Origin of the sequence: uncultured Xanthomonas sp., assembly GCF_964278005.1 — a bacterium.
Classification (GTDB): Bacteria; Pseudomonadota; Gammaproteobacteria; order Xanthomonadales; family Xanthomonadaceae; genus Xanthomonas_A; species Xanthomonas_A sontii.
Genome location: NZ_CAXYKF010000028.1, coordinates 54,145 through 160,687, shown reverse-complemented (window position 1 = coordinate 160,687; position 106,543 = coordinate 54,145). Strand labels below are relative to the sequence as shown.

Annotated in this window: 105 protein-coding genes, 8 tRNA genes and 1 pseudogene (1 of these 114 cut by a window edge); 79 read left to right on the top strand and 35 right to left on the bottom strand. The window is 68.2% G+C overall.

Going from position 1 to position 106,543, the window contains the following annotated elements:
• From ACHWVH_RS20730 to ACHWVH_RS20590, 29 genes and pseudogenes are all read left to right on the top strand, one after another.
• A pseudogene (locus tag ACHWVH_RS20730) lies at positions 1-112 on the top strand (elongation factor Tu); the annotation flags it as partial.
• 475 nt (positions 113-587) lie between these two features.
• Positions 588-899, top strand: a complete 312-nt coding sequence (gene rpsJ, locus ACHWVH_RS20725) for a 30S ribosomal protein S10 (RefSeq protein WP_010341589.1) — start codon at positions 588-590, stop codon at positions 897-899.
• An 11-nt stretch (positions 900-910) separates the two neighbouring features.
• Entirely contained in the window at positions 911-1,561 is a 651-nt protein-coding gene (rplC, locus tag ACHWVH_RS20720; RefSeq protein WP_010341590.1) for a 50S ribosomal protein L3, read from the top strand.
• Between the two features lie 12 nt (positions 1,562-1,573).
• Positions 1,574-2,179 carry a 50S ribosomal protein L4 gene (gene rplD / locus ACHWVH_RS20715; RefSeq protein ID WP_010341591.1) on the top strand — a complete coding sequence of 202 codons (606 nt, stop codon included), beginning with the start codon at positions 1,574-1,576 and terminating at the stop codon, positions 2,177-2,179.
• The gene (gene rplW, locus ACHWVH_RS20710) at positions 2,176-2,475 is read left to right on the top strand and encodes a 50S ribosomal protein L23 (protein ID WP_010341592.1); all 300 of its coding nucleotides are present in this window, start codon (positions 2,176-2,178) and stop codon (positions 2,473-2,475) included. The genes rplD and rplW overlap by 4 nt, the downstream gene beginning before the upstream one ends.
• 10 nt (positions 2,476-2,485) lie before the next feature.
• The gene (gene rplB / locus ACHWVH_RS20705; protein WP_010341593.1) at positions 2,486-3,313 is read left to right on the top strand and encodes a 50S ribosomal protein L2; all 828 of its coding nucleotides are present in this window, start codon (positions 2,486-2,488) and stop codon (positions 3,311-3,313) included.
• 6 nt (positions 3,314-3,319) lie between these two features.
• Positions 3,320-3,589, top strand: a complete 270-nt coding sequence (rpsS, locus tag ACHWVH_RS20700; protein WP_010341594.1) for a 30S ribosomal protein S19 — start codon at positions 3,320-3,322, stop codon at positions 3,587-3,589.
• 12 nt (positions 3,590-3,601) lie between these two features.
• Complete coding sequence (rplV, locus tag ACHWVH_RS20695) at positions 3,602-3,937, top strand: 50S ribosomal protein L22 (protein WP_003470663.1); 336 nt, start codon at positions 3,602-3,604, stop codon at positions 3,935-3,937.
• A gap of 17 nt (positions 3,938-3,954) precedes the next feature.
• On the top strand, positions 3,955-4,680 hold the full coding sequence (gene rpsC, locus ACHWVH_RS20690; protein ID WP_263391397.1) for a 30S ribosomal protein S3: 726 nt from the start codon (positions 3,955-3,957) through the stop codon (positions 4,678-4,680).
• 5 nt (positions 4,681-4,685) lie between these two features.
• Positions 4,686-5,099 carry a 50S ribosomal protein L16 gene (gene rplP / locus ACHWVH_RS20685; protein WP_003470657.1) on the top strand — a complete coding sequence of 138 codons (414 nt, stop codon included), beginning with the start codon at positions 4,686-4,688 and terminating at the stop codon, positions 5,097-5,099.
• On the top strand, positions 5,099-5,284 hold the full coding sequence (gene rpmC, locus ACHWVH_RS20680) for a 50S ribosomal protein L29 (RefSeq protein ID WP_010341597.1): 186 nt from the start codon (positions 5,099-5,101) through the stop codon (positions 5,282-5,284). Before rplP ends, rpmC begins: the two co-directional genes overlap by 1 nt.
• 11 nt (positions 5,285-5,295) lie before the next feature.
• Positions 5,296-5,565, top strand: a complete 270-nt coding sequence (gene rpsQ / locus ACHWVH_RS20675; protein ID WP_010341599.1) for a 30S ribosomal protein S17 — start codon at positions 5,296-5,298, stop codon at positions 5,563-5,565.
• Positions 5,566-5,579: 14 nt separating this feature from the next.
• A complete protein-coding gene (rplN, locus tag ACHWVH_RS20670; protein ID WP_003486699.1) occupies positions 5,580-5,948 on the top strand; it encodes a 50S ribosomal protein L14 in 369 nt (122 codons plus the stop codon).
• 15 nt (positions 5,949-5,963) lie between these two features.
• On the top strand, positions 5,964-6,281 hold the full coding sequence (rplX, locus tag ACHWVH_RS20665; protein ID WP_394687871.1) for a 50S ribosomal protein L24: 318 nt from the start codon (positions 5,964-5,966) through the stop codon (positions 6,279-6,281).
• An 11-nt stretch (positions 6,282-6,292) separates the two neighbouring features.
• A complete protein-coding gene (rplE, locus tag ACHWVH_RS20660) occupies positions 6,293-6,835 on the top strand; it encodes a 50S ribosomal protein L5 (protein ID WP_010341606.1) in 543 nt (180 codons plus the stop codon).
• 112 nt (positions 6,836-6,947) lie between these two features.
• Positions 6,948-7,253, top strand: coding sequence for a 30S ribosomal protein S14 (gene rpsN / locus ACHWVH_RS20655; RefSeq protein WP_010341607.1), 306 nt, complete (start codon positions 6,948-6,950; stop codon positions 7,251-7,253).
• A gap of 254 nt (positions 7,254-7,507) precedes the next feature.
• Complete coding sequence (gene rpsH, locus ACHWVH_RS20650; RefSeq protein ID WP_010340446.1) at positions 7,508-7,906, top strand: 30S ribosomal protein S8; 399 nt, start codon at positions 7,508-7,510, stop codon at positions 7,904-7,906.
• 16 nt (positions 7,907-7,922) lie between these two features.
• Positions 7,923-8,450, top strand: coding sequence for a 50S ribosomal protein L6 (gene rplF / locus ACHWVH_RS20645; RefSeq protein ID WP_017908703.1), 528 nt, complete (start codon positions 7,923-7,925; stop codon positions 8,448-8,450).
• 91 nt (positions 8,451-8,541) lie between these two features.
• Positions 8,542-8,901 carry a 50S ribosomal protein L18 gene (gene rplR, locus ACHWVH_RS20640; protein WP_010340448.1) on the top strand — a complete coding sequence of 120 codons (360 nt, stop codon included), beginning with the start codon at positions 8,542-8,544 and terminating at the stop codon, positions 8,899-8,901.
• Between the two features lie 155 nt (positions 8,902-9,056).
• Complete coding sequence (gene rpsE, locus ACHWVH_RS20635; RefSeq protein ID WP_010340449.1) at positions 9,057-9,602, top strand: 30S ribosomal protein S5; 546 nt, start codon at positions 9,057-9,059, stop codon at positions 9,600-9,602.
• Positions 9,595-9,786 (top strand): 50S ribosomal protein L30, encoded by a 192-nt coding sequence (gene rpmD, locus ACHWVH_RS20630; protein ID WP_010340450.1) that lies wholly within the window; start codon positions 9,595-9,597, stop codon positions 9,784-9,786. Before rpsE ends, rpmD begins: the two co-directional genes overlap by 8 nt.
• A 6-nt stretch (positions 9,787-9,792) precedes the next feature.
• Positions 9,793-10,236 (top strand): 50S ribosomal protein L15, encoded by a 444-nt coding sequence (gene rplO, locus ACHWVH_RS20625; protein WP_010340451.1) that lies wholly within the window; start codon positions 9,793-9,795, stop codon positions 10,234-10,236.
• Between the two features lie 7 nt (positions 10,237-10,243).
• Positions 10,244-11,614 carry a preprotein translocase subunit SecY gene (gene secY / locus ACHWVH_RS20620; protein ID WP_026143874.1) on the top strand — a complete coding sequence of 457 codons (1,371 nt, stop codon included), beginning with the start codon at positions 10,244-10,246 and terminating at the stop codon, positions 11,612-11,614.
• 340 nt (positions 11,615-11,954) lie between these two features.
• Positions 11,955-12,311: a 30S ribosomal protein S13 gene (gene rpsM / locus ACHWVH_RS20615; protein ID WP_010340453.1), complete on the top strand. Its 357-nt coding sequence runs from the start codon at positions 11,955-11,957 to the stop codon at positions 12,309-12,311.
• Positions 12,312-12,320: 9 nt separating this feature from the next.
• Positions 12,321-12,713 carry a 30S ribosomal protein S11 gene (gene rpsK / locus ACHWVH_RS20610; protein ID WP_003470632.1) on the top strand — a complete coding sequence of 131 codons (393 nt, stop codon included), beginning with the start codon at positions 12,321-12,323 and terminating at the stop codon, positions 12,711-12,713.
• A 14-nt stretch (positions 12,714-12,727) separates the two neighbouring features.
• The gene (rpsD, locus tag ACHWVH_RS20605; RefSeq protein WP_010340454.1) at positions 12,728-13,357 is read left to right on the top strand and encodes a 30S ribosomal protein S4; all 630 of its coding nucleotides are present in this window, start codon (positions 12,728-12,730) and stop codon (positions 13,355-13,357) included.
• Between the two features lie 51 nt (positions 13,358-13,408).
• A complete protein-coding gene (locus ACHWVH_RS20600; protein ID WP_010340455.1) occupies positions 13,409-14,407 on the top strand; it encodes a DNA-directed RNA polymerase subunit alpha in 999 nt (332 codons plus the stop codon).
• A 200-nt stretch (positions 14,408-14,607) separates the two neighbouring features.
• Positions 14,608-14,991, top strand: coding sequence for a 50S ribosomal protein L17 (gene rplQ / locus ACHWVH_RS20595; protein ID WP_010340456.1), 384 nt, complete (start codon positions 14,608-14,610; stop codon positions 14,989-14,991).
• A gap of 195 nt (positions 14,992-15,186) precedes the next feature.
• Positions 15,187-15,699 carry a disulfide bond formation protein B gene (locus ACHWVH_RS20590; protein WP_394687870.1) on the top strand — a complete coding sequence of 171 codons (513 nt, stop codon included), beginning with the start codon at positions 15,187-15,189 and terminating at the stop codon, positions 15,697-15,699.
• A 170-nt stretch (positions 15,700-15,869) separates the two neighbouring features.
• Here the strand turns inward: ACHWVH_RS20590 and ACHWVH_RS20585 are convergent, their stop codons facing one another.
• Together ACHWVH_RS20585 and ACHWVH_RS20580 are read right to left on the bottom strand one after the other, a co-directional pair.
• Positions 15,870-16,754, bottom strand: a complete 885-nt coding sequence (locus ACHWVH_RS20585) for an alpha/beta hydrolase family protein (RefSeq protein WP_394687869.1) — start codon at positions 16,752-16,754, stop codon at positions 15,870-15,872.
• A 232-nt stretch (positions 16,755-16,986) separates the two neighbouring features.
• On the bottom strand, positions 16,987-19,128 hold the full coding sequence (locus ACHWVH_RS20580) for a TonB-dependent receptor (RefSeq protein ID WP_394687868.1): 2,142 nt from the start codon (positions 19,126-19,128) through the stop codon (positions 16,987-16,989).
• 200 nt (positions 19,129-19,328) lie between these two features.
• Between ACHWVH_RS20580 and ACHWVH_RS20575 the strand changes: the two genes are divergently transcribed.
• Both ACHWVH_RS20575 and ACHWVH_RS20570 read left to right on the top strand, forming a co-directional pair.
• Positions 19,329-20,723, top strand: a complete 1,395-nt coding sequence (locus ACHWVH_RS20575; protein WP_026143872.1) for a class II 3-deoxy-7-phosphoheptulonate synthase — start codon at positions 19,329-19,331, stop codon at positions 20,721-20,723.
• 267 nt (positions 20,724-20,990) lie between these two features.
• A complete protein-coding gene (locus ACHWVH_RS20570) occupies positions 20,991-22,148 on the top strand; it encodes a mechanosensitive ion channel family protein (protein WP_394687867.1) in 1,158 nt (385 codons plus the stop codon).
• 93 nt (positions 22,149-22,241) lie between these two features.
• Here the strand turns inward: ACHWVH_RS20570 and ACHWVH_RS20565 are convergent, their stop codons facing one another.
• From ACHWVH_RS20565 to typA, 3 genes are all read right to left on the bottom strand, one after another.
• Complete coding sequence (locus ACHWVH_RS20565) at positions 22,242-24,437, bottom strand: ricin-type beta-trefoil lectin domain protein (protein ID WP_394687866.1); 2,196 nt, start codon at positions 24,435-24,437, stop codon at positions 22,242-22,244.
• 312 nt (positions 24,438-24,749) lie between these two features.
• On the bottom strand, positions 24,750-25,232 hold the full coding sequence (locus tag ACHWVH_RS20560; RefSeq protein ID WP_017908695.1) for a DUF2127 domain-containing protein: 483 nt from the start codon (positions 25,230-25,232) through the stop codon (positions 24,750-24,752).
• Positions 25,233-25,248: 16 nt separating this feature from the next.
• Entirely contained in the window at positions 25,249-27,078 is a 1,830-nt protein-coding gene (gene typA, locus ACHWVH_RS20555; protein ID WP_010340464.1) for a translational GTPase TypA, read from the bottom strand.
• Between the two features lie 199 nt (positions 27,079-27,277).
• Here typA and ACHWVH_RS20550 point away from each other — a divergent pair, with 199 nt between their 5' ends.
• The 9 genes from ACHWVH_RS20550 (at position 27,278) to prpE (ending at position 36,457) form a co-directional block, all read left to right on the top strand.
• Positions 27,278-27,772: a peptidylprolyl isomerase gene (locus ACHWVH_RS20550; protein ID WP_152182219.1), complete on the top strand. Its 495-nt coding sequence runs from the start codon at positions 27,278-27,280 to the stop codon at positions 27,770-27,772.
• 97 nt (positions 27,773-27,869) lie between these two features.
• Positions 27,870-28,241, top strand: a complete 372-nt coding sequence (locus ACHWVH_RS20545) for a glutaredoxin family protein (RefSeq protein ID WP_394687865.1) — start codon at positions 27,870-27,872, stop codon at positions 28,239-28,241.
• A 37-nt stretch (positions 28,242-28,278) separates the two neighbouring features.
• Positions 28,279-29,265, top strand: a complete 987-nt coding sequence (locus tag ACHWVH_RS20540) for a malate dehydrogenase (protein ID WP_152182218.1) — start codon at positions 28,279-28,281, stop codon at positions 29,263-29,265.
• 69 nt (positions 29,266-29,334) lie between these two features.
• Complete coding sequence (locus ACHWVH_RS20535; RefSeq protein WP_394687864.1) at positions 29,335-30,213, top strand: LysR family transcriptional regulator; 879 nt, start codon at positions 29,335-29,337, stop codon at positions 30,211-30,213.
• A gap of 78 nt (positions 30,214-30,291) precedes the next feature.
• Positions 30,292-30,912, top strand: a complete 621-nt coding sequence (gene gstA, locus ACHWVH_RS20530) for a glutathione transferase GstA (RefSeq protein ID WP_394687863.1) — start codon at positions 30,292-30,294, stop codon at positions 30,910-30,912.
• Between the two features lie 99 nt (positions 30,913-31,011).
• Positions 31,012-33,522, top strand: coding sequence for a S9 family peptidase (locus ACHWVH_RS20525; RefSeq protein WP_394687862.1), 2,511 nt, complete (start codon positions 31,012-31,014; stop codon positions 33,520-33,522).
• A 25-nt stretch (positions 33,523-33,547) separates the two neighbouring features.
• Positions 33,548-33,751, top strand: a complete 204-nt coding sequence (locus ACHWVH_RS20520; protein ID WP_295842419.1) for a hypothetical protein — start codon at positions 33,548-33,550, stop codon at positions 33,749-33,751.
• 181 nt (positions 33,752-33,932) lie between these two features.
• Complete coding sequence (locus tag ACHWVH_RS20515; RefSeq protein WP_267123871.1) at positions 33,933-34,436, top strand: YfbM family protein; 504 nt, start codon at positions 33,933-33,935, stop codon at positions 34,434-34,436.
• A 149-nt stretch (positions 34,437-34,585) separates the two neighbouring features.
• Positions 34,586-36,457 carry a propionate--CoA ligase gene (prpE, locus tag ACHWVH_RS20510; RefSeq protein WP_394687861.1) on the top strand — a complete coding sequence of 624 codons (1,872 nt, stop codon included), beginning with the start codon at positions 34,586-34,588 and terminating at the stop codon, positions 36,455-36,457.
• Between the two features lie 49 nt (positions 36,458-36,506).
• Here prpE and ACHWVH_RS20505 read toward each other — a convergent pair whose 3' ends face one another.
• The 6 genes from ACHWVH_RS20505 to ACHWVH_RS20480 form a co-directional block, all read right to left on the bottom strand.
• Positions 36,507-37,115 carry a glutathione binding-like protein gene (locus ACHWVH_RS20505; RefSeq protein ID WP_267086193.1) on the bottom strand — a complete coding sequence of 203 codons (609 nt, stop codon included), beginning with the start codon at positions 37,113-37,115 and terminating at the stop codon, positions 36,507-36,509.
• 122 nt (positions 37,116-37,237) lie between these two features.
• A complete protein-coding gene (locus ACHWVH_RS20500; RefSeq protein ID WP_019797714.1) occupies positions 37,238-37,699 on the bottom strand; it encodes a cell wall hydrolase in 462 nt (153 codons plus the stop codon).
• A 299-nt stretch (positions 37,700-37,998) separates the two neighbouring features.
• Positions 37,999-39,489 carry a hypothetical protein gene (locus ACHWVH_RS20495; RefSeq protein WP_394687860.1) on the bottom strand — a complete coding sequence of 497 codons (1,491 nt, stop codon included), beginning with the start codon at positions 39,487-39,489 and terminating at the stop codon, positions 37,999-38,001.
• An 89-nt stretch (positions 39,490-39,578) separates the two neighbouring features.
• The gene (locus ACHWVH_RS20490) at positions 39,579-40,736 is read right to left on the bottom strand and encodes a glycerophosphodiester phosphodiesterase family protein (protein ID WP_152237994.1); all 1,158 of its coding nucleotides are present in this window, start codon (positions 40,734-40,736) and stop codon (positions 39,579-39,581) included.
• Positions 40,737-40,945: 209 nt separating this feature from the next.
• Complete coding sequence (locus tag ACHWVH_RS20485; RefSeq protein ID WP_394687859.1) at positions 40,946-41,842, bottom strand: glycerophosphodiester phosphodiesterase family protein; 897 nt, start codon at positions 41,840-41,842, stop codon at positions 40,946-40,948.
• Between the two features lie 23 nt (positions 41,843-41,865).
• Positions 41,866-44,364, bottom strand: a complete 2,499-nt coding sequence (locus ACHWVH_RS20480; RefSeq protein ID WP_394687858.1) for a TonB-dependent receptor — start codon at positions 44,362-44,364, stop codon at positions 41,866-41,868.
• A 113-nt stretch (positions 44,365-44,477) separates the two neighbouring features.
• Here ACHWVH_RS20480 and ACHWVH_RS20475 point away from each other — a divergent pair, with 113 nt between their 5' ends.
• Positions 44,478-45,599, top strand: coding sequence for an ROK family protein (locus ACHWVH_RS20475; protein ID WP_017917043.1), 1,122 nt, complete (start codon positions 44,478-44,480; stop codon positions 45,597-45,599).
• Between the two features lie 101 nt (positions 45,600-45,700).
• On the opposite strand, the gene ACHWVH_RS20470 is transcribed toward ACHWVH_RS20475, so the two are convergent.
• Positions 45,701-47,032 carry an MFS transporter gene (locus ACHWVH_RS20470; protein ID WP_394687857.1) on the bottom strand — a complete coding sequence of 444 codons (1,332 nt, stop codon included), beginning with the start codon at positions 47,030-47,032 and terminating at the stop codon, positions 45,701-45,703.
• A gap of 98 nt (positions 47,033-47,130) precedes the next feature.
• Between ACHWVH_RS20470 and ACHWVH_RS20465 the strand changes: the two genes are divergently transcribed.
• Positions 47,131-47,541: a Rap1a/Tai family immunity protein gene (locus tag ACHWVH_RS20465; RefSeq protein ID WP_267093589.1), complete on the top strand. Its 411-nt coding sequence runs from the start codon at positions 47,131-47,133 to the stop codon at positions 47,539-47,541.
• 170 nt (positions 47,542-47,711) lie between these two features.
• Here the strand turns inward: ACHWVH_RS20465 and ACHWVH_RS20460 are convergent, their stop codons facing one another.
• From ACHWVH_RS20460 to ACHWVH_RS20440, 5 genes are all read right to left on the bottom strand, one after another.
• Positions 47,712-49,760: an FAD-dependent oxidoreductase gene (locus ACHWVH_RS20460; protein ID WP_394687856.1), complete on the bottom strand. Its 2,049-nt coding sequence runs from the start codon at positions 49,758-49,760 to the stop codon at positions 47,712-47,714.
• Between the two features lie 495 nt (positions 49,761-50,255).
• Positions 50,256-51,281 (bottom strand): zinc-binding alcohol dehydrogenase family protein, encoded by a 1,026-nt coding sequence (locus tag ACHWVH_RS20455; protein ID WP_295925459.1) that lies wholly within the window; start codon positions 51,279-51,281, stop codon positions 50,256-50,258.
• A gap of 42 nt (positions 51,282-51,323) precedes the next feature.
• Entirely contained in the window at positions 51,324-52,358 is a 1,035-nt protein-coding gene (locus ACHWVH_RS20450) for an aldo/keto reductase (protein WP_295943118.1), read from the bottom strand.
• A gap of 38 nt (positions 52,359-52,396) precedes the next feature.
• Entirely contained in the window at positions 52,397-53,683 is a 1,287-nt protein-coding gene (locus tag ACHWVH_RS20445; protein ID WP_394687855.1) for an SGNH/GDSL hydrolase family protein, read from the bottom strand.
• Complete coding sequence (locus ACHWVH_RS20440; protein WP_295925446.1) at positions 53,680-54,930, bottom strand: MFS transporter; 1,251 nt, start codon at positions 54,928-54,930, stop codon at positions 53,680-53,682. The genes ACHWVH_RS20445 and ACHWVH_RS20440 overlap by 4 nt, the downstream gene beginning before the upstream one ends.
• A 99-nt stretch (positions 54,931-55,029) precedes the next feature.
• Between ACHWVH_RS20440 and ACHWVH_RS20435 the strand changes: the two genes are divergently transcribed.
• From ACHWVH_RS20435 to ACHWVH_RS20420, 4 genes are all read left to right on the top strand, one after another.
• On the top strand, positions 55,030-55,941 hold the full coding sequence (locus ACHWVH_RS20435; RefSeq protein ID WP_394687854.1) for a LysR family transcriptional regulator: 912 nt from the start codon (positions 55,030-55,032) through the stop codon (positions 55,939-55,941).
• A 277-nt stretch (positions 55,942-56,218) separates the two neighbouring features.
• Entirely contained in the window at positions 56,219-57,316 is a 1,098-nt protein-coding gene (locus tag ACHWVH_RS20430) for an OmpA family protein (RefSeq protein WP_160966123.1), read from the top strand.
• Between the two features lie 282 nt (positions 57,317-57,598).
• Positions 57,599-58,093: a hypothetical protein gene (locus ACHWVH_RS20425; protein WP_152236546.1), complete on the top strand. Its 495-nt coding sequence runs from the start codon at positions 57,599-57,601 to the stop codon at positions 58,091-58,093.
• A gap of 40 nt (positions 58,094-58,133) precedes the next feature.
• Entirely contained in the window at positions 58,134-58,976 is an 843-nt protein-coding gene (locus ACHWVH_RS20420; RefSeq protein WP_394687853.1) for a pseudouridine synthase, read from the top strand.
• Here ACHWVH_RS20420 and ACHWVH_RS20415 read toward each other — a convergent pair.
• Positions 58,927-59,319 (bottom strand): HNH endonuclease, encoded by a 393-nt coding sequence (locus ACHWVH_RS20415; protein WP_148829682.1) that lies wholly within the window; start codon positions 59,317-59,319, stop codon positions 58,927-58,929. The genes ACHWVH_RS20420 and ACHWVH_RS20415 overlap by 50 nt on opposite strands.
• Before the next feature lies 1 nt (position 59,320).
• Entirely contained in the window at positions 59,321-60,523 is a 1,203-nt protein-coding gene (gene kbl / locus ACHWVH_RS20410) for a glycine C-acetyltransferase (RefSeq protein WP_267108597.1), read from the bottom strand.
• Positions 60,524-60,716: 193 nt separating this feature from the next.
• Between kbl and ACHWVH_RS20405 the strand changes: the two genes are divergently transcribed.
• The 5 genes from ACHWVH_RS20405 (at position 60,717) to ACHWVH_RS20385 (ending at position 65,847) form a co-directional block, all read left to right on the top strand.
• Positions 60,717-61,739 carry a sulfate ABC transporter substrate-binding protein gene (locus tag ACHWVH_RS20405; protein WP_267084692.1) on the top strand — a complete coding sequence of 341 codons (1,023 nt, stop codon included), beginning with the start codon at positions 60,717-60,719 and terminating at the stop codon, positions 61,737-61,739.
• 4 nt (positions 61,740-61,743) lie between these two features.
• On the top strand, positions 61,744-62,844 hold the full coding sequence (locus ACHWVH_RS20400; protein WP_343229592.1) for an ABC transporter permease subunit: 1,101 nt from the start codon (positions 61,744-61,746) through the stop codon (positions 62,842-62,844).
• Positions 62,844-63,800: a sulfate ABC transporter permease subunit CysW gene (cysW, locus tag ACHWVH_RS20395; RefSeq protein ID WP_295925499.1), complete on the top strand. Its 957-nt coding sequence runs from the start codon at positions 62,844-62,846 to the stop codon at positions 63,798-63,800. The genes ACHWVH_RS20400 and cysW overlap by 1 nt, the downstream gene beginning before the upstream one ends.
• A gap of 7 nt (positions 63,801-63,807) precedes the next feature.
• A complete protein-coding gene (locus tag ACHWVH_RS20390) occupies positions 63,808-64,848 on the top strand; it encodes a sulfate/molybdate ABC transporter ATP-binding protein (RefSeq protein WP_279362748.1) in 1,041 nt (346 codons plus the stop codon).
• A 300-nt stretch (positions 64,849-65,148) separates the two neighbouring features.
• A complete protein-coding gene (locus tag ACHWVH_RS20385; RefSeq protein ID WP_152244630.1) occupies positions 65,149-65,847 on the top strand; it encodes a TorF family putative porin in 699 nt (232 codons plus the stop codon).
• Between the two features lie 89 nt (positions 65,848-65,936).
• Here the strand turns inward: ACHWVH_RS20385 and tdh are convergent, their stop codons facing one another.
• Positions 65,937-66,968, bottom strand: a complete 1,032-nt coding sequence (gene tdh / locus ACHWVH_RS20380; protein WP_026144006.1) for an L-threonine 3-dehydrogenase — start codon at positions 66,966-66,968, stop codon at positions 65,937-65,939.
• Positions 66,969-67,119: 151 nt separating this feature from the next.
• On the opposite strand from tdh, the gene ACHWVH_RS20375 reads away from it, so the two are divergent.
• The 11 genes from ACHWVH_RS20375 to ACHWVH_RS20325 all read left to right on the top strand — a co-directional run bounded on the left by ACHWVH_RS20375 (position 67,120) and on the right by ACHWVH_RS20325 (position 78,816).
• Positions 67,120-69,279: a S46 family peptidase gene (locus tag ACHWVH_RS20375; protein WP_394687852.1), complete on the top strand. Its 2,160-nt coding sequence runs from the start codon at positions 67,120-67,122 to the stop codon at positions 69,277-69,279.
• A gap of 165 nt (positions 69,280-69,444) precedes the next feature.
• Entirely contained in the window at positions 69,445-70,089 is a 645-nt protein-coding gene (locus ACHWVH_RS20370) for a histidine phosphatase family protein (RefSeq protein WP_152244626.1), read from the top strand.
• A 32-nt stretch (positions 70,090-70,121) separates the two neighbouring features.
• Positions 70,122-70,544: a hypothetical protein gene (locus ACHWVH_RS20365; RefSeq protein WP_394687851.1), complete on the top strand. Its 423-nt coding sequence runs from the start codon at positions 70,122-70,124 to the stop codon at positions 70,542-70,544.
• Complete coding sequence (gene folC / locus ACHWVH_RS20360; RefSeq protein WP_394687850.1) at positions 70,541-71,800, top strand: bifunctional tetrahydrofolate synthase/dihydrofolate synthase; 1,260 nt, start codon at positions 70,541-70,543, stop codon at positions 71,798-71,800. Before ACHWVH_RS20365 ends, folC begins: the two co-directional genes overlap by 4 nt.
• Positions 71,801-71,869: 69 nt before the next feature.
• Positions 71,870-72,967 carry an SPOR domain-containing protein gene (locus ACHWVH_RS20355; RefSeq protein ID WP_267100318.1) on the top strand — a complete coding sequence of 366 codons (1,098 nt, stop codon included), beginning with the start codon at positions 71,870-71,872 and terminating at the stop codon, positions 72,965-72,967.
• Between the two features lie 95 nt (positions 72,968-73,062).
• Entirely contained in the window at positions 73,063-73,824 is a 762-nt protein-coding gene (locus ACHWVH_RS20350) for a CvpA family protein (RefSeq protein WP_017908612.1), read from the top strand.
• 28 nt (positions 73,825-73,852) lie between these two features.
• Positions 73,853-75,319 carry an amidophosphoribosyltransferase gene (purF, locus tag ACHWVH_RS20345; RefSeq protein WP_017913998.1) on the top strand — a complete coding sequence of 489 codons (1,467 nt, stop codon included), beginning with the start codon at positions 73,853-73,855 and terminating at the stop codon, positions 75,317-75,319.
• Complete coding sequence (locus tag ACHWVH_RS20340; RefSeq protein WP_394687849.1) at positions 75,312-75,899, top strand: hypothetical protein; 588 nt, start codon at positions 75,312-75,314, stop codon at positions 75,897-75,899. Before purF ends, ACHWVH_RS20340 begins: the two co-directional genes overlap by 8 nt.
• A complete protein-coding gene (locus ACHWVH_RS20335; protein WP_267083582.1) occupies positions 75,851-76,702 on the top strand; it encodes a ferritin-like domain-containing protein in 852 nt (283 codons plus the stop codon). The genes ACHWVH_RS20340 and ACHWVH_RS20335 overlap by 49 nt, the downstream gene beginning before the upstream one ends.
• 230 nt (positions 76,703-76,932) lie before the next feature.
• Positions 76,933-78,177 (top strand): zinc-dependent metalloprotease, encoded by a 1,245-nt coding sequence (locus tag ACHWVH_RS20330; RefSeq protein ID WP_295925429.1) that lies wholly within the window; start codon positions 76,933-76,935, stop codon positions 78,175-78,177.
• A 141-nt stretch (positions 78,178-78,318) separates the two neighbouring features.
• Positions 78,319-78,816, top strand: a complete 498-nt coding sequence (locus ACHWVH_RS20325; protein WP_394687848.1) for a hypothetical protein — start codon at positions 78,319-78,321, stop codon at positions 78,814-78,816.
• Positions 78,817-79,133: 317 nt separating this feature from the next.
• Here ACHWVH_RS20325 and lpxH read toward each other — a convergent pair whose 3' ends face one another.
• The 8 genes from lpxH to ACHWVH_RS20285 all read right to left on the bottom strand — a co-directional run bounded on the left by lpxH (position 79,134) and on the right by ACHWVH_RS20285 (position 89,327).
• Positions 79,134-79,871, bottom strand: a complete 738-nt coding sequence (gene lpxH, locus ACHWVH_RS20320; protein WP_267081907.1) for a UDP-2,3-diacylglucosamine diphosphatase — start codon at positions 79,869-79,871, stop codon at positions 79,134-79,136.
• A gap of 100 nt (positions 79,872-79,971) precedes the next feature.
• Positions 79,972-80,496 carry a phosphatase PAP2 family protein gene (locus ACHWVH_RS20315; RefSeq protein ID WP_017907843.1) on the bottom strand — a complete coding sequence of 175 codons (525 nt, stop codon included), beginning with the start codon at positions 80,494-80,496 and terminating at the stop codon, positions 79,972-79,974.
• Positions 80,480-81,613, bottom strand: coding sequence for a glycosyltransferase family 1 protein (locus tag ACHWVH_RS20310; protein ID WP_295925422.1), 1,134 nt, complete (start codon positions 81,611-81,613; stop codon positions 80,480-80,482). The genes ACHWVH_RS20315 and ACHWVH_RS20310 overlap by 17 nt, the downstream gene beginning before the upstream one ends.
• Before the next feature lie 214 nt (positions 81,614-81,827).
• Positions 81,828-83,354, bottom strand: a complete 1,527-nt coding sequence (gene ppx, locus ACHWVH_RS20305) for an exopolyphosphatase (RefSeq protein ID WP_017907841.1) — start codon at positions 83,352-83,354, stop codon at positions 81,828-81,830.
• A gap of 55 nt (positions 83,355-83,409) precedes the next feature.
• The gene (gene ppk1, locus ACHWVH_RS20300) at positions 83,410-85,509 is read right to left on the bottom strand and encodes a polyphosphate kinase 1 (protein ID WP_148828563.1); all 2,100 of its coding nucleotides are present in this window, start codon (positions 85,507-85,509) and stop codon (positions 83,410-83,412) included.
• An 11-nt stretch (positions 85,510-85,520) separates the two neighbouring features.
• Entirely contained in the window at positions 85,521-86,846 is a 1,326-nt protein-coding gene (gene phoR, locus ACHWVH_RS20295) for a phosphate regulon sensor histidine kinase PhoR (protein ID WP_017907839.1), read from the bottom strand.
• A gap of 64 nt (positions 86,847-86,910) precedes the next feature.
• Positions 86,911-87,600, bottom strand: coding sequence for a phosphate regulon transcriptional regulator PhoB (phoB, locus tag ACHWVH_RS20290; RefSeq protein WP_017907838.1), 690 nt, complete (start codon positions 87,598-87,600; stop codon positions 86,911-86,913).
• 83 nt (positions 87,601-87,683) lie between these two features.
• Entirely contained in the window at positions 87,684-89,327 is a 1,644-nt protein-coding gene (locus tag ACHWVH_RS20285) for a M48 family metalloprotease (RefSeq protein ID WP_017907837.1), read from the bottom strand.
• 148 nt (positions 89,328-89,475) lie between these two features.
• Here ACHWVH_RS20285 and grxC point away from each other — a divergent pair, with 148 nt between their 5' ends.
• The 3 genes from grxC (at position 89,476) to ACHWVH_RS20270 (ending at position 91,365) form a co-directional block, all read left to right on the top strand.
• Positions 89,476-89,787 carry a glutaredoxin 3 gene (gene grxC, locus ACHWVH_RS20280; RefSeq protein WP_017907836.1) on the top strand — a complete coding sequence of 104 codons (312 nt, stop codon included), beginning with the start codon at positions 89,476-89,478 and terminating at the stop codon, positions 89,785-89,787.
• Positions 89,784-90,194 (top strand): carboxymuconolactone decarboxylase family protein, encoded by a 411-nt coding sequence (locus ACHWVH_RS20275; RefSeq protein ID WP_017917387.1) that lies wholly within the window; start codon positions 89,784-89,786, stop codon positions 90,192-90,194. Before grxC ends, ACHWVH_RS20275 begins: the two co-directional genes overlap by 4 nt.
• A 163-nt stretch (positions 90,195-90,357) precedes the next feature.
• A complete protein-coding gene (locus tag ACHWVH_RS20270; protein WP_017914031.1) occupies positions 90,358-91,365 on the top strand; it encodes an isocitrate dehydrogenase in 1,008 nt (335 codons plus the stop codon).
• 138 nt (positions 91,366-91,503) lie between these two features.
• Here the strand turns inward: ACHWVH_RS20270 and ACHWVH_RS20265 are convergent, their stop codons facing one another.
• The gene (locus ACHWVH_RS20265; protein ID WP_017917385.1) at positions 91,504-92,304 is read right to left on the bottom strand and encodes a Bax inhibitor-1/YccA family protein; all 801 of its coding nucleotides are present in this window, start codon (positions 92,302-92,304) and stop codon (positions 91,504-91,506) included.
• Positions 92,305-92,457: 153 nt separating this feature from the next.
• Between ACHWVH_RS20265 and ACHWVH_RS20260 the strand changes: the two genes are divergently transcribed.
• The 4 genes from ACHWVH_RS20260 to ACHWVH_RS20245 all read left to right on the top strand — a co-directional run bounded on the left by ACHWVH_RS20260 (position 92,458) and on the right by ACHWVH_RS20245 (position 92,918).
• Positions 92,458-92,534 (top strand) — tRNA-Pro (locus ACHWVH_RS20260).
• 44 nt (positions 92,535-92,578) lie between these two features.
• Positions 92,579-92,655: transfer RNA gene (locus ACHWVH_RS20255), tRNA-Arg, on the top strand.
• Between the two features lie 35 nt (positions 92,656-92,690).
• A tRNA-His gene (locus ACHWVH_RS20250) sits at positions 92,691-92,767 on the top strand.
• Between the two features lie 75 nt (positions 92,768-92,842).
• A tRNA-Lys gene (locus ACHWVH_RS20245) sits at positions 92,843-92,918 on the top strand.
• Positions 92,919-93,002: 84 nt separating this feature from the next.
• Here ACHWVH_RS20245 and ACHWVH_RS20240 read toward each other — a convergent pair.
• The 4 genes from ACHWVH_RS20240 to ACHWVH_RS20225 all read right to left on the bottom strand — a co-directional run bounded on the left by ACHWVH_RS20240 (position 93,003) and on the right by ACHWVH_RS20225 (position 94,920).
• Positions 93,003-93,245 carry a hypothetical protein gene (locus ACHWVH_RS20240; RefSeq protein WP_394687847.1) on the bottom strand — a complete coding sequence of 81 codons (243 nt, stop codon included), beginning with the start codon at positions 93,243-93,245 and terminating at the stop codon, positions 93,003-93,005.
• Positions 93,246-93,417: 172 nt separating this feature from the next.
• Positions 93,418-93,999, bottom strand: coding sequence for a hypothetical protein (locus ACHWVH_RS20235; RefSeq protein WP_394687846.1), 582 nt, complete (start codon positions 93,997-93,999; stop codon positions 93,418-93,420).
• Positions 93,974-94,516, bottom strand: a complete 543-nt coding sequence (locus ACHWVH_RS20230; protein ID WP_394687845.1) for a helix-turn-helix domain-containing protein — start codon at positions 94,514-94,516, stop codon at positions 93,974-93,976. The genes ACHWVH_RS20235 and ACHWVH_RS20230 overlap by 26 nt, the downstream gene beginning before the upstream one ends.
• Positions 94,513-94,920, bottom strand: a complete 408-nt coding sequence (locus ACHWVH_RS20225) for a type II toxin-antitoxin system RelE/ParE family toxin (protein WP_394687844.1) — start codon at positions 94,918-94,920, stop codon at positions 94,513-94,515. The genes ACHWVH_RS20230 and ACHWVH_RS20225 overlap by 4 nt, the downstream gene beginning before the upstream one ends.
• Before the next feature lie 402 nt (positions 94,921-95,322).
• On the opposite strand from ACHWVH_RS20225, the gene ACHWVH_RS20220 reads away from it, so the two are divergent.
• From ACHWVH_RS20220 to ACHWVH_RS20175, 10 genes are all read left to right on the top strand, one after another.
• Positions 95,323-95,407, top strand: a tRNA-Leu gene (locus ACHWVH_RS20220).
• Between the two features lie 190 nt (positions 95,408-95,597).
• Positions 95,598-96,893: a trigger factor gene (tig, locus tag ACHWVH_RS20215; protein ID WP_394687843.1), complete on the top strand. Its 1,296-nt coding sequence runs from the start codon at positions 95,598-95,600 to the stop codon at positions 96,891-96,893.
• A gap of 141 nt (positions 96,894-97,034) precedes the next feature.
• Positions 97,035-97,661 (top strand): ATP-dependent Clp endopeptidase proteolytic subunit ClpP, encoded by a 627-nt coding sequence (gene clpP, locus ACHWVH_RS20210; RefSeq protein ID WP_017907831.1) that lies wholly within the window; start codon positions 97,035-97,037, stop codon positions 97,659-97,661.
• A 128-nt stretch (positions 97,662-97,789) separates the two neighbouring features.
• Positions 97,790-99,076, top strand: coding sequence for an ATP-dependent Clp protease ATP-binding subunit ClpX (clpX, locus tag ACHWVH_RS20205; RefSeq protein ID WP_017907830.1), 1,287 nt, complete (start codon positions 97,790-97,792; stop codon positions 99,074-99,076).
• A gap of 177 nt (positions 99,077-99,253) precedes the next feature.
• Positions 99,254-101,722, top strand: a complete 2,469-nt coding sequence (lon, locus tag ACHWVH_RS20200) for an endopeptidase La (protein WP_043092956.1) — start codon at positions 99,254-99,256, stop codon at positions 101,720-101,722.
• Between the two features lie 88 nt (positions 101,723-101,810).
• Positions 101,811-102,224 (top strand): HU family DNA-binding protein, encoded by a 414-nt coding sequence (locus tag ACHWVH_RS20195; RefSeq protein ID WP_157835168.1) that lies wholly within the window; start codon positions 101,811-101,813, stop codon positions 102,222-102,224.
• 11 nt (positions 102,225-102,235) lie between these two features.
• A tRNA-Val gene (locus ACHWVH_RS20190) sits at positions 102,236-102,310 on the top strand.
• Positions 102,311-102,337: 27 nt separating this feature from the next.
• A tRNA-Asp gene (locus ACHWVH_RS20185) sits at positions 102,338-102,414 on the top strand.
• Positions 102,415-102,531: 117 nt separating this feature from the next.
• Positions 102,532-102,608, top strand: a tRNA-Asp gene (locus ACHWVH_RS20180).
• Between the two features lie 186 nt (positions 102,609-102,794).
• Positions 102,795-104,783, top strand: coding sequence for a peptidylprolyl isomerase (locus ACHWVH_RS20175; protein ID WP_267123382.1), 1,989 nt, complete (start codon positions 102,795-102,797; stop codon positions 104,781-104,783).
• 441 nt (positions 104,784-105,224) lie between these two features.
• Here the strand turns inward: ACHWVH_RS20175 and ACHWVH_RS20170 are convergent, their stop codons facing one another.
• Together ACHWVH_RS20170 and gloB are read right to left on the bottom strand one after the other, a co-directional pair.
• Positions 105,225-106,436 (bottom strand): transglycosylase SLT domain-containing protein, encoded by a 1,212-nt coding sequence (locus ACHWVH_RS20170; protein ID WP_394687842.1) that lies wholly within the window; start codon positions 106,434-106,436, stop codon positions 105,225-105,227.
• Positions 106,433-106,543: the final stretch of a hydroxyacylglutathione hydrolase gene (gene gloB, locus ACHWVH_RS20165; RefSeq protein ID WP_394687841.1), read on the bottom strand. 657 nt of this gene lie beyond the right edge of the window; only the last 111 of its 768 coding nucleotides appear in the window; its start codon lies beyond the right edge, outside the window; its stop codon occupies positions 106,433-106,435. The genes ACHWVH_RS20170 and gloB overlap by 4 nt, the downstream gene beginning before the upstream one ends.

Sequence of the window (106,543 nt, the reverse complement as noted above, 5' to 3'; positions counted from 1 at the left end):
GATGGTGGTGACGCTGATCAACCCGGTGGCGATGGACGAAGGCCTGCGCTTCGCGATCCGCGAAGGCGGCCGTACCGTCGGCGCCGGCGTGGTGGCCAAGATCATCAAGTAATGCCCTCCGGCGGCGAAGGCCGCCGGCTGGAATCGCCAGCGACCTCGGTCGCCGGCATCGCGAGGGGTCGGCGCAAGCCGGCCCTTCGTCGTTTCCGGGCAGGCGAATGTTCTGGCGATTTGTTGTTGCGAGGTGTTGCGGAGGCGTGAAGTCGTCGCTATAATGCGCGGCTCGGCGTTCCTGGGTAGGGCGCCGGTAAGACAGCGAAAAGAGAGGCAGGACGCCGCTCGTGTTCGCAGGACCGGGAAGGTCGCGTCGCATGGAGCACTCAACAACCCCGGGTTGTTGACGCTGCTCTAGCTGCGCATTATACTTTTCCGTCTGGGCAGGCCGGGTCGACTGGTCTGCCCCAGTTTTTGGGGCGGAGGAATGCCCCCGCCGAGCCGGATGCTCTGCGGTACGACATCAGGAAACAACCGGGGCAGGTATCCCAGAGGCCTTGCCCGTCGCTCTTTTAACGAAGGAACCCACCGTCATGGCGGACCAAAAGATCCGGATTCGGCTGAAGGCGTTCGATCATCGTTTGATCGACCGTTCGGCCAGCGAGATCGTCGAGACGGCCAAGCGGACCGGCGCGCAAGTGCGTGGCCCGATCCCGCTGCCGACCAAGATCGAACGCTACACCATCCTCGTTTCCCCGCACGTCGACAAGGACGCGCGTGACCAGTACGAGACCCGCACGCACAAGCGCGTGCTCGACATCGTCGACCCCAACGACAAGACCGTGGACGCGCTGATGAAGCTCGAACTCGCGGCTGGCGTCGATGTCCAGATCAAGTTGACCTGAGGACTACGACCATGACGAAGAAGTATTCGTTGGGCTTCGTGGGCCGCAAGGCCGGCATGAGCCGCGTCTTCACCGAAGACGGCCGCTCCATCCCGGTCACCCTGATCGAAGCGACCCCGAACCGCATCACCCAGCTCAAGACCGTCGAAGCCGACGGCTACAGCGCCGTGCAGATCACCGTGGGCGCCCGTCGCGCCGCGCTGGTCAACAAGCCGGCGTCCGGCCATTTCGCCAAGGCGAAGGTCGAAGCGGGTCGCGGCCTGTGGGAGTTCCGCGTCGAGGACGCGCAGCTGGGCGAGTTCGCCGTCGGCGGCGAAATCAAGGCGGACATCTTCGCCGTCGGCCAGAAGGTCGACGTCCAGGGCGTCACCAAGGGCAAGGGCTTCCAGGGCACCATCAAGCGGCACAACTTCCGCATGGGCGATGCCACCCACGGTAACTCGCTGTCGCATCGCGCGCCGGGTTCGCTGGGTCAGCGCCAGACCCCGGGTCGCGTTTTCCCGGGCAAGAAGATGTCCGGCCACATGGGCGCGGTGCAGCAGAGCACGCAGAATCTGGAAGTGGTCAAGGTCGACGTCGAGCGTGGCCTGATCGCCATTCGCGGCGCTGTGCCTGGCGCTGCCGGTGGCGACGTGATCGTGCGTCCGGCTAGCAAGGCATAAGGAGAGATGACGATGGAACTCGTTATCACGGGTAGCAACAACAAGGTCTCGGTCTCCGACGCCGTGTTCGGCCGCGATTTCAGCGAAGATCTGGTTCACCAGGTCGTCGTCGCCTATCGCAACGCCGGCCGCGCCGGCACCAAGGCGCAGAAGACGCGTTCGGAAGTCAACGGCACCACCAAGAAGTCGAAGAAGCAGAAGGGCGGTGGCGCTCGCCACGGCGCGCTGACCGCTCCGATCTTCGTCGGCGGTGGCGTGACCTTCGCGGCCAAGCCGCGCAGCTTCGAGCAGAAGGTCAACCGCAAGATGTACCGCGCGGCCATCTGCGCGATCCTCTCGGAACTGAACCGCCAGGGCCGCCTGATGGTCGTCGACGCGTTCGACGTCGAGGCCAGCAAGACCAAGGGCCTGGTCGAGAAGCTGAAGGGTCTGGAAGTGGGCAAGCGCCCGCTGATCGTGACCGAAGAAGCGTCCGAGCATCTGTACCTGTCCGCCCGCAACCTTCCCTACGTGGAAGTGCGCGACGTGCAGGGCCTGGATCCGGTGTCGCTGGTCGGGGCCGATACGGTCGTGATCACCGCCGATGCGGTCAAGAAGGTCGAGGAGTGGCTGGCATGAGCAGCAACGAAAAAATCTTCAGCGTGCTGCGCGCTCCGCGTGTCTCCGAAAAGACCGCGCGCCTGCAGGAACTCTCCAATCAGTACGTCTTCGAGATTTCGAACGAAGCCACCAAGGCCGATGTCAAGGCCGCGGTCGAGCAGCTGTTCGACGTCAAGGTCGAGTCGGTCAACGTGTTGAACGTCAAGGGCAAGAACAAGTCCTTCCGTTCGCGCAGCGGTCGTCGCGGCGATTGGCGCAAGGCGTACGTGCGTCTGGCCGAAGGCCAGTCCATCGACGTAACGGCCAAGGCCTGAGGTACATCCCATGCCATTGATGAAATTCAAGCCCACCTCCGCAGGCCGTCGTTCGGCCGTGCGCGTGGTCACGCCCGATCTGCACAAGGGCGCCCCGCACGCTGCACTGGTGGAAAAGCAGAGCAAGTCCGGTGGTCGTAACCACCACGGCCGCATCACCACCCGCCACGTCGGCGGTGGCCACAAGCAGCACTACCGCGTCATCGACTTCAAGCGCAACAAGGAAGGTATCCCGGCGCGCGTGGAGCGGATCGAATACGATCCCAACCGCACCGCCCATATCGCCCTGCTGTGCTACGCCGACGGCGAGCGCCGCTACATCATCGCGCCGAAGGGCCTGAAGGCCGGCGACCAGGTGATCGCGGGTTCGGATGCGCCGATCAAGACCGGCAACACCCTGCCGCTGCGCAACATCCCGGTCGGTACCACCGTCCACGGGATCGAGCTGAAGCCGGGCAAGGGCGCGCAGATCGCCCGTGCCGCCGGCGCCGCGGTGCAGCTGGTCGCGCGTGAAGGCATCTACGCCACCCTGCGTCTGCGCTCCGGCGAAATGCGCAAGGTGCCGTCCGAGTGCCGCGCCACCATCGGCGAAGTCGGCAACGACGAGCACAACCTCGAGAAGCTGGGCAAGGCGGGCGCCAAGCGCTGGCGCGGCGTGCGTCCGACCGTTCGCGGTGCGGCCATGAACCCGGTCGACCACCCGCACGGTGGTGGTGAGGCGAAGGCCGGTCAGGGTAATCCGCATCCGGTCACCCCGTGGGGTGTCCCGACCAAGGGTTACAAGACGCGCCATAACAAGCGCACCGAACAATTCATCGTCCGCGATCGTAGGGGCTAATCGACCATGGCACGTTCACTCAAGAAGGGCCCGTTCGTCGATCACCACCTCGTCAAGAAGGTGGAGGCCGCGGCCGGCAGCAAGCGTCCGATCAAGACCTGGTCGCGTCGCTCGATGATCCTGCCGGAGATGGTGGGTTTCACCATCGCCGTGCATAACGGCAAGAACCACGTTCCGGTGCTGGTCAACGAGAACATGGTCGGCCACAAGCTCGGCGAATTTGCCGTCACCCGGACCTTCAAGGGTCACGGTGGCGACAAGAAGTCGGGCCGGTAAGGAGAGATGACGATGGAAGCGAAAGCAATCCTGCGCACCGCGCGCATCTCCCCGCAGAAGGCCCGCCTGGTCGCCGACCAGGTCCGTGGTCTTTCCGCCGAGCGGGCGGTCAACCTGCTGAAGTTCTCGGACAAGAAGGCTGCCCACCTGATCAAGAAGGTGGTGGAGTCGGCGATCGCCAATGCCGAGAACAATCAAGGCGCGGATGTCGACGAGCTGAAGGTCAAGACCATCATGGTTGATGAAGGTCCGACCCTGAAGCGTTTCATGGCGCGGGCGAAAGGCCGCGGTACCCGCATCCTCAAGCGCACCAGCCACATCACTGTGGTTGTGGGCGCCGCCAAGTAAGCGGAAAGGAAAAGACGATGGGTCATAAAGTTCATCCGATCGGAATCCGCCTGGGTATCGCCAAGGACTGGAATTCCAAGTGGTACGCCAACAAGGCCGAGTTTGCCGGTTACCTGGCAGCCGACCTCAAGGTCCGCGAAATGCTGCGCAAGAAGCTGGCGCAGGCGGGCATCAGCAAGATCCTGATCGAGCGTCCGGCCAAGACCGCGCGCGTGACGATCCACACCGCCCGTCCGGGCGTGGTGATCGGCAAGCGCGGTGAGGACATCGAGAAGCTGCGCAAGGAAGTGAGCGAGATGATGGGCGTCCCCGCCCACATCAACGTCACCGAAGTGCGCAAGCCGGAGCTGGATGCGCAGCTGGTCGCCGAGTCGATCGCGCAGCAGCTGGAGCGTCGCATCATGTTCCGCCGCGCGATGAAGCGCTCGGTCGGCAACGCGATGCGCCTGGGTGCCCTGGGCATCAAGGTCAACGTCGCCGGCCGTCTGAACGGTGCGGAAATCGCCCGTTCCGAGTGGTACCGCGAGGGCCGCGTGCCGCTGCACACGCTGCGTGCCGACATCGACTACGGCTTCGCTGAAGCCAAGACGACCTACGGCATCATCGGCATCAAGGTCTGGATCTACAAGGGCGAGATCTTCGATTTCTCCCAGGTTGGCCAGGAAAAGCAGGACGATTCCCCGCGCAACGATCGTAACGATCGCGGCGACCGTCCGTCGCGTCCGGCCCGTGAAGCGAGGTAACGGCAATGTTGCAACCCAAGCGAACCAAATACCGCAAGATGCACAAGGGTCGTAACGACGGCCTGGCGTGGAGCGGAAACGCCGTCAGCTTCGGCGAGTACGGGCTGAAGGCCACGGCGCACGGTCAGCTGACCGCGCGCCAGATCGAAGCGGCGCGCCGCTCGATCAGCCGCTACGTCAAGCGCGGCGGCAAGATGTGGATCCGCGTGTTCCCGGACAAGCCGATCACCAAGAAGCCGATCGAAGTGCGAATGGGCTCCGGTAAGGGTAACGTCGAGTACTGGGTCGCGCAGATCCAGCCCGGTCGCATGATCTATGAAATCGAAGGCGTCGGCGAAGATGTCGCGCGCGAGGCGTTCCGCCTGGCCGCTGCCAAGCTTTCGGTGACCACCACCTTCGTGACCCGGACGGTACGCTGATGGACATCAAACAACTCCGCGAGAAGTCGGCCGACGATCTGAAGGCCCACCTGACCGATCTGCGCAAGGAGCAGTTCGCCCTGCGCATGCAGCAGGTCACCGGGCAGCTGCCGAAGACTCACGAAACCCGCCGGGTGCGCCGCGAGATCGCTCGCGTCAAGCACCTGCTCGGCAGCACGAAGTAAGGATGGCCGCGATGAGCGACAATAACGAAAGCAAGACGCTGCGCACGGTCGAAGGCCGTGTGGTCAGCAACAAGATGGACAAGACCGTCACCGTGCTGGTGGAGCGTCAGGTCAAGCATGCGCTGTACGGCAAGTACATCAAGCGCTCGACCAAGCTCCACGCCCACGATGCCGACAACGCCTGCAACGAAGGCGATGTCGTGCGCGTGACCGAGATTGCGCCGATGTCCAAGACCAAGAACTGGCGGGTGGTGGAAATCGTCACCCGCGCGGCCGAATAAGGGAGATCTGAATCATGATCCAGATGCAGAGCTACCTCGACGTCGCCGACAATTCCGGTGCCAAGGAAGTGATGTGCATCAAGGTGCTCGGCGGCTCCAAGCGCCGCTACGCGCACATTGGCGACATCATCAAGGTCACCGTCAAGGACGCGATCCCGCGCGGCAAGGTCAAGAAGGGCGAAGTCTACGACGCCGTCGTCGTGCGTACCCGCAAGGGCGTGCGTCGTCCGGACGGTTCGTTGATCCGCTTCGACGGCAACGCCGCGGTGTTGCTCAACAACAAGCAGGAGCCGATCGGCACGCGCATCTTCGGGCCTGTGACCCGCGAGCTGCGGTCCGAGAAGTTCATGAAGATCGTCTCGCTCGCTCCCGAAGTGCTGTGAGCGGAGGACATACACATGGCTAACCGTATCAAGAAGGGCGACCAGGTCGTCGTCACCACCGGCAAGGACAGGGGCAAGCAGGGCGAAGTCGTCCGCGTCGACGGCGACCGCGTGGTCGTCTCCAACGCGAACATCGTCAAGCGCCACACCAAGCCGAACCCGCAGGCGGGCGTCGCCGGCGGCGTGGTCGAGCGCGAAGCGTCGATCCATATTTCCAACGTTGCGATCCTCAACCCGGCCACGGGCAAGGGCGACCGCGTTGGCTTCAAGGTGCTGGAGGATGGACGCAAACTGCGTGTGTTCCGCTCCAGCGGTGAGGCGCTCGACGCCTGAGGAATGACACAATGACTTCCCGTCTCGAAAAGATCTACAAGGAAGAAGTGGTACCGGCTCTGATGAAGAAGTTCGGTTACACCAATCCGATGGAAGTGCCGAAGCTGGTCAAGGTCACGCTGAACATGGGCGTGGGCGAAGCCGCGACGAACAAGAAGATCCTGGAAAACGCTGTCGCCGACATGGCCAAGGTCTCCGGCCAGAAGCCGGTGGTGACCAAGTCGCGCATCTCGGTGGCGTCGTTCAAGATCCGCGATGGTTGGCCGATCGGCTGCAAGACCACGCTGCGTCGCGCCAAGATGTACGAGTTCCTGGACCGCCTGATCAACATCTCGCTGCCGCGCGTGCGCGACTTCCGTGGTGTCTCGGGGCGTTCGTTCGACGGCCGCGGCAACTTCAACATGGGCGTGAAGGAGCAGATCATCTTCCCGGAAATCGACTTCGACGCCGTCGACGCGATCCGCGGTATGGATATCGCCATCACCACCACCGCCAAGACCGACGCCGAAGCCAAGGCGCTGCTCGAAGCGTTCAAGTTCCCGTTCCGTAACTGATTGACAGACGGGATTCGGGATTCGGGATTCGGGATGGAAAGGGCGCTGCGCCCGTCACATCCCGGATTCTGGAAATCTCCAATCCCCACTCTCGAATCCCGAGGATTTACAGATGGCAAAGACCTCCATGGTCAACCGCGACATCAAGCGCAAGAAGCTGGCGAAGAAGTTCGCCGACAAGCGTGATGCGCTGAAGAAGATCATCGCCTCCGGCACCGCCTCGTACGACGAGAAGGCCGAGGCCGTGACCAAGCTGCAGAAGCTGCCGCGCGATTCGTCGCCGAGCCGCCAGCGCACCCGTTGCGAACTGTCCGGCCGCCCGCGTGGCGTGTACGGCAAGTTCGGCCTGGGCCGCAACATGCTGCGCAAGGCGACCATGAACGGCGACGTTCCGGGCCTGCGCAAGGCCAGCTGGTAATGCCAGCGGCGCCGGTCCCGTTCGCGGGGCCGGGCAGGGCGGTCTAGCCGCCCGCGTGTCGTTCAGACAACGAGTCCGACGCAAGTCGGACTTTTTGTCGTATACTCCCGCTCCTTGCCTCGCGGCAGGGACGGGTATGGCAGCCGCCGCGGGTTCCTCCGGCGGTTGCGCGCTTCACCCCCTGCGTCATTCCACCGCTCCACCACACAAGATTTTCGCGAAAGCGGATATCGGTGCACTCAAAGGTAGACACCATGAGCATGACTGATCCCATCGCCGACCTGCTGGTCCGCATCAAGAATGCGGCCGCGGTTGGCAAGCCGACGGTGAAGATGCCGTCCTCCAAGATCAAGGTTGCGATCGCGGAAGTGCTGAAGGCCGAAGGCTACATCAGCGATCTGCGCGTCAACGCGATCGAGAACAACAAGTCCGAACTGGAAATCGTGCTGAAGTATTTCGAGGGCCGTCCGGTCATCGATACGCTCAAGCGCGTTTCGCGTTCGGGTCTGCGCCAGTATCGCGGCAAGACCGAGCTGCCGAAGGTTCTCGGCGGTCTGGGCGTTGCCATCATTTCCACGTCCAAGGGCATCATGACCGATGCGCAGGCCCGTCAGGCCGGCGTCGGTGGCGAAGTCCTGTGCTTCGTGGCCTAAGGGAAGGAGCACTCACATGTCCCGCGTAGCCAAGAAGCCGATCTCCCTCCCGAAGGGCGTCGAACTCACCGTCCAGGCCGATCAGGTCAGCGTCAAGGGCCCGAAGGGCACCCTGTCGCTGCCGAAGCCGGCCGGCGTCGAAATCAAGCAGGAAAACGGGGTCGCCACGCTGTCGGCGAACGATCCGTCGCACATCGCCATCACCGGCACCGTTCGCGCCATCCTGGCGAACATGGTGCAGGGCGTGTCCGCGGGCTTCGAGCGCAAGCTCGAGCTGGTGGGCGTCGGCTACCGTGCCACGATGCAGGGCAAGGACCTGAGCCTGGCGCTCGGTTTCTCGCACCCGATCGTGTTCAGCGCGCCGGAAGGCATCACCCTGGCCGCTCCGACCCAGACCGAGATCCTGGTGCAGGGCGCCGACAAGCAGCGCGTCGGCGAAGTCGCCGCCAAGATCCGCGGTTTCCGTCCGCCGGAGCCCTACAAGGGCAAGGGTGTGAAGTACGCCGGTGAAGCCATCATTCGCAAGGAAGCCAAGAAGGCCTAAGGCAGGTCCTTCTGCGAGGAGCCCGGCCATCCATGGCCGGACTCTCCACTGCAAAAGCCTGTTCCCCTTCAGCTTTCCTAGGACACATACCATGAGCATCAACAAGAACATCGCCCGCCTGCGTCGCGCCAAGTCGACCCGCGCCCACATCCGCGAGCTCGGCGTCGCCCGTCTGTCGGTGCTGCGCACCGGCCAGCACCTGTACGCGCAGGTCTTCACCGCCGACGGCTCCAAGGTCCTCGCCGCGGCGAACACCCTGCAGGCCGACGTCAAGGACGGCCTGAAGAACGGCAAGAACAGCGACGCCGCCGCCAAGGTCGGAAAGCTGATCGCCGAGCGCGCCAAGGCCGCGGGCGTCGAGAAGGTCGCCTTCGACCGCTCGGGCTACCGCTACCACGGCCGCATCAAGGCGCTGGCCGACGCCGCGCGCGAAGGCGGCCTGCAGTTCTGATCCTTGCGGGCGCGGCGATGCCGCGTCCGTCCCGCCGATGCGGGCTGCATCGGACCTTGGCGCGCCTTCTGCGCGCGTCCGGGGAACACGGCTCCAGACCACAACCACAAGCGGCAACGAAGCCGTAAATCTTTTCCTCTATCAAGGACATCACAATGGCTGAAGAACAGCGTGCACCGCGGGGTCGTGATCGCGACCGCAACCGCGAAGAGAAAGTCGACGACGGCATGATCGAGAAGCTGGTCGCGGTCAACCGCGTCAGCAAGACGGTCAAGGGCGGTCGCCAGTTCACCTTCACCGCGCTGACCGTGGTCGGCGACGGCAACGGCAAGATCGGCTTCGGTTACGGCAAGGCGCGCGAAGTGCCGGTCGCGATCCAGAAGTCGATGGAGTATGCGCGCAAGGGCATGCTCAACATCGATCTGAACAACGGCACCCTGTGGCACCCGGTGAAGTCCGGCCACGGCGCTGCGCGCGTGTTCATGATGCCGGCCTCGGAAGGTACCGGCGTGATCGCCGGCGGCGCCATGCGCGCCGTGCTGGAAGCGGTGGGCGTGAAGAACGTGCTGGCCAAGGCCGTCGGTTCGCGCAACCCGATCAACCTGGTGCGCGCCACCCTGCGCGGCCTGGAAGACATGCAGTCGCCGGCCCGCATCGCGGCCAAGCGCGGCAAGAAGGTGGAGGATCTGACCCATGGCTAATGAATCCACCAAGACCGTCAAGGTGCGCCTGGTGCGCGGCCTGCGTGGTACCCAGTCGCGTCACCGCCTGTCGGTGCGTGCCCTGGGCCTGAACAAGCTCAACGATGTGCGCGAACTGAAGGACAGCCCGCAAGTGCGCGGCCTGATCAACAAGGTTCAGTACCTCGTCCAGGTTGAGGAGTAATCGACCATGACTTTGCATCTGAATGATCTGAAGCCCGCGCCGGGCGCGCGTACCGAGCGCACCCGCGTCGGTCGCGGCATCGGTTCCGGCCTCGGCAAGACCGCCGGCCGCGGCCACAAGGGTTCGTTCGCGCGCAAGGGCGGCGGCAAGATCAAGGCCGGCTTCGAAGGCGGCCAGACCCCCATGCAGCGCCGTCTGCCGAAGATCGGCTTCCGTTCGAAGATGGCCAAGGACACCGCCGAAGTGCTGTCCTACCAGCTCGACAACCTGCCGGCCGGCGAGATCGATTTCGCTGCGCTGCGCGCCGCGAAGCTGGTCCCGAGCACCGCGAAGAAGGCCAAGGTGGTCCTGAAGGGCGAACTGACCAAGAAGTTCGTGCTGAAGGGCGTTGCGGCGACCGCCGGTGCCAAGGCGGCAATCGAAGCTGCCGGCGGCAGCGTGCAGGAGTAACACGCAGATGGCGCAGGCTGGCATGGGTAACCTCGGCGGCGGGCTCGGCAAGTTCACGGAACTTCGCCAGCGCCTGTTGTTCGTTCTCGGCGCATTGATCGTCTATCGCATCGGCTGCTACGTGCCGGTGCCGGGCGTCAATCCCGAAGCCATGCTTGCGCTGATGCAGGCGCAGGGCGGCGGCATCGTGGACATGTTCAACATGTTCTCGGGCGGCGCCCTGCACCGTTTCAGCATCTTCGCGTTGAACGTGATGCCGTACATTTCGGCATCGATCGTGATCCAGCTGGCCACGCACATCTTTCCGTCGCTGAAGGCGATGCAGAAGGAAGGCGAGTCGGGCCGGCGCAAGATCACCCAGTATTCGCGTATCGGCGCGGTGCTGCTGGCGGTGGTGCAGGGCGGCAGTATCGCCCTGGCGCTGCAGAACCAGACCGCACCCGGCGGCGCGCCGGTGGTGTACGCCCCCGGCATGGGCTTCGTGCTCACCGCGGTGATCGCGTTGACCGCCGGCACCATCTTCCTGATGTGGGTCGGCGAGCAGGTGACCGAGCGCGGCATCGGCAACGGCGTCTCGCTGATCATCTTCGCCGGCATCGTCGCCGGCCTGCCGGCGGCGGCGATCCAGACCGTGGAAGCCTACCGCGACGGCAACATGAGCTTCATCTCGCTGTTGCTGATCGTCCTGACCATCCTCGCCTTCACCCTGTTCGTGGTGTTCGTCGAGCGCGGGCAGCGTCGGATCACGGTGAACTACGCGCGCCGCCAGGGCGGTCGCAACGCGTACATGAACCAGACCTCGTTCCTGCCGCTGAAGCTCAACATGGCCGGCGTGATTCCGCCGATCTTCGCCTCGAGCATCCTCGCCTTCCCGGCGACGCTGTCGATGTGGTCGGGCCAGGCCGCTTCCAACAGCACGTTCGGTATGTGGCTGCAGCGCATCGCCAACGCGCTGGGGCCGGGCGAGCCGGTGCACATGATCGTGTTCGCCGCGCTGATCATCGGCTTCGCGTTCTTCTATACCGCGCTGGTGTTCAACTCGCAGGAAACCGCGGACAACCTGAAGAAGTCCGGCGCGCTGATTCCAGGCATCCGTCCGGGCAAGGCCACCGCCGACTATGTCGACGGCGTGCTGACCCGCCTGACCGCGGCCGGCTCGGTGTACCTGGTGATCGTGTGCCTGCTGCCGGAAGTGATGCGTGCCCAGCTTGGCACCTCGTTCCACTTCGGCGGCACCTCGCTGCTGATCGCGGTCGTGGTGGTGATGGACTTCATCGCGCAGATCCAGGCGCACCTGATGTCGCACCAGTACGAGAGCCTGTTGAAGAAGGCCAACCTCAAGGGCGGCTCGCGCGGCGGCGGTTTTGCCCGCGGTTGATTGCTATACTGTTTGAATCCTTCCGCGAAGACGCCCCCGGGTCCCGGGCGCAGTCTTCCGACTTGAAGGGCGGCCCGTGCAGCGGTCTCGTGCGCGGGTGAGACGTGGTGGTCCTGCGCTGGAGTAGCGCGGGCGGCAGGGTGGATACAACGCCTCGCCAACGACGTCCGGCGCCGGAGCATGGGCACACTCCCCATGCCGGGCTTGCGGAACCTTGCGGTTCCGCGGGCTTCCATGTAACCCGAGACCTTGCTAGACTTACAAGTTCACTTTTTGATCCATCCTGCCGGATGGCGCCGTGGTGCGCCGTCGGGCCATCACTCAGTTGGAGAACCGCGTCATGGCGCGTATTGCAGGCGTCAACCTGCCAGCCCAGAAGCACGTCTGGGTCGGGTTGCAAAGCATCTACGGCATCGGCCGTACCCGTTCGAAGAAGGTCTGCGAAGCCGCAGGCGTGACCTCGACCACCAAGATCCGCGACCTGTCCGAGCCGGAAATCGAGCGCCTGCGTCTCGAAGTCGGCAAGTACATCGTCGAAGGCGACCTGCGTCGCGAAATCGGCATCGCCATCAAGCGACTGATGGACCTGGGCTGCTACCGCGGCCTGCGTCACCGTCGTGGCCTGCCCCTGCGCGGTCAGCGCACCCGTACCAACGCCCGCACCCGCAAGGGTCCGCGCAAGGCGATCAAGAAGTAAGGGACCGACATGGCTAAGCCCGCAGCAGCAAAGACCAAGAAGAAGATCAAGCGCGTCGTCACCGACGGTGTCGCCCACGTCCACGCTTCGTTCAACAACACCATCGTGACCATCACCGACCGTCAGGGCAATGCGTTGTCCTGGGCGACCTCCGGTGGCGCCGGTTTCCGCGGTTCGCGCAAGTCCACGCCGTTCGCGGCTCAGGTGGCCGCCGAGAAGGCCGGGCGCGCTGCGCTCGACTACGGCGTGAAGTCGCTGGAAGTGCGCATCAAGGGCCCGGGTCCGGGTCGCGAGTCCGCCGTCCGTTCGTTGAACAACGTCGGATACAAGATCACCAACATCATCGACGTGACGCCGATCCCGCACAACGGGTGCCGTCCGCCGAAGAAGCGTCGCGTCTAAAGGAGCGATAAGAAATGGCTCGTTATATCGGTCCTACCTGTAAGCTCGCGCGCCGCGAAGGCGCCGATCTTTCCCTCAAGAGCCCGGCGCGTGCGCTGGACTCCAAGTGCAAGCTGGAGCAGAAGCCCGGCCAGCACGGCGCGACCGCCCGCAAGGGCAAGCTGTCCGACTACGCCACCCAGCTGCGCGAGAAGCAGAAGGTCAAGCGTATCTACGGTCTGCTGGAGCGTCAGTTCCGCAACTACTACAAGAAGGCCTCGACCAAGAAGGGCAACACCGGCGAGAACCTGCTGCAGCTGCTGGAAACCCGCCTGGACAACGTCGTCTACCGCATGGGCTTCGCCGTCACCCGTCCGGCCGCGCGCCAGCTGGTGTCGCACCGTGGCGTGCTGGTGAACGGCAAGTCGGTGAACCTGGCCTCGTACCAGGTCAAGGCCGGCGACGCGATCGCCCTGTCGGAAAAGGCGCAGAAGCAGCTTCGCGTGCAGGAAGCGCTGACCGTTGCCGAAACGCACGACCTGAACCCGTCGTGGGTCGAGGTCGATTCGAAGAAGTTCAGCGGCATCTTCAAGGCCGTGCCGGACCGTGCGGACCTGCCTGCCGACATCAACGAAGCGCTGATCGTCGAGTTGTATTCGAAGTAATCACATCGGAGAGCCTCCGGTCCACGGAGGCTCGTCAGGAGAACCCGCAACATGACGGTTACCGCCAACCAGGTTCTGCGCCCGCGTGGGCCGCAGATCGAACGCCTTACCGACAACCGCGCCAAGGTCGTGATCGAGCCCTTGGAGCGCGGGTATGGGCATACGCTGGGCAACGCCCTGCGTCGCGTGCTGCTGTCCTCGATTCCCGGCTTCGCGATCACCGAAGTCGAGATCGACGGCGTGCTGCACGAGTACACCACGGTCGAAGGGCTGCAGGAGGACGTGCTGGAAGTCCTGCTGAACCTCAAGGACGTGGCCATCCGCATGCATACCGGTGACAGCGCCACGCTGTCGCTGTCCAAGCAGGGTCCGGGCACGGTCACTGCCGCCGACATCAAGACCGACCATAACGTCGAGATCCTCAACAACGACCACGTGATCTGCCACCTGACCAAGGACACGGCGATCAACATGCGTCTGAAGATCGAGCGTGGCTTCGGCTACCAGCCGGCCGCCGCACGCCGCCGTCCGGACGAAGAGACCCGCACCATCGGTCGCCTGGTCCTGGACGCCTCGTTCTCGCCGGTGCGCCGCGTCGCTTACGCGGTCGAATCGGCCCGCGTCGAGCAGCGTACCGACCTGGACAAGCTGGTCCTGGACATCGAAACCAACGGCACGATCGATGCCGAGGAAGCCGTGCGCACCGCCGCCGACATCCTCAGCGACCAGCTGTCGGTGTTCGGCGACTTCACCCATCGCGATCGTGGCGCGGCCAAGCCGGCCAGCAACGGCGTGGATCCGGTGCTGCTGCGTCCGATCGACGATCTGGAACTGACCGTGCGTTCGGCCAACTGTCTGAAGGCCGAGAGCATCTACTACATCGGCGATCTGATCCAGAAGACCGAAGTCGAGCTGCTCAAGACCCCGAACCTGGGCAAGAAGTCGCTCACCGAGATCAAGGAAGTGCTGGCCCAGCGTGGCCTGTCGCTCGGCATGAAGCTGGAGAACTGGCCGCCGGCCGGCGTCGCCCAGCACGGCATGCTCGGCTGAGTTTTGCGCATCCGGCCGGTGCCGCAAGGCATCGGCCGCGTGTCGTTCGCTTCATCCGCATCACCACGTCGACGGGTCGCCAAGCCCGCGGCGTCGCCCGGTCAGGGACGGCCGGCACGGACCATCCGCAGTCCACTTTCAACGCCAGGACGGCGACAGCGATCTCCAACAGTCACACTCTTCCATAGGAATCCCAACCCATGCGTCACCAGAAATCCGGCCGCAAGTTCAGCCGCACCAGCGCCCACCGCGAAGCGATGTTCAAGAACATGGCGGCGTCGCTGATCAAGCACGAGCTGATCAAGACCACCCTGCCGAAGGCCAAGGAACTGCGCCGCGTCGCCGAGCCGCTGATCACCCTGGCCAAGGTCGACAACGTCGCCAACCGCCGCCTGGCGTTCGCCCGCCTGCGCGACAAGGAAGCGGTCGGCACCCTGTTCACCACGCTGGGCCCGCGCTACCAGGCGCGCCCGGGCGGCTACCTGCGCATCCTCAAGTGCGGCTTCCGCGCCGGCGACAACGCGCCGATGGCGTACGTCGAGCTGGTCGATCGTCCGGCCGTGGCCGAGGAAGTGGCCGAGTAATCGGTTCGCATCTGCAGCAGCAAGAAGCCCGGCATGTCCGGGCTTTTTTGTTTTTGGGGGATCGCGGAGTCGGGATTGGGGATGGGGAGCGCGCGGTCGCGGCGCGGGCTGGGGCGGCCGACAGCGCCATGACACATGGTGATGGAGCGCACGATCGCGGATAATGCGTGGATCGTCGATGCGAGTTCGAGTCCGATGAATCCGTTACGTTGGGGTTTCCGCGCGCAGTTCCTGCTCGGCTTTCTGATCTGTGCCGGCCTGCTGGGCTATGCGATCTTCGTGCAGCTGCAGCTGGGCATCGAGCCGTGCCCGCTGTGCATCTTCCAGCGCATTGCGTTCGCCGCCCTGGGCGTGCTGTTCCTGCTCGGTGCCCTGCATGGGCCGCGCAGTGCCGGCGGGCGCAAGCTCTACGGCGTCCTGGCGTTCCTGGCCGCGCTCGTGGGCGCCGGCATCTCCACTAAGCACGTCTCGGTACAGCTGTTCCCGGATCCGATGGCGTCCTGCGGCCCGCCGCTGAGCTTCCTGCGCGAGACCATGGGACCGTTCGAGGTGCTGCGCCGGGTGATGACCGGCACCGGCGACTGCGGCAACATCGACTGGCGCTTCCTCGGCCTGTCGATGCCGATGTGGTGCCTGATCTGCTTCGTGTTGCTGGCGGTGTTCGCGCTGTATGCCGGATTCAAGAGCCGCAAGCGCACGCTGATCTGACCGTCTTGCGGCTGCGCGTCGGTCGCTTGGTCTGATGGCGACCGTCGGCAACCCGCCGGGCGCTGCTGCGGCCGTCGCGGGCAGCGCTGACGTATGCCGCTGACGCGCACCGACGTTGCCCATCCTGTCCGTCCGGCGCCCCCGGTGTTTGTGCAGTGCCGGTCTGTCGGTCAGCGCGACGCGCTGGCCGGCGCCCGCGCTCCGTCGGCCTGCGGAACCACCTGAGCGAGGAATGCCGCCACCGGCCTGGCCCACACCGACGGGTCGGCCTGGGCGAAGGTCTTGTGGCCATCGTCGCGGAACGGTGGCAGATCGACGAAGGTCACCGGCGGGGTCGAGCCCGCGCGGTAGGCCTCGTACATGCGATGCGCCAGGTCGCGCCGGAAGAAGTGATCGTTCTCGGCGTACAGCCACAGCTGGGGCAGCATATTCGCCGCGCCCAGCGTCTTCTCCGCCTCGACCAGGCGGTCCTCGCCGGCGCAGATGACCTCCTTGCCGTTGCTGCCGCGCCCGCCGGCGAAGCTGATCACGCCACGCACGCCGGGTGGCGGCGCATCGGCCAGCGCCACCGCGCCGAGGCCACCGGCGGACTGGCCGACCACGACGATGCGTTGCGGGTCCACGTCGGGAAGACGTGCGGCGGCGTCGACGATCGCCGCCTCGGCCGCCGCGATCTTGCGCCCGGCGACGACGAAATCGACGTCGTGGCAGTTGCCCGCGCCTTCCAGGTAGGTGCCGCTGGAGCTGCCGTAGCCAGGCCGCAAGGCCAGCACCACCATGTAGCCGCGGGCGGCGAACCAGCGCGCGGCGCGTGCGAAGCCGAGGCGGGTGTCGGCGAGCTTGCGCTTGTCCGCGGGCGTGCCATGGTGGATGACGATCAGCGGGAACGGACCGTGGCCCGTGGGGCGATACACGCGTGCGGCGAGATCGTAGTCGACGCCTTGCACGACCACCGGCATTCGGAAGTCGGTGACGCGTTCGGCGTGCGCCGGCGGCGGTGCGGCGAGGGTGAGGATGGCGGCCGCCAGGGCGGCGGCGAACAGATGTCGACGCATGGGTGGCACCTGCCTGGACGGATGCGTGGCAACGCGTCGTGGCGGTCCGGGCGCGGGGATGCCGCTGCGGGGCGCCTCCCTCGGGCGGGGCGACGCCATGGCCACGACGCGGCACATGGTGCCACTGTAGTGCCGGACGGGCCACGGCGCGTGGCCGGACCCGTCACCTGCGGCTGAACGCGCGGCCTGCGGCGTGCCGGGTGGCACGTCGCAGGCCGTCGCCGTGGCTTGCTCAGAAGTCCTGCTGCAGGCTCAGGTAGACGCCGCGGCGCGGCGCCCACTGCGGCGCGAACACACCGATGCCGCCGCCGTCGCGCAACTGGTAGTGGCGGTCGAGCACGTTGAGCACGGCCAGCTGTGCGTGCAGCGGGTGGCTGCTGGCCAGGGCGAAGTCGTGGCCGGCGCTGAGGTTGAGCTGGAAGTACGCCGGCAGCTCGCCGCCATTGGGCACGCCGTCGGCGTCGGTGCGCAGGCCGCTGCCGAACAGGTAGTCGGCGCCGATGCGGCTGTCGTCGGCCAGGGCGTAGTTGATGCCGCCGGAGGAGGTCAGCTTCTGGTCGTGGTCCAGGTGGATCCAGTGGTCGTAGGCGTAGGCCAGCGCGTCCGGGTCGAAGTTGTACAGGCTGGTCATCACCCGCTTGCCCATGGCCTTGCTGTAGGCCGCGTTGAAGTAGGCGTTGATCGGGCCGTTGCTGTAGTCGGCGCTGAACTCGGCGCCGCGGATGCGACCGTAGCGGTAGTTGAAGGTGGAGTAGACGTAGGCGGCGCCGAACTGGCCTTCGTCCTGCAGGCGATCGGCCTTGCGGTAGTAGGTGTCCAGGCCCAGGGTCAGGTGGTCGCCGACCATCTGCGAGATGCCCAGGTCGTAGTAGTCGCTGCGCTCGCTCAGCGGCTTGGTCGGGCCACCCGCCGCCGACTGCTGGTTGGTGGTGCCGTCGTACAGGGCGATGTCGCTGGTGGAGATCAGCTCGGTGGCCGGCGGGGTGAAGTAGCGCGCATAGCCGGCGTGCAGGGTGGTGCTGTCGCTGGCGTGCCAGACCACGCCCAGGCGTGGGCTGAGCTGGCCCTCGGTGGTGCCGAACGCCTTGTAGCGGTCGCCACGCACGCCATAGTTGATGGTCCAGGCGTCGCTCGGCTGCCATTCGTCCTGCAGGTAGACCGCGTAGGTGCTGGCGTGGAAGCGGCTGCTGTCGGGAATGAACAGCGGCACGTCGCTGCTCTGGCTGCCGTCGTCGTTGGCCGGGAACACATAGGCGTTGTTGCTGGCGTTGGCGTGCTCGAAGTTGCCGTACACGCCATAGCGCAAGGTGTGGGTGCTGCCCCACGGCGTGGAGAAGTCGGCCTGCAGGGTGCTGGCGCGGTTGGCGCGCTGCACCTGCGAGGCGATGCCGTTGAAGATCAGGTCGCCGGCGATGTCCGGGGAGAACGCGACGCTGCTGTAGCGCTGGCCGGCCGACAGCTGGTAGCTGGTGTCGCCGAGCGCGCCCTGTAGCACCAGGGTGCCGAAACGGGTGTTCTCGCGCTGGTTCTCGTCGAGCTGCGCCGAATCGAAGGTGCTGGTGCCCTGGTAGGTGAAGGCCGGCGTCTGTCCCGGGTTGTTGGGGATCTGGAAGCGGTTGTTGGCGTAGCCGACCAGCAGGCTGAGCCGGGTGTTCTCGTTCAGCAGATAGCTGAGGTCGGCGAAGCCCTTGCCCTGGTGGGTCTTGTCGTGGATCGGGTTGTCGCTGTCGGTCGGGTTCTCCATGCCGATGCGGTTCTGCAGGTAGTTGCCGCTGGCGAACCAGCTGAAGCGACCGTCGCTGCCCCACCACGAGGCGTTGGGGTTGAGCGTGCCGTAGGAGCCGCCGGTGATGCCGACGCTGCCGCCGTTGCCCAGTTCCACGCCGTTCTTGGTGGTGATGTCGACCACCGCCGCGGTGCGGTCGCCGAACTGCGCCGGCAGCGCGCCGTCGAGCAGGCGGATGTTCTTGATCGTGCGCGGATCCAGGGTCTGGCCGAAGCCGGAGATGGATTCGGGGATCATCACGCCGTTGATGCGGTACTGCAGGTTGGCGTGGTCGCCGCGCACATGGATGCCGCCATAGGAATCCTGGACCACGCCCGGCGCCTGCAGCAGCACCTGGTTGAGCGGGGTGGAAGCGCCTAGCGGCAGGCGCGCGATGTCCTCGGCGCTGATCGCGTACTGGCTGCTGCCGATGTCCGGCGACAGCGCGTTGCGCGCGGCTTCCAGCTTGGCGGTGACGGTGACCGGATCGAGATCGACGGTCGGCTCGGCGGCAGCGGTGCTGTCGGCGGCGGTATCCGCAGCGAGGGCGAGGCCGGGGGCGACCAGGAGGATCAGGGCGATGGCGGAGGAGAGGGGGCGACGTGTCATGGCGAGGTGGACCGAATGGAAAGGAATTGTTACTTAATAACAGTGTGCTTTCGCAAAAACGCCGGCGTAGGCCGGAAGTCATGGTGGCGTCGCGATGTTGCTTGCCGTTCATGTCCTGGCGCTGCCAGCGTGACCGGTATGCGGCGCTATGCGGCGCGCCCCGGCTCTGCGAACATCGCACACTGCCAAGGAGTCCTTTCATGAATCTGTCCGCCGCCGCCGTGTCCGCATCCGCCTCGTCGTCCTGGTCACCTGCCAGTTGGCGTGACAGGCCGGCGCTGCAGATGCCGGTGTATCCGGACCCGCAGGCGCTGGAGACCGCGCTGACGGAACTGCGGCAGTTGCCGCCGCTGGTGACCTCCTGGGAGATCTTCGCGCTGAAGAAGCAGCTGGCCGAGGCGCAGGAAGGCAAGCGCTTCCTGCTGCAGGGCGGCGATTGCGCGGAGAACTTCAGCGATTGCGAATCCGGCACCATCTCCAACCGGCTCAAGGTGCTGCTGCAGATGAGCCTGGTGCTGGTGCACGGCCTGCGCCTGCCGGTGGTGCGGGTCGGTCGCTACGCCGGGCAGTACGCCAAGCCGCGCTCGGCCGATACCGAGACCCGCGACGGCGTGACCCTGCCCAGCTACCGCGGCGACGTGGTCAACGGCCCGGAGTTCACCGCGCAGGCGCGGGTGCCGGACCCGCGGCGCATGATCACCGCGCACTCGCGTTCGGCGATGACCATGAACTTCGTGCGCGCGCTGATCGACGGCGGCTTCGCCGACCTGCACCATCCCGAGTACTGGAACCTGAGCTGGGTCGGCTGCTCGCCGCTGGCCGAGGACTACCAGAAGATGGTGGCCTCGATCGGCGATGCGGTGCGCTTCATGGAGACCCTGTCCGGCGCGCAGCTGTACAACCTCAACCGCGTCGATTTCTACACCTCGCACGAGGCCTTGCTGCTGCCCTACGAGGAAGCGCTGACCCGCGAGGTCCCGCGGCAGTGGGGCTGGTTCAACCTCAGTACGCACTATCCGTGGATCGGCATGCGCACCGCGGCGCTGGACGGCGCGCATGTGGAGTACTTCCGCGGCATCCGCAATCCGATCGCGATCAAGGTCGGGCCGTCGGCGCAGCCGGACCAGTTGCTGCGCCTGATCGACGTGCTCAATCCGGAAGACGAGCCGGGCCGGCTGACCTTCATCCACCGCATGGGCGCGGCGCAGATCGCCGAGAAGCTGCCGCCGCTGCTGGACGCGGTGAAGCGCGACGGCCGCCGCGTGCTGTGGGTGTGCGATGCGATGCACGGCAACACCGAAAGCACCAGCAACGGCTACAAGACCCGGCGCTACCAGAACGTCCTGGGCGAGGTGGAGCAGTCGTTCGACATCCACGCCGCGGCCGGCACCCGCCTGGGCGGCGTGCATCTGGAACTGACCGGCGAGGACGTCACCGAGTGCACCGGCGGCGCGCGCGAACTGACTGAGCGCGACCTGGAGCGGGCCTACCGTTCCAGCGTCGACCCGCGCCTGAACTACGAGCAGTCGCTGGAGATCGCGATGGCGATCGTGCGCAAGCAGAACGGACGCAACGTCGCCACGCCGCTGGCGTAGTCGGTTGGTGTAATCCGCCGCGCGTGCCGCTGCCGCATGTGCGGCGCCTTGTCGTGCCGTGGCCCGAGGACTGCGGCATCGCTGCGTGCGATACCGCGCGCCGGCTTCGCGTCGCCGGCGGCATGCGCCGCTTTTCGCACGCGCTTGCACGCGCGCCTGTATGCCATCCGGCTGCCGTCGCCCGGCGCTGCCGCGCGTGCTCGACATCGCGCTAATCCCTCCACTGCCAGACTGTCGCGACTCCTCCCCCCGACAAAGGAGCGCATCTTGACCCTCGATCTTCACTGGGTGCCCTGGCGTGCCTACACGCTGCCGATCGGCGCCGCGCTGATTCTCGGTTTTCTGGCCTGGTGGCTGCTGTTGCGCATCGCCCAGCGCATGCGCGGCCGCGACTACCGGCGTGCGCGCATCGTGCGCGTAATCAGCGTGCCGGTCGCCTTCCTGCTGCCGATGCTGATGCTCAGCTTCGCGCTCGAATCCACGCCGCTGGACGAGAAGGCGCTGACCGACCTGCAGCACCTGCTGCACATCGGCATGATCGGCTGCGTGACCTGGCTGCTGGTGCGCGGCGTGGCGGCGCTGGAAACGGCGATCTTGCGCAGCCATCCGATCGAGGTGGCGGACAATCTCACCGCACGCCGCGTGCAGACCCAGACCCGGGTGCTGGCGCGGGTGGCGATGGGCTCGATCATCCTGGTGGGCACCTCGATCGTGCTGCTGACTTTCCCGGCGGTGCGGCAGATCGGCACCACCTTGCTGGCCTCGGCCGGCATCATCGGCCTGGTCGCCGGTATCGCCGCCAAGCCGGTGTTCGGCAATCTGATCGCCGGTCTGCAGATCGCGCTGACCCAGCCGATCCGGCTCGACGACGTGGTCATCGTCGAAGGCGAGTGGGGCCGTATCGAGGAGATCGGCAGTTCCTACGTGGTGGTGCGGATCTGGGACGAGCGGCGCATGGTGGTGCCGCTGACCTGGTTCATCGAGAACCCGTTCCAGAACTGGACGCGCAACAGCGCCGACCTGCTCGGCACCGCGTTCCTGTGGCTGGACTACCGCACGCCGATCGCACAGGTGCGCGCCGAGCTGGAGCGCATCTGCAAGAGCGAGCCGCTGTGGGACGGGCGGGTCTGCGTGACCCAGGTGACCGACACCAGCGAGCGCACGATCCAGGTGCGCCTGCTGGTCAGTGCGCGCAACTCCGGCGACGCCTTCGACCTGCGCTGCATCGTGCGCGAACGCATGCTGGATTTCCTGGTGCGCGAGCATGCCTACGCGTTGCCGCTGCTACGCGCGGAAGTGGCGCCGGAGCCCGTGCGGCTGTCGCACCCGCCGGTGCGCGCCAGCGACTCGGAGGCGATGCGTTCGCCCGGTGCCGAGGATGGGGCGGGGATCGGTGCTCCCTCTGCTCAACGCGGCGCTGGCTGAGCAGCGCCGCGACGACCGTCCCCGGCGGGTGGTGTTGCCCTGTGCGCGTTGCGGTGCCGGCTCCGGTTCCGGTTCCGTAAGCCGGCGATCGCGTTAGTTCGGCTGCACTTCCCAAAGCTGATTGACGTTGCCCAGGCACTCCCACATCTGCACGATGGCGCCGTTGCGGATGCCGCCGGCCGAGTCATCCAGGCATTTGCCGTTCAACTCGCTGCGGATTTGGCCGCGGATGCGCCACGCCTGCGTGGAGGAACCGGTGCACGCCATCATGCGCAGGGCGCCGCCATTTTGTGCAGTCGTCCTTGCCTCCAGGCAATTGCCGCCGTAGCCCACGATCGAGCCGTTCTTGCCGAGCTGCCAGGCCTGGTTCTTGGTGCCGTTGCAGTCCCAGAGCTGCACCGGCGTTCCAGGGGCGGTGCCGAAACCGGCGACGTCCAGGCAGCGTCCGGTCGAGACCCGGATTTCGCCGTTCGCGGGATTGTACGACCAGCGTTGGTTGGTGCCGCCGAGGTTGTCCCAGAGCTGCAATCGCGCACCGTTGTTTGACCCAAGCGCCACCACGTCCAGGACCTTGCCACCGGTGGCGATGAGCGAGGCATTGGTGAAATACCAACCCTGGTTTGAGGTGCTCAACGATTGATAGAGCTGGAGCGGTGCCCCATTGGCGCTGCTCACGCCGGTGATGTCGAGCACTTTGTCGGTGCCCTCGCCGCGCAGGCTATGGCTGCCGCGCTTGAACGACCATTTCTGCTGGCGGAATCCGTTGCAGTCCCAGACCTGCATCGAGGCGCCGTCGTTGGTATTTCCATTCCTGACGTCGAGACATTTCCCGGACGGGCCCATGATCTGTCCAGGCGAACTGGAATCATCCAGCGGCACCACGGTCTGCCGATACTGGACGACGTTGGGGACCGTGGTGAGGAAGGCGCGGGCGTTGTCGGCCTGGTCCGGCACGCCGCAGGGTTGTCCGTTGCAGGTGCTGATCGCCGGCGAGGAGTACACCAGGATCTCGCTCTGCCCATTAACCGCGTAAGCCATCGTGGTGTGGAAGCTACCGGTGTCGCTGCGGTGGCCGAAATTGAAACCGGGTTCCTGGCCGGTTTCGTGCTGGTGGCCGGAGCCGAGCAAATGGCCGAACTCGTGGGCGAGGGTGCCGCGGGTGCAGTAGTAGCCGCCGTCCACGCCGTCGGAGATCACCGCGTATCCCCAACGCGAATCGGTGCCGCCGGATTGCCAGGCGACGCCGCAACTCTGTTGCGAATTGTTGAAGCGCCGCACCAGGCCGACCATGTCGGCGCCGAGGCGGTCGCGCGCATCATGCAGCGGCACCAGCGCCGCAGCGGTGGCCTGGCTGACGCCAGTGAGTTCGTCGAGGGTGCCGTCGTTGAGCGTATTGTCGGGGTAGTCGACCTGCACCGTCCCGACCAGGCGATAGCGCACATTGATGTTGGCGTTGGCGAAGGACTGGTTCGCCGTTTCCACCATGTTGGTGAGCACGGTATCGATCGCCGTGATGCCGCCGCGGTAGTCCCGGTAGCCGGGCGTATAGCCGAGCAGCACGTCGATCGTATTGGTCGAGGTGCTGCCCGCCTGCGCGTTGACCTGCGCCAGGCTGCTGTACCCGGCGATATAGCCCTGGGCGGTGTCGCCGGCGCGAAGCTGGATGACAGAATCGGCCAGGCGCCGCCCATCCGCGTGGCTTCCGGCGGAATGCAGGTCGGCGCTGGCGGCCGCCATGATGTAGGGCATCCCGCCGATGGTGGTGAGCTGGTAGGTCATGCCATCGATGGTGCCCAGCGATCCGAACACTGCGTCCTTGCCGAAACTGATGACCGTCTCGTTGCCGACCGGTTGGCCATCCACCCGGCCGACCCAGGTCCAGATGCCGCGCTTGGCGTCGCGTCGGCTCTGATAGGTGATCTGCAGGTTTTTGCCGTCCGGCGTCGGTATTGTCATCGTGCCGTCGACGCTGGCCTTGAGTGCATGCGCCTCGCTGACGGTGATGGGATACAGGGCGAACGCGCCGTCGTGTCCGGTCGGGGTGCGGCTGGTGTACTGGATCAGTGCGCCGCTGTCCTGCGCGTCGAACAGGGACGCGCGCTGAGCGGCGGCCATTGGCGGCGCGGTGGTGGCCGCCGCGGACGCGTGCTTGCCGGCCGAAGTGGCGCTGTACTTGTGATCGATGGCGCCGCTGCAGGCGCTCAGGCCGGTGCAAAGTAACGCGGCCACACTCCAACCCATCGCTTTCGCGATTCGCATTGTCGATTCCTCTGAGTTGATCTCCGCCATCGGTCTGTTGGGGATGGCGCGCGTTCCGGGGTGTCCGGAACTAGTCAATGGTCAGAATCGACTGTGTTGGACAATTCTGTAGACAATTTCGAGGAAATATCGCGTTACGGGGATTGTGCCCAGAAGTGCCGTGGATGGCATCACAAATCCATCCGGCGGACATCTGTCGGCTGACGTGTTCTGTCGATCAAGATGGGAGGGTTTTGAAACGGCATGTCCGCCGACCTCGCGGTGTGGCGAGGCCGGGGTCATCGGGACGATGTACCTTGGACGGGGGCGGCGATAGCCGCCGTGACAGCGATGGGGCGCGGATCAGGCCGGAGGATGCCGCCGGCGCCGCACCAGGTCGCGGGCGAGGATGCCGACCACGGCGAGATTGATCGCCAGCACCGCCCACGACGCCCAGCCGGGGTGGCGCACGATCGCGTAGACGTCGAAGGGCAGGTAGATCGCCGCGGAGATGCAGCCCAGCAGCGAGGCCCAGGCCTTGGCGCGCCACAGGCCCCAGGCCTCGATGATGTGCAGCACGCCGTAGGCGAGCATGCCGGCGGCGGCCAGGTGCACCGCGCCGGGGTTGATCATGGTCAGCAGCGAGGGCAGGGCGCCGTGGTCCGGGTCCAGGCTGAAACGCACGATCAGCTTGTCCACCCCCGCGCGCAGCGGGGCCGGACCCATCAGTTCCAGCCCCGTGGCCGCCAGCACCGCGAGCAGGCCCTTACCGGCCTCCAGCAGTGCGATCAGGTGCAGACCCGGATGCGCGTGCGGATCCGGGTTGTACGCCTTGTCGGCGGCCATGGGCGTGCGCTATCCCTTAGCCCGCGCGACCGGCGCGCTTGCGCTCGTTTTCGGTCAGGTGCTTCTTGCGCAAGCGGATCTCCTTCGGGGTGACTTCGACCAGTTCGTCGTCCTCGATGAAGTCCAGCGCCTGCTCCAGCGTGTACTTGATCGCCGGAGTCAGCTTGATCGCATCGTCCTTGCCCGAGGCACGCATGTTGGTCAGCGGCTTGGTCTTGATCGCGTTGACGGTCAGGTCGTTGTCCTTGGAGTGGATGCCGACCAGCTGCCCTTCATACACGTTGTCGCCTTCGGCGGCAAACAGGCGGCCGCGCTCTTCCAGCGGGCCCAGCGCGTAGGCGGGGGTGGCGCCCGGCGCATTGGCGATCATCACGCCGTTCTGGCGCTTGGCGATGGCGCCCTGCTCCTTCGGGCCGTAGTGGTCGAACACGTGGAACAGCAGGCCCGAGCCCTGGGTCAGGGTGCGGAACTCGTTCTGGAAGCCGATCAGGCCACGCGCCGGGATCATGTAGTCCAGGCGCACGCGGCCCTTGCCGTCCGGCTCCATGTTCTTCAGCTGGCCCTTGCGGATGCCCAGCTTCTCCATCACGCCGCCCTGGTGCTGCTCCTCGATGTCCACCACCAGCTGCTCGACCGGCTCCATCAACTGCCCGTCGATCTCCTTGATGATCACTTCCGGGCGCGACACGGCCAGTTCGAAGCCCTCGCGGCGCATGTTCTCGATCAGCACCGACAGGTGCAGTTCGCCGCGGCCGGAGACCAGGAACTTGTCGGCGTCTTCCAGCTGCTGCACCTTCAGCGCCACGTTGTGCACGGTCTCGCGCTCCAGCCGGTCCTTGAGCTGGCGGCTGGTCAGGAACTTGCCGCCGGACAGGTCCTTGTTGCCGGCGAACGGCGAGTTGTTGACCTGGAAGGTCATCGAGATGGTCGGCTCGTCCACGGTCAGCGGCGGCAGCGCCTCGGGGGCTTCCAGCGCGCACACGGTGTCGGAGATGGTCAGCTCCTGGATGCCGGAGATGGCGACGATGTCGCCGGCCTGCGCGCTGTCCTGCTCGATCCGCTCCAGGCCGAGGAAGCCCAGTACCTGCAGCACCTTGCCCTGACGCTTCTTGCCTTCGCGGTCGATCACCGCCACCGGCATGTTCTTCTTCAGCACGCCGCGCTGGATGCGGCCGATGCCGATCACGCCGACGAAGTTGTTGTAGTCCAGCTGGCTGATGCGCATCTGGAACGGGCCGTCCGGATCCACGTCCGGCTTCGGCGCGTGCTGCATGATCGCTTCGTACAGCGGGGTCATGTCGCCGTCGCGCACGCTGTCGTCCAGCGAGGCGTAGCCGTTCAGCGCCGAGGTGTAGACGATCGGGAAGTCGAGCTGCTCATTGGTGGCGCCGAGCTTGTCGAACAGGTCGAACACCTGGTCGATCACCCAGTCCGGGCGCGCGCCGGGGCGGTCGATCTTGTTGACCACCACGATCGGCTTGAAGCCCATCGCGAACGCCTTCTGGGTCACGAAGCGGGTCTGCGGCATCGGGCCGTCCATCGCGTCGACCAGGATCAACACGGTGTCCACCATCGACAGCACGCGCTCCACCTCGCCGCCGAAGTCGGCGTGTCCTGGGGTGTCGACGATGTTGATGCGGTTGCCCTGCCAGGTGATGGCGGTGTTCTTGGCCAGGATGGTGATGCCGCGTTCCTTTTCCTGGTCGTTGCTGTCCATCACGCGCTCGGCCAGCACCGTGCGCTCGGACAGGGTGCCGGACTGCTTCAGCAGGCAGTCGACGAGGGTGGTCTTGCCGTGGTCGACGTGGGCGACGATGGCGATATTGCGAAGATTTTCGATGGACATGCGAAAGGGGGCCAGCCGGCGCCAGAAGGAAGGAAAGGAAGCCACCTAGTATACCCGGATCCCGTGACGCCTGCCGGCGGTCGGCGGCGGTGGGCCGGGCGGGGGCATTCAGGCGCCGGCGCCGGGCGCGGGCAAAGCCTGAACGAGGCGACGTGTATCCTATGCGCCCCTCATGACGCCCCCGTTTCCAAGGAATCCCATGTCCCTGATCGCCCATTTCGACACCGCCCGCGGCCCGATCAAGATCGAGCTGTATCCCGACAAGGCCCCGCTGACCGTGGCCAACTTCGTGAACCTGGCCAAGCGCGGCTTCTACGACGGGCTGAACTTCCACCGCGTGATCGCCGACTTCATGATCCAGGGCGGTTGCCCGGAAGGCTCCGGCCGCGGCGGCCCGGGCTACCGCTTCGAGGACGAGACCAACAACGGCGTGCGCCACGACCGCGGCGTGCTGTCCATGGCCAACGCCGGCCCCAGCACCAACGGCAGCCAGTTCTTCATCACCCACACCGCCACTCCGTGGCTGGACGGCAAGCACACCGTGTTCGGCAAGGTGCTCGACGGCCTGGACGTGGTCGACAGCGTCGCCCAGGGCGACGTGATCAACAAGATCACCATCGAAGGCGACGCCGACGCGGTGCTGGCGGCCAAGGCCGACCGCGTCGCCGAGTGGAACCGCACCCTCGACGCCTGATCCGGCGCTGTCCGCGCGACCGGCCCTGCGGCCGGGCGCGCGGAACCTGCGTGCTACCATTTTCCCGATTGATTGCCGCACCCGACCGCCGATGACGATGCGCCCCCTTGTGTTGTGCCTGCTGCTGCTCGTGATCGGCGGCGGCGTGCACGCGTGGTGGCGCAGTGCGGCCTCGACACCGTCGGCCGCACTGGCCGCCGGCGACCCGCGGCTTCTGACCGGCGAGGCCGGCATCGTCATGCTCGCCGCCGACTGGTGCGGCTACTGCCGCCGGCAACAGGCCGATTTCGCCCGCGCCCAGGTCCGCTACACGGTCCTGGACGTGGAGCAGGAGGCCGGCCGCCAGGCCACCGCCGCGCTGGGCCTGGAAGGCGTGCCGATCACCGTGATCGGCCAGCACGTGGTCGAAGGCTACGACACCACCGCCCTGGACCTGCACCTGCAGCCGCTGGGCTATCGCGTCTACTGATCCACCCCACCCACTTTCTTAGCAGAGGAATCCCCCCATGAAAGCACCCGTTCGTGTTGCCGTGACCGGCGCCGCCGGCCAGATCGGTTATGCCCTGCTGTTCCGCATCGCCTCCGGCGAAATGCTGGGCAAGGACCAGCCGGTGATCCTGCAGTTGCTGGAACTGCCGATGGAGAAGGCCCAGGCCGCGCTGAAGGGCGTGATGATGGAGCTGGAAGACTGCGCGTTCCCGCTGCTGGCCGGCATGGTCGGCACCGACGACGCCGAAGTGGCGTTCAAGGACGCCGACATCGCCCTGCTGGTCGGCGCGCGTCCGCGCGGCCCGGGCATGGAGCGCAAGGACCTGCTGCTGGAGAACGCCAAGATCTTCACTGCTCAGGGCGCGGCGCTGAACAAGGTGGCCAAGCGCGACGTCAAGGTGCTGGTGGTCGGCAACCCGGCCAACACCAACGCCTACATCGCCATGAAGTCGGCGCCGGACCTGAACCCGAAGAACTTCACCGCGATGCTGCGCCTGGACCACAACCGCGCGCTGAGCCAGCTCTCGCTCAAGCTCGGCAAGCCGGTCGGCGGCATCGAGAAGCTGGTGGTGTGGGGCAACCACAGCCCGACCATGTACCCGGACTACCGCTTCGCCACCGCCGACGGCGCCTCCATCGCCGATGCGATCAACGACCAGGAATGGAATGCCGGCACCTTCATCCCGACCGTGGGCAAGCGCGGCGCGGCGATCATCGAAGCGCGCGGCCTGTCCTCGGCCGCCTCGGCCGCCAACGCCGCCATCGACCACGTGCGCGACTGGGTGCTGGGCAGCAACGGCAAGTGGGTGACGATGGGCGTGCCGTCCGACGGCTCCTACGGCATCCCGGAAGGCGTGATCTTCGGGTTCCCGGTCACCACCGAGAACGGCGCCTACACCATCGTCAAGGATCTGCCGATCGACGACTTCAGCAAGAAGTACGTCGACAAGACCCTGGCCGAGCTGGAAGAAGAGCGCAGCGGCGTGGCCCACCTGCTGGGCTGATCGCCAACGCGATCGCGTCGTCACGGAACGCCGGGCCCCGCCCGGCGTTTCGCGTTGTGGGAGTCCGACATGATGAATCTGATCCACTGGCGGCTGTACGTCGCCGTCGTCGAGTGCGGCAGCATCAGCGCCGGTGCCGCGCGCTGCGGCATCACCCAGTCCGGCGCCAGCCAGGCCATCGCGCAGATGGAGCACGTGCTGGGCACGGCGCTGCTGCTGCGCGAGCGCGGGCGGATCCGGCCGACTCCATTCGGGACGCGTGCGCTGGAACATGCTAGGGCGATGCTGGCCGAGCTGGGGCAGATCCAGGCCCTGGCCAAGGCGGAGCGTGCACCGGGTGCGGCCTCGCTGCGGGTCGCCGGCTTCGCCTCGTCGCGGCCATGGCTGGCGCCACGCCTGCGCGCGTTCGAGCGGGCGCATCCGGACACGGGTGTGGTCTGGCTGGAAGGCAGCGACGAGGAGGTCGAGGCCTGGCTGGCGGCCGGGACGGTCGACCGGGGCGTGGTGCTGGATCCGGCGCCGGAGCGCGACGCCATGGTGTTCGGCATGGACGAGTGGCTGGCGGTGCTGCCGCCGGCACTGGCGCGTCCGCAGGCGCGCGACATCGCCCTGGCGGAACTGCTGACGCTGCCGTTCGTACTGGCCACCGGCGGCTGCTGGCTGCATGCGCAGCGCCTGGCCGAACGCGCCGGGCTGGCGATCGCCGACCTGCGCCTGCAGGTGCGCGACTGGTCCAGCGCCTGGACCCTGGTGCGCGACGGCGCGGGCGCCAGCCTGCTGCCGGCATCGGTGCTGCCGGCCGAGCGCGACGGCGTGCAGGTGCTGCCCTTGCAGCCGCGGCTGCAGCGCCGCTTCGCCCTGGTCGCTGCTGCACACGCGGCGCCGGCCGCGCGGCAACTTCGCCGGTTCCTGGACGAGGCCATTAGCGGCGCTACTGACCCGTCCTGACATTCTTGTTTCTCCGCAGGCCGCCGTGCCGCACACACTGCGCGCGCCGACTGTCCGGCGCCCCTGCGAGACGTTCCGATGCTCCTCTATGCCGCTCCTGGCGCCTGTTCCCTGGCGCCGCACATCGTGTTGCGCGAACTGCAGTTGCCGTTCCGTCTGGTGCGCGTGGACAACCACAGCAAGCGCACCGACGAGGGCGGGGATTACCTCGCGATCAACCCCAAAGGCTACGTGGCCGCGCTGCAGCTGGACGACGGCCAGGTGCTGACCGAGGGGCCGGCGATCCTGCTGTACCTGGCCGATCGCTGCCCGCAGGCGGCGCTGGCGCCGCACGCGGACGCAGACGCCTTGCCACGCTACCGCCTTTACGAGTGGCTGGCCTTCATCAACAGCGAACTGCATGCCGGCAGCGTGCCGCTGTTCGATCCCGGGCTGGCACCGGCGCGGCGCACCGCGGTCGCCGCTCGCCTGCTGCAGCGCTATGCCCATGCCGAGGCCGCGCTGCGCACGCAGCCGTACCTGCTCGGCGAGCGCTTCGGCGTGGCCGATGCCTATCTGTTCACCGTGCTCGGCTGGCTGCCGCGGTTCGGCCTGTCGCTGGACGCGCGTCCGGCGTTGGCCGCGTACGCGGCGCGCATGGCGCAGCGTCCCAGCGTGGCGGCGGCACTGGCGGCCGAGCAGGCGCTGCAACCGGCCTGAGCGCGGCACGCGGGCGGTGCCAGGCATGACCTTCGGCGCTCGGCCGCAGCGCGGCGGCCGTGCTAGGTTGCCCGGGTCATTCGAAAGGGGATTTCGACCATGCTCATGCCGTTCCGTTGGATCGGCGCGCTGGCGCTCGCCAGTGCGTTGCCCGTCGCCGCCCACGCCGCCACCGCCGACAGCGGTTACCGGCAACCGCCCGAGCCGCTGCTGGGCGTGATGCGCGCCCCGCTCAATCCGACGCCGCGGCTGGACCCGACCGGGCGCACCCTGCTGTTGGTGGAGCGCCAGGCCTACCCGCCGATCGCGCGCGTCGCCGAGCCGTACCTGAAGCTGGCCGGGGTGCGCGTGGAACCGCGCACCCACGCCCGCCACGACATGTCCAACGGCTACGGCATCCGCGCCTGCCTGGACGGCTTCAGCCTGGTCGACGTGGCCAGCGGCAAGCAGACCGCGGTGCCCCTGCCGGCCGGCGCCTGCCCGGCGCAGCCGGTGTGGTCGCCGGACGGGCGTCGCTTCGCCTTCAACAACACCGCGGCCGACCGCGTCGAACTGTGGCTGGGCGACGTCGCCACCGGCGCGGTGCATCGCATCGACGGCGTGCAGCTCAACCCGGTACTGGGCGGCGAGATCCAGTGGCTGGGCGGCAGCGACACCCTGCTGGTGCGCGCGGTGCCGCAGGACCTCGGCCCGGCGCCGGTGAAGGCGGCGGTGCCGCCGGGGCCGGAGGTCAAGGAAGCGATCCGCGGCAAGGGCGAGAGCAGCACCTACGAGGCCCGCGACACCCTGTCCAGTCCCGAGGACGAGGCCCAGTTCACCTACTACGCCACGGCGCAGCTGGTCACTGTGGATGCCGCCAGCGGCAAGCTGCGCACGGTCGGCAAGCCGGCGGTGTACTCGGTGGTCGACGGTGCGCCGGACGGCCGCCACGTGCGCGTGGAGCGCCTGCAGCGTCCGTACTCCTACGTCACCACCTACGGCCGCTTCGCCCACGACGTGGCGGTGCTGGATCTGGCCGACGGCAGCGAGCGGGTGCTGGCGAACCTGCCGGTGGCCGATCGCGTGCCGGTACACGGCGTGCCCACCGGGCCGCGCGCCTACGGCTGGCGCGCCAACCAGCCGGCCACACTGGTCTGGGCCGAGGCCCTGGACGGCGGCGACTGGAAGACCAATGTGCCGGCGCGCGACAAGCTGCTGACCCTGTCGGCACCGTTCACCGGCAAGCCGCGCGAACTGGCCAAGGTGACCCAGCGCTACGCCGGCCTGAGCTGGTTCGCGCAGGGCGGGCAGGCGCTGCTGGACGAGTACGACGAGAACCGCCACTGGCGCCGCACCACGCTGCTGGACGCGGACCGCCCCGGCAGCGCCGGGCGGGTGCTGTTCGACCTGTCCACCGACGACCTCTACGCCGATCCCGGCACGCCCGAGCTGCGTCGCCTGGCCAACGGCGAATACGTGCTGCGCGAGGACAACGGCGCACTGTTCCTGAGCGGGCAGGGCGCCACTCCGGCCGGCGATCGGCCGTTCCTGGATCGCTATGATCTGGCGAGCGGCAAGACCCAGCGTCTGTTCCGCAGCGGCGCCGACGTCGATGAGGCCTTCGCCGGGTTCGCCGGCGAGGACACCACCCGCCTGCTGACCTGGCGGCAGTCGCCGAGCGACCCGCCGAACGTCTACCTGCGCACGCTGGGCCAGCCGCAGCCGGCTGCGGCAGCCGGCGAGGCGGTGGTCGCCTCCACCCTGGCGCCGGTGACCCGCTTCCCCGATCCGACCCCGGTGGTGCGGCAGATCAAGAAGCGGCTGGTGACCTACAAGCGCAAGGACGGCGTGGAACTGTCCTTCACCCTGTACACGCCACCCGGCTACAAGGAAGGCACGCGGGTGCCGGCGATCCTCTACGCCTATCCGCTGGACTACGCCGATGCCTCCAAGGCCGGCCAGGTCAGCGGCGCCAACGACCGCGACTTCACCCGCCTGCATTCCTACCAGCTGTTGCTGCTGGCCGGCTACGCGATCATCGACGACGCCGCGTTCCCGATCGTCGGCGATCCCAAGACCGCCTACGACACTTACCTGCAGCAGCTGGTGGAGAACGCGCAGGCGGCGGTGGACAAGGCGGTAGCGCTGGGTGTGGTCGACCGCGACCGCATCGGCGTCACCGGCCACAGCCACGGCGCGCTGATGGCGGCCAACCTGCTGGCGCACACCGACCTGTTCCGCGCCGGGGTGGCCACCAGCGGCAGCTACAACAAGACCCTGACCCCGTTCGGCTTCCAGAACGAGCGGCGCTCGTTCTGGGCCGCACCGGAGGTGTACGCGCAGGCCTCGGCGTTCTTCCACGCCGACAAGATCAACGAACCACTGCTGCTGGTGCACGGCATGGACGATGCCAACCCCGGCACCGAGACCACCCAGGCCCCGCGCATGTTCCAGGCCATCCGCGGCCTCGGCGGCACCGCGCGGCTGGTGCTGCTGCCGTTCGAACCGCACTGGTACACCGCGCGCGAATCCAACGAGGACGTGGTGGCGGAAATGCTGGAGTGGTTCGACCGCTACGTGAAGCAGGCGCCGCCGCGTGCGGCGTCGGCGGACAAGGCGAAGACGCAGTAGCCGGCCGAGGGCCTGAAAGCGAACAGTGAAATGGCGTTTGCTTTGCGCGCCAGTGCTGCTGGCGCTCACGGCGTGCGCTGCCGTCGATACGGTGAAGCCTGCGTGCGCGCATTCGCACGAGGTCGCTGCCGACCTTGGGAAATCGGTCGGCAGCAAGCCGATGGTCGGCTTCAACTGGGCTGATAGTGCGCTGGTCCAGGTCGCGGTCAATTTCCAGGCCGTGCCGTGAAAGCCGCTTGCGCAGATCGTGCAACTCAGCAAGGATTCCGTGGCGACGCGCTTTGAGCAGGCGCCGGCGAATGTGGTGGTGATGTTTACGGTGCCGGGGAAGTAGTGGTGGCATCCGCCTATTCGTGCACGCGGCTTTGCCGCGCCGCTTGATGTGAACATCGGACTTCGTAGGAGAATCCATGTCTTGCCTTGGCGTACATTTCGCCCTCTCCGCTGACGACGTCGCGTCCTTGTTGTCCAGACAGATGGATGACGAGCGCCTCGCGCTGATCCAGGAAGACATCGAGCGGCGATATTTCGAGGAGTTCCAAGCCTATGTCGCTGAGAGCGACAAGGCTTGGGACGCGATGCATCGTGCGCTTTCCGATGGGCTGCTCAGCGATGACGGCGGTCGGTATCCACTCAATCATGTCGTCCTCGGCGGGCAGTCGCTTTACGGCCGAGACGACTACATCGTCCGTCTGAAGACGCCGGAGCAAGTCAGGGATGTGGCGTTGGCCGTCATGAAGATCACGCCGGATCAGTTCAGGTCGTTGTACGACGCGATCGATCCGGAAGATTACGGACTGGAGCTGACCGACGAGGATTTTCAGTACACGTGGGACTGGTTCCAAGGCGTTCGTGTGCTTTACCAAACCGCCGCTTCCGAGGGCCGGCACGTCCTTTTCACGGTCGACCAGTAAGCGGTCTGGAGCGCCTCCGGACGCTTGAGTCCTGGCGCCATTTGATGGCCGCGTTCGCCTAGCCGGATCCTTCGACCAAGGTCGGAACGACGCCCTCCCCGCCGAAGGACTATGCTCGGAGCCGGTGCACCGGCCTTGGGAGGGGCGGCATGGACTACGCGACGCTGTACCGGCGTTCGATCGAGCGGCCGGAAGAGTTCTGGGCCGAGCAGGCCGGGGCGATCCACTGGGAGCGGCCGCCGCAGGCGATCCTGGAGTACGACACGCCGCCGTTCCGGCGCTGGTTCGTCGGCGGGCTGACCAATCTGTGCCACAACGCGGTGGACCGGCATCTGCCCGAACGCGCCACGCAACTGGCGCTGGTCGCGGTGTCCAGCGAAACCGGGCAGACCCAGGAGATCACGTATGCGCAGCTGTACCGAGAGGTCAACGCATTCGCCGCTGTGCTGCAGCGGCTGGACGTGCAGCGCGGCGACCGCGTGGTCATCTACATGCCGAACATGGCCGAGGCGGTGTACGCGATGCTGGCCTGCGCGCGCATCGGCGCGGTGCATTCGGTGGTGTTCGGCGGCTTCGCCGCGCACAACCTGGCGCTGCGTATCGACGATGCGCGGCCCAAGCTGCTGATCGCCGCCGATGCCGGCAGCCGCGGCGGCAAGCGCATCCCCTACAAGCCGCTGGTCGATGCCGCCTGCGCCGAAGCCAGCGCGCCGCCGCCGACGGTGCTGATCGTCTCGCGCGGGCTGGACCCGGCGCTGCCGCGCGTGCCAGGGCGCGACGTCGACTATGCCGAGCTGCGTGCCGACGTCGGCGATGCGCAGGTGCCGGTGGTGTGGCTGGAATCCAACGAGCCCAGCTACCTGCTGTACACCTCCGGCACCACCGGCAAGCCCAAGGGCGTGCAGCGCGATGTCGGCGGGCATGCGGTGGCGCTGGCGTTGTCGATGCGCACGGTGTTCGACTGCGGCCCGGGGCAGACCATGTTCTCCACCTCCGACGTGGGCTGGGCGGTGGGGCATTCGTACAACGTGTATGGCCCGCTGATCGTCGGTGCGACCTCGCTGCTGTACGAAGGCCTGCCGGTGCAGCCGGATCCGGGCGTGTGGTGGGCGCTGTGCGAGAAGTACCGCGTGCGCACCATGTTCTCTTCGCCGACCGCGATCCGCGTGCTGAAGAAACATCCGGCGCGCTACCTGCGCGAGCGGGACCTGAGCGCGCTGCGCTATCTGTTCCTGGCCGGCGAGCCGCTGGACGAGCCGACCGCGCTGTGGATCGGCGAGGCGCTGGGCAAGCCGGTGATCGACAATTACTGGCAGACCGAAACCGGCTGGCCGGTGCTGACCCTGTTGCCGGGCGTCGAGCTGCGGCCGGTGAAACCGGGATCGCCCGGCTTTCCCAATCTTGGGTACCGCACGCGCATCGTCGACGAGCACGGCGTCGAGGTGCCGGCCGGGCGCAAGGGCGTGCTGGTGATCGAGCCGCCGTTGCCGCCGGGCTGCATGACCACGGTGTGGAACGACGACGCGCGCTTCCTGCGCAGCTACTTCAGCCATTTCGATACGCTGCTGTACAGCTCGCTGGACTGGGCGATCCGCGACGAGGACGGCTACACCTTCATTCTCGGCCGCACCGACGACGTGATCAACGTGGCCGGACATCGCCTGGGCACGCGCGAGATCGAGGAAGCCATCGCCGGCCATGCCGACGTGGCCGAGGTCGCGGTGATCGGCATGCACGACGAATTGAAGGGGCAGGTGCCGGTGGTGTTCGCGACGCTGAAGCAGGTCGCGCCGGATGCCGCGGCAGTAGTCGAGGAACTGCGCCAGTGCGTGGTGGAGCGTCTTGGCGCGGTGGCGCGGCCGGCGCAGGTGTATCTGGTGCAGGCCTTGCCGAAGACGCGGTCGGGCAAATTGTTGCGGCGCTCGCTGCAGGCGCTGGCCGAGCAGCGCGATCCGGGCGATCTGTCGACGCTGGACGATCCCGGCGCGCTGGAGGAAATCCGCCGCGCCTTGCGCGGCTGACGTGCGACCGGCGACGCCGGCGCAGCCGCGCCGGCGTTCGCATCATCGCTTAGCTCAGGCCTTCGGCCTGCAGCGCCGCCTGCACCTGCGGATCGGCGGACATGCGTTCGAAATGCAGTTGCAGATTGGGGCCGAGCGCGATCTGCTGCGCGCGTGCCCAGCGCAGGGTGACGAACAGGTAGGCATCGGCGATGGAACGGCGCGCGCCGCCCAGCCAGGTCTGCTGTTCCAGCGCGGCCTCCACGCGCGCGTACAGCGTGCGCACGCGTTCGCGTGCATGTTCCTGGGTGCGGGCGATCACCGCGGCATCGTCGAGATAGCGGGTGCTGCCGAACAGCGGATGAAACGCCGGGTGCAGATCGGCGTTGAGGAAGGCCAGCCAGCGCTGCACTTCGGCACGGCTGCGCGGGCTACCGTCGCCGGCCAGGTGCGCGTCGGGCGCGAGATCGGCGATGTAGTTGAGGATCGCCGAGTTCTGGGTGAGCACCCAGTCGTCCATCTGCAGCGCAGGCACCGCGCCGGCCGGATTGATCGCCAGGTACGTCGGCGCCTTCATCGCAGCGGCATCCAGCAGCTTCAGTTCGAACGGCAATCCGGCCCAGCGCAGCGCGATGTGATCGGCCAGCGAACAGGCGCCGGGCTTGGAATAGAGTTTCATGGCAGGCGGCTCCGCATCGGTCAGGACGGCAGAGCGTACCTGCTGCGCGGGGCGCTTGGCGATGAAGACGCGCCATGCGTGGCGCGCGCGCCTGCGTCAGGGCATGCCTGTGTGGCGAACGATCAGGACGCGTTGCGCGGGCGCAGCTTCTGCACGCGATAGAACGTGTGGTCGCCGATGGTCGCGACCTGATAGGCATTGCGCCAACTCGGGCTGGCGATGGCATGCGCGGCGAAGTGGCTGGCGCCCGGCACGATCTCCTTGCGCTGGCCCTGCGGCAGCGCCCAGTTGCGCTCGGCGGCGAAGGCGACCTTGACCGCATCGGCCCAGGCGTCGTCGTTCTTCAGTTCGGTGCCGGGCTTCACCAGGCCTGGCGCGAACTGTTTGCGTGCGGTGACCACCTGGCACATCGAATCGCCCCACAGGCCGCTGTCCAGGCGACGCAGCGCCACTTCGGCGACGGCTTGTTGTCCGCGCAGCGTCTGGTCGCGCGCTTCCAGGTACACGGTGGTGCTGAGGCAAAGCGAATCGGCAGCGGGTTGCGGCAACAATTGCGAGAGCCAGAGAATCCAGGCCAGTTTCATCGTACTCCTTGCTCCGTATGGGCCGTCGTCGTGGCGCTGCGCCGGGATGGCGCGGCAAGCGATGCGGCTTGGCGTCATGGGGAGGCGGCCTGTCACGGGCCGCCCGGGTGCCGGCAATCTGAAGTCCGGCGGATCCGCCAAGATGGGCGGATCGAGAAGAGGCGCGAACGATAGGGGCCGGTTCCCGAATCGCAACTGAATCCCGAGTGTTGACAGGGTTCACATCTCGCTGTGTCGAGATGCCGTCGCGCCTGGCCGCACGACGGCATTGTGCAGCGCCGCACTGCGGCGCATGAGGCTCAGGGAAACTGCTTGCGCTGCATCAGCATGGCGTACACCTTGACCACCGGATCGGCGTGTCCGCTCAGTTGCGCCAGGCGTTGATCGCGATCCGGCCAACGCTGCGCCTGATCGGCGAGCACGCGCAGATCGCCGAACCAGGTGTCGTGATCGCGTGCGTAATACGGGCCGCTCAGCAGCGTGGCGAGCAGGTGCATGCCGCGGTCGCGCGCCGCGCCCGCCGGCGCGTACTCGAGATAGCGCAGCAGTTCGCGCAGGCGCGCGCGCTGCACGCGGCCGCTATCGTCGCTGGCGGCGGTCTGCTGCAGCACGCCGTGGTCGAGTTGGTCGAGGAACTCGATCGATGCTTTTTCCGTCGCCGCATCGCCTGCACTGGAAGCCGGATCCAGCAACTGCGTGCGGATGTTGTAGCCCGCCTGGCGGATCAGCGAGATCGCATCGGCGTCGATCGACTGCGCGGGGAGCTGCGGTGCCGGCACGATGCGCTCTGCCGGCAGCTCGGCGACGAAGCGCTGTTCCAGCAGCCAGTGGTTGCCGAGCACGCTGGAAGGGCAGCGCGTCTGCGCAAGATGCGCGGCGACGTAGCCGCGGTAGGCGGCGTGCAGGCGCTCGCGCAGGGCGCTGTCGGACATTTGTTGCAGCACCAGCGGCATGTCGCCGGCCACGCTGAGTTCGGTGGCGGTGAAACCGGCGTCGTCGCCGCGGATGCGTTCGAACATGCGCACCAGGCCGTCGCCGAGCTGTGCCTGTCCCGCGCTGTCCAGCGGCGCCGCGGCGAGCGCCATCTTCAGCGCCGGGGCGGTGTCGGTTTCGTGTTGCGCCGCGTCCAGGCGTGCGGCGATTGCGCTGGCGCGCGCTGCCGGTGGTGCCGGCTGCAGTGCGCTGGCCAACGCATAGGTCGGGCTGGGATCGTCTAGATAGTCCGCATCGCAACTGCCGGCGTGCGGCGTCGGCAGCGCTGCGAACAACGCCTGAACCTGCGCTGGCGTGGCGTGTTGTGCGGCGCGTGTCTGCAGCGTCAGCCGATCCAGACCAGCGGTGCGCGGTGAGCGCAGTTCGTCGTCGTGCTCTTCGTCGATGCTGCCGACGCGGGCCAGGCCAGGCATGCGCCGTTGCGCGCGCTCGGCCAGTGTCACGGCCTGTTGGGTCAGCCGTTGCGCGGCAGCGGCCCGGTTGCCGTCGGCTGGAAGATCGGCGGATGCAGCCAAGCGCAGCAGCACATCGGCCTGGAAGTCGGCAGGTAGCGCCTGCGCCGCGGCCAGCACCGCACTCGCAGGTGGCCCGGGCACGGCGCTACCGTTCATCGAATCGGCGCCAGCGGACGGCGGCGTCTGCGCACTGGCCGGGCCGGCAGGCGGGTGTGTTGCGAGGGAAGCCGGCGCTGCGGTTTGCGTGCCGTGGGCGGTGGCCGCGCGTTGCAGCAGCGGCACGCAGGCGCCGGCGACCAGCAGCGCGAGAAGCAGATGGCGGGGACGTGGGGCGGAACGCATGGGAACTCCTGAAGGCGGGCGACGGACTGCACGGCGCATGGGCGCCGTGCAGGACCGGGGAGCGCACTCCCCGGGCGACCATCCAGTGGTCAGTTGTAGCGCGCGGTGTTGCGCGGCACGTTGGCGCGAATCACCCCGAGCGGATCGTCGGTGATGATGCTGGTGAAGCCGGCAGTGACCTGCGCGCGGAAGTCCGGACGGTCGTCGGCGGTCTCGTTGCCGAAGTACTTGGTACGGGTCAGGTAATCGTCGAGCGAGGCACAGCAGGTGCCGTTGCTGCGCACGTAGTGCTGGCCGTCATGGCTGCTGAGGCGGTACTCGGGCACCGGCGAGAACGCGCCGATCGCGCGTTTCTGCGCCTGGTTCTCGGCCAGCAGTTCGGCGGTCGGATCGCCGCGGCGGGGCTGCTTGTTGCCGATTTCCAGCCAGGCGAAGCCGCTTTGGCGACGCGCCTCGTTGATCCAGGCGTTGACCCGGCACGCCGGCGTGTCGCCGCGCCCCGAGCCGCACTCGCCGACGTAGCCGCCATCGGCCAGCCTGTCCATGTCGCCGGCGTAGATGGTCGGCGCGAATGGCACGCCCTTGGTGAAGCGGGTGATCTCGCTGGGCGTCTTCGGCAGCAGCGAGGCGCTGAATTTCAGCACCACCTGGTTCTCCATGCGGAACGCATGGACCTGGTCGGCCGCGCGCGAGACTGCATCCAGGTTCTTCAGATCAAGCACCACCACCATGTGGTTGGCGTAGGTCACCACGGTGTTCAGCGCCTTGGCCAGCGAGGTCGGATTGTCGTTGGTCTTGGCGAAGTTCTTGTCGCGCAGGAACGAGTTGACCAGATCATGACTGGTCAGGGTGCTGATGTCCGGATTCCAGCCCTTCGGATTGGTCGCCGGCTGGAAGATATAGAAGCCGGGTTCGTGATACACCACGCGACCGGCGTTCTGGTCGTGGAACAGCCAAAGGATGCCGTCGGAGGCCTGCTTGACATCGAGTTCGATCGCTTCGATGTTGTTGTTGTAAGTGCTGAGGATCGAGCAGGTGGAGTTTTCCGCGCAGCCGTCGCCGACCAGGCCGCGGTGCGAGATCACCACGACATCGGCGTGGCTGCCCTGGTAGGGGGCTTTCATCACGTTGAGGATATGTTGCGGGTTCCAGTTGCTGGCGGCCGACGCCATGCCGGACAGCGTGGCCAGCGACGCGCAGGCCAGCGCCAGGGCGAGAACCTTGGCGGGTTTCTTGGGCAGTTTCATGTGCTCTCTTCCGTTCGGGGTTGATGGAATGAAGTGAAGCAGCGCAGCGCGCGGCAACCGCCGCGCCCATGGGCGCGGTTGTCTGCAGCGCAATGCTCGAAGCGACGGGCATCGTCCTGGCGTTGCATGCCACCCGTCTGAAACTGGACTCCTGGCGACACCCCGCGTGGGCCACCGCGTGGTGTCGCCGGGATTTGGACCGAGGCCTGCTACCGTGGCGTGTCCGCGCCGTGCAGGTAGCGTTGCAATGCCAACGGCTCGTCGGTTTGGATCATGCTGACGCCATGCTTGCGCAGCCCGCCCCAGACCGCGGCCGGATCGCGCAGCGCGCGCTGGTCGGTGTAGTGCGCCGACAGCCGCATCGGTCTGCCGCTGGCGATGTCGTTGGTCATGGTGTTGACGAACAGGCGCGCGTGCGGCGCCAGTTCGCGTTGCGCGATGTCCAGCACCACCGGGTCGTCGAACATCAGCTGCACCACCGCCGGCTGCAAGCTGGCGGCGCGGCGCAGGGCCTGCTCGGGCGGCAGCGTCGATTCGCGCTGCAGGTACAGCGCCTGCACCGCGATGTCGGCCTTGCGCGCGCGCTGCAGCACCGCGTCGGGCACGTCCAGCGGCACGTTGAGCAGCACGTCGCGCTGCGCGCCGGCGGCCTCCACCACGTCGATCACCTGGTCCAGCGCCGCGGCCTTGACGTCCAGGTTCACCAGGACCTTGCCGCGCGCCACGGCCAGCGCCTGCGCCAGCGTCGGCGGATGCCGCGCGGTGAGCGTGCTGTCGCGGCCGCCACCCCGGCTGCGCACGCGCAAGGCGGCGATCTGCGCCGCGTCCAGATCGGCCACCGCGCCGTGCCCGTCGGTGGTGCGGTCCACCGTCTCGTCGTGCATCAGCACCAGCGCGCCGTCGCGGGTGGTGCGCACGTCGATCTCGACCATGTCCACGCCGCGCGCGATGCACGCGGCGATGCCGTCCAGGGTGTTCTCCGAGGCGAACGTCCAGCAGGCGCGGTGCGACACCACCAGCGCCGGCCCATGCGGGTCGCGCAGCCGGTCGGGCAGGCTCGGCGTTGCCGCCATGGCCAGGACCGGCATCGACAGCACGGCGCTCATCAGCAGTCTCCGGCAGCGCATGCTCACCATCTCCAGGTCAGCGACGCGTTGTAGTTGCGGCCGAAGATCGGCCGCGCGTAGATCGCGTCGGCGGTGCCCTGGCCGGACAGCGTGTCCACGCGCGCATTGCCCTCGGTCAGGCCGAGCGCGTTGCCGACGTTGGCGGCGTGCAGCTGCAGCTCCAAGTGCGCGCTCAACCGCGCGAACAGGCCAAGGTCGTAGGTGGTATAGGCGGGCAGGGCGGTGGCGTTGGTGTAGTCGACGTAGCGCTGGCCCATGCGATAGGCGGTCGCCGACAGTTCCAGCGGCCGGCCGTCGATGTCGAAGTACAGGGTCGGGCTGATCGACGCCATGAACTTCGGGATGCGCGAGATCTGCTTGCCGTCCAGGTCGCCGTAGCTGAGGCCGGTGGTCGCGTTGCTCAGGCCACGCGTCTGCGGATCCTGCAGCGTGGCCGAACCGGTGATGCCGAACAGCGGCAGCGGCCGCCAGGTGAACTCCGATTCAAGGCCCAGGGTGCGGGTCTTGCCGACCAGCGCCAGGCTTTGCACCGCACCGCTGCCGTCGAGCACGATGGCGCTGATCGACAGATCGTTGAAGCGGCTCCAGAAGCCGACCGTGGAGAACGAGAAGGTGTCGCCGAAGCTGCCGCGCAGGCCAGCCTCGGCCTGGTCGATGTCGGTGACGTCCGCGTTCTGGGTCTGGTAGACGTTCTGCAGCCGCGGCAGGCGCTGCGACTGGGTGTAGCGGGCGAAGGTCTGCAACTGCGGGGTCAGCGCGAACTCGGCACCGAGCGTCCACTGGGTGGCATGGCGATGATCGGTGCGCGGGCTGAACGCGCCGCTGAGCCCGCCGACGTTGTCGTCGGCGAGCGTGGTCGGATCGCCGAGATTGCGCGTGGTGTTGGCGTAGACGCCGCCGTTGGCGTTGTAGCGGGTGTAGCGCACGCCGGCATCCAGGCCAAGGCGGCCGAAGCGCACCGAGTCCCACAGGTACGGCGACAGGTAGGTGCCGTTGGCGAAGCCGCGGGTGACGCCATTGCCGTAGCGCACGAAGCCGTTCTGGGTGACCGAACCGACCACGTTGCCGGCGGCGTCGTAGGCCAGTACGTCCAGGCGCTGCGCGTTGTTCTGCAGCGTGGTCAGCACGGTGTTCTGCAACCGGTCCTGGCGGTACTCAAAGTGCTGCACGTTGAGGCCGGCGGTGAGCGTGTGCTGGCCCAGCCCGGTGTCGTCGAACGCCTTGCTCAGGCGCAGGTCGTCGGACAGCGTGCGCAGATGCGTGCGCGCATTCCACAGGCCGCTCTCCAGCACCAGGCCGTTGGCCGCGGCTGGATCGTAGGCGGCGCCGTTGCGGCTGGCGACGTAGCCGACCCGCGCCACCCGCGTGCCGAAGCCGCTGCGCGCACGGCCGAGTTGCGTGTTGAGGTAGGTGCCGGCGTCGTAGGGTGCGGCGCCGGAGAACAGCGCGGTGTAGTCCACCTCCGCATCGACGAAGCGCATGCGGTTGTTGAGGGTCAGGCCGTCGCCCAGATCCCACTCCAGGTGCGTGCCGAGTTGCTTGACCTTGCTGTGGATGCCGTCGGCCAGGTCGAGGTTGCGCGCCAGCGGGCCGTTGCCGTCGAAGCTCAGCGCGGTGGTGTGGCGCAGGTCGTTGGACAGCAGGGTGCCGTCCAGCGGATCGATCAGCGCCGACAGCGATTGCGACGGGTTGCGTGGGTCGGCCAGGGGGATCGGGTTGTAGAAGGCGGTCCGGTCGTTGAGGTACTTGGCGTCGACGTCGAGGATCGCATCGCCCATCAGGAAGGTCAGGTTGCCGCGCAGCTGGCCACCCTGGTCGGCGGTGTAGCCGGTGCGACGCAGACCGTCGTCGCTGCGGTGGTAACCGCCGATGCTGTACAGCACGTGCTCGCTGAGCGGGCCGGCGCTGTAGGCATCCTCGCGGCGCAGGCCGTCGCTGCCGACGCTCATGCGTACCGCGCCCTCGGGCGTGGCGGTGCCGTGGCGGGTGATGGCATTGACCGTGCCCCCTGGCGCGTTGGTCGCGAACAGCGGCGAGGTGCCGCCGCGCACCACCTCCAGGCGCTCGGTCATCATGTCCAGCGCGAACAGGGTGTCGACGTTGAAGAAGCTTTCCTGCGGCTCGTCGAACAGGGTCAGGCCGTCTTCCTGGTACTGCACGTAGTACCAGCCGCCCGCCGGCAGGCCGCGCACGTAGAGGTTCTGGCCGCCGCCCTGGCCGCCGGAGGGTTCAGCGGAGAAGCCGGGGACCGCCCGCAGCATGTCCACGCTGCTGCTCGGGGTGCTGCGCTCCAGGCGTTCCTTGGACACCACGCTGATCGCGAAGGGGGCGTCCTTCTGCGACTGGCCCTGCGGCGTGCCGGTGACCACGATCTGGTCCAGCGTGGTGGTGGCGTCGGCCGGGGGCGCTGGCGCGTCCTCGGCATGGACGGTCGCGGCGCTGCCGAGGATGGACGCGAGCGCCAGTGCCAGCAGGCTCGGGTGCGGATGAACGGTACGCATGAAGACCCCCAGTAAAAGAATGTGGGTTTAATACTATTTACCATGTATGAAACTTAGATGTCCACGTGCTAGGTTGTTGCGGTTCGTGCATCCATCACGCTTTGCGTCCGCCTATGCCGCATTCCGATTTCCCGCCGCGCGTCAGTGCCGGCGGCCGCCAATTGCTCGACCGTGTGTTCAAGACCGGGGTGCAGACCCAGGCGGCGCTGAGCCGCGACCTGGATCTGTCGCAGCCCACCGTGGCGCGCCTGCTGCAGGGCTTCGTGCAGGACCGAATGGTCCAGCTCAGCGCCCGTGCCGCCGAGGGTCGCGGCAACCCCAGCGTCGATGTGCGGCTGGCGCCGGATTACGCCTACGCCTTCGGCATCGGCCTCATGGGCGACGTGGTGGCGCTGGCGCTGGTGGATTTCGCCGGCACCGTGCGCGGCCAGCGCCGCGTGGGCCTGGCCGACATGCGCCGCGCGCCGGTGCTGGCGCAATTGCAGCGATTCCGTGCGGAGCTGCTGGCCGAGACCGGAGTGGACCCGGCGCGGGTGGTCGGCATGGGTATGGCGATTTCGGCGTTCTTCACCGGGCAGGGCCGGCAGATGGCCGGGCCGCCGGCGCTGGAGGACTGGACCCAGGTGGACCTGGTGCCGATTCTGGAAGAAGCCCTGGGCTGCGCGGTCACCATCGAGAACGATGGCGCGGCGGCGGCGGTCGCCGAGAGTCTGTACGGGGTCGGCCGCGACTGCCGCGACTTCGTCTACCTGCACCTGACCAACGGCTTCGGCGGCGGCATCATCGCCGATGGCCGGCTGTTCCGCGGCCACCGCGGCAATGCCGGCGAGTTCGGCGGCATCTGGACCGTCGGCGGCATGGCCTATCCGAACCTGGACGCGCTGCTGTCGCTGGTGCGGGCCGCCGGCCAGGACTACGCCGGAGTCGAGCAGATGCTCGGCGCGATCGACGCGCACACCCCGGGCGTGGACGCCTGGCTGGACATGGCCGAGGCACCGTTCTCGCAGTTGTGCGCGTATCTGGCCTATGCGCTGGATCCGCAGGCGATCGTGATCGGCGGGCGCCTGCCGGCCGCGATCGGCGCACGCCTGATCGAGCGCATCCGCATCCCGCGCGCACCCAACCGGCACGGCCTGGCGCCGCCGCTGCCGCAACTGTGCATCGCCCGCACCGTTGGCGACGCGGTGACCCTGGGCGCGGCGTTGATGCCGCTGCAGCGGGCGTTTTTCGCCTGAGACATGCAGCGGCGGGCGCAGTGCGTCGCGCCGCGGTGCAGGTGTTGCTTGCCAGACGGCTAGCCCGCGTTGCATCGCGGTGGCGTCGACCGTGCGCCGCCTCAGCCGCTGCTCGCGTTCGCCGCCAGGCCGGCACCGATCGGATGCGATCGCCGGCGTCCCGTCAACAGCGCCAGCAGCAGGCATAGCGCCCCGCACAGCAGCGGGCCGGCCGCCATCGCCCAGCACAGCAGCAGGCAGTGCCCGTCGCGGTAGTCCAGCGCATCCAGCAGCACGCCGATCAGCACCACCCCGGCGGCCAGCGCGACCTGTGCGGCGGCGGTCAGTGCGGCGAAGCACAGCGCATGCTCGGCGACCGCCCGGGTCGCGGTGCACTGCGCGTGCCAGGCCCATACCAGTTGCCCGCCGCTGCCGCCGATGGCGCCGATGCAGGCGGCCGCGGCCAGGCTCAGCAGTGGCTGCGCCGGCAACGCCAGGGCGAACAGCGGCGCGCACAGCAACAGGGCGCTGCCGAGCCAGGCCAGCCGTTGTGTCGGCGTGCGCTGTCGGCCCCAGCGCGCGGCCAGCGGCTGCACCAGCACCGTGCCGAGCGCATAGGCGATCAGGACCGCGCTGCCCCAGCCGGGCGAGAGCAGACCGTAGGCAGCCACGTACGGGGCGAGCTTGGTGAACGCTGGCAGGGTCAGCGAGACCGCTGCGATCAGTGCCAGCGGCTGCCAGGGAATCGCGCGCCACGAGGGCGCTCGGTCGATCGCGATCACGGCCGTGGCGTCGGCCGGGGCCGGGTGCGCAGTAGCGTGATGGCGCAGCACCCGCTGCAACTGCCAGGCGCACAGCATCGCCACCGCCGCCAGCACCGCGCTGGCCTGCAGCGCCAGGCTGCCGCCATCGGTCCCGCGCGCCAGCACCGCACCGACCACACTGCTGATCAGCAGCGCCGCCGCGCCGCTGCCGGCCAGGCGCAGCGCGCTGGCGCCGTCGTGGCCGCGCCAGGGCCACTGCGCCAGGCTCAGCAAGGTGTTCTGGGCCACGTCGCAGGCGGCGTAGGCCAGCCGGAACAGCAGGCTCACCGCCAGCACATAGCCCAGCCGCCACGGCGGCGGCAGCAAGGGTGCGGCGAACACCAGCAGCAGCGCCAGCGCCGCGGCGGCCAGGCCGTGCCATTGCAGGCGCCCGGCGCTGCGCACGTCGCGCAGGCGCCGGCGCAGGCCCCAGCCGGTGCCGAGGCCGATCGCGGCGCTGAGCAGCAGGCCCAGCGCCAGCACCAGCCCGGCCGTGATCGCGCGCAGGCCGGCATGTTCGGTCATCGAGTAGATCAGCAGCAGTTCGCCGGCGTACCACAGCAGGCTCTTGCCGAAATGCGCGCCGGCATACGCCGCCAGCGCCGTTTGCGGCAGGCGGGGCAGGGCGGGCAGGGGCGAGGCGGGCGGCATGCCCAGGCTTATAGCCGCGCGATGCGACAGCACCAAGTCCGCCGCGCCGGCTTGCTAGGATCGAAGGCGCTGGTCCCCGTCGTTCGAGGAGTTCGCCGATGTCGCTGTCATGGTCATGGCCCCGGTTGCTGTGCCTGTGTCTTGCCGCCTTCGCTGCGCCTGCCGTCGCGTCCGTGGCCGCGCGCCCGCAGGCGGTGTATCAGCTGTCCGCCGCCGACCTGTTGCGTCTGCTGCGCGGCGATGCGCAGGCCGCGGCGACGCCGCTCGCCGGCAGCGCCGAGCAACGCCGCGCGCAGGCCGGCGCGCTGGCGCGGCTGTACATCGCCGGCGTCGCCGACGCCAGCGAAGGCAGACAGTGGTGCGCCGGCGCGCAGGGCGTGCTGACGCACGAACTGGTCGATCGCGTGTTCACCGCGCTCGCCGCGCTGCCGCCGGCGCAGTTGCGGCAGCGCGCCGCGGTTCCGGTGGAGCAGGCGCTGCACGACGCGTTCCCCTGCGCGGCGCGTTGAGCGTCATAGGCCCGTCGGTGACGGGCGCCGGGCGTGACTGCTGCGGGCGACCTGGGCTTGCGCGTGCCGGGATCCAGAGCGATCGCCGACTGTGCCCGACAGAGCGCCGCGTGCCTCGACGCGACGCTGCCCGCGATGGTCGCCGATGGCCGACCAGGTCAGCGCACGCCCTACAACTGCGCCGCCAGCCGGCTGCCCTGGGCGATGGCGCGCTTGGCGTCCAGTTCGGCGGCGACATCGGCACCGCCGATCAGGTGCGCGCTGCGGCCGGCGGCCTGCAGCGCCGCCTGCAGGTCGCGCCGCGGTTCCTGGCCGGCGCAGACCACCACCGTGCCCACCGGCAACAGTTGCTCGGCGCCGTCCACGCGGATGCGCAGGCCGCTGTCGTCCACGCCCAGGTATTCGACGCCGCCGAGCATGGTCACGCCCTTGGCCTTGAGCGTGGCGCGATGGATCCAGCCGGTGGTCTTGCCCAGCCGCGCGCCGGGCCGGCCCGGGCTGCGCTGCAGCAGCCACACGCTGCGCGCCGGCGGCTCCGGGCGTGGCTTGCACAGCGCGCCACGGCCTTCGAATTGCGGGTCCACGCCCCACTCGGCCATCCAGCGCGCCGGGTCCAGCGCGGTCGACTCGCCGGCGTGCACCAGGAACTCGCCGACATCGAAGCCGATGCCGCCGGCGCCGATGATCGCGACCTTGTCCGCGGCCTGCACCCGGCCCTGCAGCACGTCCAGATAGCTGACCACACTGGGATGGTCGGCGCCGGGGAAATCCACCGTGCGCGGCACGATGCCGGTGGCTAGCACCACCTCGTCGAAGTCGGCCAGCAGGGCCGCATCGGCGGTGGTCTGCAGGCGCAGTTCCACGCCGGTAGCGTCGAGTTGGTGGCGGAAGTAGCGCAGCGTCTCGTGGAATTCCTCCTTGCCGGGAATCCGCTTGGCCACGTTGAACTGGCCGCCGATCTCGCTGGCGCTGTCGAACAGGGTGACGCGGTGGCCGCGCTGCGCGGCCACGGTGGCGCCGGCCAGGCCGGCCGGGCCTGCGCCGACCACGGCGATGCGCTTGGGCGCGCGGGTCGGCAGGTAGTTCAGTTCGGTCTCGGCGGCCGCGCGGGGATTGACCAGGCAACTGGCGGTCTTGTTCTCGAACACGTGGTCCAGGCAGGCCTGGTTGCAGGCGATGCAGGTGTTGATCGCCTGCGCCTGGCCGCGCTGCGCCTTGTTCGCCCATTCCGGGTCGGCCAGCAGCGGCCGCGCCAGCGACACCATGTCGGCGCCGCCGCCGGCCAGGATGCGCTCGGCCACGTCGGGCATGTTGATGCGGTTGGTGGCGATCAGCGGCAGCCGCACGTGCGGCTTGAGCTTGGCGGTCACCGCGGCGAAGGCCGCGCGCGGCACCGAGGTGGCGATGGTCGGCACGCGTGCTTCGTGCCAGCCGATGCCGGAGTTGATGAGGGTCGCGCCGGCGGCCTCGATCGCCTGCGCCTGCAGCACGATCTCCTGCCAGTCGCTGCCGTCCTCGACCAGGTCCACCAGCGACAGCCGGTAGACGATGATGAAGTCCGGCCCGCAGGCGGCGCGGATGCGGCGCACGATCTCCACGGCGAAGCGCATGCGCTTGGCCGCGTCGCCTCCCCAGGCGTCATTGCGGCGGTTGCTGCGCGGGGCGATGAACTCGTTGATCAAATAGCCTTCCGAGCCCATCACCTCGACGCCGTCGTAGCCGGCCTCGCGCGCCAGCCTGGCGGCGTGCGCGTAGGCGTCGATCTGGCGCTCGACGCCGCGCGCCGACAGTGCGCGCGGGGTGAACGGGTTGATCGGCGCCTTGAGCTTCGACGGTGCCACCGACAGGGGGTGGTAGGCGTAGCGCCCGGCGTGCAGCAGTTGCAGGCAGATCTTGGCGCCATGCGCGTGCACCGCGGCGGTCACCTGCCGGTGCGGGCGCACTTCCCATGGCCAGGACAGCTTGCCGCCAAACGGTTTCAGCCAGCCGACCACGTTCGGTGCGAAGCCGCCGGTGACGATCAGGCCGACGCCGCCGGCGGCGCGCTCGGCGAAGTACGCGGCCAGCTTGGGGAAGTCGCGGGCGCGGTCCTCCAGGCCGGTGTGCATGGAGCCCATCAGGATGCGGTTGCGCAGCTGGGTGAAGCCCAGGTCCAGCGGGGCGAACAGGTGCGGGTAGGCGGTGGGGGTGGGGTCGGGCTGGCCGGGGGCGGGCGACATGGCGTGGATACGCAGGCGTACGGAAGGGCGCAGGGTGCCGTGAAACCTGGCTGGCGGCAAGAGGGGTGTTGGCTTTACGTGCCGTTCCTTGCCTTACGGTGAGGTTGAGGTTGCACTCGTTCTGGCGCTGCGATTTGAAGCATGAAGCTTTGAATCAAGAGCAAAAGCTTCCGCTGGCGCGGGTCACTTTTCTTTGCTTGTGCAAAGAAAAGTAACCAAAAGAAAGCACACCCCGCAGCGCGCCTTCCGCGCTAACGCGCTCCAGGTTCGCAGCCACGTCGGGCATTTTCCGATGGCACATCCATGTGCCGGCGGAAAACGACGCGCATCCTGCGCGTCGCCCTTCGGGTATTCGCCCGCCGTGTCTGCCGCGCCGAGGGGACCCGGTAGATCAAGAGCACAACAAAGACAGAAGCACAGCAAGAGCAACAGCAAATCGGGAGCGATTACGGCCGGCGGGGCGGCCACGCTAATGCTTGGTCACCGCGCCGCCGTTCAGCCGCCCCAGCCGACCAGCGCCAGTTTGCCGATGGTGCTGCCCGACTCCAGGCGGCGGTGCGCCTCGCGCAGGGTGGTGGCGTTGATCGGGCTCAGGGTCTCGGTCAGGGTGGTACGCAGTTCGCCGGCGTCCACCAGGCTGGCAGTGCGCGCCAGGATGCGGTGCTGTTCGATCATGTCCTCGGTGCGGAACCGGGCGCGCGCGAACATCATTTCCCAATGGATGCCGATGCACTTGGCCTTGTACGGGTCGCCGATGTGCAGCGGACCGCTCGGCTCGACGATCAGGCCGACGTGGCCCTGCGGCGCCAGCAGCTCGCCCAGCGCCTGCCAGTAGCGGTCGGTGTCGGCCAGGTTCAACGCGGCGTCCACCTGGTCGATGCCCAGTGCCTGCAGCTGCGGCGCCAGCGCCTGGCGATGGTCGATGACGTGGTGCGCGCCGAGTTGCAGGCACCAGTCGCGGGTCTGCGGCCGCGAGGCGGTGGCGATCACCTCGAAGCCGGCATGCCGCGCCAACTGGATCGCGATCGAGCCGACCCCGCCGGCGCCGCCGATCACCAGCAGGCGGCGGCCGCGGTTGTGTTCGTCGTCGAAGTCGAACGGCATGCGCTGGAACAGCAGCTCCCAGGCGGTCAGGGTGGTCAGCGGCAGCGCCGCGGCCTGGGCGAAGTCCAGCGTGGCCGGCTTGCGCGCGACGATGCGCGCATCCACCAGTTGGTATTGCGCGTTGCTGCCGGCGCGGGTGATGTCGCCGGCGTAGTAGACCTCGTCGCCCGGCTCGAAACCGTCGACCTCGGGCCCGACCGCCTCGACCACGCCGGCGGCGTCGTAGCCCAGCACCTTGGGCTGGCCGTCGCTCGCGCCCTTGGCGCGGACCTTGGTGTCCACCGGATTGACCGACACCGCCTCCACCCGCACCAGCAGGTCGTGGCCGGCGGGCGCGGGGGGCGTCGGCAGGTCGAGGTCGTGCAGCGACTGCGGATCGTCGATCGGCAGGGGATGGAGGGTGGCGACCGCTTTCATGGAGGCTCCTGGACGTGAAGGAAAGGAGGGCACGGCCGCGGCTCAGACCGGCCGCGGGTTGCGCTCGGCGAAGCCGCGCTGGTGCCAGTACGGATACGCCGGTACCGCCGCGCTGGCCGCATCCAGCTGTTGCACGTGGGCGGGATCGAGGGTCCAGCCGACCGCCCCCAGATTCTGCCGCAACTGGTCTTCGGTCCGTGCGCCAATGATCACGCTGCTGACCGTCGGTCGCTGCAACAGCCAATTCAGTGCGATCTGCGGCACGCTGCGGCCGGTTTCGGCGGCGATGGCTTCCAGGGCGTCGATCACCCGGTACAGGCGCTCTTCCTCCACCGGCGGCCCGGCCTCGGTGACCGCCTTGTCGTGCAGGCGGCTGCTTTCCGGCAGCGGCTGGCCGCGGCGCAGCTTGCCGGTCAGCCGGCCCCAGCCCAGCGGGCTCCACACCAGCGCGCCCACGCCCTGGTCCAGGCCCAGCGGCATCAGTTCCTCCTCGTAGTCGCGCCCGATCAGCGAGTAATAGGCCTGGTGCCCGACATAGCGCGACCAGCCGTGGCGGTCGGCCGCCGCCAGCGACTTCATCAAGTGCCAGCCGGAGAAGTTGGACACGCCCAGGTAGCGGATCTTGCCGGCGCGTACCAGGTCGTCGAGCGTGGACAGGGTTTCCTCCACCGGCGTGTGCGCGTCGAAGCCGTGCAACTGGAACAGGTCGAGATAGTCCGTGCCCAGGCGGGTCAGCGCCGCTTCCACCGCGCGGACCAGGTGGAAGCGCGAGGAACCGACGCTGTTGGCTGCGGCGCGGTCGAAGCGGAAGCCGGCCTTGGTCGACAGCAGCACCTGGTCGCGGCGGCCCTTGATCGCGGCGCCCAGCACCGATTCGGCGGCGCCGCCGGAGTAGACGTCGGCACTGTCGAACAGGGTGACGCCGGCCTCCAGGCAGATGTCGATCAGGCGCCGCGCCTGGTCCACGTCCGAGTTGCCCCAGGTGGCGAAGAAGGGATCGGTGCCGGCGAAGGTGCCGGTGCCAAAGCTGAGCACGGGGACCTTGAAGCCGGACGCGCCGAGATGACGGTATTCCATGGAACACTCCTGATGGTGGGGAAGGGGGAGAGAAGGCGTCAGCGCGCCGCGGCGGCGGCGTCGACCGCGTCCGCAGTGGCGTGAGCGGGAGGGCGCGCGGTTGCGTCGGCGCCGAGCAACTGCGCAGCGGCCTCGGCCATGGCTGCGTAGCCGGCATCACCGGGGTGCAGGTGGTCGCCCGAGTCGAATTCCGACCGCATCCGCGCCGGGTGCGCGGGGTCGCGCAGCAGTGCATCGAAATCCAGGATCGCGTCGAAGCCGTTGCCCGCGCGCAGCCAGGCATTGACCTGCTGGCGCACGGCCTCCTTCTGCGGGCTGTAGTAGCCGGGGATCGGCGAGTCCGGCAGCGCGCCCTCGAACGGGGTGAGGGTGGCGCCGATCACCCGCAGGCCGCGCGCCTGCGCGCGCTGCAGCACCTGCCGGTAGCCGGCGATCAGGTCCTCGGCCGGCACCGGCGCATCGTCCGGCGCGAACGGCGTGGCGTACCAACTGATGTCGTTGATGCCCATCAGCAGGATCACGGTGCGCACGCCGGGCTGCGCCAGCACGTCGCGGTCCAGCCGCGCCAGCGCGTTGCGGCCCATGCGGTCGCGCAGCACGCGCCCGCCGGAGATGCCCGCGTTGAGCACCGCCACCCGCTGCGCGGCCAGCCGCGTGGCCAACTGGTCCGGCCAGCGCCGGTCCTGCCCCGGTGTCGAGGCGGCGCCGTCGGTGATCGAATCGCCCAGCGCCACCACCGCCCCGGCCGCATCGGCACGGCGCACCTGGATGCCGCTGACGAACAGCCGCACCGGCAGCGCCGTGGCGTCGGCCAGCGTGGCGTCGGCGGTGCGGTCGCCCGCGGCCAGCCATGCGCTCTGCAGGCCTTCCCAGTGGAAGGTCGACGGCGCGGTCGGCTGCGGCAGGTACAGGCTGATGCTGAGCCGGGCCAGGTCCGGCACGCTCAGCGCCACCGGGTCGCTGAGCGCCGGCGCGCCCGGCGGCACGGTCACCTCGGTCCTGCCGCCGAAGCGCAGCGGCCGTTGCGAGCCGGGCAGGGTCGCGGCGCCGTCGCCGGCCAGGGCCAGCGAGGCGGCGCCGATGTGCAGCGGCGTGTCGCCATAGGCGTTGCTCAGCTCCACCCGCACCTCGCTGCCACCCAGGCTGACCCGCGCCACCTGGCGCACGGTCTGCCGCCACAGGTGGAATGGCGTCTGTGTCGGGAACGGGAAGTCCGCGGCCCACAGCGGTTGCGGGCTGGCCTGCCAGGTCGCGATCCACTCGCGCGGCGCCGCGTCCCCAACGAGCGCCGCGCCCAGCAGCGCCGTCGCCATCGGCCGGCTCATGCCGCACCGCCTGCGGCGCAGCCTGCGCCGGTGCTGGCCGCAGGGCTGGCACCGGCCGGCGACAGCCGCAGCGCGCCCAGCGCCACCGCCAGCCCGGCCAGGGTCAGCAGCGCCGCCACCCAGGGCAGTTGCGACAGGCTGCCGCCATGGCCGAGCACCAGGCCGCCCAGCCAGGCACCCAGCGCATTGCCCAGGTTGAACGCACCGATGTTCAGGCTTGAGGCCAGATGCCGGCCGGCCTCGCCGGCCTTGCCCAGCACCCACACCTGCAGTGGCGCCACCGTGGCGAACGCGGCCACGCCCAGCAGGCCGATGCCCAGCGTCATCGCCGGCGCCGACGGCAAGGCCAGGGTCAGCGCCGCCAGCACCACCGCCAGCACGCCCAGGCTCAACGGCAGCGCCTGCCGCGGGCGGCGGTCGGCCAGGCGTCCGCCGAGCACATTGCCCACGATCATGCCCACGCCGAACACCAGCAGCAGCGGCGACACCGCACTGTCGGCCACGCCGGTGACCTGGGTCAGTAGCGGCTGCACGTAGGTGTACACGGCGAACACGCCGGCATAGCCCAGCACCGTCGTCGCCAGGCCCAGCAGCACCGGGCCGCTGCCGACCGCGCGCAGCTCCTCGCGCAGCGGCGGCGCCGGCGTGGCATCACGGTCGGCCGGCACCAGTGCGGCGATCACCACGGTGGCCAGGGCCCCGATCGCCGCCACCGCCCAGAACGTGGCGCGCCAGCCATGGTGCAGGCCCAGCCAGGCGCCGGCCGGCACCCCGAGCAGGGTGGCGACGGTGAGGCCGGTGAACATCGTCGAGATCGCCGAGGCCTTGCGCTGCGGCGGCACCAGGGTGGTGGCGACCACCGCGCCGACGCCGAAGAAGGTGCCGTGCGCCAGCGAGGTCACCACCCGCGCCGCCATCAGTGCCGCATAGCTCGGCGCCAGCGCGCAGGCCAGGTTGCCGGCGGTGAACACCAGCATCAGCGCCAGCAGCACGCGCTTGCGCGGCCAGCGCCGGCTGGCCACGGTCAGCAGCGGCGCGCCGAGGAACACGCCCAGCGCATAGCCGGAGATCAGCAGCCCCGCGGCGGGGACGCTGACCCGCAGGTCGGCGGCGACCTGCAGCAGCAGGCCCATGATCACGAACTCGGTGGTGCCGATGCCGAACGCGCCGGCGGTCAGCGCGTACAGCGCGAGCGGCGTGCGCCCTGCAGCGGGTTGCTGGGGAGGTGGAGCGAGCGAGGCGGCCATGCGGCGGCTCCGGAAGTGACGGGAGGACGGCAGCCTAGGCCTGCAGGTTCTCAGCAAAAACAGTAAAAATATTGAACGACTTTCAATGGAATCCACACAATGGACCGGATCGGCGATATCGCCCTGTTCCTGCGCGTGCTCGACCTCGGCTCGATCAGCGCCGCCGCGCGCAGCCTGGACCTGTCGGTGGCGGTGGCCAGCCAGCGGCTGCAGCGGCTGGAGCGCGCGCTCGGCGTGCGCCTGCTGCACCGGACCACGCGGCGCCTGCACCCGACCCCCGAAGGCCTGCAACTGGCCGAACAGGGGCGGCCGCTGGTCGAGGACCTGGAATCGCTGGCCGGCGGCCTGCGCCAGGCCGGCGTCGTCGCCGCCGGCACCCTGCGGGTGACGATGTCGGCGGCGTTCGGCCGCCTGTATGTGTCGCCGCTGCTGCCACGCTTCATGGCGCTGCATCCGCAGGTGCGGCTGAGCGTGCACCTGAGCGACAACGTCGTGGACCTGGTCAGCGAAGGCTTCGACCTGGCGATCCGCATCGGCACCCTGCGCGACTCCAGCCTGGTCGCGCGGCGCCTGGCCGGCAATCGGCGCATGCTCTGCGCCTCGCCCGACTACCTGCGCCGCCACGGCACTCCGGCCACGCCGGCCGACCTGGCCGCGCACGCCTGCCTGCTGCTGACCGGCAGCGACGGCCGCCAGGACACCTGGCGGCTGCAGGGACCCGAAGGCGAAATCGCCGTCCGCGTGGCCGGGCCGCTGGAGACCAACTTCGGCGAGGTGCTGCGCGATGCCGCGGTCAACGGCCAGGGCATCGCCCTGCATTCGGAATGGCACGTGGCCGAGGACCTGCGGCAGGGGCGGTTGCGTCAGGTGCTGGCCGATTACCCGCTGACCGAAACCGGCATCCACGCGGTGATGCCGCAGCGCCGGCTGGTGCCGCCGCGGGTGCGGGCCTTCGTCGAGTTCATGCAGGCCGAGTTGGCCGACCCGCCGCCATGGGCGCGGCCGCGGTGAGAACTGGGTCGCCCTGCCGGCCGTTGTCTACGACCGCAAACGGTCATCTCCGTGCCGCATTGCGGGATTTCATTAACCTGTATAGGGTGTATCCACGGCCTAGGAGGGGCTGGCGTTGACTTTCACATGTTACGTGCTCGTTAACGCCATCTTCACTATGCCGCGCATAATGTGCGCGGCGATGGCGTGCGGAAACGGCCGTCTGGATGTGACGAGACATCTGTACTGAACCATGCCTCTACCGGTTTCTATCTCCCCGAAACAAGGAGTTGTATTAATGAACAAGAAAATTCTCACCGCCGCGTTGCTGGGCGGTCTGGCCGTCGCCCAGGCAGCGTCCGCGCAGGAATTCGACGACCGCTGGTACCTGACCGGTTCGGCTGGTTTCAACTTCCAGGACAAGGACCGCACCACCAACGATGCGCCCTTCGTCACCCTGGGCCTGGGCAAGTTCATCAACCCGAACTGGTCGCTGGACGGTGAGCTGAACTATCAGAACCCGAACTTCGACAAGAACCAGGACCTGAACTGGAGCCAGTACGGCATCTCGTTCGACCTGCGTCGCCACTTCATCCAGGAAGGCCGCGGCTGGAACCCGTACCTGCTGTTCGGCCTGGGCTACCAGCGCTCGGAAGAAGAGTTCGACACCGGCGGTCCGGTCTCCCCGGGCCAGCGCAAGGACGGCAACTTTGCCGCCAAGGCCGGCGTCGGTCTGCAGACCACCTTCGACAAGCGCGTTGCCGTGCGTGCCGAAGTGGCCTACCGCGCTGACTTCGACGACCAGAGCGTTGCCGCTCCGTCGCAGAACTGGTTCGGCGACGTGCTGGCTTCGGTCGGCGTCGTGATCCCGCTGGGCCCGCCGCCGGCTGCCCCGGTCGCCCCGCCGCCGCCGCCGGCCGCTGCGCCGAGCTGCGCCGATCTGGACGACGACGGTGACGGCGTCAACAACTGCGACGACAAGTGCCCGAACTCCCAGCCTGGCCAGACCATCGGTCCGGACGGCTGCCCGGTGCCGGTGTCGATCGACCTGAAGGGCGTCAACTTCGACTTCAACAAGGCGAACCTGCGTCCGGACGCCGTGGCGATCCTGGGCGAGGCCACCGAGATCCTGAAGCGTTACCCCGACCTGCGCGTCGAGGTTGCCGGTCACACCGACTCGAAGGGTACCGAAGCCTACAACCAGAAGCTGTCCGAGCGCCGCGCCCGCGTCGTGTACGACTACCTGACCAAGAACGGCGTGGACGCTTCGCGTCTGGTCGGTCCGATCGGCTACGGCGAGAGCCGTCCGATTGCCCCGAACACCAACCCGGATGGTTCGGACAATCCGGAAGGCCGTGCGAAGAACCGTCGTACCGAGCTGAACGTCCAGAACTAATCGGACGCTTCCAGTCTCGAGCAAAGCCCGGCCTCGTGCCGGGCTTTGTTTTTGTGGGTGGGAAATGTATGTCGGTGTCGTTGTGGGAGCGGCTTCAGCCGCGATAGACGTCCCGGAAATGCCTGCCGCAGCTGAAGCCGCTTCTGCAGGATGCACAAAGCATTCAAGCTGAATTTTTTCAGCAATCCCAATTATTTAGCGCATGTAGTGCCGGTAACAGTTGAAAGCACGCCGGGGCCTGCCTACACTCGCTCGTCGACTCGCCTGAATGGAAAAAAACCGATGCTGCGTATCGTGACGGCCAGCCTGCTCGCGCTCGCCCTGATTCCTGCGGCCCATGCCGCACCGGATTGCTCCGGCGATCTGCTGCCCAAGCCGCTGGCGTTGCCGGCCACGGTCGCCGCGCCGGTCGCTTCGGAACTGTTCAGCCGCAACGTGCAGCTGGGCATGCCCAGCGGCGTGCTGACCCAGTCCTACAGCAGCGACCAGTCGCTGGACCGCGTGCTGCTGCGACTGCGCGCCGAAGGCTGCCAGAGCCTGGCCAACGCCACCCCGGGCGCGGTGAAGCCGAACGATCCGGCTGCCTACAAGCCGGCCACGGCCTTCGACAACACGCCGTGGCGGTTCGACATGAGCCAGAACGGCAAGCGCATGACCGCCGAGGAGTTCGACGCCTGGATGAAGGCGCGCGGCGTGCGCGTGGTCAAGGCGCGTCCGGCTCCGGCACCCGCCGCCGCCGCCGAGGCGCCGGCGCCGGCCGACGCCAACAAGCAGTAAGTCCGGCGCGCGGCCGCTCGCGGCCGCGCCCGTTCGCGCCGTGCGAGGGGCCAAGCCGCCGCGTTCCCGCCGTCCGGCGTCGTCCCCGGCGGCGCCCGCACGTCCGCGCCTGCCCGCGCGCAGCGCCGCCGCGCCGGCCGTGCCGCGCCACGGCCTGGCCCGCACCCTGTCCAAGCTGGGCCTGTGCTCGCGCACCGAAGCCGCGCGCTGGATCACCGCCGGCCGCGTCGCCGTCGACGGACGCATCGTCACCGATCCCGAATTCCCGATCCTGCAGGGCCGCCACCGGCTGGCCGTGGATGGCGCGCCACTGGCCGATACCAAGCGCCTGTACCTGATGCTCAACAAGCCGCGCGGGCTGGTCACCAGTGCGCAGGACGAGCGTGGCCGCGACACCGTGTACCGCTGTTTCGACGGTGCCGGCCTGCCGTGGCTGGCACCGGTCGGGCGCCTGGACAAGGCCAGCGAGGGCCTGTTGCTGTTCAGCAACGACCCGCAGTGGGCGGCGCGGGTCACCGATCCGGGCAGCGGCCCGGACAAGACCTATCACGTGCAGGTGGACGCGGTGCCCGACGCGGCGCTGCTGGCACGGATGTGTGCCAGCGTGGTCGACGATGGCGAACCGCTGCGGGCCAAGCAGGCGCGCCTGCTGCGCCAGGGCGAGCGCCATGCCTGGCTGGAAGTGGTGCTGGACGAGGGACGCAACCGGCAGATCCGGCGGCTGCTGGCCGCGCTCGGCCTGGACGTGCTGCGGCTGGTGCGGGTGGCGGTCGGCGACCTGGTGCTGGGCGACCTGGGCAAGGGCGCGTGGCGCGAGCTCAGCGCCGCTGAAGTCAGGGCGTTGGCGCCGGCGGCGGACGCCAGCGCGCCAGCCGCGCGCTGAGCAGGGCGGCGACCACCTCGCGGGCGCGCGCATCCTGCGGCCCACGCGCATCGTGGTGACGGCCCTTGGCGTGATTGCAGCCGGCGCAGGCCAGCGCCAGGTTTCGCGCATCGTTGGCATCGTCGCCGACCTGGGCGCACAGCGCCGCGGCGACGCGGCGCCCGAACCAGGCCTGCGGCACTACGTGTTCCAGCGTGCTGTGTCCGAGCGGTTCGCCGTCAGCGCGCAGGCGCAGGCGCCGGCGGCAATGCAGGCAGCGGGTCTCCCAGCCGTCCTCCAGCGCTTGCGCCTGGGCGTCGGTCTGCGCCGCCAGCAACAGCCGTTGGCGCAGCGCGGCGCGCATCTCAGGCGGCGAGTACGCCCAGTTCGCGGCCGATGCGGGTGAACGCGTCGATCGCCCGATCCAGGTGCTCGCGGGTGTGTGCGGCGCTGATCTGGGTGCGGATCCGCGCCTGGCCCTTGGGCACCACCGGGAAGAAGAAGCCGATGGCGTAGATGCCCTCCTCCAGCAGCCGCTCGGCGAAGCGCTGCGCCAGCGGCGCGTCGTACAGCATCACCGGGCAGATCGGATGGGTGCCGGGCTTGATGTCGAAACCGGCGGCGGCCATGCGCTCGCGGAAGTAGGCGGTGTTCTCGACCAGGCGCGCGCGCAGGTCGTCGGCGGCGTCGAGCATCGCGAAGGCCTTGATGCCGGCCGCGACCACGTGCGGCGGCAGCGAGTTGGAGAACAGGTAGGGTCGCGAGCGCTGACGCAGCAGTTCGATCACCTCGCGGCGGCCGGTGGTGAAACCGCCCAGCGCGCCGCCCATGGCCTTGCCCAGGGTGCCGGTGACGATATCGATCCGGTCCAGCACGCCCTTGACCTCGGCCGAGCCGCGGCCGCTGGCGCCGAGGAAGCCGGTGGCATGGCATTCGTCGATGTGCACCAGCGCGTTGTACTTCTTCGCCAGCGCGGTGATCTCGTCCAGCGGGGCGATGAAGCCGTCCATCGAGAACACGCCGTCGCTGGTGATCAGCTTGGTCTTGCAGCCGGCGGCGTCGGCCGCCTGCAGCTGCGCTTCCAGGTCGGCCATGTCGCAGTTGGCGTAGCGGAAGCGCTTGGCCTTGCACAGGCGCACGCCGTCGATGATCGAGGCATGGTTGAGCGCGTCGGAGATGATCGCGTCGTGCTCGCCGAGCAGCGGTTCGAACAGGCCGCCGTTGGCGTCGAAGCAGGCGGCGTAGAGGATGGTGTCCTCGGTGCCGAAGAACGTGGCGATCTGCGCTTCCAGTTGCTTGTGCAGGTCCTGGGTGCCGCAGATGAAGCGCACCGAGGCCATGCCGAAGCCGTGCGTGTCCAGCGCGTCCTTGGCGGCTTGGATCAGTGCCGGATGATCGGCCAGGCCCAGGTAGTTGTTGGCGCAGAAGTTCAGCACGCGGCGGCCGTCGGCGAGGACGATTTCCGCCGCCTGCGGGCCGACGATGATGCGCTCGGACTTGAACAGGCCCTGGGCGCGGATCGCGTCCAGTTCCTCGGCGTAGTGCTGGGTGAGGCGGGAGTCGGTCATGACGGGCACGCGCGGCGGAAAGAAGCGGCGATGTTACCGCGGCGCCCGCGCCGGCCGCGGCCGTCATGCACAAATGGCATGAGTCGCTGCCGGGAAGTCATTTCACCCGCCGCCTGCCGCTGCGCAGCATGCGTCATGGTCCGCGGCGGGTATCGGCCGCGGCGTCGGCCTGTGTGTTTTCGGAGAACCGCCCATGTCCAGCCTTCCGCCGCGCCGCTGGCGCCCGCTGCTCGCGCTCGCCTTGTGCGTGTTCGCCGGGGCCGCGGCCGCCGCCGAGACGCAACTGCTCAACGTGTCCTACGATCCCACCCGCGAGCTGTACCGGGACTACAACGCCGCCTTCGCCAGGCACTGGGCGCAACTGCATCCCGGCGAGCAGGTCGCGGTGGAGACCTCGCACGGCGGCTCCGGCAAGCAGGCGCGCGCGGTGATCGACGGGGTCGAGGCGGACGTGGTGACGCTGGCATTGGCTTACGACGTCGATGCGATCGCCGCCAAGAGCAAGCTGATCGATGCGAACTGGGCCACGCGCCTGCCCGACAACAGCGCGCCGTACACCTCGACCGTCGTGTTCCTGGTGCGCAAGGGCAATCCGAAGGGGATCAAGGACTGGCCCGACCTGCTGCGCAGCGGCGTGTCGGTGATCACGCCCAATCCCAAGACCTCCGGCGGCGCGCGCTGGAACTATCTGGCCGCCTGGGCCTACGCCGACCACATCTTCAAGGGCGACCGCGAGCGCATCCTCAACTACATGCGCGCGCTGTTCCGCAACGTGCCGGTGCTGGATACCGGCGCGCGCGGCGCCACCACCACCTTCGTCCAGCGCGGCATCGGCGACGTGCTGCTGGCCTGGGAGAATGAGGCGTTCCTGGCGCAGCAGGAACTGGGCCAGGACAAGTTCGAGATCGTGGTGCCGAAGCTGTCGATCCTGGCCGAGCCGTCGGTGGCGCTGGTCGACAAGAACGTGGACAAGCACGGCACCCGCGCGGTGGCCGAGGAATACCTGAAGTACCTGTACTCGCCGGAAGGACAGAAGATCGCGGCCAGACACTATTACCGGCCGCGCCATCCCGAGTACGCCGATCGCGCCGATCTGGCGCGGCTGCCGAAGGTGCGCCTGGTCACCATCGATCAGGCGTTCGGGTCCTGGGCCAAGGCGCAGGCCACGCACTTCGACGACGGCGGCCTGTTCGACCAGATCCAGGCGAGCAAGTGACGCGATGGTCGTGACCGCCGCCGCCGTTGCCTGCGCCCCGCGCCAGCGCCGGGTGATGCCGGGGTTGGGGCTGAGTCTGGGTATCACCCTGACCTGGCTGGGACTGGTGGTGCTGATCCCCTTGTTCGCGGTGCTGCTCAAGACCAGCGGGCTGGGCTGGGACGGCGTGTGGCGGGTGTGGAGCGAGCCGCGGGTGCTGGCGGCGTTGCGCTTGAGCTTCGGCACCGCGTTGGCCGCGGCCGCGTTCAATGCGGTGATGGGCACCTGGGTGGCCTGGGTGTTCGTGCGCTATCGCTTTCCCGGCAAGCGCCTGTTCGACGCGATGATCGATCTGCCGTTCGCGCTGCCGACCGCGGTGGCCGGCATTGCCCTGACCGCGTTGTACGGCAGCAACGGCTGGATCGGGCGCTGGCTGGAGCAGCCGACGCAGGCGCTGGCGGCCAGCCTGCCGACGCTGGCCTGGTGGTGGCCGCGGCTGGCGCTGCTGCTGGCGCTGGCGGCGACCGGCTACGCGCTGCTGCGGCGTAGCCAGGCGCTGCTGCCGGCACCGCTGCGTGTGCTGCAGCGCCTGCTCGGCACGGTCGCCGTGCTGAGCCTGGCCGCACTGGGCGTCGGCGGCCTGCTGATCGGCTATGTCGGGCTGATGCAGGTCAGCGGGGCGAGCGGGGTCAAGGTCGCTTACGCGCCACTGGGCATCGTCGTGGCGCTGGTGTTCGTGGGGCTGCCGTTCGTGGTGCGGATCGTGCAGCCGGTGCTGGCCGAGGCCGAGCGGGAACTGGAAGAGGCGGCGGCCACGCTCGGTGCCGGGCGCTGGCAGACGGTGCGCCGGGTCGTGCTGCCGACCCTGTGGCCGGCGGTGCTGACCGGATTCGCGCTGGCCTTCGCGCGTGGCGTCGGCGAGTACGGCTCGGTGATCTTCATCGCCGGCAACCTGCCCAATGCCACCGAGATCGCGCCGTTGCTGATCACCATCCGCCTGGAAGAGTTCGACTACGGCGGCGCCAGCGCGATCGCCGCGGCGATGCTGCTGTTGTCGCTGCTGTCGCTGCTACTGGTGAATGGGGCGCAGGCCTGGTTCGCGCGGCGCGGCAGGGCGGTGGCGTGATGGTGTCGGTCGTGTCCGCGCTGGCCGCGCACGTCCCCGGGCAGGCCGGTGCGGTCGCCGTCGCCGCGCACGTGCAGGCTTCGGTGGTCGACGAGCCGCGCTGGGTGCGTCGGTTGCTGATCGGCGGCGCGCTCGGCTTCCTGCTGGCGTTCCTGCTGCTGCCCTTGCTGCTGGTGTTCACCGAGGCGTTGCGCAGCGGCGTCGGCGTGTTCTGGCGCGCGATCTCCGATCCGGACGCGCTGGCGGCGATCCGCCTGACGCTGCTGGTGGCGGCGATCGTGGTGCCGTTGAACCTGGTGTTCGGCGTGGCCGCGGCCTGGGCGGTCAGCAAGCACCGTTTCCCCGGCAAGCGCCTGCTGGTGAGCCTGATCGACCTGCCGTTCTCGGTGTCGCCGGTGGTCGCCGGCCTGTTGTTCATCCTGATCTTCGGCCGCAACGGCTGGGCCTGGCCGTTGATCGACAAAGGCGTGTGGCTGCACCTGCCGCCGCTGGGCGACGTGTCGCTGCATCTGCCGCGCATCGTGTTCGCGCTGCCGGGCATCGTGCTGGCGACCACCTTCGTCACCTTTCCCTTCATCGCCCGTGAGCTGATGCCGCTGATGGAGCAGCAGGGCGACGACGAGGAGCTGGCGGCGCTGAGCCTGGGCGCCAGCGGTTGGCAGACGTTCCTGCGGGTGACCTTGCCGAACATCCGCTGGGGCCTGCTGTACGGCGTGCTGCTGTGCAGTGCGCGGGCGATGGGCGAGTTCGGCGCGGTATCGGTGGTGTCCGGACAGATCCGCGGGCGCACCAACACGCTGCCGCTGCATGTGGAGATCCTCTACAACGAATACGCCTACAGCGCGGCCTTCGCCTGCGCCAGCCTGCTGGCGCTGACCGCGCTGCTGACGCTCGCCGTCAAGTCCTGGCTGCACTGGCGCCACGGCGCGGCGCTGGCCGCCACTCACCGACATTGAGGTTGCAATGAGCATCCGCGTACAGCATCTGGGCAAGCGCTTCGGCGATTTCGCCGCGCTCGACGACGTCAGCCTGGACATCCGCCAGGGCGAACTGCTGGCGCTGCTGGGGCCCTCCGGCTCCGGCAAGACCACGCTGCTGCGGGTGATCGCGGGGCTGGAACATGCCGACCGCGGACGCGTGCTGATCCACGGCGAGGACGCCACCGCGCTGTCGGTGCAGGCGCGCCGGGTCGGCTTCGTGTTCCAGCACTACGCCTTGTTCAAGCACATGAGCGTGTACGAGAACATCGCCTTCGGCCTGCGCGTGCGCCGCGAGACGCGCTGGAGCGAGGCGCGCATCCGCGCGCGGGTGCAGGAGCTGCTGGCGCTGGTGCAGTTGCACGACCTGGAGCGACGCTACCCGGCGCAACTGTCCGGCGGCCAGCGCCAGCGCGTGGCGCTGGCCCGCGCGCTGGCGATCGAGCCGCGCGTGCTGTTGCTCGACGAACCGTTCGGCGCGCTCGACGCGCAGGTCCGCCGCGACCTGCGGCGCTGGCTGCGCGAGCTGCACGAACGCACCGGCCTGACCACGGTGTTCGTCACCCACGACCAGGAAGAGGCGCTGGAACTGGCCGACCGCGTGGCCATCCTCAACCGCGGCCGGATCGAGCAGATCGGCAGCCCGGCACAGGTCTACGAGCAGCCGGCTTCGCCGTTCGTCTACGCCTTCGTCGGCGCGGTGAACCGGCTGCCCGCGCGTCTGCACGACGGGGCGGTGCAGGTCGGCGGCCTGGCCTTGCCGGCGCCGTCGACGCCGCTGTCCAGTGGTCCGGTCGAGCTGTATGTGCGGCCGGAAGACCTGGCGCCAGGCAACGAGGGCTGGGCGGCGACGGTGCTGTCGATCCAGCGCAGCGGCCCGCGGCTGCGCCTGCGTGCGCAGTTGGCGCACGGCCACGACGAGGTGGAGGTGGAATTGCCGGCGGGCGAGGGGGCACCCGACTACGCGCCGGGCCAGCCATTGCACCTGCGCGCACGCCGTTTCGGGGTCTTCGCCCGGCCCGACTGAGGCGCCATTGCGCCCTGCCGATCGGCGACCGCCGCGCCTGCGCATTGGTGTGGTCAGCGGCTGCGTGCCCGGTCGCGGCCTGACCGCCACATCCGGACGGGGGCCTTCCCTGGCCGGCCGGCTCCCGCTGTCGGCGGCTCGCTGTGTCCGCGCTTGGCGCGAATCCGGGGTTTTGTGTCACGGCGTGGCATGCGCCGCGTGAAAAGTTGTTGCACTGCACGATCAAAGCAGTTAAAAAACCGTAAAGGCGCATCCGCCTCGTCGCTGCACCCTTCCTCGTCAACCCTAGGAGAATGACCGGTGAACAAGACCACTCTCGCCCTGGCCGTCGCACTGGCCGCTTCGCCGCTCACCGTCCTGGCCCAGGACGAGCCCACCTCGCCGATCACCGGCTCCTATGGCGTGGTCAGCGACTACGTGTTCCGTGGCGTCTCCCAGACCGACAAAGGCCCGGCGTTCCAGGCCGGCCTCACCTACACCTCGCCGTTCGGCCTGTACGTGGGCACCTGGGGCTCCAACGTCGATTTCGGCGCGGGCGATCCGGATTGGGAAGTGGACGGCTTCGTCGGCTACAACGTCGATTTCTCGCCGGACTGGAACTTCGACGTGATGGTCAACCGCTACGGCTATCCGGGCGCCGGCAAGTCGAACTACAACGAACTGATCACCAAGACCAAGTTCCTCAAGACCTACACCCTGACCGTGGCCTACACCGACAACGTGTACAACCTGGACCGGGACAGCTTCTACTACGCGCTGGACGGGAACTGGTCGCTGCCGCAGGGCTTCAGCGTCGGCGCGCACGTCGGCCGCACCACCTACGAAAGCGCGTTGACCGCGTACCAGGACTACACCGACTACAACGTCAGCGTGGGCAAGATGGTCGGCCCGCTGGCGTTGAGCGTGGGCTACTACGACACCGACAACAAGGGCGCGGCGAACTTCACCGAGCGCCTGGCCGGTCACCGCGTGGTGGTCTCGGGCACGATCGCGTTCTGATCGCATCGTCTCGTGAAACAACGAAGGGCGCCGCGAGGCGCCCTTCGTCTTTTTCGGCATCGCATCGCCGCGTAGCCGCGGCGCGCGCATCACCAGCTCAGCACGACCTTGCCGGCCTTGCCTTCTTCCATCAGATCGAAGCCCTTCTGGAATTCGTCGATGGTCAGCTGGTGGGTGAGCACCTTGCCCAGCGGGAAGCCGGACAGCACCAACTGGGTCATTTTGTACCAGGTCTCGTACATCTTGCGGCCGTAGATGCCCTGCACGGTCAGGCCCTTGAAGATGATCTTGTCCCAGTCGCAGCCGGCGCCGCGCGGCATGATGCCGAGCATGGCGATCTTGCCGCCGTGGTACATGCAGTCGAGCATGTCGTTGAACGCGCGCGGATTGCCGCTCATCTCCAGGCCCACGTCGAAGCCTTCCATGTGCAGGTCGGCCATCACGTCCTTGAGCGAGGTGTTGGCGACGTTGACCACGCGGGTCGCGCCCATGTCCGCGGCCAGCTTCAGGCGGAAGTCGTTGACGTCGGTGACCACCACGTTGCGCGCGCCGATGTGCTTGCAGATGCCCGCGGCGATGATGCCGATCGGGCCGGCGCCGGTGATCAGCACGTCCTCGCCGATCACGTCGAACTCCAGCGCGCAGTGCGCGGCGTTGCCGTAGGGATCGAAGAACGCGGCCAGTTCGGACGGGATCTGGTCGGGGATCGGCCACAGGTTGGAGGCCGGCATCACCATGTACTCGGCGAAGGCGCCGTTGACGTTGACGCCGATGCCGACCGTGTTCGGGCACAGGTGCGGACGCCCGCCGCGGCAGTTGCGGCAGTGGCCGCAGACGATGTGGCCTTCGGCCGAGACGCGCTGGCCGACCTCGTAGCCGGTGACCGCCGAGCCGAGTTGGGCGATGCGGCCGACGAACTCGTGGCCGATGGTCAGGCCGGGCTTGATGGTGCGCTGGCTCCACTCGTCCCACAGGTAGATATGCAGGTCGGTGCCGCAGATCGCGGTCTTTTCCAGCTTGATCAGCACCTCGTTGGGGCCGGGCACCGGCACCGGCACCTGTTCCAGCCAGATGCCCTTGGCGGCCTCGCGCTTGACCAGCGCCTTCATTGTTTGCGCCATGTCGGTGCAGATTCGATGGGAAGAGGGCGCGCAGTATAAGCGCCCGGCCGACGCGGCCATGTTGCGGCGCGGTCAGGGTGCCATTGGTCACGGTCCGGCCGCTTGATGACAGCCGTTACACTCTAACGTCTGTCATCAAGGAAGCTATTCGATGCGTTCGAATTCGTTGGCTGTCGCCATCGCCGCCGTGGCCGCCCTGTCCGGCGCCTCCGTCGCCCACGCTGGCGAGGGCATGTGGGTCCCGCAGCAGTTGCCGGACATCGCCGGGCCGCTGCAGCAGGCCGGCCTGAAGCTGTCGCCGCAACAACTGTCCGATCTCACCGGCGACCCGATGGGCGCGGTCGTCTCGCTGGGCGGCTGCACCGCCAGCTTCGTCTCGCCGCAGGGCCTGGTGGTGACCAACCACCACTGCGCCTACGGCGCGATCCAGCTCAACTCCACTCCGCAGAAGAACCTGATCCGCGACGGCTTCAGCGCTGCCAGCCAGGGCGCCGAACTGAGCGCGGGCCCGAACGCGCGCATCTACGTGCTCGACCGCATCACCGACGTCACCGCGCAGGCCAAGGCGGCGATGGCCGCCGCCGGCAACGATGCGCTCAAGCGCACGCAGGCGCTGGAGGATTTCGACAAGGCCCAGGTCGCCGCGTGCGAAGCCGATGCCGGCTACCGCTGCGAGCTGTACAGCTTCTCCGGCGGCAACACCTACCGCCTGTTCCGCACCCTGGAAATCCGCGACGTGCGCCTGGCCTACGCGCCGCCGTCGGGCATCGGCAAGTTCGGCGGCGACGTCGACAACTGGATGTGGCCGCGCCACACCGGCGACTTCTCGTTCTACCGCGCCTACGTCGGCAAGGACGGCAAGCCGGCTGCCTACGCCAAGGACAACGTGCCGTACCAGCCCAAGCACTTCCTGAAGTTCGCCGACCAGCCGCTGGGCGCCGGCGATTTCGTCATGGTCGCCGGGTACCCGGGGCGCACCAACCGCTACGCGCTGGCCTCCGAATTCGACGCCACCGCGAGCTGGGGCTATCCCACCAGCGCGCGCCAGTACCGCGACCTGATCGCGCTGGTCGAGCAGGCCGGCAAGCAGAACCCGGACATCCAGGTGAAGTACGCCGCGACCATGGCCAGCTGGAACAACGTCGCCAAGAACTACGAGGGCCAGCTTGAGGGCTTCAAGCGCATCGACGCGGCGGCCAAGAAGCACGCCGAGGAAGACGCAGTGCTGGCCTGGCTCAAGCGCCAGGGCGGCGAGGGCAAGGCGGCGCTGCAGGCGCATGCGCAACTGCTGGCGCTGGGCGAGCAGGCCAAGGCCACCCGCGATCGCGACCTGGTGCTGCGGCAGATGCGCCGCACCGGCGTGCTCGGCAGTGCGGTGTCCCTGTACCGCCTGTCGATCGAACGCGCCAAGCCGGACGCCGAACGCGAGCCGGGCTACCAGGAGCGCGACCTGCCCGAGATCGAGGGCGCGATGAAGCAGATGGAGCGCCGCTACGTCGCCGCCATGGACAGCCAGTTGCAGCGCTACTGGTTCGACCAGTACCTGAAGCTGCCGAAGGCGCAGCGCCTGCCGGCGCTGGACCAGTGGCTGGCCGGTGCCGACGCGCAGGCCGCCGCCACGCGTCTGGCCGGCACCCAGCTGGGCAATACCGAGGCGCGCCTGAAGTGGCTGCATGCCGACCGCGCCGCGTTCGAGGCCAGCGACGACCCGGCGCTGCGCTATGCGGTGGCACTGATGCCGACCCTGCTGCAACTCGAGCAGGACGAGAAGCGGCGTGAGGGCGAGGAACTGCTGGCGCGTCCGCGCTACCTGCAGGCCGTGGCCGACTACAAGAAGAGCCAGGGCGAGTTCGTGTATCCGGACGCCAACTCCTCGCTGCGCATCACCTTCGGCAACGTCAAGGGCTACGTGCCGAAGGACGGCGTGGCCTACACCCCGTTCACCACGCTGGAAGGCGTGGTCGCCAAGGACACCGGCGTGGAGCCGTTCGACTCGCCCAAGGCGCTGCTGGAGGCGGCCAAGGCCAAGCGCTACGGTGGGCTGGAGGACAAGCGGCTGGGCACGGTGCCGGTCAACTTCCTGTCCGACCTGGACATCACCGGCGGCAATTCCGGCTCGCCGGTGATGGACGCCCACGGCAAGCTGGTCGGCCTGGCCTTCGACGGCAACTGGGAGTCGGTGAGCTCGAACTGGGTGTTCGATCCGGCGATGACGCGCATGATTGCGGTCGATTCGCGCTACCTGCACTGGATCATGCAGGAAGTGATGCCGGCGCCGCGGCTGTTGAAGGAGTTGAACCTGGCCAGGTGAGCCGGGTTCCGGCGGGCGGCGGCTACGGCCGCCGTCCGCATGTCCGCCCCGGCACGCGGCGGCGGGCACGCGGGATGCAGCACAGGGTTTCCGGCGACGGAGCGGGTATCATGCCGCTCCGTTTTCGTTTGCGAGACGGCCCCTTCCCCCCAAGGAATCCAGCGCATGCGCATTCTGCTCGCCCGCCATGGCGAAACCCCGTGGAACGCCGAAGGCCGCTACCAGGGCCAGATCGACATCCCGCTGTCGCCGGTCGGCGACGCCCAGGCGCAGGCGCTGGGCGCACGCCTGCGCGACGTGCCGCTGACCCGCGCCGTGGCCTCGCCGCTGGCCCGCGCGCAACGCACCGCGCGCTTCGCCCTGGGCCCTGAGCGCGAGGCGCTGCTGCAGACCGATCCGGACCTGCAGGAGATCGCCCATGGCGAGTGGGAAGGCCTGTTGGCCAGCGAGATCCACGAGAAGGATCCGGCGCGTCTGCGCGCCTGGCGCGAGGAACCGGATACGGTGCTGATGCCGGGTGGCGAGTCGCTGCGGCAGGTGCTGGAGCGTTCCTGGCGCGGCCTGACCCGCGCCGCCGAGGGCCTGGGCGAGCACGACACGCTGCTGGTGGTGGCGCACGATGCGGTCAACCGGGTGATCCTGTGCCGGGTGCTGGGCCTGCCGATCGCGCGGCTGTGGAGTTTCCGCCAGGCGCCGACCACGCTGAACCTGCTGGAAGGGCCGGACGTGGAGCATCTGGAAGTGGTGCGCTTGAACGATTGCGCGCATCACACGCCGTTCTTCGGCGAGGCGAAGCATCGGGCGCTTTAGTTTCTTTCGATTCGTTCTGAGTGCACTGCGTAGTGCAACTGCAACTGCAAGTGCAAGTGCAAGTGCAAGTGCTTTCGCGCTTGGCGCGCGAGTCACTTTTCTTTGCTTGTGCAAAGAAAAGTAACCAAAAGAAAGCACACCCGGGCGGCACGCCCTCCGCGCTGCGCGCTCCGGGTGCGCAAGCAGACCGGACATTTTTCGGCGGCACATCCATGTGCCGTCGAAAAACGGCGCGCGTCCTGCGCGCCGCCCCTGCGGGGTTTTCGTCCGGCCTGCTTGCCGTGCCTCACGGGATCCTGAACAGCCAAAGCCAAAGCCAAAGCAACCACAACAGCAACAGCAACCGCAACCGCAACAGCCAAAACCGGAACCAAAACCAAAGCAGCAGCAAAATGCGTCGCCGCTATGAGTGCGCGTGCTGTTGTCGCATCAGTCGAGTTCAATCGTCTCCATGAACACCCTCCCCGAATGGCTCGCCTACATCGAGCGCCAGCACCCCCAGGACATCGCCATGGGCCTGGAACGGGTGCGCGCGGTCGCCGCACGCATGCACCTGACCAAGCCGGCCAAGCACGTCATCACCGTTGGCGGCACCAACGGCAAGGGCTCGACCGTCGCCTTCGTCGAGGCCATCGCGCGTGCCGCCGGCTGGCGCGTGGGCAGCTACACCTCGCCGCACCTGCTGCGCTACAACGAGCGCGTGCGCATCGACGGCGAAGAGGCCAGCGATGCCGAGCTGGTGACCGCCTTCGCGGCAGTGGAGGCCGCGCGCGGCGACACCGCGCTGACCTACTTCGAGTACGGCACGCTGGCGGCGCTATGGCTCTTCCAGCAGGCCAAGCTGGAACTGGCGGTGCTGGAAGTCGGCCTCGGCGGCCGGCTGGATGCGGTGAACCTGGTCGATGCCGATGTGGCGGTGATTACCACCGTGGACATCGACCACACCGACTGGCTCGGCAACGACCGCGAGGCGATCGGTGCGGAAAAGGCCGGCATCGCGCGGCCGTGGAAACCGCTGGTGCTCGGCGAGATCGATCCGCCCTCCAGTGTGCTGCGCCGCGCCTATGCGATCGGCGCCAATGCGCTGCGCGCCGGCAGCGACTTCTTCCACGAGCCGATCGACGCCGACCGCTGGCGCTGGCGCGACGTCGGCACCGAACTGCAGTTGCCGTTGCCGCAGCTGCGCGCGCCGGTGCAGCGCGCCAACGCCGCCACCGCCATCGCCGCCCTGCGTGCGCTGCGTCGCTCGCTGCCACGCAACGCCTACGCCGAAGGCATCGCCGCCGCACGCCTGCGCGGGCGCCTGCAGCCGTGCGTGCGCGACGGGGTGGAGGTGCTGGTCGACGTCGGCCATAACCCGCAGGCGGCCCGCGAACTGGCCACCGCGCTGCAGGCGCAGCCGGTCGCCGGCCGCACCTGCGCGGTGTTCGCGGCGCTGGCCGACAAGGACGCCGCCGGGGTAGTGGACGCACTGGCCGCGCAGGTCGATGCCTGGCATCTGGCCGGCCTGGCCGGCAACCGCGGCCAGAGCGCTGCGCAGTTGCGCGCGCGGTTGGCGGGGACCGCCGCCGCCGAGGCCGGCGGCGCCGAGAGCGTGGCGCAGGCGCTGCAATCGGCGTTGGCGCAGGCGCAGCCGGGCGACCGGGTGCTGGTGTTCGGTTCGTTCCATACCGCCGCCGAGGCCTTGCACTGGCTGCATTCAGCCGGCTGATCCCGCCTCCGCGCGGGCCCACCTTATAATCGGCACGGCACTCCGCCACGCCGCCCCCTCAGCCTTTCCGTGGATACCGTCCTGAAACAGCGATTGATTGGCGCCCTTGTCCTGGTAGCGCTCGCCGTGATCTTCCTGCCGATGCTGGTGAAGGGGCCTGCGCCCGACAGCGGCGTGGCCAATGTGCCGCTGAAGGCGCCCGACGCGCCGGCCGACGGCCAGTTCGAGACCCGCGAGCTGCCGCTGGTGACCCCGGGCGACGCACCCAGTGGCGGGGCGGTGGGCATGGCCAAGGCGCCGGGCGCCGCCGCTGCGCCAGCCGCCGCGCCGGCGCCGGTCAAGGACAACCCCGATGCCGCCGACCTGGCCGATCCGGCCGCGGGCAGCGCCGCGCAACCGTTGCCGCCGAGCACGGCCGCCGGCAACTACGCGGTGAATTTCGGCGCCTACGCCACCGCCGCCGACGCCGATGCGGTGATCGCGCGGCTCAAGCAGGCGCAGCTGCCGGGCTTCCGCGAGCAGGCCACGATCGGCGGGCGCCAGGCCTGGCGGGTGCGGATCGGACCGTATGCCGATCGCGCCCAGGCCGAATCCGTGCGCCTGCAGGCGGTCAAGGTCCGCAACGACGTCAACGCCCAGGTGGTGACCCTGGACGCGGCGCCGAGCAACGCCACCCCGGCCAGCGCTACGCCGGCTGCCGCCAGCAACGTCGCCGCCGCCGCGCCCGCCGCCCCGGCCAGGACCGAGGCGCTGCCGCCGGAGCCGGCCAAGCCGGTCGCCACCACCAAGCCGGCGACGCCGCCGGCGCCCAAGCCGGAACCGGCCAAGCCGGCCGTGCCCAAGCCCGAACCCACCAAGCCGGCGGCCACCCCGGCCACTACGGCGGCGGCCAAGCCGGCGCCGAGCGTGCCGGCCGCGCCGGCGGCCTCCGGCACCGGCTTCGCCGTGCAGTTGGGCGCCTTCGGCAAGGCCGAGGACGCCAATGCGCTGCGCGACAAGGTGCGCGCGGCCGGCTTCAGCGCCTTCGTCGAACAGGTGCGCACCGACAAGGGCGCGCTGAACCGGGTGCGGGTCGGCCCGGTCGCCAACCGCGCCGATGCCGAGCAGTTGCGCGCCCAGGTGGCAGCCAAGGTCGGCATCAGCGGTATGGTACGTCCACATCCTTGATCGGGCCGCGGCCCATGGAGTAGCACGATGGTCCAGGGAAGGCAGGCGCGACGCGCGATCGGCGCGATGCAGCGGCTCGGCCGCGGGAGGCGCGCATGATCGACATGGTGCTGTTGACGGTGATCCTGGTCTCGGCCCTGCTTGGGGCCCTGCGCGGGTTCGTCGGCATCGTGGTCGGCACGCTGTCCTGGTTCCTGGCCGGCTGGGCCACGTTCCAGTTCGGCGGCAATGCCGGGCAGTGGCTGGCCAACGGGTCCCGGCCGAGCATGAGCTACTACCTGGGCGGCTACGCGCTGACCTTCGTGACGGTGATGGCGGTGGTCGGCATCACCGGCATGGTGATCCGCACCGCGGTGCGCTCGACCGCGCTGTCGGGCACCGACCGCGCGCTCGGCTTCGGCCTGGGTGCGGCGCGCGGCGGCTTCTTCGCCGCGGTGCTGGCGTTCCTGATGAGCTTCACTCCGCTGACCCGCGAGCCGGACTGGCAGCATTCCATGGTGCTGCCGGTGCTCAAGCCGGGCGTGGGCTGGATGCGCGCGCAGATACCGGACTGGCACATGCCGCAGATGCCGCAGATGAACCTGTCGCAGATGCCGCAACTGAACGTGTCGCAGATGAATTTGGGCAACTTGCCCGCGGCAGGCGATAATGCCGCGCTGGGCAACGCCCTGCAGGCCAGTGGGCTGCAGGAGATGATGTCCAAGGCCCTGGGACGTCCCGGGGTGCGGTCCGCGCAGCCCGGGGGCGATCCGTCGCAACTGATGCCCGCGAACATCGATCCGGCGCAGGCGCGTCCGGCGCAATTCGACCCGGCACGGGTCGAACCCAACGGCCAGGCACGGCCACCTTCCCAATAGCGGCATCCCCGCCGCGGAGAGCGTTGACATGTGTGGCATCGTCGGAATCGTCGGCAACCAGAACGTGGCCGGGCAACTCTATGACGGCCTGGCCGTGCTGCAGCACCGCGGCCAGGACGCGGCGGGCATCGCCACCGCCGACGGCACCCGCCTGCGCGTGCAGAAGGCCAACGGGCTGGTCCGCGACGTCTTCGACGAGAAGCGCATGGCGGTGCTGGAAGGCCGCGTCGGCATCGCCCATTGCCGCTATCCGACCGCCGGCTCGGAAGGCATGGACGAGGCGCAGCCGTTCTACGTGAATTCGCCGTACGGCATCGCGCTGGCCCACAACGGCAACCTGGTCAATACCGAAGCCCTGCGCCAGCAGGTGTTCGAGGCCGACCGCCGCAACATCAACACCGATTCGGACAGCGAAGTGCTGCTGAACGTGTTCGCCTACGAGCTCGACGCGCAGCGCATGCTGACCCCGGAGGCGGCGATCCGCGCCGTGGCCGGCGTGCACCGCCGCTGCAAGGGCGGCTACGCGGTGGTCAGCGTGGTGCTGGGCCTGGGCCTGGTCGCGTTCCGCGACCCGCACGGCATCCGTCCGCTGGTGCTGGGCAAGCGCGAGAGCGTGGAGGGCGACGAGTACATCGTCGCCTCCGAGTCCTCGGCGCTGGACATCCTCGGCTTCACCCGCGTGCGCGACGTGCGCCCCGGCGAAGCGCTGGTGATCACCGGCCGCGGCGAGCTGTTCTCCGAGGTCTGCGCCTCGCCCACCGACCACACCCCGTGCATCTTCGAGTACGTGTACTTCGCGCGGCCGGACTCGATGATCGACAACGTCTCGGTGCACAAGGCGCGCATGCGCATGGGCATGAAGCTGGGCGAGAAGATCCTGCGCCTGCGCCCGGACCACGACATCGACACCATCATTCCGATCCCGGACACCTCGCGCGACGCCGCGCTGGAGATCTCCAACGTGCTCGGGGTGAAGTACCGCGAGGGCTTCGTCAAGAACCGCTACATCGGCCGCACCTTCATCATGCCGGGGCAGGGCGAGCGGGTGAAGTCGGTGCGCCGCAAGCTCAATCCGATCCACCTGGAATTCCGCAACCGCGTGGTGCTGCTGGTCGACGACTCGATCGTGCGCGGCACCACCAGCCGGCAGATCGTGCAGATGGCGCGCGACGCCGGCGCGCGCAAGGTGTACCTGGCCAGCGCCGCGCCGCCGGTGCGCTATCCCAACATCTACGGCATCGACATGCCGGCCGCCGACGAACTGGTCGCGCACGGCCGCAGCGAGCAGGAGATCCAGGAATTCCTCGGCTGCGACTGGCTGATCTACCAGGACCTGGAAGACCTGGAGACCGCGGTGCGCGAGGGCAACCCGGAACTGAAGGCGTTCGACTCCTCGTGCTTCAACGGCCAGTACACCACCGGCATCGAACCCGGCTATTTCGAGCGGATCATGCAGCTGCGCTCGGACGAGGCCAAGCGCAAGCGCCGTGCCTGAGTCCCGCCGCCGCCGCGCCCGGGCGCGGCGCATGCTCGCGCTGGCGGGTCTGGCGGCGCTGTGCGGCGGCTGCACTGCTGACGACGCCACGCGGCCGGTGCAGGCGCTGGACGATCCGCGCCTGCGCGACGGCAGCGTGCCGAGTGCGCAGTTGACCATGCTGCAGCTGTACATGGCCCCGGACCAGTTGGCGGTGCTGCAGCCGGGCTACCGCGCACCGTTGGCGATCGCCGGCGCGCAGCGCATCGGCGAGGACCTGCTGCTCCTGCGCCTGCGCGCGCAGGGCTCCTCCGACGACGTGCGCGCCGATGCGCCGCAGTGGGGGTATGCCGTCGATTGCCGCGACGGCACGTCGCGCCTGCTTGCCGCCGGCATCGGCGTCGACGCCGGCTGGCCGTCGGGCGCACCGCTGGCGAGCATCCCCGAACCGCCCGCGGCCGACCGCCGCAGCGCCTTCGCCCTGGCCTGCGCGCATCGCGTGGACTGCGTGTTCAAGGTGCCCGGCAACCGCTGCGAGCAGGCCCAGCGCACCTGGCTGGAACGGCGCCAGGCGGCAGCGCATCCGCCGGTGGCGCCGTGAACGGCGACCTGTACCAGGCCGCGCGCGCCTGCCTGGACGCCGCCGACCCCGACGAGAAGGTGGCGCTGACCCAGCGCCATGCCGCGGCCTGGCGCGACGGCGCGCTCGCGGTGCCGGCCGCGGCGCCGGCGCCCGAGCCGATCCGCATGCCGGGGCGGCCACCGCGACCGCTGCTGGTGCATCCGCGCGAGCTGCCGCGGCGCGGCCTCGGCAGTGCCGAGGGCCGTGCGGCGTTCATCCACGCCATCGCCCACATCGAACTCAACGCCATCGACCTGGCCTGGGACGCGGTCTACCGCTTCCGCGGCCTGCCGCCGGCGTTCTACGCCGACTGGGTGGCGGTGGCGGACGACGAATCGCGCCATTTCGTGCTGCTGCGCGACCGCCTGCGCGCGCTGGGCCATGCCTACGGCGATTTCGCCGCGCACAACGGCCTGTGGGAGATGTGCGAGAAGACCGCCCACGACGGCCTGGCGCGGATGGCGCTGGTGCCGCGCGTGCTGGAGGCGCGCGGCCTGGACGTGACCCCGGGCATGATCGCCAAGCTGCGCGCGCTTGGCGACGACGCCACCGCCGACATCCTGGACATCATCCTGCGCGAGGAAGTGGCGCACGTGGCCGCCGGCTCGCGCTGGTACCGCTGGTACTGCGCGCAGGCCGGGATCGAACCGCGCGCCCGCTTCGCGGCGCTGCTGCGCGAGTACGCCGGCGGCTACCTGCACGGCCCGTTCAACCTGCAGGCGCGCCTGCTGGCCGGGTTCGACGAGGACGAATTGCTGGCGCTGCAGCAGCAGGCCGGCTGAGGCGGCGTCCTCCCGCGGCATGGCGCCCGGGTCGCGTCAACGCGCAGGCGGCGGCATGAACGCCCTTGCGTGCGTTCTGTGACGCCTATCTCCGAGCGGAGACCCCGCTGCATTTGTTGCTTGCGCTGAACGGTGGCTGAGCGGCTAATCGAACTCCCCCGCGCGGCCTCCCCCGTCTCCGGCCGCGCGCGGGGCGACGTTCGTCCCTACTCACCACCCAGGAGTCCGACATGAAGTCGATGTGCAGCCTTACCGCGATGCTTGCCCTGTGTGTCGCCGGTTCCGCCTCCGCAGCCGGAACGCCCCTGTTCCAGAGCAGCCAGTACGTCTCCAAGTCCATCGCCGGCGAGCCGGCGCTGAGCCGCCTGCTGGCCAATCCCGCCACCGGCGCGGTGCAGCGGGTCGGCGTGAACGCCGCCGCGGTCACCGCCGGACAGAAGCAACTCGAGCTGGACCTGCTGGGCCAGCGCATCACCGCCACGCAGTTGAAGACCGAGCAATTGGAAGGCGGCAACAGCATCTGGTACGGCAATCTCGGCAATGCCGCGGTGGCGCGGACCCGCGCGCTGTCCGGCCTGGATCCGCTGAACTCGGCGATCCTGGTGCGCAGCGGCGACACCATCACCGGCAGCATCCGCAGCAACGGCACGCTGTTCCACCTGCGTCCGATCGCCGGTGGCGGCCATGTGCTGGTGGAGGTCGACGAACGCCGCATGCCGGCCGAGCATCCGGCCGACTACGCGCTGCTGCCGACCGTGCAGATGCCGCAGTCGGTGATCGACGAACGCGTGACCGCCGCCGGTGCCTCGTCGGGTTCGCCCGCGACCATCCGTGTGCTGGTGGTGGCGACCAACAAGGCGGTGACCAGCTACGGCGGCAACATGCAGTCGCTGGTGCAGTTGGCGGTGGCCGAGTCCAACCAGGGCTACACCAACAGCAATGTCGGCATCACCATGCAGCTGGCCGGCTACGAGACCACCAACTACACCGAGTCGGGCGACTTCAACACCGACCTGACCCGCTTCCGCGGCACCAGCGACGGCTACATGGACAGCATCCATACCTCGCGCAACAGCACCGCGGCCGACGTCGGCGTGCTGATCATCGACAACTCCGCCTATTGCGGCCTCGCCTCGGGCATCGGTTCCACCGCCGCCACCGCGTTCGCGGCGGTGTACTGGGATTGCGCCACCGGCTACTACAGCTTCGCCCACGAGATCGGCCATCTGCAGAGCGCGCGCCACGACGTGGCCACCGACTCCAGCACCTCGCCGTACGCCTATGGCCACGGCTATCGCTACGGCAACAGCTGGCGCACGATCATGGCCTACAACTGCACCAGCAACTGCCCGCGGCTGAACTACTGGTCCAACCCGAACGTGTCCTACAACGGCGTGCCGATGGGCAATGCCAGCACCGCTGACAACCAGCGCGTGCTGGTCAACACCAAGGCGACGGTGGCCGGGTTCCGTTAAGCCGGCACGCGCGTGGCGCAGGCCGCGTGCCTGCGCTACGCGCGGCGAAGACGGCCGGAGCGGGCGCGGCGGCGTCCGCTTCGGCTATGCTGGGAAGCGGTACCGGCGCGGCCGGTGCCGACCGACTTCCTGGGATCGACGATGTTCAAGCGCATGCGACTGCCGGCCGCGCTGCTGCTGGCGATGTTGAGCGCGGGCTGCGGCCCGGCTCCCGACCGGCAGACCGATACCCCGTCGCCGGCCGCCAAGACCGACGCGCCGCGGGCGACCCCGCCGGCCGCACCGGCCGACACCTTCGACGGAAACCGCGCGATGGACGCGTTGCAGGCGCGCCTGTCGGCCGATCATGCCTATCCCGATCTGCAGTGCCTGGGCTACGTTGTCGAGGACGGCGAGGACGCCGCCTCCCCGGCAGCGTCTGCAGCGGCCGCACCCGAGGCCGCCGCGCCGGCGGCGATCGAGATCGCCGTACGCGAGAAGCACGGCAACGGCTGCCCAGGCGACCCGCAGACCGAGCCGGTCCGCGACCGCTTCCGTGTCGAGCGCTCCGGTGCGATCCAGTGGTACGACGTGGTCGACGGCGATTTCGTCGAATACGCGCAATGGCGGCAGCAGCAAGCCGGTGGCGGCTTGCCCTGACAGGCGGATTTTCGCACCGCGCCGCGCGCGTGGTCGCGGCGCTGCGCGGCCAGGAAACGCGGGTGGAGGACGGTGGCCTGGATGTGGGCGGTGTCGACGTCGCGGCCCGGATCGTCAGGCCTGATTGCGGACTGCCCTGAGGTGGGCGGAGACGACCCGGTGCGCTGGGATGCCGTCATCGGCGGCCCTGCGGAATCCGGGGCCGAAGCGCTATTCGGCGCCGTCCTGCAGCCGCGCCGCGGTCGCAGGGAAATGCGTTGCCGCGAAGTGCCGGGCGCGCATCGGCGGGCTGCCCGCGGCCGCGCCGGACGCTGGCGCTAGAGCTGTTGCAGTTGGCAGCCCTGGGCGTCCACGCGCAGCACCGAACCCTGTTCGTACCAGTCGCCGAGCACGATGCGGGTGCAGGCGCGGTCCTCCACGTCCAGCGCATGCACCGCCGGCCGGTGGGTGTGGCCATGGATCATCCGCGCTACGCCGTAGCGGGCGAAGGTGGCGGCGACTTCGGCCGGGGCCACGTCGGTGACGGTTTCGAACTGCGCGCTGTCGTCCTGTTTCAACTCGGCCTGGCGCGCCTGACTGGCGGCGCGCGCCTGCTGCGCGTAGGCGATGCGCGCGGCCAGCGGCTGCGCCAGGAACTGCTGCTGGAAGGCCGGGTCGCGGGTCTGCGCGCGGAACGCCTGGTAGGCGGTGTCGTCGGTGCACAGCAGGTCGCCGTGCAGCAGCAGGGTCGGCTCGCCGTACAGATCGATCACGCAGGGATCGGGCAGCAGGCGCAGGCCGGCGCGCCGCGCGTAGTCGGCGCCGAGCAGGAAGTCGCGGTTGCCGTGCATGAAGAACACCGGCACCCCGGCCTCGTGCAGCGCGTGCAGCTCCACCGCCACCGCATCGGCCGCCTCGGACGGCGTGTCGTCGCCGATCCAGGCCTCGAACAGGTCGCCGAGGATGTACAACGCCTCGGCCTGCCGCGCCTGCCCGCGCAGGAAGTCGAGAAACAGCGCGGTGATCGCCGGCCGTGCCGGGTCCAGATGCAGGTCGGAGATGAACAGCGTGGTCATTTGGCCATTGTAGTACCGCCGGGAATGGAGAAACGGGAATCGGGAATGGCAAAAGCCCTCGCCGTTCCTATTCCCTATTCCCGGTTCCCCATTCCCAGCCTCATACCAACCACAACGACACACCCGCCAACAACGTGCCGATGCCGGTGGCGGCGAGGACGTCGCTGGGGTAGTGCAGGCCCAGCACCACCCGCGACAGCGCCACGCAGGCGATGAAGGGCACCAGCAGGGGCGCCAGCCAGGGGTAGTAGGCCAGGGCGACGATGCCGAAGGACACCGCGTGCAGGGTGTGGCCGGAGGGGAAGCTGAACTCGTCCAGCGGCGCCACCCAGGCGCGGATGCGCATATCGGCGGCGTATGGACGCGGGCGGCGGGTCCAGCGCTTCAGACCCTTGTACAGGCTCAGCGCGACCACGCCGGTGGCGGCCATGTGCGCGGAGGCGAACACGCCGTCCATGCCGTCGCACAGCACCAGCAGGGTCATCAGCGCGTACCAGAACACGCCGTCGCCGAGGCGGCTGATCACCGCGAAGAAGCGTCGCACCGAGCGCCGCCGGCACCAGTGGTTGGCGCGCCGGCACCAGCGGGTCTCGTGCCCGCGCAGGATCTCAAGCCGCGTCGACATGCGTCCTCCGGGTGTCCGCCAGTTGGTTGAGCAGGGCATCGAAATCGGCCACCACGCGCTCCGGGCGCAGTTGCTGCATCGACGCGCAGGCCGCCTCGCCGAGACGCTGGCGCAGCGCGTCGTCGCTGCCCAGGCGCAGCGCGGCGGCGATGAAGGCCTCGTCGTCGGCCACCGCCGCACCATTGATGCCGTCGCGCAGGTATTCGCGTGCCGCGCCGTAGTCGAAGGCGACGGTGGCGACGCCACTGGCCATCGCTTCCAGGGTCACGTTGCCGAAGGTCTCGCTGCGGCTGGGGAACAGGAACAGGTCGCCGCTGGCGAAATGCCGCGCCAGCGCGTCGCCGCGCTGGATGCCGCAGAAAATGAAGTCGGGATTTTCCTGCGCCAGGCGCTCGCGCAGCGGGCCGTCGCCGACCCAGACGAAGCGCGCCCGCGGACGCTGCTGCTGCAACTGGCGGAACGCGCGCACCGCCAGCGGCAGGTTCTTCTCCGAGGCGATGCGGCCCACGTAGAGCACCGCGCAGTCGTCGTCCTGCAGGCCCCACTGCGCGCGCAACTGCGCATCGCGGCGCTGTGGCTCGAACTGCTTGCTGTCCACCGCGCGCGCCAGCAGGCGCACCCGCTCGAAACCCTGGGTGGCGAGGAAGTCGCGCAGTTCGCGGGTCGGGACCAGGGTCGCCTGGGCCTGGTTGTGGAAGCGCCGCATCCAGCGCAGCGCGGTCGACTGCAGCCAGGCCGCGCCGTACTGCGGCAGGTACTCGTCGAAGCGGGTGTGGAAGCCGGTGGCGATCGGAATGCCCAGGCGCCGCGCGCTGCGCAGCGCCGACCAGCCCAGCGGGCCCTCGGTGGCGATGTACACCGCATCCGGCGGCGCCGCCTGCCACAGCTTGGTCAGGCGCCGCGGCGCGGGCAGGCCGAATTTCAATCCGGGGTAGCGCGGCAGCGCCGCACCGCGCACCAGCCGCAGATCCGCCGGGTCGGCGTCGCCGGCCTGGCGCGGACGCACCACGTCGACCGTATGGCCGCGCGCGCGCAGCCCCAGTTCCAGCCCCTGCACGGTCAGCGCGACGCCGTTGACCTCAGGGGGATACGTCTCGGTGACGATCGCGTAGCGCATGCGGGGGCTCCGGTTTGACAAAGCCTCGCGCAATGCAGTGAAGCGAACATGTCCAGTGCATGTAGGAACGATGACGCCCACGCCGGGCGTTTAGGTGCGCTTGCATCATCAGGCGACCAGGTGCAATGGCCTGCAGGCGAGCGAGGCCTTACCCGTGTCGCTTCAGCTCAAGCAAACCACCCAATCCCCATTCCCGATTCCCCAATCCCGGCTTTCAAGCCACAAATGGACGGAAATTGATCCCCAACCCGGCCATGCCCTCGACCTCGCCGATCAGGTCGGCACGCTGCAACGGCCGCGACTCGATCCACGGCTGCGACAGGATCAGGTGCAGGTTGGCGCCGTCGGCCTTCAGTTCCAGCGCCGGGATCGGGTCGGCTTCGTGCGCGCGGTGCAGCAGCACCGCCAGGCGCAGCAGCGCGGCCTTGCGCTTGGCGCTGAGCAGCAGGCGGTCGGGCAGTGCGTCGAACGCGGTCTTGGAGACGTTGCGGCGGTGCGTGCGCACCAGCGTGGCCAGCACCTGCTGCTCCTGCCGCGAGAAGCCGGCAATGTCCGAGTGCTCCAGCACGTAGGCGCCGTGCACGTGGTACTGGCTGTGCGCGATGGCCTGGCCGAGTTCGTGCAGGCGCGCGGCCCAGCCGAGCATGCGCGCGTCGTCGGCATCCAGCGCCCAGTCGCCGGCGACCTGCTCGAACAGCGCCATCGCGGTGTGCTCCACGCGTGCGGCCTGCGCTTCGTCGATGCCGTAGCGCTGGGTCAGCGCGGCGATCGCGGTTTCGCGCGGATCGTTCTCGCCGCCGCGGCCGAGCATGTCGTAGAGGATGCCTTCGCGCATGGCCGCCTTGCTCACCATCAGCCGTTGCAGGCCCAAGGCCTGGAATGCCGCCTCCAGCACCAGCACGCCGCCGGCGATGATCGGCCGGCGGTCGGCGGACAGGCCGGGCAGGTCGATGTCCTCGATGCGCTTGGCCAGCAGCAGGCGGTCGCGCAACTGCGGCAGCGCCTCGGCGGTGATCGCGCCCTTGGTCAGCTTCATCGCCGCGCAGATCTCGCCGATCGCCTTGTGCGTGCCGGACGAGCCCAGCGCCTCGTGCCAGCCCAGCGCACGGTACTGCCCGGCGAACTGCTGGAACTCGGCGCCGATCTCGGTCAGCGCGTCCTTCCACTTCTTCTTGGACAGCTTGCCGCCCGGGAAGAAGCGCCGCGTGCTGGCGATGCAGCCGGCCTGCAGGCTCTCGCGTTCCAGGGTCTGGAAGCCGCTGCCGATGATGAATTCGGTGGAGCCGCCGCCGATGTCGATCACCAGGCGGCGTTCGTCCGGCTTGGGCGGCTGCGCATGGGCCACGCCGAGGTAGATCAGGCGCGCTTCCTCGCGGCCGCTGACCACTTCGATCGGATGGCCCAGCGCGGTTTCGCCGGGAATCAGGAAGGTCTGCGGCGAGCGCAACTGGCGCACGGTGTTGGTGGCCAGCGCGCGCACCCGCAGCGAGGGCAGGTCGCGGAGGCGCTGGCCGAAGCGCGCCAGGCATTCCAGCGCGCGCTGTCGCGCCTCGGTGGACAGTCCGCCCTTGTTGTCCAGGCCGTCGGCCATGCGCACGGTCTCGCGCAGGCGGTCCACCACCCGCAACTGCCCGAGCTGGTAGCGGGCGATGACCATGTGGAAGCTGTTGGAACCCAGGTCGATGGCGGCCAGCAGGTCGCCGTCGCGCAGCGGCGGATGAGTGGGGGAGGTGGCAGGCATGGCGGAATGGTAGCCGATGCGCGGCGCGCGCCGTTGGCGCTGCGCCGCGGTGTGCTCAGAGCCCGTCGAGCAGGGCCAGCTGCGCCGAATGCGGCGGCTGGTCCTGGCCCGGGGCCAGCTTGCGGTAGTTGCCGTCGGCGTCCAGTTCCCAGGCGTTGAGATTGTCGGCCAGGTAGTTCTGCAGCACCTCGCGGTGGATGCGCTTGACCAGGTCCGGATCCAGGATTGGGAAGCCGGTCTCCACGCGCCGCAGCAGGTTGCGTTCCAGCCAGTCGGCGCTGGCGCAGAACAGTTCCGGCGCACCGTCGTTGCCGAACCAGTAGACCCGGCTGTGCTCGAGGAAGCGGCCGACGATCGAGCGCACCCGGATGTTGTCGGACACGCCCGGCACGCCGGGGCGCAGGGTGCAGGCGCCGCGCACGATCAGGTCGATCTTCACGCCTGCCTGCGAGGCCGCGTACAGCGCGCGGATCACCTGCGGCTCGTTGAGCGCGTTCATCTTGGCGATGATGCGGCCCGGGCGGCCGGCATGCGCCAGCTTGGTCTCGCGCTCGATCCGGTGCAGCACGCCCGGGTGCAGGGTGAAGGGCGATTGCAGCAGGCGCTTGAGGCGGATCTTCGGCGCCAGCCCGGACAACTGCTGGAACAGCAGGTGCACGTCGTTGCCGATGTCCACGTCGGAGGTGATCAGGCTCAGGTCGGTGTAGGCGCGCGCGGTGCCGCTGTGGTAGTTGCCGGTGCCCAGGTGCACGTAGCGGCGCAGCTTGCGGCCCTCGCGGCGCACGATCAGCAGCATCTTGGCGTGGGTCTTGTAGCCGACCACGCCGTACACCACCTGCACGCCGGCTTCCTGCAGGCGGTCGGCCAGGCCCAGGTTGGCCTCTTCGTCGAAGCGCGCGCGCAGTTCCACCACCACGGTGACGTCCTTGCCGTTGCGCGCGGCCAGCACCAGCGCATCGACGATCGCCGAATCCTTGCCGGTGCGGTACAGGGTCTGCTTGATCGCCAGCACGTTGGGATCGATCGCGGCCTGCTTGATCAGGTCCAGCACCGCGGTGAAGGCGTCGAACGGGTGGTGCAGCAACACGTCGCCGGCGGCGGCGATCTCGAAGATGCCTTCGCTGTCGCGCAGGGTGCGCGGATTCATCGCCGGATACTTCAGGTCCGGGCGCTGCACCAGGTCGTAGACCTGGTTGACCCGGCTCAGGTTGACCGGGCCGTTGATCCGGTAGACCGCGTTTTCCGGCAGTTCGAAGTTCTGCAGCAGGGTGCGCACGATCGACTTCGGGCAGTCCTCGGCGATCTCCAGCCGCACCGCCGGCCGGTAGCCGCGGTTGACCAGTTCGTCGCGCAGCGCCAGCGCCAGGTTCTCCACTTCCTCCTCGTCCACCACCAGTTCCGAGTTGCGGGTGACGCGGAACTGGTAGGAGCCCATCACCTCCATGCCCGGGAACAGCTCGTCGACGAAGGTGGACAGCACCGAGGACAGGAACACGAAGCTCTGGCCGCCCTCGGCCAGGCTTTCCGGCAACTGGATGATGCGCGGCAGCGAGCGCGGCGCGCGCACGATCGCCAGGTGGCCGACGCGGCCGAACGCGTCGGTGCCCTTGAGCACCACCACGATGTTCAGCGACTTGTTGAGGATCTTCGGGAACGGATGCGCAGGATCCAGGCCCAGCGGCGACAGCACCGGCATGATCTCGTTGCGGAAGTAGGCGCGCAGCCAGCGCTTCTGCCGCGCGTTCCAGGAATGCCGGCCGAGCACGCCGATGCCGGCGTCCTTCAGCGCCGGGCGCAGCACCTCGTTCCAGCAGCGGTACTGCTGGTCGACCAGTTGCGCGGCGCGGTCGTGGATCGAGGTGAGGATGGCATTGGGGCTCATCCCGTCGGGTGCCGGCGGCAGCCCGAATTCCTGCGCGTGGCGCACGGTGGCGGCGCGGATCTCGAAGAACTCGTCGAGGTTGGTGCAGGAGATGCACAGGAAACGCAGCCGCTCCAGCAACGGCACCTGCGGATCCTGCGCCTGCGCCAGCACCCGGAAGTTGAAGTCCAGTTGCGACAGTTCGCGGTTGATGTACAGCGCGGGGTCGCGCAGCGGGTCGCTGGGAATGTCCGGGGGCGGCGTGGGCGGCAGGGCAGGGGCGCGGCGGGGCATGGTGTCTCTCGTTAGGCGGAGGTCAGGGTGGCATGGTCGTGCCGCGGATGCACGCGCCCGGCGCCGAAGTGGCAGGAGAAGGTGCTGCCCTTGCCGACTTCGCTCTCGATCTCCAGCCGCGCCTGGTGCAGGCCGAGGACGTGCTTGACGATCGACAGGCCCAGGCCGGTGCCGCCGCTCTCGCGCGAGCGGCTGCTGGAGACGCGGTAGAAGCGCTCGGTGATCCGCGGCAGGTGATGCGCGGGAATGCCGTAGCCGCTGTCGCGCACCGCCAGCACCGCGCCATCGCCCTCGCGGGCGAAGGTGATGCGGATGGTGCCGCCGGCCGCGGTATAGCGCACCGCGTTGGTGACCAGGTTGGAGAAGGCGCTGTGCAGTTCCTTGTTGGAGCCGACCAGGTCGCAATCGGCTTCGTCGTGGACCTCGATGCGGTGCCGGCCCTGGCTGTGCGCCTCGGCCTCGCGGCGCAGCGTGGCCAGCATCGGCGCCATCGCGATCGACTCCTCGTTGGCGTGTTCCTGCGATTCCAGCCGCGACAGGGTCAGCAGGTCCTCGACCAGTTGGGTCATGCGCTGCGACTGCTTGCGCATCTCGGCGATCATCGGCCCCGAATCCGGGAAGTCCTCCGGGTCGAGCATGTCCAGGTAGCCGTGGACCACGGTCAGCGGCGTGCGCAACTCGTGCGAGACGTTGGCGACGAAATCGCGGCGCACCTGCTCCAGTTGCAGCAGCTTGCTGACGTCGCGCGCGACCAGCAGCCAGTGGTCGTCGGAATAGGGAATGAGGCGCAGGTTCAGGCGCAGGCGGTCGTCGACCGGGGAGGGCATGTCCAGCATCGGCTCGGCGTTGCGGCCGCCGCTGAGCCAGTGCGCCAGCGGCATCGGCTGCAGCCGCTCCACCACCGGCGCGCCGAGGTCGCCGGGGTGGCGCAGGCCGAGCAGGGTGCCGGCTGCTTCGTTGAACCATTGGATGCGCTGGCTGTTGCGGTCCACCACCACCACCGCGTCGGGCAGGGCCGCGGCGGCGGCGCGGTAGGCGCGCAGCATGTCCAGCAGGCGCCGCTTGCGCACGCGCATTTCCGCCTGGCTGCGGTACAGCAGCCGGTCCAGTTCGTTCCACACGCCGGTGCCGGCCGGCGGCTCCCAGCGCTGGCGCGCGGTCAGCCGCCGCAGCACCCGCCGCAGCCGCCAGTAGTGCCAGCCCATCACCCCCAGCGACATCAGGGTCAGCGCCATCCACACATGGCCGCCGATCCAGCCGATCAGCAACGCCAGCAACAGCAGGCCGGCGAGCGTGCCGAGGGTCTTCAACCAGGCGGAGCGGATGTGGCGGGGCATCGGGAACGCACTCTGTCGCAAAGGATCGTGATCCGTCCGCCGTTATAGCAGGCGAAGGCGGCGGTCAGATGGACGCAGAGAAGCGATAGCCGGAACCGCGGACGGTCTGCACCATGTTTTCCACCGAGAACGGCTCCAGCGTCTTGCGCAGGCGGCGGATGTGCACGTCGATGGTGCGCTCTTCCACGTAGACGCTGCCGCCCCAGACGTGATCGAGCAACTGCGCGCGGCTGTAGACGCGCTCGGGATGGGTCATGAAGAAGTGCAGCAGGCGGTACTCGGTCGGGCCGATCGGCACCGGCGCCTCGCCGGCGAACACCCGGTGCGCGGCGCCGTCGATGCGCAGGCTGCCGACCGAGACGCTGCCGTCCTCGTCGTCCTCGCGGGTGCGGCGCATCACCGCGCGGATCCGCGCCAGCAGCTCGCGTGCCGAGAACGGCTTGACCACGTAGTCGTCGACGCCGGCCTCCAGGCCGCCGACGCGGTCGTTCTCCTCGCCGCGGGCGGTGAGCATGATGATCGGCACTTCGCGGGTCATCGCATCCTTGCGCCAGCGCCGGGCCAGTTCAAGGCCGCTGGTGCCGGGCAGCATCCAGTCCAGCAGGATCAGGTCCGGGACCCGGTCGGCGATCGAGGTCTGCGCTTCGCGGGCATCGCCGGCGTGCACCGGCTCGAAGTCGCCCTTGCGCAGGGCGAACGCGACCATGTCGCGGATGGCCGGCTCGTCGTCGACGATCAGGATGCGTTTCTGCACAACGGCACCGTGGAACTGGGGAGGAAGGTCGCCAGTAGACTACGGTTTTATTACGTTTGAGTGACGCCTGACACGGGCGCGTTTCAGCGCCGTTGCATGTCCGGGTCCTGCACGCCCTGGCGGCGCAGTTCCAGCACCGTCGGGGTGATCGCGGCGATGCGCGCGTCGATGCGCGCGCGCGCCACGTAGTCCAGGTCGCTGCGCTTCTTCAGGTTGCTCAGCTGGATCAGGGCCTGCTCCGGATGCCCGTTCAGGTAGGCCGCCTCGGCATACGCCTCGCCGGCCCGGGTGTCGTCGCCGGCCAGTTCGCAGGCACGGGCGAAGGTGCGCTGGAACACCGGATCCTCCGCGGCGGCCCCGAGCAGCGGCCGCAGCACCGCCTGGGCGCGCTGGCCGGCCTGGCGGCCGCCCTGTTCGTTCAGGGCGGTCGCATAGCTCAGCGCCACCGCCCGGTTGCTGGGCATGCGCTTGACCAGCGCCTCGAAGCGCTGGTCGGCGGCCTGGTTGCGGCCGGCCTTGGCCTCGGCCTCGGCCACCGCCACGGTCAGCCACCAGTTGTCCGGGTGCGCCTGCAGCAGGCTTTCCAGCGTCTGCGCGACCTCCTGCGCACTGCCGCCGGCACGCAGCCGGGCCAGCGCCAGGCCGTAGCGCTGGGCATCGCTCAGGCCCTGTTTGCTGCCCTGGCGCAGGCCTTCGTATTCGCGGATCGCATCGGCCGGGGTGTTGGCGCTGAACACCCGCAGCCGCTCGCGGGCCCACTCGAACTGGCCGCTGGGGCCGCGCGCGTAGTTGGCGAACGGCAGTTGCAGGCCGCCGGGCAGCAGCGGGTTGCTGGGCGCGCCCAGCGGCTGGCTCAGCGACACGTCGTTCGGATCGACCCGCTCCTTCAGGGTGCCGCCGGGCACGCTGGTGGTCAGGGTCAGGGTGTTCTTCTTCATCTGCTCGGCGCGCTCGCGGGCCTCGCTGATGCGGGTGGTGGTGACCGGGTGGGTCATCAGGAAGTCGGGGGTGCTGTAGCCGCCCTGGTTGCCGCGCATCGCCAGCGACATGCGTTCGAAGAAGCCGGCCATCGCGTCGACGTCGTAGCCGCTGCGCGCCAGGGTGCGGATGCCCAGGCGGTCGGCCTCCGATTCGTTGGAGCGGGTGTAGTCGATCTGCCGCTGCTGCATCAGCCCCAGGCCGCTGGCGATCGCCGCCTGGGTGGCATCGCCGCTGGAGCGCCCGCCGGCCTGCTGCGCCGCGACCACCGCGGCGAGCATGCCGAGCAGGATCGGGATCTGGTCGCGCTGCGCCCGCTCGACCCCGCGCAGCACGTGCTGCTGGGTGACGTGGGCGATCTCGTGCGACAGCACCGCGGCCACCTCGTCCTCGCGCTCGGCGGTCAGTACCAGCCCGGCGTTGACCGCCACGTAGCCGCCGAGGGTGGCGAAGGCGTTGATCTGGCGGTCGCGCAACATGAAGAAGGTGAACTTCTGCTGCGGCTGGTCGCTGTTGGCGCCGAGCCGGGTGCCCATGGTCTGCAGCCAGTCGTCGATCAGCGGGTCCTCGAGTACGTAGCCGTAGCTGCGCAGCTCGGCCAGCATCATCTTGCCGTACTCGGCCTGGCGCGCCGGGGTCAGCAGCTCGCCGGCCGAGGAGCCGATGTCCGGCAGCTTGTTCTCCTGGGCCGGCGCCACGGCGCAGGCGGTGGCCAGGGTGATCGCGAAGGCGAGCGGCAGCAGGCGCAAGACAGGCTCCAGGGGGCAGGCGGACGCCGGGTGGCGGCCGGGACGACGGTGAATCCGGGATGATTCGCAGTGTTGCGGCAGCGGCCTCGAAAATCCACCCGGCCGCTACCATAGTGGCTTGGACCTTCTACACCGCCCGGAGTTTCCCGTGGACAACCCAACTGCCGACACCGGCCACGCCGGCGGCCCGCCGATCACCCTCTATTCCACCGCGATTTGCCCGTACTGCGTGGCGGCCAAGAACTTCCTCAAGAGCAAGGGCCGCACCTGGAACGAGGTGCGGATCGACCTGGACCCGGCCGAGCGCGAGAAGATGGTCGCGCTGGCGCGGCGCACCAGCGTGCCGCAGATCTTCGTCGGCGACGTCCACGTCGGCGGCTACGACGACATGATGGCGCTGCACCGCGCCGGCAAGCTGGAGCCGCTGCTCGACGGCCACGCCCCCGAGGCGCAGGCATGAGCGGCGCCGCGACGGGCGAGGGCGGCGCCTCCGGGCAGGACCGCGTCCGCGAGTTCACAGAGTTCCGCCAGCGCATGAACCAGCGCATCCTGGCCGAGCCGAACCAGGTGGTGCGGCGCTTCTTCGCGCTGGACACCCAGACCTACCAGGCCGGCGCGCTGGACGTGAAGACCAAGGAACTGCTCGGCCTGGTCGCCTCGCTGGTGCTGCGCTGCGACGACTGCATCAGCTACCACGTGGCCCAGTGCAAGGAGGCCGGGGTCAGCCGCGAGGAGTTCTTCGAGACGTTCTCGGTGGGCCTGGTGGTCGGCGGTTCCATCGTGATCCCGCACCTGCGCCGCGCCGTGGACTTCCTCGACACGCTGGAGGCCGGCGCCGCCGCGCCAGCGCAGCACGCGCACGATTGAGCCGCTTCGGGCTGCCCCGATGGCCACCGGCGCCCGCGCCGGAGGCCGTCCGGTTTTGGGCGCCTTCACCGGCTTCGGGCATAATTACCGCTGAAACCTCCTTGCGCCTGCAGCCCCGGTTCCCGGGCGGCGCTCCCCCCTCTTGTACGGAAACCGCAACCCTATGACGCAGACAATCACGGTCATCCGTGGCGATGGCATCGGCCCGGAGATCATGGACGCCACGCTATTCGTGCTCGATGCGCTGAACGCCGGCCTCACCTACGAATACGCCGATGCGGGCCTGGTGGCGCTGGAGAAGCACGGCGACCTGCTGCCGGCCGCCACGCTGGAGTCGATCCGCAAGAACAAGGTGGCGCTGAAGAGCCCGCTGACCACGCCGGTGGGCGAGGGCTTCAGCTCGATCAACGTGGCCATGCGCCGCCAGTTCGACCTGTACGCCAACGTGCGTCCGGCCAAGTCGTTCCCCAACACCAAGTCGCGCTTCGGCGCCGGCGTGGACCTGATCACCGTGCGCGAGAACACCGAAGGCGCCTACCTGAGCGAAGGCCAGGAAGTGTCCGCCGACGGCGAGACCGCGCTGTCGATGGCCAAGGTGACCCGCAAGGGTTCCGAGCGCATCGTCCGCTACGCCTTCGACCTGGCCCGCGCGACCGGCCGCAAGAAGGTCACCGCGGTGCACAAGGCCAACATCATCAAGTCCACCTCGGGCCTGTTCCTGAAGGTGGCGCGCGACGTGGCGGCGAACTACCCGGAGATCGAATTCCAGGAAATGATCGTCGACAACGCCTGCATGCAGTTGGTGATGCGCCCGGAGCAGTTCGACGTCATCGTCACCACCAACCTGTTCGGCGACATCCTGTCGGACCTGTGCGCCGGCCTGGTCGGCGGCCTGGGTCTGGCCCCGGGCGCCAACATCGGCGTGGACGCGGCGATCTTCGAAGCCGTGCACGGCTCGGCCCCGGACATCGCCGGGCAGGGCAAGGCCAACCCGTGCGCGCTGCTGCTGGGCGCGGCGCAGCTGCTGGACCATATCGGCCAGCCGCAGAACGCCGAGCGCCTGCGCAACGCCATCGTCGCCACGCTGGAAGCCAAGGACGGTCTGACCCCGGACCTGGGTGGCAGCGGCAACACCATGGGCTTCGCCAAGGCCATCGCCAGCCGCCTCTGAGCGTCCGGAAGATCGCAGAAATAAAGAAAGGGCGCCCCAGGGCGCCCTTTCTTTTGCTCGGAAACTTGTCTGAAGCCAAGCCCGCTCATCGATCAAGGGGAGTTCGCTTTTACGATTCCCCAATCCCGATTCCCGACTTCAATTCCGCGACTGCAGCTTCGACAGCAGGCGCAGGAACTCCAGGTACAGCCACACCAGCGTCACCATCAGGCCGAACGCGCCGTACCACTCCATGTACTTGGGGGCGCCCTGTTCGACGCCGCTCTCGATGAAGTCGAAGTCCAGTACCAGGTTCAGCGCCGCCACCACCACCACGAACAGGCTGAACAGGATGCCGACCGTGCCGGAGGCGTGGATGTAGGGGATCTGGATGTTGAAGAAGCCAAGCACCATCGTGGCCAGGTACACCAGCGCGATGCCGCCGGTGGCCGCGACCACGCCCAGCTTGAAGTTCTCGGTGGCCTTGATCATGCCGCTGCGGTAGGCGAACAGCATCGCGAACAGGGTGCCGAAGGTCAGCAGCACGGCCTGCAGCACGATGCCGTTAAAGCGCACTTCGTACATCGCCGAGATCGATCCCAGGAAGAAGCCTTCCACCAGCGCGTACAGCGGCGCGGTGATGGGCGACCATTCCTTCTTGAAGATCGTGATCAGGGCCAGGATGAAGCCGCCGATCAGGCCGCCCAGCGCGTAGCCGGCCACGCCAGGAGCGATCATCGCGTTGCCCGCGGCATCGATCGAAACCGACTGGCTCCAGGCGAATACGGCGGTGAGCGCTGTCAGCATCAACAGGATGCCGGTCTTGTTGGCGGTGCCGTTCAGGGTCATCGCACCGCTGTCGCGCGCGACGACCGTGCCGTTGCCGGGCGAGACCACGTTGCCGCTGTGCAGATCGAGGAAGGTGGATTCCTTCAGGGCGGGGTTGCCGCTGCGAAGCATGCTGTTTTCTCCTTCAAAATGGCTCTCGGCCGATGCCGATGGCAAGCCGTGAGCATAGCGCAGGCGATGTTGCGTGCATGCGACGTTGACAGCGGGCCGCAAGCTTCCCACAATAGCCGACCTTTCCGGCCTTGGCCGCGAGGGATGTTCCGCCGGGGTATAGCGCAGTCTGGTAGCGCGCCTGCTTTGGGAGCAGGATGTCGGGGGTTCGAATCCCTCTACCCCGACCAATCCGATGTCCAACGGCGGAAAGGAATGCGACAATCCAGCCAGGGCGCCCGTAGCTCAACTGGATAGAGCACCGGCCTTCTAAGCCGGCGGTTACAGGTTCGATTCCTGTCGGGCGCGCCACACCGGCGCCGGGCAGGAGATGCAAGGTTTCAATGGTGGCTGTAGCTCAGTTGGTTAGAGTACTGGATTGTGATTCCAGATGTCGGGGGTTCGAGTCCCCTCAGCCACCCCATTGATCGCGTGACCCGATGCTTCGCGGGTGTTGCAACGAAGCAAAAAAGCACATAGAATGTGCGACTCAGTTTCAGGGCCGTTAGCTCAGTTGGTAGAGCAGTTGACTCTTAATCAATAGGTCCAAGGTTCGAATCCTTGACGGCCCACCAAATAAAACAGCCACTTAGCGCAAGCCAAGTGGCTGTTTTTCTATGTGTCGGGAAAATTCCCGGGAAAAATACCCCGGGAATGCACTACTTACGCTTGGGCGTCGGCACCAGCAGCAGGTCGTGGGCGTAGCGGTTCGTTGTCTCCGGGTTTGCGTGTCCCGCGGCGTCTTGCTTGTCGCCCCGGTTGCCGGGGGTGTCGGGGATGCCGCGATGCTTCAGGCCATGCAGGCCGAACCGCGTTTCGGCGTCGATCACCTTCTCCTCGAGCGCCGTAGCGATCATGCGTTGCCAAGCGCTCGTGGTGTACCGGGACGCCAACACCACCATCTTGGTCGTCTACGGCAGCAACGGCGAATACATCACCTCCTATGTGATCAAGTCTCCACAGACTAAACCGCCGCAGTAACCCGTAGAGCGCGCCAACTGGCTCGCGGAGCCGAGTCGAACCCTATTTTTTGGTGGAAAAAGAGAGGGCCGCTTGCGCGGCCCCTCTCTTTTTCTAGTTCGCTTCAGTTTTCCGCTTGGTGGCTGGCTTCTTTGTCGCCAGCGTTCGCGCCTCCTTCTTGCGGGAGCTTTCGACTGCTTCTGCTTTAGCGCGAGCTGCTTCCATCATCGAGGGATCGACCCCAAAGCTCTTCTGCAAGATATCTTCAAGCTTGTCTGTCTCAAAGAGCATCTCAACGTCAGAAGGTTCCAGCATCACGCTTGGGAGTAGCGCTGTGCCATATGGTGCGCGAGAGGACACTAGGGCCAGCATCTCTCGAGCACCAGAGTAGAGGATGCGCGCTACGTTTACGGCTACAACCTCAGGGTTGAACGCGCTTTTGTAGGCCTGTCGGCAACCGTCAACGTCGATGCGAAAGGTCACAAGAACTTGCAACGAGATTACATAAGGCCTGCTGTCATCGCTTTGATCGATGCTTAGCATGGCGAAATGGGATCCGTCAGAGTCGTACATGACCTGGGCGCGGACGACGATCGGTAGAGGCTCGTCTACGACACTTTGGCCAATGCTGGGTATCGCTCGTACGCTGACGATCGTGTACTCAGGGGCGTCAAGCTGCAATGGGCTCGGCTTCATCGTTCGCTGCTAGTTGCGTCAGTGCTTCATTAGCTTGGGTATACCCAGCGCGGTTTGGCATGGAGCTGTATCCCGATCTGCGTGCGGTTGATTGACGCGAATCAAGGTTTTGGCTCTGAGCCCAGATGTATGCAACGCTGCCCTCTCTTTTCGTGATTGCAGCAGCCGGAGCAAGCTCTTTTTGGGCTAGCCTGAAGTAGACGTCTCCGTCATCCTCCGTTGGGCTAAGAGTAAAGCTGGAGCGGCCCAAGCTAATGCTCAGGTCAACGGTGCCGCTAAGAGCTTGCACATACTGGAAGAGGGTGGAGAGTAGGAAGTCGCCGCGACCCTCGAACTTCGATACCGCAGCTTGAGACTTGCCAAGCTGTGTGGCGATTTCTTTTTGTGTGAGGCCAGCAGCTTCCCGAAGCGCGGCCAAGGGTAGGCTTCGCAGCGCATCTTGAAATGCTTGCTGCACATCGGCGTGGCCCTCAAGGCCGCGTGCACTCAGGAAATCTTCCAGGCGCATGGTACTCATTGTTGTTTTCTTCCCTTGGTTTTCTTGGCGACGACTTTGCTGGCCATATCGGCCGCATTCGTTTTGTCTAGATGGGCATCAAGTAGATCATCCGCAATGGGGATGAATTCCTCGTAGAACTCATCAACGCCGTAGGCGATCTTGTCGCCGCCGACGAGCAAGATCCCTCGACGCTTTGTGTCGAACGCAAAGAAGATGCGGAACTGCTTGTCCGCGCACTGAACACGAAGCTCCTTCATGTTGTGGTGTCGTGAACGGTGTATGCGATCCACGTGTGGACGGCCCAGAGTTGGTCCCTTAGCCGCAAGGAGCTGCATTGCCCCAGCCACCTTAATTTGTTCATTTCCCGAGAGTCCGTCGAAAAATTCCTGGGCCTCGGTGAGCAGTTCAACGACCCAGGTCATCAGGATAACCTTGGAGTTATTTTTCTACAACTGACTTCGTTGCGAAAAGTCAAGCGCCCCCCTTCATTCCTTGATCCGCCTGGGCCTTCGATCGCCAATCCTAGCCGACACGGGGGCTTCCAGCGAGCGACCGCGCGAGTAAAGCATGGCCATCGCCGTGCGGCTCCCCAAAGACCGCCGTGATGGTCGTGAAGGCGCGGCCTTCAGGGGATAGCCGGATCAAGGGCTCGGGAGCGAGGCCATCCAGGCCGGCGTTGGGGTATCCATCCGCAGATGGCATAAGTCCAAGGTTCGAATCCTTGACGGCCCACCAAAACGAAAGGCACCTGCTCCGGCAGGTGCCTTTTTCTTTGCCGGCCGGCCTGCAACAATGTGCCGGCAGGCGCCTTCCGGCGCCGCAGCGCGAAAGTGGCGGAATTGGTAGACGCCCTGGTTTTAGGTACCAGTGCCGCAAGGCGTAGGGGTTCGAGTCCCCTCTTTCGCACCACCCAGCCCCCGATGGCCCCTTGTGGCGATGGCGGGTTCGGCGTCGCCACGGCGGCCTCCCGGCCCTGCGCTGGCAGGCGCCGCGGGAATAGGCGAAACTATCCGGCTGCGGCGGCTGTCCCGTGCCCGCGCCAACCCGTACTTTTCTACATCGTGCCGAGAGCCGTGGGCTCCCGGTGGCAGGAGTCCACATGCAAGCTTCGATCGAAACCACCGGTACCCTGGAACGGCGTCTGACCTTCACCCTGCCGGGGGATCGCCTGGAAACCCATGTCGGCGGCCGCCTGCGCGAAGTCGCGCGCACCGCGCGGATCAAGGGCTTCCGTCCGGGCAAGATTCCGGCCAAGGTGATCGAGCAGCGCTTCGGGCCGCAGATCCGCGCCGAGGCGCTGGATGGCCTGCTGCGCGAGACCTTCGACTCGGCCGTGCGCGAGCACGAACTGCGCCTGGCCGGCAACCCGCGCATCGACCGCGCCGGCGACAACGAGCTGCAGTTCGTGGCCACCTTCGAAGTGGTGCCGGACTTCGGCGACATCGACGTGTCCAAGCTGCAGGTGATCCGCCACACCGCCGAGGTCACCGACGCCGACATCGAGCAGATGATCGAGAACCTGCGCCTGCAGCGTCGTACCTGGCAGCCGGCCGCGCGTCCGGCGCAGGACGGCGACCTGGTGACCCTGGAGACCTGGTCGCAGGTCGGCGACGAGCGCCTGCCGGCCGAGGGCGTGGAGAAGGGCAGCAGCGTGATCGGCTCGGGCGTCATGTTCCCGGCGATCGAGCAGGGCCTGGTCGGCCTGTCCAAGGACGAAGAGAAGACGCTGACCGTCGACTTCCCGGCCGACTGGCGCGTGCCGCAGTTCGCCGGCAAGCAGGTCCAGGTCCATGTGAAGGCGGTCGACGTCGCCGCGCCGGTGCTGCCGGAGGTGGACAAGGAGTTCATCAAGAGCTTCGGCGTGAAGAGCGGCGATGCCGAGCAGTTCCGCAAGGACATCCGCATCAACCTCGAGCGCGAGCTCAAGGGCGCGCTGATGAACCACCTGCGTCGCGAAGTCGGCGAGCAGCTGATCGCCGCCTACGCCTCGGTCGAAATGCCGCCGCGCCTGGTCGAGAACGAAGCGCGCGCCATGCTGGCGCAGCAGGTCGAGCAGATGCGCCGTTCCGGCCGCGACCCGGGTCAGGTGCCGGACGACGCCCACCAGGGCTTCATGGACGCCGCGCGCAAGCGCGTGCTGGTCGGCCTGCTGGTCGGCGAGGTCGCCCGCCGCAACGAACTGCGCCTGGACCCGAAGCGGGTCTCGGAGACGCTGCGCCTGATCGCCTCGACCTACGAAGAGCCCGAGCAGGTCATTGAGATGTACCGCAACGATCCCCAATTGATGGGGGGACTGCAGAGCCGTGTGATGGAAGAGCAGGTGATCGACTGGATCGCCGAGCGCGCCCAGCACACCGAGCAGGCGATGTCGTTCCAGGACGCGATCCGTCAATAAGACGACGCGTCGCCGCGTTGCGCAGCCGACCTGCGCGACGCGGATCCCGTTTCACCTCCCCGCGGCGGCGGGGCGCAACACGATGCGAAGCCCTGCACACCCCCGTGCAGGGACGGACCCCGAGCAGCAGGAGATCACCGCGTGGACAATGTGACCAAGGCCTTGAATCTGGTTCCGATGGTGGTCGAACAGACCAGCCGCGGCGAGCGCGCCTACGACATCTATTCGCGCCTGCTGAAGGAGCGCCTGATCTTCCTGGTCGGCCCGATCGACGACCACATGGCCAATGTGATCGTGGCCCAGTTGCTGTTCCTGGAAGCGGACAATCCGGAGAAGGACATCAGCATCTATATCAATTCGCCGGGCGGCGTGGTCACCGCCGGCATGGCGATCTACGACACCATGCAGTACATCAAGCCGGACGTGAGCACCATCTGCGTCGGTCAGGCCGCCTCGATGGGCGCGCTGCTGCTGGCGTCGGGCGCGGCCGGCAAGCGCTATGCGCTGCCGAACTCGCGGGTGATGATCCACCAGCCGCTGGGCGGCTTCCAGGGCCAGGCCACCGACATCGACATCCACGCCCGCGAGATCCTGACGCTGCGCGCGCGGCTGAACGAAATCCTGGCCAAGCACACCGGCCAGTCGCTGGAAACCATCGCCCGCGACACCGAGCGCGACAACTTCAAGAGCGCCGTCGACGCGCAGGCCTACGGCCTCGTCGACCAGGTCCTGGAGCGTCGTCCGGATGAGTCCATCCAGCCGGCATAAGGCTTGCATGTACTGCAAAACGCAACGTATTCCGCAGGGCCGGGGTCGGGCTAGCGTCCTCCCGGCCCTGTGCTATTCTCGAAATCGAACCCCCGTTCATCGGGTGGGGTAACTGGGTAAGCGAAGCAATGAGCGAAGACCGGCAAGGCCGTTCCGGCGACAGCAACAAGATCCTGTACTGCTCGTTCTGCGGCAAGAGTCAACACGAGGTCCGTAAGCTGATCGCCGGGCCCAGCGTGTTCATCTGCGACGAATGCGTCGAGTTGTGCAACGACATCATCCGCGAGGAGCTCGAGGAGAAGGCGCAGTCGGCACGCAGCAGCCTGCCCAAGCCGCGCGAGATCCTGGAAGTGCTCGACCAGTACGTGATCGGCCAGCAGCGCGCCAAGCGCACGCTCGCCGTGGCTGTGTACAACCACTACAAGCGCATCGAGAGCCGGCAGAAGAACGACGAGGTCGAACTGGCCAAGTCCAACATCCTGCTGGTTGGTCCGACCGGCTCGGGCAAGACGCTGCTGGCCGAGACGCTGGCGCGCCTGCTCAACGTGCCGTTCACCATCGCCGATGCGACCACGCTGACCGAAGCCGGCTACGTCGGCGAGGACGTGGAGAACATCATTCAGAAGCTGCTGCAGAAGTGCGACTACGACGTCGACAAGGCGCAGCAGGGCATCGTCTACATCGACGAGATCGACAAGATCTCGCGCAAGAGCGAGAACCCGTCCATCACCCGCGACGTGTCCGGCGAAGGCGTGCAGCAGGCGCTGCTGAAGCTGATCGAAGGCACGGTCGCCTCGGTGCCGCCGCAGGGCGGGCGCAAGCATCCGCAGCAGGAATTCCTGCAGGTGGACACCAAGAACATTCTGTTCATCTGCGGCGGCGCGTTCGCCGGCCTGGACAAGGTGATCCAGCAGCGCTCCAACGACGCCGGCGGCATCGGCTTCGGTGCCAAGGTGAAGAGCTCCGAGCGCAAGCGCGAGGTCGGCAAGATCCTGGCCGACGTCGAGCCGGAAGACCTGATCAAGTTCGGCCTGATCCCCGAGTTCGTTGGCCGCCTGCCGGTGGTCGCCACGCTGGAGGAGCTGGACGAGCCGGCGCTGATCAAGATCCTGACCGAGCCCAAGAACGCCATCACCAAGCAGTTCAAGAAGCTGTTCGAGATGGAAGGCGTGGAGCTGGAGTTCCGCCAGGACGCGCTGCTGGCCATCGCCAAGAAGGCGCTCAAGCGCAAGACTGGCGCGCGCGGCCTGCGCACCATCGTCGAGTCGGTGCTGCTGGACACGATGTACGAGCTGCCGTCGCAGGAGAACGTCAGCAAGGTGGTGGTGGACGAGTCGGTGATCGAGCACAAGTCCGAGCCGTACCTGATCTACCAGACCCCGCCGGCGGCGCCCAAGGTCGCCTCCGCGGAGTGACCCGGGCGGGCGGTGCGCGGCGACCCCGTCGCGCGCCCCGTGCCTGCCGGTAAGTCGCTGAAACATAAAGGGGTTATGCGCTCCCCTTGCATCGTCCAGCCGATGGCCCCATAACGGGGCCATCGGCGTTTTTATGGCCGCCCGCATCGCGTTCCCGCCTCCCAAATCGGAATCCTCATGGCCCAGTCCCAATCCGAAGTCCTCGACCTGCCGGTCCTGCCGTTGCGCGACGTCGTGGTCTTCCCGCACATGGTCATCCCGCTGTTCGTCGGTCGCGACAAATCCATGCGCGCGCTCGAGCACGCGATGGAGGCCGACAAGCGCATCCTGCTGGTCGCGCAGAAGTCCGCCGAGACCGACGACCCGGCGGCGGCCGACCTGTACAACGTCGGCACGCTGGCGCAGGTGCTGCAACTGCTGAAGCTGCCCGACGGCACCATCAAGGTGCTGGTCGAGGGCCTGTCGCGGGTCAGCGTCGACAAGGTCGCCGAGCGCGACGGCGCGCTGCAGGGCGAAGGCCGCGAGATCGACGCCGCCGAATCGCGCGAGGAGCGCGAAGTCGAGGCGATCGCGCGCTCGCTGATGTCGCTGTTCGAGCAGTACGTCAAGACCAACCGCAAGCTGCCGCCGGAGCTGCTGCAGACCCTGTCCGGCATCGACGAGCCCGGCCGCCTGGCCGACACCATCGCCGCGCACATCGGCGTGCGCCTGGCCGACAAGCAGCGCCTGCTGGAAACCCTGGAAGTGGGCGAGCGCCTGGAGATGCTGGTCGGCCTGGTCGACGGCGAGATCGACGTGCAGCAGCTGGAGAAGCGCATCCGCGGCCGGGTCAAGTCGCAGATGGAGAAGAGCCAGCGCGAGTACTACCTCAACGAGCAGATGAAGGCGATCCAGAAGGAACTGGGCGACCTCGACGACGCGCCGGGCGAGCTGGAGGAGCTGGCGCGCAAGATCGCCGAGGCCGGCATGCCCAAGCCGGTCGAGACCAAGGCCAAGGCCGAACTCAACAAGCTCAAGCAGATGTCGCCGATGTCGGCCGAAGCCGCGGTGGTGCGCAACTACCTCGACTGGCTGCTGGGCGTGCCGTGGAAGAAGCGCAGCAAGGTGCGCAAGGACCTGAAGGTCGCGCAGGAAACCCTCGATGCCGATCACTACGGCCTGGAGAAGGTCAAGGACCGCATCCTCGAGTACCTGGCGGTGCAGTCGCGGGTGAAGCAGATGAAGGGGCCGATCCTGTGCCTGGTCGGACCGCCGGGCGTGGGCAAGACCTCGCTGGGCCAGTCCATCGCCAAGGCCACCAACCGCAAGTTCGTGCGCATGTCGTTGGGCGGCGTGCGCGACGAGGCGGAGATCCGCGGCCATCGCCGGACCTATGTCGGTTCGATGCCGGGCCGCATCGTGCAGAACCTCAACAAGGTCGGCAGCAAGAACCCGCTGTTCGTGCTCGACGAGATCGACAAGATGTCGATGGATTTCCGCGGCGATCCGTCCTCGGCGCTGCTGGAAGTGCTCGACCCCGAGCAGAACAACGCCTTCAACGACCACTACCTGGAAGTGGACCTGGACCTGTCCGAAGTGATGTTCGTGGCGACCTCCAATTCGCTGAACATCCCCGGCCCGTTGCTGGACCGCATGGAAGTGATCCGCATCCCCGGCTACACCGAGGACGAGAAGCTCAACATCGCGACGCGCTACCTGGTGCCCAAGCAGCTCAAGGCCAATGGCCTGAAGCAGGACGAGCTGGAGATCGGTGCCGACGCGATCCGCGACATCGTGCGCTACTACACGCGCGAATCCGGCGTGCGCAACCTCGAGCGCGAAGTGGCCAAGATCTGCCGCAAGGTGGTCAAGGAGATCGCCCTGGCCGGTCCGCAGCCGGCCGCCCCGGCGAAGAAGGCCGCAGCGAAGAAGGGCGCCGCGCGCAAGGACAAGGCGCGCGTCAGCGTCGGCTCGAAGAACCTGGACAAGTACCTGGGCGTGCGCCGCTACGACTTCGGTCGCGCCGAGGAGCAGAACGAGATCGGCCTGGTGACCGGCCTGGCCTGGACCGAGGTCGGCGGCGATCTGCTGCAGATCGAATCGACCCTGGTTCCGGGCAAGGGCGCGGTGATCCTGACCGGCCAGCTCGGCGACGTGATGAAGGAATCGGCGTCGGCCGCATTGTCGGTGGTGCGTTCGCGCGCCGAGCGGCTCGGCATCGAGGCGGACTTCCTGCAGAAGCACGACGTCCACCTGCACGTGCCCGACGGCGCCACGCCCAAGGACGGCCCCAGTGCCGGCATCGCGATGGTGACCTCGCTGGTGTCGATGCTGACCAAGGTGCCGGTCAAGTCGGAGGTGGCGATGACCGGCGAGATCACCCTGCGTGGCCGCGTCTCGGCGATCGGCGGACTCAAGGAGAAGCTGCTGGCCGCATTGCGCGGCGGCATCCGCACCGTGCTGATCCCCGAGGAGAACCGCAAGGATCTGGCCGACATCCCGGAGAACGTCACCCGCGATCTGAAAATCGTGCCGGTGAAGTGGATCGACGAAGTGCTGGATCTGGCACTGGAGCGTCCGCTCGCGCCCAAGCCCGCCGCCGACGCCGAACAGGCGCCGTCGCGGCGCAAGCAGAAAGCATCCTCGAACCCGCGCGTCAAGCACTGACGCGCGCTGAACCGCACCCGCGCAAACGGCTCAAACCCGCGCCGTTGTTGGCTTTTCGGCTTGCGCGGGTATGGGCCCGCTGGTATAAATGCAGCGCTTGCGAGCACCGCGAACGGGCGTGCTTGGTAGTGCAAAACATATCCATCGGGGTCTCGCCCAGGCGAGGCAGGCCACGCCGACACCCGATCCTCAATCCGCGGTCTTCTGCCGCACATGGAGTCATCAAGAAATGAATAAAGCCGAACTGAACGACGCGATCGCCGCTGCCGCCGATATCTCCAAGGCCGAAGCCGGTCGTGCCATCGACGCCTTCGTGTCGGAAGTGACCAAGGCCCTGAAGAAGGGCGACAGCGTCACGCTCGTGGGCTTCGGCACCTTCCAGGTGCGCGACCGTGCCGAGCGCACCGGCCGCAACCCGAAGACCGGCGACTCCATCAAGATCGCGGCGTCGAAGAATCCGACGTTCAAGGCTGGTAAAGCGCTGAAGGATGCCGTAAACTAATCGACTCGCTAGGGTGCTTAGCTCAGCGGTAGAGCGTCTCCTTTACACGGAGAGGGTCGGGGGTTCGAAACCCTCAGCACCCACCAGAGCACCGAGCGACAAGTTTCAAAAGCGGAGTGGTAGTTCAGTCGGTTAGAATGCTGGCCTGTCACGCCGGAGGTCGCGGGTTCGAGTCCCGTCCACTCCGCCAGTTGTACCGAAGCCCCCGAGCGATCGGGGGTTTCGTTTCTCGCAGTTGCCGCCACGCGCCAGCGTTGGCCCGGTCGCTGCGGGAAAGCGGGCCTCGCGCCCGCCTCCGTTCAAACGCGGAGTGGTAGTTCAGTCGGTTAGAATGCTGGCCTGTCACGCCGGAGGTCGCGGGTTCGAGTCCCGTCCACTCCGCCATTTGTACGCGAAACCCCCGAGCGATCGGGGGTTTCTTTTTTTCCGCAGTGCGCTGGTTTGGTCGTCGATGCGCTCCGGATTCGCCGCCTCGACGCATGAGCGGCGCGGGTTGCCGGGCCGCCGGTTCTGCCGCAAGGCGTGAAGCGGGTTAAACTGCGCGGCTCGCCAATAGGCCGTCGGTTCCCAATGCTGCAGAAACTTCGCGAAAAGACCTCGGGCTGGATCGCCACCGCGATCATCGGTCTGTTGATGATTCCGTTCCTGTTCGTCATCGACAACAGCTACCTCGGTGGCGTCGGTGCCAACAATGTCGCCAAGGTACAGGCGCCGCCGTCGTGGTGGTCGTCGGCGCCGTCGTGGTGGCCGGTGTCGCTGCTGTGGCAGCACCACGAAGTGAGCACGGAGCAGTTCCGTACCCGCTTCGAGCAGGCGCGCATCCAGGCGCGCGAACAGCAGGGCGAGAACTTCGATCCGCGCGCGTTCGAAAGCATCGACAACAAGCGCAAGCTGCTCGATCAGCTGATCGACGAGCAGGTGGCGAAGCTGTCGGCAGAACGCGCCGGCGTGGTCATCGGCGATGCCGCGGTGCGCGATTACATCAGCTCCATGCCTGCGTTCCAGAACGACGGCAAGTTCGATCCGGAGCGCTACCGCCTGGCTCTGGCCTCGGGCACGCCGCCGCGTACGCCGACCATGTTCCAGCAACTGGTGCGCGACGCGCTGCAGCAGTCGGTGATTCCGTCGGGCATCGCCGAATCGGCGTTCGCCACCAAGCCGGAAACCGAGCGCCTGCTGAAGATGCTGGGCGAGACCCGCGACGTGGAGATGGCGCTGTTGCCGGAAATGCCGGCCGACACCGCACCGGTCAGCGACGCGCAGGTGCAGCAGTGGTACGACTCGCACAAGTCCGACTTCAAGCAGCCGGAAACCGTGACGATCGAGTACGTCGACCTCAACGCGGCCAGCCTGCCGCCGGTCAAGCCGGCCGACGAGGCGACGCTGCGCAAGCGCTACGACGACGAGAAGGCGCGCTTCGTCGAGCCAGATCAGCGGCTGGCTTCGCACATCCTGATCAGCGCCGGCAAGGACGCGGCCTCGCAGAAGGCGGCCGAGGCCAAGGCGGCCAAGCTGGCGGCCGAAGCCAAGCAGCCCGGCGCCGATTTCGCCGCGCTGGCCCGCGCCAACTCCGATGACCCTGGTTCCAAGAACGCCGGCGGCGATCTGGGCTGGGTGGAGAAGGGCGTGATGGTGAAGCCGTTCGAGGACGCGCTGTTCGCGATGAAGCCCGGCGAGATCGTCGGTCCGGTGAAGAGCGAATTCGGCTATCACGTGATCCAGCTGCGCCAGGTCAAGGGCGGCGAAGGCAAGTCGTTCGAGCAGGTGCGCGACCAGCTCGCCAGCGAGCAGTTGAAGGCAGACGGCGAGAAGGCCTTCAGCGACCTGAGCGGCAAGCTGGTGGACCTGGTCTACAAGAACCCGACCGCGCTGGCTTCGGCGGCGAAGGAAGTGGGACTGCCGGTGCAGACGCTGGGACCGTTCTCGCGCGCCACCGCCAGCGGCATTGCCGCACAGCCGGCGGTGCTGCGCGCCGCGTTCTCCGACACCCTGGTGCAGGACGGCACGGTCAGCGACCCGATCAACCTGGGGCCGAACCACAGCGTGCTGATCCGCGTGACCCAGCACCAGCCGGAACAGATCCAGCCGCTGGCCAAGGTGCATGAGCAGGTCGTGGCCGCCGTGCATGCCGACCGCACCGCCAAGGCGGCCGCTGCCAAGGCCGATGCGCTGCTGGAGCGTTTGCGCAAGGGCGAGACCCTGCAGGCCCTGGCCGGCGCGGAGAAGCTGCAGATCAACCCGATGCCGGGTCTGCCGCGCAACGTGCCGATGCCGAGTGCGCAGGCCAGCCAGGCGATCTTCAGCGCGCCGCAGCCGGCCGACGGCAAGCCCTCGGTGGGCAAGGTCGAGCTGCCTGCCGCGCCGGGCACCGTGGGCAAGCGCTATGCGCTGTTTGCGGTCACCAAGGTGACGCCGGGCGACCTGAGCAAGGTGCCGGCCGAGCAGCAGACGATGTTCCAGCAGCAGCTGGCGCGCATCGAAGGCGAGGCCGATGCCAAGGCCTACGTCGATGCGATGCGCAAGCACTTCAAGATCAGCGTGCAGGAATCGCAGCTGTAACCGCGGCTTCGACAGCGCAAAGCGGCACGCAACAGGCCCGGCATTGCCGGGCCTGTTGCGTTTCAGGTGCGTGGTTTATCGGCGTGTGCGATTTGCTGTGGGGGAGGCGCGCAACGTTGACGTAAGTGTGGACGTGCGCCTGCCGATGGCCGGCATGCCTTCAGTGGCGCGAATGGGCGGCAAGCGCGTTACGTCGCTACCTTGGCCGGCGCGATGCGCTGTCCCTGCTGGCGGCCATCGAAACAGAGTCTGTTGCCGATGGCGCGTGCGCGCAGTTGCGCTAGCGGCTGGACGTGGCGATACGCCTGCCTTCCAGGCGCTCATGCTGATCGTAGGTGCCCATCGGGCTGAGGAAACGGGTGGTCATCCCCGCAGCGTGGCGGCACATCCGCGGACGTTGCAGCATGGGCCGGAGCTCGTCCCGCCGCAGCGGGAGTGCGATCAGTCCTCGTAGCTCAGCACCATGCCGGGACGCAGCACGCTGCGCGCGGACAGGCCGTTCTTCATCAGCAGCGCCTGCACGGTGATGCCGTAGCGCTTGGCGATGTTCCAGGCGGTGTCGCCGTCGCGCACGGTGTGGGTGTGGCGGGAGCGTGCGCCGGCGCGCGTGGCACGGTTCGGCGCGGGAGCGTCGTCGGCGCTGGCCACGGTGGCGACGACCGGGGCGTCGTCCTGCGCCGGCGGCGCGGTGTCCTGGGCCAGCACGGGGCCGCCCAGACTGCGCGGCGCCAGCACCGGCAGCGCGCGCTTGGTGGTGCGGCCACTGCCCAGGGCCGGGTTCAGCCGGGCGAGCTGATTGCCCTGCAGCGCCTGGCGCCGCGCCCATTCGTCCAGTGCCATGCCGGCGGGCAGGGTCTGCGCCTGCAGGATCGGCACGTCGCGGTCCAGCGAGGCCATCCATTCGTCGCGGGTCTGCGCCTGTTCCAGCACGCAGGCCAGTGCGTGCAGTTTCTCGACGTAGGCGTAGGTGACCGAGGACAGCCCGGGCAGCTTGTCCGGCTGCGCGTTCTGCGCGTTCATGCCGGCGCGGCGCATCGACTGCAGCACGCGGTATTCGCCGGCGTTGTAGGCCATGATCGCCAGGCGCCAGTCGCCGCCGAACATGCCGTGCAGGGTCTTCAGATAGCGCACTGCGGCGCGGGTGGAGTCCACCGCGGACAGACGGCCGTCGTAACCGTTCTCCAGCGGGACATCGTGGTTGCGCGCGGTGCCCGGGATGAACTGCCACAGGCCGGCGGGGCCGCTGCTGTTGCGCGCGGCCGGGCGGTAGCCGCTCTCCACGAACGGGATCAGCGCGAATTCGGTCGGCAGGTTGGCCGCGCGCAGCTCGTCGACCACGTAGCCGAACAGCGGCAGCACGTCCTCGTCCTCGTCGGCCAGGCGCGAGGGCGCGCGCGAGAACTGCTGCTGCCAGCGCGCGTCGGTGGCGCCGGCGTCGCAGCGCGCGTCGGCCAGGCCGTCGCGGAAGCGGGCGAGGATGTCGTGCCCGTTACGGGTGGTGGGGGGCGGCAGCGCCGCCGCGTCCGTCGGCAGGCCGTTCAGGCCGGCCACGGTCTGCTCGAGTGCGGCCGCAAGCGGGGTCGCGGCCGCCGCGGGGGGCGCCGCCGACGCCATCGCCAGCGTCAGCGCCGCCGTCAACGCCAGCGCCCTCATGCGCGGAAATCGTCTTTCCAGCGCCTCAATTCCGCGAAGACTTCCACTTCGTCGGACACCCCCCGGCCGAGCCGGGCGCCGATCGCCTGCTGGATCGCCGCCGAAGC

Excerpts from the sequence above, each read along its gene's own strand:
- rpsJ (WP_010341589.1), top strand. The coding sequence starts at position 588 with ATGGCGGACCAAAAGATCCGGATTCGGCTGAAGGCGTTCGATCATCGT.
- rplC (WP_010341590.1), top strand. The coding sequence starts at position 911 with ATGACGAAGAAGTATTCGTTGGGCTTCGTGGGCCGCAAGGCCGGCATG.
- rplD (WP_010341591.1), top strand. The coding sequence starts at position 1,574 with ATGGAACTCGTTATCACGGGTAGCAACAACAAGGTCTCGGTCTCCGAC.
- rplW (WP_010341592.1), top strand. The coding sequence starts at position 2,176 with ATGAGCAGCAACGAAAAAATCTTCAGCGTGCTGCGCGCTCCGCGTGTC.
- rplB (WP_010341593.1), top strand. The coding sequence starts at position 2,486 with ATGCCATTGATGAAATTCAAGCCCACCTCCGCAGGCCGTCGTTCGGCC.
- rpsS (WP_010341594.1), top strand. The coding sequence starts at position 3,320 with ATGGCACGTTCACTCAAGAAGGGCCCGTTCGTCGATCACCACCTCGTC.
- rplV (WP_003470663.1), top strand. The coding sequence starts at position 3,602 with ATGGAAGCGAAAGCAATCCTGCGCACCGCGCGCATCTCCCCGCAGAAG.
- rpsC (WP_263391397.1), top strand. The coding sequence starts at position 3,955 with ATGGGTCATAAAGTTCATCCGATCGGAATCCGCCTGGGTATCGCCAAG.
- rplP (WP_003470657.1), top strand. The coding sequence starts at position 4,686 with ATGTTGCAACCCAAGCGAACCAAATACCGCAAGATGCACAAGGGTCGT.
- rpmC (WP_010341597.1), top strand. The coding sequence starts at position 5,099 with ATGGACATCAAACAACTCCGCGAGAAGTCGGCCGACGATCTGAAGGCC.
- rpsQ (WP_010341599.1), top strand. The coding sequence starts at position 5,296 with ATGAGCGACAATAACGAAAGCAAGACGCTGCGCACGGTCGAAGGCCGT.
- rplN (WP_003486699.1), top strand. The coding sequence starts at position 5,580 with ATGATCCAGATGCAGAGCTACCTCGACGTCGCCGACAATTCCGGTGCC.
- rplX (WP_394687871.1), top strand. The coding sequence starts at position 5,964 with ATGGCTAACCGTATCAAGAAGGGCGACCAGGTCGTCGTCACCACCGGC.
- rplE (WP_010341606.1), top strand. The coding sequence starts at position 6,293 with ATGACTTCCCGTCTCGAAAAGATCTACAAGGAAGAAGTGGTACCGGCT.
- rpsN (WP_010341607.1), top strand. The coding sequence starts at position 6,948 with ATGGCAAAGACCTCCATGGTCAACCGCGACATCAAGCGCAAGAAGCTG.
- rpsH (WP_010340446.1), top strand. The coding sequence starts at position 7,508 with ATGAGCATGACTGATCCCATCGCCGACCTGCTGGTCCGCATCAAGAAT.
- rplF (WP_017908703.1), top strand. The coding sequence starts at position 7,923 with ATGTCCCGCGTAGCCAAGAAGCCGATCTCCCTCCCGAAGGGCGTCGAA.
- rplR (WP_010340448.1), top strand. The coding sequence starts at position 8,542 with ATGAGCATCAACAAGAACATCGCCCGCCTGCGTCGCGCCAAGTCGACC.
- rpsE (WP_010340449.1), top strand. The coding sequence starts at position 9,057 with ATGGCTGAAGAACAGCGTGCACCGCGGGGTCGTGATCGCGACCGCAAC.
- rpmD (WP_010340450.1), top strand. The coding sequence starts at position 9,595 with ATGGCTAATGAATCCACCAAGACCGTCAAGGTGCGCCTGGTGCGCGGC.
- rplO (WP_010340451.1), top strand. The coding sequence starts at position 9,793 with ATGACTTTGCATCTGAATGATCTGAAGCCCGCGCCGGGCGCGCGTACC.
- secY (WP_026143874.1), top strand. The coding sequence starts at position 10,244 with ATGGCGCAGGCTGGCATGGGTAACCTCGGCGGCGGGCTCGGCAAGTTC.
- rpsM (WP_010340453.1), top strand. The coding sequence starts at position 11,955 with ATGGCGCGTATTGCAGGCGTCAACCTGCCAGCCCAGAAGCACGTCTGG.
- rpsK (WP_003470632.1), top strand. The coding sequence starts at position 12,321 with ATGGCTAAGCCCGCAGCAGCAAAGACCAAGAAGAAGATCAAGCGCGTC.
- rpsD (WP_010340454.1), top strand. The coding sequence starts at position 12,728 with ATGGCTCGTTATATCGGTCCTACCTGTAAGCTCGCGCGCCGCGAAGGC.
- ACHWVH_RS20600 (WP_010340455.1), top strand. The coding sequence starts at position 13,409 with ATGACGGTTACCGCCAACCAGGTTCTGCGCCCGCGTGGGCCGCAGATC.
- rplQ (WP_010340456.1), top strand. The coding sequence starts at position 14,608 with ATGCGTCACCAGAAATCCGGCCGCAAGTTCAGCCGCACCAGCGCCCAC.
- ACHWVH_RS20590 (WP_394687870.1), top strand. The coding sequence starts at position 15,187 with ATGAATCCGTTACGTTGGGGTTTCCGCGCGCAGTTCCTGCTCGGCTTT.
- ACHWVH_RS20585 (WP_394687869.1), bottom strand. The coding sequence starts at position 16,754 with ATGCGTCGACATCTGTTCGCCGCCGCCCTGGCGGCCGCCATCCTCACC.
- ACHWVH_RS20580 (WP_394687868.1), bottom strand. The coding sequence starts at position 19,128 with ATGACACGTCGCCCCCTCTCCTCCGCCATCGCCCTGATCCTCCTGGTC.
- ACHWVH_RS20575 (WP_026143872.1), top strand. The coding sequence starts at position 19,329 with ATGAATCTGTCCGCCGCCGCCGTGTCCGCATCCGCCTCGTCGTCCTGG.
- ACHWVH_RS20565 (WP_394687866.1), bottom strand. The coding sequence starts at position 24,437 with ATGGCGGAGATCAACTCAGAGGAATCGACAATGCGAATCGCGAAAGCG.
- ACHWVH_RS20560 (WP_017908695.1), bottom strand. The coding sequence starts at position 25,232 with ATGGCCGCCGACAAGGCGTACAACCCGGATCCGCACGCGCATCCGGGT.
- typA (WP_010340464.1), bottom strand. The coding sequence starts at position 27,078 with ATGTCCATCGAAAATCTTCGCAATATCGCCATCGTCGCCCACGTCGAC.
- ACHWVH_RS20550 (WP_152182219.1), top strand. The coding sequence starts at position 27,278 with ATGTCCCTGATCGCCCATTTCGACACCGCCCGCGGCCCGATCAAGATC.
- ACHWVH_RS20545 (WP_394687865.1), top strand. The coding sequence starts at position 27,870 with ATGCGCCCCCTTGTGTTGTGCCTGCTGCTGCTCGTGATCGGCGGCGGC.
- ACHWVH_RS20540 (WP_152182218.1), top strand. The coding sequence starts at position 28,279 with ATGAAAGCACCCGTTCGTGTTGCCGTGACCGGCGCCGCCGGCCAGATC.
- ACHWVH_RS20535 (WP_394687864.1), top strand. The coding sequence starts at position 29,335 with ATGATGAATCTGATCCACTGGCGGCTGTACGTCGCCGTCGTCGAGTGC.
- gstA (WP_394687863.1), top strand. The coding sequence starts at position 30,292 with ATGCTCCTCTATGCCGCTCCTGGCGCCTGTTCCCTGGCGCCGCACATC.
- ACHWVH_RS20525 (WP_394687862.1), top strand. The coding sequence starts at position 31,012 with ATGCTCATGCCGTTCCGTTGGATCGGCGCGCTGGCGCTCGCCAGTGCG.
- ACHWVH_RS20515 (WP_267123871.1), top strand. The coding sequence starts at position 33,933 with ATGTCTTGCCTTGGCGTACATTTCGCCCTCTCCGCTGACGACGTCGCG.
- prpE (WP_394687861.1), top strand. The coding sequence starts at position 34,586 with ATGGACTACGCGACGCTGTACCGGCGTTCGATCGAGCGGCCGGAAGAG.
- ACHWVH_RS20505 (WP_267086193.1), bottom strand. The coding sequence starts at position 37,115 with ATGAAACTCTATTCCAAGCCCGGCGCCTGTTCGCTGGCCGATCACATC.
- ACHWVH_RS20500 (WP_019797714.1), bottom strand. The coding sequence starts at position 37,699 with ATGAAACTGGCCTGGATTCTCTGGCTCTCGCAATTGTTGCCGCAACCC.
- ACHWVH_RS20495 (WP_394687860.1), bottom strand. The coding sequence starts at position 39,489 with ATGCGTTCCGCCCCACGTCCCCGCCATCTGCTTCTCGCGCTGCTGGTC.
- ACHWVH_RS20490 (WP_152237994.1), bottom strand. The coding sequence starts at position 40,736 with ATGAAACTGCCCAAGAAACCCGCCAAGGTTCTCGCCCTGGCGCTGGCC.
- ACHWVH_RS20485 (WP_394687859.1), bottom strand. The coding sequence starts at position 41,842 with ATGAGCGCCGTGCTGTCGATGCCGGTCCTGGCCATGGCGGCAACGCCG.
- ACHWVH_RS20480 (WP_394687858.1), bottom strand. The coding sequence starts at position 44,364 with ATGCGTACCGTTCATCCGCACCCGAGCCTGCTGGCACTGGCGCTCGCG.
- ACHWVH_RS20475 (WP_017917043.1), top strand. The coding sequence starts at position 44,478 with ATGCCGCATTCCGATTTCCCGCCGCGCGTCAGTGCCGGCGGCCGCCAA.
- ACHWVH_RS20470 (WP_394687857.1), bottom strand. The coding sequence starts at position 47,032 with ATGCCGCCCGCCTCGCCCCTGCCCGCCCTGCCCCGCCTGCCGCAAACG.
- ACHWVH_RS20465 (WP_267093589.1), top strand. The coding sequence starts at position 47,131 with ATGTCGCTGTCATGGTCATGGCCCCGGTTGCTGTGCCTGTGTCTTGCC.
- ACHWVH_RS20460 (WP_394687856.1), bottom strand. The coding sequence starts at position 49,760 with ATGTCGCCCGCCCCCGGCCAGCCCGACCCCACCCCCACCGCCTACCCG.
- ACHWVH_RS20455 (WP_295925459.1), bottom strand. The coding sequence starts at position 51,281 with ATGAAAGCGGTCGCCACCCTCCATCCCCTGCCGATCGACGATCCGCAG.
- ACHWVH_RS20450 (WP_295943118.1), bottom strand. The coding sequence starts at position 52,358 with ATGGAATACCGTCATCTCGGCGCGTCCGGCTTCAAGGTCCCCGTGCTC.
- ACHWVH_RS20445 (WP_394687855.1), bottom strand. The coding sequence starts at position 53,683 with ATGAGCCGGCCGATGGCGACGGCGCTGCTGGGCGCGGCGCTCGTTGGG.
- ACHWVH_RS20440 (WP_295925446.1), bottom strand. The coding sequence starts at position 54,930 with ATGGCCGCCTCGCTCGCTCCACCTCCCCAGCAACCCGCTGCAGGGCGC.
- ACHWVH_RS20435 (WP_394687854.1), top strand. The coding sequence starts at position 55,030 with ATGGACCGGATCGGCGATATCGCCCTGTTCCTGCGCGTGCTCGACCTC.
- ACHWVH_RS20430 (WP_160966123.1), top strand. The coding sequence starts at position 56,219 with ATGAACAAGAAAATTCTCACCGCCGCGTTGCTGGGCGGTCTGGCCGTC.
- ACHWVH_RS20425 (WP_152236546.1), top strand. The coding sequence starts at position 57,599 with ATGCTGCGTATCGTGACGGCCAGCCTGCTCGCGCTCGCCCTGATTCCT.
- ACHWVH_RS20415 (WP_148829682.1), bottom strand. The coding sequence starts at position 59,319 with ATGCGCGCCGCGCTGCGCCAACGGCTGTTGCTGGCGGCGCAGACCGAC.
- kbl (WP_267108597.1), bottom strand. The coding sequence starts at position 60,523 with ATGACCGACTCCCGCCTCACCCAGCACTACGCCGAGGAACTGGACGCG.
- ACHWVH_RS20405 (WP_267084692.1), top strand. The coding sequence starts at position 60,717 with ATGTCCAGCCTTCCGCCGCGCCGCTGGCGCCCGCTGCTCGCGCTCGCC.
- ACHWVH_RS20400 (WP_343229592.1), top strand. The coding sequence starts at position 61,744 with ATGGTCGTGACCGCCGCCGCCGTTGCCTGCGCCCCGCGCCAGCGCCGG.
- cysW (WP_295925499.1), top strand. The coding sequence starts at position 62,844 with ATGGTGTCGGTCGTGTCCGCGCTGGCCGCGCACGTCCCCGGGCAGGCC.
- ACHWVH_RS20390 (WP_279362748.1), top strand. The coding sequence starts at position 63,808 with ATGAGCATCCGCGTACAGCATCTGGGCAAGCGCTTCGGCGATTTCGCC.
- tdh (WP_026144006.1), bottom strand. The coding sequence starts at position 66,968 with ATGGCGCAAACAATGAAGGCGCTGGTCAAGCGCGAGGCCGCCAAGGGC.
- ACHWVH_RS20375 (WP_394687852.1), top strand. The coding sequence starts at position 67,120 with ATGCGTTCGAATTCGTTGGCTGTCGCCATCGCCGCCGTGGCCGCCCTG.
- ACHWVH_RS20370 (WP_152244626.1), top strand. The coding sequence starts at position 69,445 with ATGCGCATTCTGCTCGCCCGCCATGGCGAAACCCCGTGGAACGCCGAA.
- folC (WP_394687850.1), top strand. The coding sequence starts at position 70,541 with ATGAACACCCTCCCCGAATGGCTCGCCTACATCGAGCGCCAGCACCCC.
- ACHWVH_RS20350 (WP_017908612.1), top strand. The coding sequence starts at position 73,063 with ATGATCGACATGGTGCTGTTGACGGTGATCCTGGTCTCGGCCCTGCTT.
- purF (WP_017913998.1), top strand. The coding sequence starts at position 73,853 with ATGTGTGGCATCGTCGGAATCGTCGGCAACCAGAACGTGGCCGGGCAA.
- ACHWVH_RS20330 (WP_295925429.1), top strand. The coding sequence starts at position 76,933 with ATGAAGTCGATGTGCAGCCTTACCGCGATGCTTGCCCTGTGTGTCGCC.
- ACHWVH_RS20325 (WP_394687848.1), top strand. The coding sequence starts at position 78,319 with ATGTTCAAGCGCATGCGACTGCCGGCCGCGCTGCTGCTGGCGATGTTG.
- lpxH (WP_267081907.1), bottom strand. The coding sequence starts at position 79,871 with ATGACCACGCTGTTCATCTCCGACCTGCATCTGGACCCGGCACGGCCG.
- ACHWVH_RS20315 (WP_017907843.1), bottom strand. The coding sequence starts at position 80,496 with ATGTCGACGCGGCTTGAGATCCTGCGCGGGCACGAGACCCGCTGGTGC.
- ACHWVH_RS20310 (WP_295925422.1), bottom strand. The coding sequence starts at position 81,613 with ATGCGCTACGCGATCGTCACCGAGACGTATCCCCCTGAGGTCAACGGC.
- ppx (WP_017907841.1), bottom strand. The coding sequence starts at position 83,354 with ATGCCTGCCACCTCCCCCACTCATCCGCCGCTGCGCGACGGCGACCTG.
- ppk1 (WP_148828563.1), bottom strand. The coding sequence starts at position 85,509 with ATGCCCCGCCGCGCCCCTGCCCTGCCGCCCACGCCGCCCCCGGACATT.
- phoR (WP_017907839.1), bottom strand. The coding sequence starts at position 86,846 with ATGCCCCGCCACATCCGCTCCGCCTGGTTGAAGACCCTCGGCACGCTC.
- ACHWVH_RS20275 (WP_017917387.1), top strand. The coding sequence starts at position 89,784 with ATGAGCGGCGCCGCGACGGGCGAGGGCGGCGCCTCCGGGCAGGACCGC.
- ACHWVH_RS20270 (WP_017914031.1), top strand. The coding sequence starts at position 90,358 with ATGACGCAGACAATCACGGTCATCCGTGGCGATGGCATCGGCCCGGAG.
- ACHWVH_RS20265 (WP_017917385.1), bottom strand. The coding sequence starts at position 92,304 with ATGCTTCGCAGCGGCAACCCCGCCCTGAAGGAATCCACCTTCCTCGAT.
- ACHWVH_RS20240 (WP_394687847.1), bottom strand. The coding sequence starts at position 93,245 with ATGGTGGTGTTGGCGTCCCGGTACACCACGAGCGCTTGGCAACGCATG.
- ACHWVH_RS20235 (WP_394687846.1), bottom strand. The coding sequence starts at position 93,999 with ATGAAGCCGAGCCCATTGCAGCTTGACGCCCCTGAGTACACGATCGTC.
- ACHWVH_RS20230 (WP_394687845.1), bottom strand. The coding sequence starts at position 94,516 with ATGAGTACCATGCGCCTGGAAGATTTCCTGAGTGCACGCGGCCTTGAG.
- ACHWVH_RS20225 (WP_394687844.1), bottom strand. The coding sequence starts at position 94,920 with ATGACCTGGGTCGTTGAACTGCTCACCGAGGCCCAGGAATTTTTCGAC.
- tig (WP_394687843.1), top strand. The coding sequence starts at position 95,598 with ATGCAAGCTTCGATCGAAACCACCGGTACCCTGGAACGGCGTCTGACC.
- clpX (WP_017907830.1), top strand. The coding sequence starts at position 97,790 with ATGAGCGAAGACCGGCAAGGCCGTTCCGGCGACAGCAACAAGATCCTG.
- lon (WP_043092956.1), top strand. The coding sequence starts at position 99,254 with ATGGCCCAGTCCCAATCCGAAGTCCTCGACCTGCCGGTCCTGCCGTTG.
- ACHWVH_RS20195 (WP_157835168.1), top strand. The coding sequence starts at position 101,811 with ATGCAGCGCTTGCGAGCACCGCGAACGGGCGTGCTTGGTAGTGCAAAA.
- ACHWVH_RS20175 (WP_267123382.1), top strand. The coding sequence starts at position 102,795 with ATGCTGCAGAAACTTCGCGAAAAGACCTCGGGCTGGATCGCCACCGCG.
- ACHWVH_RS20170 (WP_394687842.1), bottom strand. The coding sequence starts at position 106,436 with ATGAGGGCGCTGGCGTTGACGGCGGCGCTGACGCTGGCGATGGCGTCG.